Below are 113,181 nucleotides of genomic sequence, written 5' to 3' on the forward strand. Positions count from 1 at the left end.
GGTTTGTGCCGGTGTGCTGAATTTCGCTGACGCCATTAAATTGGTTGAGCTGCGCGGCAAACTGATGCAGGAAGCGGTACCGGAAGGTACTGGCGCTATGCAGGCGATTATCGGCCTGGATGATGCATCCATCCGTAAAGCCTGTGAAGAGAGCGCTCAAGGCCAGGTGGTTTCACCGGTTAACTTCAACTCGCCGGGCCAGGTGGTTATCGCGGGCAACAAAGAAGCGGTTGAACGTGCGGGTACAGCCTGTAAAGCTGCCGGTGCCAAACGTGCATTGCCGCTGCCAGTCAGCGTGCCATCGCACTGTGCGTTGATGAAACCTGCTGCCGATAAGCTGGCAGTAGCGCTCGAAGCGATCACCTTTAGTGCGCCTTCGGTGCCGGTGGTGAATAACGTCGACGTGAAGTGTGAAACTGAAGGTGCTGCGATTCGAAGTGCGCTGGTCCGTCAGCTGTATAGCCCCGTGCGCTGGACCGAATCGGTCGAATTTATTGCTGCGCAGGGCGTTGAGCAGCTGCTGGAAGTCGGTCCAGGTAAAGTTCTGACCGGTCTGACCAAACGTATTGTGGATAGCCTGAGTGCCGCTGCGGTGAACGATTCTGTTTCACTGAGCGCTGCACTTACCCAGGAATAAGAGGAAAAACATGAGCTTTGAAGGTAAAGTAGCGCTGGTTACCGGTGCAAGCCGTGGAATTGGTCGCGCCATTGCGGAAACGCTGGCTGCGCGCGGTGCCAAAGTGGTGGGAACCGCCACCAGTGCAAGCGGTGCGGAAGCAATCAGTGCTTACCTCGGCGACAAGGGCAAAGGCCTACTGCTGAACGTTACTGATGCCGCCTCAATTGAGAGCGTCCTCGAACAAGTTCGCGCCGAATTTGGCGAAGTGGACATTTTAGTCAATAATGCAGGCATTACGCGTGACAATCTGTTGATGCGCATGAAAGACGATGAGTGGGCGGATATCCTTGATACCAACCTGACATCTGTCTTCCGTCTTTCTAAGGCGGTTATGCGTGCCATGATGAAAAAACGCGTGGGCCGTATCATTACCATCGGTTCTGTAGTTGGGACCATGGGTAACGCGGGTCAGGCAAACTATGCGGCTGCAAAAGCAGGTTTGATTGGCTTTAGCAAATCACTGGCGCGAGAAATTGCGTCACGTGGCATTACTGTAAACGTCGTGGCTCCGGGCTTTATCGAGACGGACATGACGCGTGCACTGAACGAAGATCAACGTTCGGGTATTTTGGCAGAAGTTCCCGCAGGTCGTTTAGGTGACCCGCAGGAGATTGCCAATGCTGTTGCATTCTTAGCCTCTGACGAAGCAGCCTATATCACGGGTGAAACGCTTCATGTCAATGGCGGTATGTACATGGTCTGATAATCACGAAAACATTTGCTTTATCTACGGTAAACACCGCAGAATAACGCAAAATCGTGGTTCGACCAGCCGGGATTTTGTTGCATCTTTTTCAACATTTTATACACTACGAAAACCATCGCGAAAGCGAGTTTTGATAGGAAATTAAATAGTATGAGCGATATCGAACAACGCGTTAAGAAAATCGTAGCTGAGCAGCTGGGTGTTAAAGAAGACGAAGTGATTAACACTGCTTCTTTCGTTGAAGACCTTGGTGCAGATTCTCTTGACACCGTTGAGCTGGTAATGGCTCTGGAAGAAGAGTTTGATACTGAAATTCCAGACGAAGAAGCTGAGAAAATCACTACCGTTCAGGCAGCGATCGACTACATCACTAGCCATCAAGGTTAATGAATATCTTCAGGCGGTCACCTCGACCGCCTGAGTTTTATGTTTGCCCCACATAGCGTTATTTTTTCCCTCCCTGGAGGACGTGCGTGTCTAAGCGTCGTGTAGTTGTGACTGGTCTTGGCATGTTGTCTCCTGTCGGCAATACCGTAGAGTCTACCTGGAGTGCTCTCCTTGCCGGTCAGAGCGGCATTAGCCTGATCGACCATTTTGATACTAGTGCCTACGCAACGCGTTTTGCGGGCTTAGTAAGAGATTTTAATTGCGATGATTTCATCTCGCGCAAAGATCAGCGCAAGATGGATGACTTCATCCAATACGGCATCGTTGCTGGTATTCAGGCTATGGCAGACTCCGGTCTGGTCGTAACCGATGAGAATGCTGGTCGCATTGGTGCGGCAATCGGTTCTGGTATTGGCGGACTGGGTTTAATCGAAGATAACCACAGCTCGCTGGTCAACGGTGGACCGCGCAAAATCAGCCCATTCTTCGTGCCTTCAACCATCGTCAACATGGTTGCTGGTCATCTCACCATCATGTACGGCCTGAAAGGTCCAAGCATCTCTATCGCAACTGCCTGTACGTCTGGTGTGCACAACATTGGTCATGCAGCGCGTATCATTGCGTATAACGATGCTGATGTGATGTTGGCCGGTGGTGCGGAGAAAGCCAGTACGCCACTTGGTGTCGGTGGTTTTGGTGCTGCTCGTGCGCTCTCCACGCGTAATGACAATCCTCAGGCGGCAAGCCGTCCGTGGGATAAAGATCGTGACGGTTTCGTGTTGGGTGACGGTGCTGGCATTGTCGTACTGGAAGAGTACGAACACGCTAAGAAACGTGGTGCGAAGATTTATGCTGAGATCATTGGTTTCGGCATGAGCAGCGATGCTTACCACATGACGTCACCTCCGGAAGACGGTTCAGGTGCAGCCGCGGCGATGGTTAACGCGCTACGTGACGCGCAGCTGAACGCTGAGCAGATCGGTTATGTCAACGCGCATGGCACCTCGACGCCAGCCGGTGACAAAGCGGAAGCGCAGGCGGTGAAATCGGTGTTTGGTGCGGCAGCTCACAGTGTGATGGTCAGCTCTACCAAGTCGATGACTGGCCACCTGTTGGGTGCGGCGGGTGCAGTAGAAGCGATTTATTCGATTCTGGCGCTGCGCGACCAGGCGATTCCACCGACCATCAACCTCGACAATCCTGACGAAGGTTGCGATCTGGACTTCGTGCCGCATACGGCGCGCCAGGTCAGCGGACTGGAGTACACCTTGTGTAACTCCTTTGGATTTGGCGGCACTAACGGCTCGCTGATCTTCCGCAAGGTTTAATCGCTCCTCAGCCATACAGAGGCCCGCAATGCGGGCCTTTTTTATATTTTCTACCGGGCTAATCAAGGCGGCCAGCATGTGGATAAACGGCATACCGCAAACCGAGCTTTCAGCACGCGATCGCGCAGTGCAATTTGGTGATGGCTGCTTTACCACCGCCGCGGTGATTAACGGCCATGTTGTGATGCTGGATGCGCATCTGCAGCGGCTCAAAGAGGGCTGTGCAAGGCTAATGATGGATGCGCCGGATTTAGTTCAGCTCGCTACAGAAATGCATAATGCCGCTGCGGGACACACACAGGCGGTGCTGAAGGTGATCGTGACGCCGGGCGCAGGCGGACGCGGTTACAGCCGCGCAGGCTGCCACTCACCTACGCGCATTCTTTCGCTCTCGCCGTGGCCGCATCATTACGCCACGTTGCAACAGCAGGGCGCTGCGCTCCACACCAGCCCAATACGTCTGGCGCGCAATCCGTTGCTGGCCGGCGTAAAACACCTAAATCGCCTTGAGCAAGTGCTGATTCGCCAGCATCTTGACCAGACGGGCGGTGACGAGGCGCTGGTGCTTGACACTGGCGGGACGGTGGTGGAATGCTGTGCGGCCAATTTGTTCTGGCGTAAGGGCAACAATGTTTTTACGCCGCAGCTTGAGCAGGCTGGCGTGGATGGCATTATGCGTCGTTATCTGATGGCGCAGATGGCCGCAAATGGCCAGACTTGTCAGCTGATTGATGGCAGCAGGGACGACGTATTGAACGCCGATGAAGTGGTGATATGTAACGCCCTGATGCCCGTTTTACCCGTGCGACAAATTGACGACGTTTCATTTACCGCACGCTCGCTGTATCAGCAACTGCGCGCCAGTTGCCCGACGATGGAAGCATCATGACTCGAATGAAAAAAATTCTCGCAGGCGTTGTAATTGTCGCAGGACTCACCGCCGCCTTTGGCTATTGGCAGATTGAACGTTTAGCTGATACGCCCTTAACACTGCAGCAAGAAACCATTTACACCTTGCCCGCTGGCAGCGGTCGCGTGGTACTGGAAGCGCAACTGGAAAGTCAGAAGATCATTCCGCAAAGTATCTGGTTTGGGCCGCTGCTGAAACTGGAACCGGAACTGGCACGTTTTAAAGCCGGTACCTATCGCCTGGAAACCGGCATGACGGTGCGCCAGCTACTGCAACTGTTAGCCAGCGGTAAAGAAGCGCAGTTCCCGGTGCGTTTTATTGAAGGTTCGCGTCTTACCGAGTGGTTAGCCGAGCTGCGCAAAGCGCCATACCTGAAACACACGCTGAGCGACGATCAATTTGCCACCGTTGCCGCCGCGCTTAAGCTTGATGTTAGCCAGCTGGAAGGCGGTTTCTATCCGGATACCTATCTCTATACCGCCAATACCAGCGATGTGGCGCTGCTGGAGCGTGCCCACGCGCGCATGAACAAGTTGGTTGATGAGATTTGGCAGGGACGTATGGAAAATCTGCCTTATAAGAAAGCGCAGGACATGGTCACCATGGCGTCGATCATTGAGAAAGAGACCGGCGTGAGCGAAGAGCGCGCGCGCGTGGCGTCAGTGTTCATCAATCGACTGCGGACCGGAATGAAGCTGCAGACCGATCCCACAGTGATTTACGGCATGGGCGACAGCTACACCGGCACGCTAACGCGTAAAAATCTGGAAACGCCGACCGACTATAACACTTACACCATTAGCGGTTTACCGCCGGGGCCGATCGCGATGCCGGGCCGTGCTTCACTGGAAGCGGCTGCGCATCCGGAAAAAACCAATTACCTCTATTTTGTCGCGGATGGCAAAGGTGGACACACCTTTACCACCAATCTGGCCAGCCACAACAAAGCGGTGCAGGTTTACCGGCTGGTAATGAAGGAAAAAAATGAAAAGTAAGTTTATCGTCATTGAAGGCCTGGAAGGTGCAGGCAAAACCACTGCGCGCGATGCGCTGGTTGCCGTGCTGCATGAGCACGGCATTAATGATGTCGTCTTCACGCGCGAGCCCGGCGGTACGCCGCTGGCGGAACAATTGCGTATATTGGTCAAGCAGGGCATAGACGGCGAGCAGGTGACCGATAAAGCCGAGCTGCTGATGCTGTACGCGGCACGCGTGCAGCTGGTAGAGAACGTCATCAAACCGGCGCTGGTACGCGGTGCCTGGGTGGTGGGCGATCGTCACGATCTCTCTTCCCAAGCCTATCAGGGCGGCGGACGCGGGCTGGATGCGCAACTGATGACCACGCTGCGTGATGCGGTGCTGGGCGATTTCCGTCCCGATCTCACGCTCTATCTCGATGTCACGCCAGAAATTGGACTGCAACGCGCCCGCGCACGTGGTGAGCTGGATCGCATTGAGCAGGAATCATTGCGCTTCTTCGAGCGCACGCGTGAACGCTATCTGGCCTTAGCTGCTCAGGATCCCACGATACTCACCATTGATGCGACGCAAAACATTGCAAACGTGACATCGTCACTTCAACGCACCTTGCGTAGCTGGCTGGCAGGCCTATCCGCATGAATTGGTATCCGTGGTTGAATCAGCCTTATCGACAAATCATCGCCCGCCATCAAAGCGGCCAGGCGCATCACGCCTTGCTGGTACAAGCCATTGAAGGCATGGGTGACGATGCGCTGATCTGGGGCGTGAGCCGTTGGTTGATGTGTTTACAGCCGGAAGGATTGAAAAGTTGCGGCCATTGCCACGGCTGCAAGTTAATGCAGGCGCACACACATCCCGATTGGTATCGCCTGGAAGCCGAAAAGGGGAAATCTTCGCTCGGTATTGATGCGGTGCGTGACGTCACTGAAAAGCTGTATCACTTTGCCCAGCAGGGCGGTGCAAAAATCGTTTGGTTGCCCGATGCCGCGCAGCTGACGGAAGCCGCCGCCAACGCATTATTGAAAACGCTGGAAGAGCCACCGGTCAATTGCTGGTTTTTCCTCAGCGTGCGCGAACCTTCACGCCTGCTGCCTACGTTGCGCAGTCGCTGCATGACGTGGCATCTGTCGCCGCCGGAAGAGGCGCATAGCCTGCAATGGCTGCAGAAACAGCAACCGCAGCCGGAAGAGAAGCTGCGCGCTGCCTTGCGTTTGAGTAATGGCGCACCTGCCGCCGCCTTGACGCTGTTGCAGCCCGAGCGCTGGCAGGCGCGTGAAACGTTGTGTGAAACGCTGATTAAAGCGCTCAACGGCGATGTGCTGCAGCTGTTACCCGCGCTAAACAGTGAAGATGTGGCCGTACGTCTCAGCTGGCTGATTTCACTGCTGGTGGATGCGATGAAAGTGCAGCAGGGCGCAAGTCAGTGGCTGAGCAACGGCGATCGTCCGGATGTGGTCACACAGTTGGCGCAAAGAATGAACAGCAGTGCGCTTAACAGCAGCGCGCAGCAATGGATGCAGTGTCGCGAACAGCTGTTGCATGTCGCCGCACTCAACCGTGAATTAATGTTGACCGATCGTTTACTCGCCTGGGGACGTTTACTGACTCCGGCAACGGTCGGCTAAGCAAAAGAGAACTCTATGTTTATTGTCGATTCCCACTGCCATCTCGATGGCCTCGATTATGAAAAGCACCATCGCGATCTGGATGATGTCATCGCCAAAGCGGCAGCGCGCGATGTGAAGTTTATGCTGGCGATTGCCACCACCTTGCCGGATTACTACAAAATCAAACAGCTGGTAGGCGATCGTGAAAACGTCGCGCTGGCTTGTGGCGTCCATCCGCTTAATCAGGAAGCGCCGTACGACGTCGAAGAGTTCCGCCGTCTGGCCGCAGAGGATCGCGTGGTCGCGCTGGGTGAAACCGGGCTGGACTATTTCTATCAGCAGGAAACCAAAGCGCAGCAACAAGCTTCGTTTCGTGAGCACATTCGTACCGGCATTGCGCTGAATAAACCGATCATCGTGCACACGCGTGATGCGCGTGAAGACACGCTGGCGATTCTGCGCGAAGAGCAGGTAGAGAAGTGCGGCGGCGTGCTGCACTGTTTTACCGAAGATAAAGAGACCGCCGCCAAATTGCTCGATCTCGGTTTTTATATCTCTTTCTCCGGCATTCTGACTTTCCGCAACGCCGAACAGATCCGCGATGCGGCGCGCTACGTGCCGCTTGATCGTATGCTGGTGGAAACCGATTCGCCGTATCTGGCGCCGGTACCGCACCGTGGTAAAGAGAATCAGCCAGCGTTTACGCGCGATGTGGCGGATTACATGGCGGTGTTAAAAGGCGTTGATATCGAAACCCTCGCCGCTACTACTACCGAAAATTTCTCCCGCCTGTTCCACATCCCGATGAGTCGTCTCGGCGGCTAAACGCTTTATTTCAAACGCTGTAATTAATCAGAAATCATTCAACTGCACTGCGTCTTACGGGACGCAGGCAGTGATTTATTGCTGTTTATTAGCGCAAGTCAGTAAGAAATGACTGAAAGGAAAGGGGCCTCCTTAGCGAAATGTGATGGCCGTCAATTTAACAATTAGCGATTTATTTTACTCTTCGTAATAAATCAAAAGACGCTCAGCGTCACCCCGGCGAAGGATCCTCCCCCTAAGCCATGCGCACTGCGCAAAAAATTGCACTCATACTCAGGAGTTTCTATGTTCAAGAACGCATTTGCGAACCTGCAGAAAGTAGGTAAATCGCTGATGTTGCCGGTATCGGTTCTGCCGATTGCCGGTATTTTGTTAGGTGTTGGTTCTGCAAACTTCAGCTGGCTGCCGGAAGTGGTTTCCCACGTCATGGCCGAAGCGGGTGGTTCGGTATTTGCCAATATGCCGCTGATCTTTGCGATCGGTGTGGCGCTTGGCTTTACCAATAACGACGGCGTTTCCGCGCTGGCGGCCGTGGTTGCCTACGGCATCATGGTGAAAACCATGGCGGTGGTTGCACCGCTGGTGCTGCATATGCCTGCCGGAGAAATTGAGGCTAAGCATCTTGCAGATACCGGTGTGCTCGGCGGAATCATCGCCGGTTCCATCGCGGCGTATATGTTTAACCGCTTCTATCGCATCAAACTGCCTGAGTATCTCGGCTTTTTTGCCGGCAAGCGCTTTGTGCCGATCATCTCCGGTCTGGCGGCGATTTTCACCGGTGTGGTGCTGTCATTCATTTGGCCGCCAATCGGTACCGCGATTCAGGAATTCTCACAATGGGCAGCCTATCAAAACCCAGTCGTCGCCTTTGGACTGTACGGTCTGATTGAGCGTTCGCTGGTGCCGTTTGGTCTGCACCATATCTGGAACGTCCCTTTCCAGATGCAAATTGGTGAGTTCACCAATGCCGCAGGTCAGGTATTCCACGGTGATATCCCACGTTACATGGCAGGCGACCCAACCGCAGGTAAATTGTCTGGCGGCTTCCTGTTCAAAATGTACGGTTTGCCAGCGGCAGCGATTGCGATTTGGCATACGGCTAAACCAGAAAACCGCGCCAAAGTGGGCGGTATTATGATCTCCGCCGCGCTGACCTCGTTCCTGACCGGTATCACCGAGCCAATCGAGTTTGCCTTCATGTTCGTGGCGCCGATTCTGTATGTGATCCACGCGATTCTGGCAGGTCTGGCCTTCCCAATCTGTATTCTGCTGGGGATGCGTGATGGCACCAGCTTCTCACACGGTTTGATCGACTTTATCGTGCTGAGCGGTAACAGCAGCAAAATCTGGTTGTTCCCGATTGTGGGTATTATCTACGGCCTGATTTACTACACCGTATTCCGTTTCCTGATTGTGAAACTGAATCTGAAAACCCCTGGCCGTGAGGAGACCGCGATGGAGCAGAGCAGCGCAACCAGCAGCGAAATGGCGGGTAAACTGGTTACCGCGTTTGGTGGTAAAGAGAACATCACTAACCTTGATGCCTGTATCACGCGTCTGCGTGTCAGCGTGGCGGATGTCGGCAAGGTTGATCAGGCTGAACTGAAAAGCCTCGGCGCACGTGGTGTGGTGGTAGCAGGTTCAGGCGTTCAGGCGATTTTCGGCACCAAGTCCGATAACCTGAAAACCGAAATGGATGATTATATCCGCAGCATGTAACGGAAAAAGGCGGGCAGAGCCGGTGCGATGAAGCGGCGTCAGATCGTAAAGACGCCATAAACCATCCCTGGGGCTCGGCCCAAGCCATCCATGGCTTGGGACGCTTTACTCCTCTGCCGCCGCTTCAACGCACATTACTTACTGTGCGTAAAAATGCCCTCAAATGAGGGCATTTTTTTATTTACAGATAAACCCGCAAATACTCCGTCAAACACAGCAGCGCCATGGCCTGACCATACGGCATCGAGGTGAGCGGTATCTGGCGGTAGTACGCCAGATCGCTGCCCATCGCTGTGCCGAACGACACCTGCTTCAATTCCCCATCCTCATCGATATTGCCGATCACGCCGCGCAACGCTTTCTCCGCCAGCGGCAAATATTCGGGCGAAAGATAATGTTTGCGCACCGCTTTAAGAATGCCATAGGCGAAACCGGCGGTGGCGGAGGCTTCCGGGTAGCTGTTGGGATCGTCGAGCAAGGTGTGCCACAAACCGCTGCTGTGCTGACAGGCGCTCAGCGCCTTCACCTGACTCTCCAGCACCTGCTGCAGGAAACGCCGCGTGGCGTGCTGTTCCGGCCAGTTCATCATCTCGAGGAAATCAGGAATGACGATAGTCAACCAGCTATTGCCCCGCGCCCAACGTGCGTTGGCAAAATTGTGCCGCCCCTCAAACGTCCAGCCGTGGAACCACAAACCGGTTTGGCGATCCATCAAATATTGGGTATGAATCAGGAACTGATAACTGGCTTCTTCGACAAACTCCGGACGATCCAGCAGCTGACCAATCTTTGCCAGCGCCATCACGCTCATCATTAAGGTGTCATCCCACAGCTGCTGAGTGTTTTCATTGTTGTAGACGATGTGCTGCAAGCCGCCTTGCTCGGTGCGTGGCATCTCATACATCACCCATTCAGCCCAGCGCTCCAGCACCGGTCGCCACGCGGCATTGCGCGTCTCTTCATAGCGATACGCCAGCGTCAGGAACGGGCAGACGGTATTGACGTTCTTGGTTGGCGTACCTTCCGCCAGCCGCGTGCTGAACCAGTCATCGATAATCTTCAGCGTCGCTTGATCGCCGGTTTGCTGATAATAGTGCAGCATGCCGTACAGGCCGATGCCGTGCGTCCACTCCCAACCGGCCCAGCCTTTGGTATCGATCACGCGGCCATCATCGAGGCGCAGCAAAAACTCGCCGCTGTGATCGGTAATATTCACCAGATTATGGGTTAGCCGCTGAATCAACTGCACCAGCTCAGTGCGTGGCAACAGATATTCAGGCTGGCGCAGTAACGCGCTGTGCTTTACAGGAAATACAGTCATGGTTCATTCCTATCGTTAATCAGGGTAGAGAGAGAAGGTAAAGATCGTGGCTGCGTCGGCAGCGGCGGTGCGGAAGGCTTGTGACGGTTGAGATACCCGACGTTGTTATTGCCCCACAGATTTTCATACGGCATGCCCGCCAGCATTTCGACCACTTCACGCGCCTGTGGCGAAATACGCTCTGGCACCACGCGTCCGGCTTCGCGCATTTTCAACGTCTCTTCGCGCAGCACGGTGTGGGTTTGCAGATTGAGTTTAAAGCGCAGTGAAATAATGAAGCCGCAGGCCAGCACACAGAGCGTGCCCACGCTGAGGATCGCCAGAATGGTATGGCCGACAGCCGGCACCTGCGTGGCCTGGCCGGAAGAGAAGCCCGCCAGCTGCAACACGATACCGACGAACATCACCGCACCTGCTTGCGAGGCTTTGCGCGTCAGCGTCATGATGCCGGCAAAAATGCCTTCGCGACGTTGGCCGGTAATCACTTCATCGACGTCAGCGATATAGGTGTAAGTATTCCACGGCACATAGTTGATGCCGCCGCGACCAAGACCGGCAAGACCGGAAATCAGTACCAGCAGAGCGAAGTTGTCGTTCATGCCGGTGTACCACAATCCGGCGTAGGAGAGGGCGCTAAGCCCAAACAGCACCACCACCATACGATACGCAGGCGCAGGTCCAAGGCGGATACACAGCGGAATCATCGCCATCACCGCAATAAACTGCATCACCGCCATGGTGCCCATCAGGTTGGAGGCGATCTGCGCGCTTTGCATCAGCACAAACACCACATACCAGGTGAACACCGCGTTAAACACGTCCTGCGCGATATAGCCGCCGAGATACATGCCCAGATGCTGGCGGAAAATACGAATGCGCAGCGTTGAGGCCAGCTCGGTGTAGAGGCGCTTCAGGCTCTGTAGCAAGGTCAGCTGTGATTTTTCCTGCTCGGCGCGGCGCGATTCGGCAGAGAAATCGTCGGGATCGCGTTCCCAGGTAAACAGCCACACCAACGTTAACACCAGCGCACAAATCACCGAGAACACCAGGCTGGCGTAGAAGAAGGAGATCGGATTCTCTTTGCCAAACCAGCCAATCAGTATGCCCGGCAGGAACGCTGCCAGAATGGCCGACAGCTGCGCCAGGCCAATACGCGCGCCAGAGAAGCGGGTTTTCTGTTTGAAATCATCGGTCATCTCCGGTACCAGCGTTTCGTAAGGCACCAGAATCATGGTGTAGACCATATCGAACAGCAGATAAGTCAGCAGATACCACCAAAAACTCATGTCGCCAACCCACATCAGGCTGTAGCTGAACACGCACGGAATACCGAGCAGGATAAAAAATTTGCGGCGGCCAAAGCGCTTACCGAGCCAGGTCGAACCAAAGTTATCGGTCAGGAAACCCATTAGCGGGCTCACCACCGCATCCAGCACGCGGGCGGCAGCGAAAATGAAGGTCGCCTGAATCGGCGAGAGCCCACAAAAGGTGGTGTAAAAGTAGAGCAGCCAGGCGGCGGTTAGCGCCGTGGTGCCTGCACCGAGGAAATCCCCGGACCCATAGGCCAGATAATGGCCCAGGCCAATCTTACGAGAGCGCATGGCAGGTTCTCCTTGAATTAGTCGGTAAACACATCCCTCATCACTCCGTACAACTTGCGCGGATTGGATTGAAAGTAGAGCGGCTTAAGCTGGCAAACCTTCGTGATTTCGCAATGACCTGCAGGTGAGTGGCAAAATCACAAAGAAAATGGCGTGATATCTCTAATTTATAAAACAGCGTTTCATTTTTGTGGTTAATGAGAGGTTAGAAATGCGAGCTTCAGCACAATGCGTGGCGAAGTGAGAAAACGGCTTAAAGGCAGCCATTTAATGCAGGAATTGTGGTCCTGAGGTTGAAAGAAATGGAATTCCTCACGCATACTGCCTGACTGAACTCAGGCTTAAGGAAATGCACCATGGCTGAAGAAACCATTTTCAGTAAAATCATCCGTCGCGAGATCCCCGCCGACGTGGTTTATCAGGACGAACTGGTCACCGCCTTCCGTGATATCGCGCCCAAAGCGCCTACCCATATCTTGATCATCCCCAATGTATTGATTCCCACCGCCAACGATGCGCAGCCCGCACACGAGCAGGCGCTGGGCCGGATGATCACCGTAGCCGCCAAAATTGCCCGTGATGAAGGCATTGCCGAAGATGGCTATCGTCTGATCATCAACTGCAACAGCCATGGCGGTCAGGAGGTTTATCACATCCATATGCATTTGGTTGGCGGTCAGCCGCTGGGCCCGATGCTGGCCAGCTAACTCAGGCGGACAACGTGATGCGTCAATGGCTGAGTGGCTTGCTGTTGCTGACCCTTGCAGGTTGCAGCAGCGATAAGCCGATGATTAATACCTCGCAGTCGCTGGTGATGGAATCGGCGGTGTTATCCGCGGGCATTATTACCGATGATCCGAAGTTGACCGAACAAGATGGTCAGCAGCGTGCCATGAGCATGTTGTACAACCAGCGTGAAACACCAGTGAAAGTGCACTATCGTTTCTATTGGTACGACGACAAAGGATTGGAAATCACGCCGGAAGAGCCGGCGCAAAGCCAAATCGTTCCGGCACACGGCAGCGTAGAAGTGGCCTCACAAATGGGCAATCCGACCGCCAGTAAGGTGCGTCTCTATCTTTATCTTTGAGGAGTAAGCTGTGATTCGCAGTGTAAAACGTTCGGGCGCGTTGTTATTTGCGCTAATGCTCACCGGTTGTGTGGTGCAACAACAGACGCCGGCACCGGTAGAACCCACGCAGCCGACCACGCCCACTCAGCCGGTTGAACCTACGCCGCAGCCAGTGCCGCCGCCGCAAACCGTGCCGCAGCCACCAAAGCTGAAAACCATTAACTGGGATGCCAGCGTCCAGCCGTTGGTCGGTAAGATGGTGCAATCTTCAGGCGTAAATCCGGGCAGCGTGCTGCTGGTGGATCGCATCAAGAACAGTACTAATGGCGCGCTGCAAACCGATAAAGCCACCGACGCGATTCAAAATGCGCTGGCCAACAACGGCAAGTTCACGCTGATCACCCCAGAACAGCTGGCGCAGGCCAAGCAAACGCTGGGCTTGTCGCCGGATGACAGCCTCAACTCGCGCAGTAAAGCGATTGGCCTGGCGCGCAACGTTAACGCGCAGTATGTGCTCTACAGCAATGCGCAGGGCGATGTGAAATCACCGACGCTGCAAATGCAGCTGATGCTGGTACAAACCGGTGAAATCATCTGGTCAGGAAACGGTGTTGCTCAACCCTGATCCCCAGCTGCAAAACCTGCTTCAGCAACAATGGCCGACGGCGCAAGCTGCCGGTCATTTTTTCGCGCTGCCGGGACTGAGCGGGCAAAGCGTGCGCGTGCAGATGCCGCAGGGCGAATTGCTGGCGAGACGTGCGCCGCCGCAGCCGATCCCGTTTGTCGATCGCCAGCGCGAATACCGCATTCTGCAGCAACTGCGGCATGCACAGCTGGGGCCGCAGCCGCTGGCGTGGCGCCATCCCTGGCTGCTGCAAAGCTGGATGCCGGGCGAGGTGCTCACTTCCGCGCAGTTTAACGCGCAGCGGCAGGCGATTGTGGCGCTGCTGCAGCGTCTGCATCAACAGCCGCTCACCGGCTACCGTTTACGCTTAGCGCCGCTGCTACAGCGCTATTGGCAGCTTTGCCGGCAGCGTCACTGGCGCTGGCAGCGTCGTCTGCAACGCTTATTACAACAGGGCGAACCGCAGCCGCTGCGCCTGGCGCCGCTGCATATGGATGTCCACGCCGGCAACCTGATTGCCACGCCGGAAGGTTTACGCCTAATCGACTGGGAATATGCCGCCGACGGTGACGTGGCGCTGGAGCTGGCGGCGGTGTGTGCGGTTGATGGCGATACGCGTTCCGCGTGGATTGCTGATTACGCCGCGCGCGCGCAACTGGATGAGCCAGCACTGGCATGCCAGATGCAGCGCTGGCAACCGTGGCTGCAGCTGTTGATGGCCAGCTGGTATCAGCTGCGTGCCGAGCAGAGCCAGGATGACACCTTACTGCAGCTGGCGCAGGCTAGCTGGCACGACCTTTAACTCAGGATTTTAATCATGACCATGAACACACCCGGACCGCTGATGCTTGACGTCGAAAGCTATGAGCTGGACGCCGAAGAACGCGAAATTCTGCAGCATCCGCTGGTGGGCGGACTGATTCTGTTTGCCCGCAACTTCCACGATGTCGAGCAGTTAGCAGAGCTGGTGCGCCAGATTCGCGCCGCTTCGCGCAATCGTCTGGTGGTAGCGGTGGATCAGGAAGGCGGTCGCGTGCAGCGTTTCCGCGACGGCTTCACGCAGCTGCCGGCGATGCAATCCTTCGCCGCGCTGCACGATCTGAATAGCGCGGGTGAACTGGCGCAGCAGGCGGGCTGGCAGATGGCGTCGGAAATGATCGCCATGGACATCGACATCAGTTTCGCGCCGGTGCTCGATATTGGTCACATCAGCGCGGCGATCGGCGATCGTTCATTCCATGAAGATCCGGCCATCGCCCTGCAGGTCGCGCGCCGTTTTATCAACGGCATGCATGAAGCCGGCATGAAAACTACCGGCAAACACTTCCCCGGTCACGGTGCGGTCAGTGCCGATTCGCATAAAGAGACGCCGCGCGACAACCGCGATGCCGCCACGTTGCGTCAGCATGACATGGCGATCTTTAAGCAGTTGATCGACGAGCAGCTGCTTGATGCGGTGATGCCGGCGCACGTTATCTATACTGAGGTGAATCCGTTGCCTGCCAGCGGTTCGCCGTATTGGCTGCAAACCGTATTGCGCCAGGAGCTCAGCTTTAACGGCGTGATTTTCTCTGACGATCTGTCGATGGAAGGTGCCGCGGTGATGGGCAGCTACGCCGAACGCGCGCAGCAGTCGCTGAATGCCGGTTGCGATATGATCCTGGTGTGCAATCAACGCGCGGGCGCGGTGAGCGTGCTGGATAACTTGACGCCGATCGGGGCAGAGCGCGTGACGCAGTTATACCATCAAGGGCGTTTTACCCGTCAAAGCCTGCTGGCAAGCGAGCGCTGGCGGCAAAATCAGCGTCAGTTAAGCGCGTTGCAAGAGCGCTGGCTGGCGCACAAAGCCTCGGGCAGATAAGCATCGCTGCCCGGATTTCACTCCACGCTGAGGATAATCATGATCATCTATCTGCACGGTTTTGATTCCAACAGTCCGGGCAACCATGAAAAGGTGCTGCAGCTGCAGTTTATTGACCCGGACGTCAGATTAGTCAGCTACAGCACCCGCCATCCCAAACACGACATGCAGTTTCTGCTGAAAGAGTGCGACAAGCTGCTACAACAGGGCGACGATGCGCATCCGCTGATTTGCGGGGTTGGGCTGGGCGGTTATTGGGCCGAACGTATTGGCTTCCTGTGCGGCATGCGTCAGGTGATCTTCAATCCAAATCTGTTCCCGTTTGAGAACATGGAAGGCAAAATCGATCGCCCGGAAGAGTATCTCGATATCGCCACTAAGTGCGTCAACGATTTCCGCGAAAAGAACCGCGAAAAGTGTCTGGCGATTTTGTCTAGACAAGATGAAGCGCTGGATAATCAGCGCAGCGCGACGTACCTGCAGCCGTTCTATGAAATCATCTGGGATGACGCAGCCAGCCACAAATTCAAGAACATCGCGCCGCATTTGCAGCGCATCAAAACCTTCAAACTCCTCGCCTGACCGTCCGCGCGCCGTGTGATGCGGCGCATAAAATGTGTAACATTCTGATAATGCAGCTGAAAGATTGATGTACATCAATTTTCTTATGTGATGTCTCTGACGCCGTGATATTCTGCCCTCAGCTCGCGATTTAACGTCGCCAACCCTATGTTTATTAAGGTTTTTATTAACCATTAATTAACTATTGGTTTACAACTTTGAGGGGGTCTTTGTTGACTACATCTATGGAAAAAATCGTTATCATCGGCGGTGGTGCTGGCGGCTTAGAGCTGGCAACACAGCTCGGTCACAAGCTGGGACGCAAGAAGAAAGCCGAGATCATCCTGGTCGATCGTAACCACAGTCATCTGTGGAAACCGCTGCTGCATGAAGTGGCAACCGGTTCGATGGACGAAGGGATTGATGCGCTGAGCTATCTGGCGCACGCGCGTAATCACGGTTTCCAGTTCCAGCTGGGATCGCTGACGCAAATCAATCGTGAAAACAAAACCCTTGAGCTGGCCGAAATCCGCGATGCGGAAGGCGCACTGTTAGTGCCGCAGCGTGAGCTGGCCTACGATCGCCTGGTCATCGCGCTTGGCAGCACCTCAAATGACTTCGGCACGCCGGGCGTAAAAGATCACTGCATCTTCCTCGACAACCCGCATCAGGCGCGTCGTTTCCATAACGAAATGCTCAACCTGTTCCTGCGTTTCTCGGCCAGCGAAGGCAGCCTGGAAAAAGTCAACATCGCCATTGTCGGCGGCGGCGCCACCGGCGTGGAACTCTCTGCAGAGCTGTATAACGCGGTGAAACAGTTGCACAGCTACGGCTACAAAGGTCTGGATAGCAGCTCGCTGAACGTCACGCTGGTGGAAGCCGGTGAACGCATTCTGCCGGCGCTGCCACCGCGTATCTCGGCGGCGGCGCATCAGGAGCTGACCAAACTTGGCGTACGCGTGTTGACGCAAACCATGGTCACCAGCGCCACCGAAAACGGCTTGAATACCAAAGGCGGCGAATTCATCGACGCCGACCTGATGGTGTGGGCGGCCGGTATCAAAGCGCCAGACTTCCTGAAAGAGATTGGCGGTCTGGAAACCAACCGCATCAATCAGCTGGTGGTAAAAGAGACGCTGCAAACCACGCTGGATGACGACATCTACGCGATTGGTGATTGCGCCTCCTGTGCGCTGCCGGGGGGCGGATTTGTACCGCCGCGCGCGCAGTCAGCGCATCAAATGGCGTCGCGCGCGCTGGAGAACATCCTTGCACAGCGTAAAGACAAACCGTTGAAAGCTTATGTTTATAAAGATCACGGTTCGCTGGTGTCGCTATCGCGCTTCAGCACCGTCGGCAGTTTGATGGGTAACCTGATGCGCGGATCGATGATGGTGGAAGGGCGCATTGCGCGTTTTGTCTACATCTCTCTATATCGTATGCACCAGATTGCGCTCCACGGATACTTCAAGACCGGTCTTATGATGCTGGTCGGCAGTCTTAACCGCGTCCTGCGTCCGCGTCTCAAGCTGCACTGATGATTTTCGGGCGGTGAATGCCGCCCTACGCCACACCAGCTGCCGTAACCCGCTGAAAACTGCACGTTCAGCTTAAGGTTACGGCACTATTTCACCCGATCTCGGAACTCTCCTAAAAGCTGGCCCTGATGGGTTTCCGCTGCGTTTCCTCCATTAATCTGATGTTGCAATTACGGTCCATCTGTAAAACTTATCACCAACAAACACGGCGCGGCGCGCACGCCGGTTATGCCTCGGTTACCCAGGATTGGGTAGCGGCAGGAATGCGCGGTAACAACCTTCAGGAGGATATTCCTGTGAATAAATCAATGTTAGCGGGTATCGGTATCGGCGTGGCAGCAGCGTTAGGTGTTGCCGCAGTCGCCAGCATGGATGTTTTCGATCGCGGCCCGCAGTTTGCACAAGTTCTGTCGGCGACGCCGATTAAAGAGAGCATCAAGCAGCCGCGACAGGAGTGTCGCAATGTGACGCTGACCCATCGTCGTGCGGTTCAGGATGAGAATCGCATTGCCGGTTCGGTGCTGGGCGCGGTAGCCGGCGGCGTGTTGGGCCATCAGTTTGGTGGTGGACGCGGACGCGATGTGGCTACGGTAGCGGGCGCGTTAGCTGGCGGTTACGGTGGTAATCAGGTGCAGGGTGCGCTGCAGGATCGCGACACGTACACCACCAACGAGCAGCGTTGCAAAACGGTATATGACAAACAGGAAAAAATGCTGGGTTATGACGTGACCTATAAAATAGGCGACCAGCAGGGCAAAATCCGCATGGAAAACGACCCTGGTACCCGCATTCCGCTCGACCGTAATGGTCAGCTGATCCTGAATTCAAATCAGGCCTAATTGGGCAAAGATGCATCACAGCAGCAGTAACGAAAAAAGCGCCGCAAGGCGCTTTTTTTTATGTGTGAGATCCTCAACGCGCACGGATTCGTAGCGGCGCAATTTGTTGCGCATCATCAATGGCGCACGGAGTCAAAGGCGCGCGATGAATCGCGCCGCTACGATTCCGTGCGGATATCCACTAAACCCGGTTTTTCGCCAGCTCGCTAACAAATCCCTGCACCCACTCCATACGGATTTTCCGGTCCGCCATATCGCGGGTGAACTTCAATCGCGTTGGGCCATCCAGCTTCCATTGCTGAGGATCTTTCTGCAGCAGGCCAATCAGCCAGCCCGGATCAACCTGATTCTGCGGCGCAAACTCGTAGAATCCGCCTTTGTCGCTGGCTTCAATCTTACGAATCCCCAACTCGCGCGCCACTAAACGCAGCCCGGCAACATCCAGCAGATTACGCGCTGCATCCGGCAGCTTGCCGAAGCGGTCAATCATCTCAACCTTCAGTTCCGCCAGATCCTGCTCATCGGCGGCGCTGGCCACGCGCTTGTAGAGCGACAAGCGAGTATTCACATCCGGGATAAAATCATCTGGCAGCAGGGCAGGCATACGCAGTTCAATTTCGGTTTGATTGCTGGTGAGATCTTCCAGCGACGGCTCGCGGCCCGCCTTCAGCGCATCGACCGCGTTCTCCAGCAGCTCCATATACAGCGTGAAGCCGATGGTTTCCATCTGGCCGCTCTGATCTTCGCCGAGCAGCTCACCCGCGCCGCGGATCTCCAGATCGTGGGTTGCCAGCGCAAAACCGGCGCCAAGATCTTCCAGCGACGCGATAGCTTCCAGACGTTTTTGCGCATCAGTGGTCATCGCTTTTGGATGCGGCGTCAGCAGCCACGCATAGGCCTGATGGTGCGAACGTCCCACGCGGCCACGCAGCTGATGCAGCTGCGCCAGACCAAAGTGGTCGGCGCGTTCGATGATAATGGTGTTGGCGCTGGGTACGTCGATACCGGTTTCGATGATGGTGGTACACACCAGCACGTTAAAGCGCTGATGGTGGAAATCATTCATCACCCGCTCCAGATCGCGTTCGCCCATCTGACCGTGACCAATGGCAATGCGCGCTTCCGGCACCAGATCGGCCAATCGCTGCGCCGCTTTCTCGATGTTTTCCACGTCATTGTAGAGATAGTAAACCTGGCCGCCGCGCAGCACTTCACGCAGGATTGCCTCGCGCACCACCAGGCTGTCGTACTCACGCACAAAGGTTTTCACCGCCATGCGTCGTGCCGGTGGCGTGGCAATAATCGACAGATCGCGCATGCCGCTCATCGCCATATTCAGGGTGCGCGGAATCGGCGTGGCGGTGAGCGTCAGGATATCGACATCGGCGCGCATCGCCTTGATCCGCTCTTTATGACGCACGCCAAAGCGGTGCTCTTCATCGACAATTAGCAGGCCGAGATCGTGCCACTTCAGGTCGCTCGACAGCAGCTTATGGGTGCCAATCAGAATATCGACTTTGCCCTCGCGCGCCTGTTCCAGCACCTGACTCTGCTCTTTGGCGGTGCGGAAGCGCGACAGCATTTCAATGCGCACCGGCCAGTTAGCGAAACGATCGCGGAAGTTGTCGTAATGCTGCTGCGCCAGCAGCGTGGTGGGCACCAGCACCGCGACCTGTTTGGCGTTCTCAACCGCCAGAAACGCAGCGCGCATCGCCACTTCGGTTTTACCAAAGCCGACGTCGCCGCACACCAGACGATCCATCGCCAGCGGCTGACACATGTCGCTCAGCACCGCGTTGATCGCCTGGCCTTGATCCGGCGTGGTTTCAAACGGGAAGCCTTCGCAGAACAGCTGATACTGATCGCGGTCGTGCTTAAAGGCAAAGCCGGTTTTGGCTGCGCGCTGAGCATAAATATCCAGCAGCTCCGCCGCCACGTCGCGCACTTTCTCAGCGGCTTTCTGCCGCGCGCGTGACCAGGCATCGCTGCCAAGTTTATGCAGCGGCGCGTTTTCATCCGCGCCACCAGCATAGCGGCTAATCAGATGCAGTGATGAAACCGGCACGTACAGCTTGGCGTCGCCCGCATAGGAGAGCATCAGATATTCAGCGACGATGCCGCCGGCTTCCAGCGTGGTCAGGCCGATATAACGTCCCACGCCGTGCTCCAGATGCACCACCGGCTGGCCAGGATGCAGCTCGGCGAGGTTGCGGATCAGCACATCAGGATTGATGGTGCGGCGATTATCCTGGCGACGACGACTGACGCGCTCGCCAAGCAGATCGCTTTCGCAAATCAACGCCAGCTGGCGTTGCGTATCGATAAAGCCGCGCTCGCTGGCGCCAATCATCAGGCTAAGCGGCTGATTGGCGGCCTGATCAAAGTGATCGATAGCCTGTGGACGCAGTTTAATGCGCGCCAACAGTTCTTGCAGGCTTTCACGCCGGCCTTCACTCTCAACCGAGAAAATCACCTGACCGCTGAATTGTTCAAGGAACTGACGCAGCAGATCGAGTGGCGCTTTGGCCTGCGCCTGCACCGTCAACTCCGGCAGCGGCTGATAACCGAGATTGGTATTCGCCGCTTTTTCCGGCAGCGTCTCGCTGCTTAACTGCATGCGCGGCCAGGCTTTCAGTTCGCTCATCAGCGTGTCGGGACGCAGCCACAGCGTGACCGGCTCCAGCAGCGGGCGCATCGGATCGATACGGCGATTCTCAAAGCGCGCGTTGGCGTCAAGCCAGAAGCGCTCGGCGCTGGCCAGCAAATCGCCGCTGTTGAGCAGCAGCGTATTGGCGGGCAGATAGCTGAACAGCGTCGGCAACGCCTGCTCAAAGAACAGCGGCTGCCAGTATTCGATACCGGCGGGCAGCGTGCCTTTGCTCACCTGCTGATAGACATGCTCCGGCTCGCGCCGTACGTCAAAGGTTTCGCGCCAGCGGCTGCGGAACAGCTCGATGGCGGCTTTATCCGTGGGGAATTCATGCGCCGGCAACAGGTTGATCGCGTTGACCGCCTCCAGCGTGCGCTGCGTATCGACATCAAACAGACGCAGGCTGTCGATCTCATCGTCAAAGAAGTCGATGCGATAAGGTTGGTCGCTGCCCATTGGGAACAGATCGAGCAGCGCACCGCGCGTGGCGTATTCACCGTGCTCCATCACCTGATCGACGTGGCGATAACCGGCCTGCTCCAGCTGATCGCGCAGCGCATCGCGCGACAGCTTTTGCCCTTGCTGCATCACCAGCGCATGGCCGTGCAGGAAGCTGTGCGGACATACGCGCTGCATCAGAGTGTTGACCGGCATAATCAGCATTCCGCGCGTTAAGTTGGGCAGTTGATACAGCGTGGAGAGGCGAGCTGAGATGATGTCCTGATGCGGCGAGAAGCTGTCGTAGGGCAGCGTTTCCCAGTCAGCGAGATGGGTGACCGGCAGATCGGTGAACTGGCGAATCTCCTCCTGCAGACGCAGGGCAGATTGCATATCCGGGGTAATCATCAACACCGGACCGCTGTGGCGTTCGGTGATGCTGGCGCACTCAAGCGCTTGTGCGGCGCCGACGAGCTGGCCGAGCTGGCGATGGTCGCCGGCTTTGACTGGCAGGGTATAACGACTCTGTTCCGACATGGGATCTCGACATTCTCTCCTTGGATTACAGGGCGTCATCATTCCATAATCCGCCCTGAGGATCATCTGTCGTAGTGCGATTTCTCACACTTTTGCCGGTTGAGCTACTTACTCGATTGCTGTGTGTAGTGCATACGTGGACGATCAACATTGGCCCAGGACAACTCTTGCTCCAGATGGTAGCTGTGGTTGCCGTCGTCCCACTTCACGTAATAGCCGGTTGGCGCATCTCCCTGTTCAAAAACGTTGACGATCTCGCCTTTAATTTCACCCGATTTATGCTTAACAATGCTGCTTTTGGGGAACTTGAACATGGTGTACTCCTCGTCGCCTACGGTAATTCACCTTTAAGTCTACGCCAGCCGATGACGAATAAACGTACAAATAACATCATTAATTTGTCGCAATTTTATGCATAAGCGTTGGCTGGGACGGTTTTTGACACAACTTTGCCGCAGACTCAGAGGGTTAGAGGTTTCATAAAGAGGACGCCTCCTTTATCATCCCACTACTTATTTTCAGGCAACTGCCAAGACGGATCTCATGTATCAACCAGTCGCGTTATTCATCGGTTTACGCTACATGCGTGGACGTGCCTCAGACCGCTTTGGTCGCTTCGTCTCCTGGCTCTCAACTATCGGCATTACGCTCGGCGTGCTGGCGCTGGTCACCGTGTTGTCGGTGATGAACGGCTTTGAGCGCGAGCTGGAAGGCAATATCCTCGGCCTGATGCCGCAGGCGCTGATCACCAGCGAAAAAGGCAGCATCAGTCCGAAGGCGTTGCCCGCCGATAATCTCCAACTGCAAGGGGTTAAGCGCATCGCACCGCTGACCACCGCCGATGTGGTGCTACAAAGCGCGCGTAACGTCTCGGTCGGCGTGATGCTCGGCATCAATCCCGACGAACAGGATCCGCTGACGCCATTCCTCGTCAACACCCAACAAAGCGTGCTGCAGCCGGGCCAGTACAACGTCATCCTCGGTGAACAGCTGGCTGCACAGCTGGGCGTGAAGCGCGGCGATCAGCTGCGTCTGATGGTGCCATCGGTCAGCCAGTTCACGCCGGTAGGACGTTTGCCGAGCCAGCGTATTTTCACCGTGGCTGGCACCTATGCCGCCAACAGCGAAGTGGATGGCTATCAAATTCTGGTCAATCAGCAGGATGCGTCACGCGTGATGCGCTATCCGCTCGGCAACATCACCGGCTGGCGTTTGTGGCTGGATAAGCCGTTAAGCGTTGATGCGCTCAGCCAGCAGAAACTGCCGGAGGGCCTGACGTGGAAAGACTGGCGCGAACGCAAAGGCGATTTGTTCCAGGCGGTACGCATGGAAAAAAACATGATGGGGCTGCTGCTGAGCCTGATCATCGCGGTGGCGGCTTTTAATATCATTACCTCGCTGGGCCTGCTGATCATGGAGAAGCAGGGCGAAGTGGCCATTTTGCAAACGCTGGGTTTAACCCGTCGCCAGATTGTCGCGGTGTTTATGGTGCAGGGCGCCAGCGCGGGCATTATTGGCGCGCTGCTGGGCACCGTGCTTGGCGTGCTGCTTGCCAGCCAGCTGAATAATTTGATGCCGGTGATTGGTCTGTTCCTTGATGGCGCGGCGCTGCCGGTCGACATCAATGTGTTGCAGGTGATCACCATTGCGCTGGTCTCAATGGCCGTCGCGCTGCTTTCTACCCTTTATCCGTCGTGGCGCGCTGCCGCCGTCCAACCCGCTGAGGCTTTACGTTATGAGTAATACTCCTTTGTTGCAGTGTCGTGACCTGTGCAAACGCTATCAGGAAGGCAGCGTGCAGACCGATGTGCTGCGCAATGTGGCTTTCAGCCTGCAGCCGGGTGAACTGACGGCAATTGTCGGCAGCTCCGGTTCGGGTAAAAGTACCTTACTGCATCTGCTCGGCGGCCTGGATGCGCCGACGTCAGGCGATGTGATTTTTGATGGTAAATCGCTGAATGCGATGTCGTCGGCCGCGAAAGCCGAGCTGCGCAACCGTGAGCTGGGCTTTATCTATCAGTTCCACCATCTGCTGCCGGATTTTAGCGCGCTGGAGAACGTGGCGATGCCGCTGCTGATTGGCAAAATTGGCAAAGCGGAAGCGGAATCACGCGCGCGTGAAATGCTGGCGGCGGTCGGGCTGGAAAAACGTGCTGCGCATCGGCCTTCTGAACTGTCGGGCGGTGAACGTCAGCGTGTGGCGATTGCCCGCGCGCTGGTGAATCGTCCGCGGCTGGTGATGGCCGATGAACCTACCGGTAACCTCGATGCGCGCAACGCCGACGCGATTTTTGAACTGCTCGGCGAGCTGAACGTTAAACAGGGCACCGCTTTTCTGGTAGTGACGCACGATCTGCAGCTGGCGAAACGCCTGAGCCGCCAGATGGAGATGCGCGACGGTGAGCTGAGCGACCAACTGACGCTGGGAGTGATCTGATGGCTTCGTCATTATCCCTGCTGCTCGGGCTGCGTTTTAGCCGCGGTCGGCGGCGTGGTGGCATGGTCTCGCTGATCTCCATCATCTCCACCATCGGCATTGCGCTGGGCGTGGCGGTGCTGATCATCGGTCTGAGCGCCATGAACGGCTTTGAGCGTGAGCTCAACAACCGCATTCTGGCGGTAGTGCCGCACGGTGAAATCGAGCCGGTGAATCAGCCGTTCCGTAACTGGCAACCGATGATCGCGCCGATTGAGCAGGTGGCCGGCATTGCCGCCGCAGCGCCCTATATCAACTTCACCGGGCTGATTGAGAGCGGCGCAAAGCTGCAGGCGCTGCAGGTGAAAGGCGTCGATCCGCAGCAGGAAGCGCGTCTTAGCGCCTTGCCGAGCTTTGTGGCCGGAGATGCATGGTCGCAGTTCGCGGCTGGTAAACAGCAAATCATTCTGGGTGGCGGCATCGCTAAATCGCTCAATGTGAAACAGGGCGACTGGATCACCATCATGATCCCCAATAATGATGGCGAGAATAAGCTGCTGCAGCCAAAACGTATTCGTCTGCAGGTCAGCGGCGTGCTGCAACTGAGCGGCATGCTCGATCACAGCCTGGCGCTGGTGCCGCTGGCCGATGCGCAGAAATATCTGGATATGGGCGACAGCGTCAGCGGTATTGCGCTGAAGATGAATGACCCGTTCCAGGCGCAGAAGTTGATACATGACGCCGGTAAAGTGACGCACTCTTACGTCTACATCAAGAGCTGGATTGGCACTTACGGCTACATGTACCGTGACATCCAGATGATTCGCGCCATTATGTATTTAGCCATGGTGCTGGTGATTGGCGTGGCCTGCTTTAACATCGTCTCGACGCTGGTGATGGCGGTGAAAGATAAGAGCAGCGACATCGCGGTACTGCGCACGCTGGGGGCCAAAGATGGTTTGATCCGCGCCATCTTTATCTGGTACGGCTTGCTGGCGGGCCTGCTCGGCAGCGTCAGCGGCGTGGTGGTCGGCGTGCTGGTAGCGCTCAATCTCACGCCGGTGATGCGCGTGTTTGAGCAACTGACCGGGCATCAGCTGCTGGCGGGCGATATCTACTTTATCGATTTCCTGCCGTCCGAACTGCACTGGATTGATGTGATTTCGGTGCTGGCCACCGCGATTGTCCTGAGCCTGATTGCCAGCTGGTATCCGGCACGACGCGCCAGCCGTATCGATCCGGCCCGCGTACTCAGCGGTCAGTAAAGATAAAACGCAGCCGCTGTGCGGCTGCTATTATCGGGCAGAGTAGCCCGAAAAATCCCCGATGCGCGGCAATAAACGCCGCAGATAAGGAGCTTTTATGCGCATACCGCGCCGCCGCCTACGACTCGCCCGCGACAAAAAAAACCGCCGCAAGGTGCATCAGCGCTTTCGGCAGCGCATCTTCGAGCGCGATCGCAAAGCTGAACTGGCCGCGCATCCGCAACCGCGCGTGGTGGTGCTGACTGGCGCGGGGATCTCCGCCGAATCCGGTATTCGCACTTTCCGCGCCGCCGATGGCTTGTGGGAAGAGCATCGCGTTGAAGATGTCGCTACGCCGGAAGGTTTTCAACGCAATCCGGCGCTGGTGCAGGCGTTTTACAACGCGCGGCGTCAACAGCTGCAGCAGCCAGAAATTCAGCCTAACGCCGCGCACAAAGCGCTGGCGGAACTGGAGCAGGTGCTGGGCGATAACTTCCTGCTGGTGACGCAGAATATCGATAACCTGCACGAACGCGCCGGCAGCCAGCGCGTGCTGCATATGCACGGTGAACTGTTGAAAGTGCGCTGCGTCAGCAGTGGACAAGTACTGGACTGGACCGAAGATTTAACCGCGGACGATCGCTGCACCTGCTGCCAGTTCCCGGCCATGCTGCGCCCGCACATCGTGTGGTTCGGCGAAATGCCGCTGGGGATGGAAGAGATTTATCAGGCGATTGAACAGGCGAATCTGTTTATCGCCATTGGCACGTCGGGCCATGTCTATCCCGCCGCCGGTTTTGTCCACGAAGCGAAACTGCAGGGCGCGCATACCGTGGAGCTGAATCTGGAACCGAGCCAGGTCGGCAATGAGTTTGCCGAGCGTCATTACGGCTTAGCAAGCGAAGTGGTGCCGGAGTTTGTGCATACGTTTTTGCGTGGGTTGTATAAGTAGGTTTGTGTGCGCTTTCCCTCATCCCAACCTTCTCCCAGAGGGAGAAGGGGCTAGACGGAACCCTCTCCCGCTTGCGAGAGAGGGCAGAGTGAGGGGAAGCCGCAGAGAGTTAACGTCCCGCCTTCAGCTTCTGGAACAACGTCTCATACTGCACGCTGGCGTCACCGACATCGTTTTGCCACTCGCCGTTTTTGATCACATCCTCAGCAGGATAAAGCGAAGGATCGCTGGCCACTTCCTGTGGCAGTAACTTCTTCGCTGCCAGGTTTGGCGTGGGATAGCCGATGGTTTCCGCCACCTGTGCCGCCACATCCGGACGCAGCAGGAAGTTAATCAGCTTCAGCGCGCCTTCACGGTTTTTCGCATTGGCCGGAATCGCCAGGTTATCCATCCAGAAAATCCCGCCTTCCCGCGGCCAGATAATCTGCAGCGGCGTGCCTGCCTGGCGCGCCACGTAGGCGGAACCGTTCCAGATCATCCCAACGTTCACTTCGCCTTCCATAAACGGATTTCCTGGATTATCGGAGTTAAACGCCAGCACGTTCGGCATCAGCTTTTTCAACTCTTCATAAGCGGCTTCGATCTGCTTGGGATCGCGGGTGTTACCCGAATAGCCCAGCTTACGCAGCGCCATCTGGAACACTTCACGCGCATCGTCGGTCAGCAGCAGGCTTTGCTTATACTCAGGCTTCCACAAATCGGCCCAGCGGGTAATGCTTTTGGCATCCACTTCGTCGGTGTTGATGCCAATGGCGGTCGCGCCCCAGATATAGGGGATCGAGTAATCATTGTTAGGATCAAACGGCTTGTTGAGCAGGTTAGGATCGAGGTTTTTGAAGTTGCTGAGCTGGGTTTTATCGATCTTTTGCAGCATGCCTTCATTACGCATTTTGGCGACGAAGTAGGTTGAAGGCACCACCAAATCGTAGGCGCCATCTTTCCAGGTCTTCAGCTTGGCATACATGCTTTCATTGGATTCGTAGGTGGAGTAAATCACCTTGATGCCGGTCTCTTTGGTGAACTGCTCCAGCAGTCCCGGCGGCACGTATTCGGTCCAGTTATAGAAGTAGAGCGTTTTGCCGGCGTCCGCCTGCGCGCTCTGCATGCCCAATGCCAGCGCCCCAGCCGCCAGCCAGTGAGACCACTTTTTCATCGATTATCCTCTATTTGGTTTTATCACGGAGCAACAGCTGACTGAGCGCCACCAACAGCAGCGACAGCAGCAGCAAAATTGTCGCCAGCGCGTTCACTTCCGGTGACACGCCAACTTTCACCATCGAATAGATTTTTAACGGCAAAATTTCGAAGCTCGGGCCGGTGACGAACGACGATACCACGACATCGTCCATCGACAGCGTAAAGCTCAGCAGCCAACCCGCTGCGACCGCCGGCAGCGCCAGCGGCAGCAGAATTTTGCGCAAAATGGTGACTTCGCTGGCACCAAGATCTTTGGCGGCTTCCAGCATGCGCACATCAAACCCTTTCAGGCGCGAATAGACGGTGATCACCACAAACGGCAGGCAGAAGGTGATATGCGAGAACAGCAGCGACCAGAAGCCCAGCGAAATGCCCAGCAGCATAAACAGCACCAGCAGCGAAATCGCCATCACGATATCCGGCGACATCATCACCACAAACAGCATGCCGCTGACGAACGGTTTACCACGGAAGCGATAGCGATAGAGCGCGACGGCGGTCAGCGAGCCGATAATCGTGGCGCAGCTGGCAGAGAGCACGCCCATCAGCAATGAATGTTGTGCCGCCTGAATCAGGCTGTCGTTATTCATCAGCAGGCGATACCACTGCGTGCTGAAGCCCTGCCAGTTAATGCCGAAACGCGAGCGGTTGAAGGAGTTGACGATCAGAATGATGATCGGGATATAAAACCAGGCATAAATCACGGCCATGAAGCCGCCACGTAACCAGCGCGCCATCATTGCAGTTCCACCTTGCTGTTCAGCATACGCGCTGCGCGCCAGTAAGCCAGCAGCATCATCCCCATCAGCAGCGTCATCACAATGCTGGTGGCAGCACCGAACGGCCAGTCACGGATATTCAGGAACTGGCTCTTAATCACGTTGCCAATTAACAGGTTTTTCGCGCCGCCCAGCAAATCCGCTACAAAGAACAAGCCCATCGCCGGGATAAACACCAGCAGGCAACCAGCGACAATGCCTGGCATGGTGAGCGGCAGAATGATGCGTAAAAAGGTTTTTACTTTGTTCGCGCCAAGATCGCGCGCCGCTTCGAGGCAGGATTTATCCAGCTTTTCCAGGCTGGAGTAGAGCGGCAGCACCATAAACGGCAGCAGAATGTAGATCAGCCCCAGAATCACCGCTTCCGAGGTGTACATGATGCGAAACGGTTTATCGATCACCCCAAGCCACAGCAAAAATTCATTCAGCCAGCCGCGCGTGCTGAGGAAGATTTTCAGACCGTAGATACGGATCAGCGAGTTGGTCCAGAACGGCACAATCAGCAGGAACAGCATCAGCGGACGCAGGCGCGCCGGCAGTTTCGTCAGACACCAGGCAAACGGATAACCGAGCAGCAGGCAGCACAGCGTGGCGATCAACGCCATATTCAGCGAGTGCAGCAGCACATCAGCGTAGAGCGGATCGAGCAGCCGCGTGTAGTTATTGAGGGTGAAGGCCATACTGACAAAATGCGCATCATCGCGCGTCAGGAAGCTGGTGGCGAAAATCATCAGGTTAGGCAGCAGCACAAACAGCGTTAGCCAGCTGACGATCAGCGCGACAATGACTTTCTGCAGGCGGTTACGCATCAACTTCATACGGCAACACCACCTCCCAGTTGGCGACCCAGCTGACGGCCATTTTCTGGTTCAGCGAGTGATCAAAATCGGGATCGTCTTCGTTGAAGAACTCGCTCACCGTCAGCAGCATGCCGTTCTCCAGCTCAACAGTAGACTCCAGCGTCATGCCTTTATAGTTGCGCTCGCGCACGAAGCCGATCAGATTATCGCTGCGGCTGTCGTGGTCGATCTCTTCAACGCGCAGATCTTCCGGGCGCAGCAGCACGTGCAGTTTATCGCCGACGCTGACCGGGAAATCACATTGCAGCATGCATTCAAGGCCTTCCACGCGCGCGCGGATTGTAGGCGCATGATCGCTGTTCAGCACCTCGGCATCGAACACGTTAATCTCGCCAATAAAGCGCGCCACAAACAGGTTGGCGGGCTCTTCGTAAATCTCGCGTGGCGTGCCGTCCTGTTCGATGCGGCCATCGCGCATTACCACGATACGATCGGACATGGTCAGCGCCTCTTCCTGATCGTGCGTCACAAACACAAAGGTGATGCCAAGCTTACGCTGTAGCGCTTTGAGCTCGTTTTGCATCTGGCGCCGCAGCTTGTAATCCAGCGCCGACAGCGACTCGTCCAGCAGCAGCACTTTCGGGCGATTGACCACCGCGCGCGCAATCGCCACGCGCTGCTGCTGACCGCCCGAAAGCTGATGCGGACGGCGATCGGCAAAACTCTCCAGCTGCACCATCGCCAGCGCATCGTTAACGCGCGTGGTGATCTCCGCCGCCGGGGTTTTCTGCATGCGCAGGCCAAAGGCGACGTTCTCAAACACCGACATGTGCGGGAACAGCGCGTAGCTCTGAAACACGGTGTTAATGTGGCGATGCTCGGCGGGCAGATCGGTGATGTCATTGTCATCAAGAATGATATGACCGCGATCGGCCGCTTCCAGCCCGGCAATCAAGCGTAAAATGGTGGTTTTTCCGCAGCCGGAAGGGCCAAGCAGCGTGATGAACTCGCCGTGACGGATGGTCAGGTCAAAGTCAGAGATGATGGTTTTGCCATCAAAAGCTTTACTGATGCCAGAAAGCGTAACCAGCGCAGGCGCGCGTGTTTGCGTCATTTTAGTCACTCAGTCTGATGGTGAATCAGGTTACAGCATAGCCGCTGGTGGCCGCTTGCTGTGATGAAGGGCGCGATGATACCGCAAAAATGTGTCAATGCCATGTTTTGCCACGGATTTACCTTGAAAACTCTGAAAAATGCCGGAGTATGCGTAACGGATAAGTCAGACAGGCGCGAGTGAGCGAATTTTCAACGCAAGTCACGTTGAGAGAGCTAACCTGAAGGATAATGATTTGACGCAACATGGTGCCATTTGGCCACCATGATAATGACGCAGGTTCTTTAGAGGGATGACAGATGGATCAATTACTTGAGCGTTTTCTCAGTTATGTTGCAGTAGAAACTCAGTCAAAACCTCAGGCACGACAGGTGCCAAGCAGCGAAGGGCAGTGGACGCTGGCGCGTCAATTACAGGAAGAACTTATCGCGCTGGGCTTTGTTGATGTCTCTCTGAGCGATCACTGCTGTGTGATGGGCACCTTACCGGCTAACGTTGATTGGGCCACGCCGGTGATCGGCTTTATTTCGCATATGGACACCTCGCCGGATTTTACCGCCAAAAACGTCAATCCGCAGATTATTGAAAACTATCGCGGTGGCGATATCGCGCTCGGTAACGGTGATGAAATTCTGTCACCGGTGATGTTCCCGGTTCTGCATAAGCTGATCGGTCATACGCTGATCACCACCGATGGCAAAACGCTGCTCGGTGCGGATGATAAAGCCGGTATCGCCGAGATCATGACCGCGATGGCGCGTCTGGCAAAAGGGGATACGCCACACGGTGCGATTCGCGTGGCCTTTACACCCGATGAAGAGATTGGTCGCGGCGCGTCGCACTTCGACGTCGAAGGCTTTGCCGCCGATTGGGCGTATACCGTTGATGGCAGCGATCTCGGCGAGTTCGAGTTCGAGAACTTCAATGCCGCTACCGCGATGGTTAAAATCACTGGCAACAACGTGCATCCGGGCAGCGCTAAAAATGTGATGGTCAATGCGCTGGATCTGGCGATGCGCTTCCACGCGGAACTGCCAGCCAAAGAGAAGCCGCAGTATACCGACGGCTATGAAGGCTTCTTCCATCTGCACACCATCAAAGGCACGGTTGAGCACGCCGAGCTGATGTATCTGATCCGCGATTTTGATGCCGACAGCTATGAACAGCGTAAACAGCTGCTGGAAGAGATTGGTCAGCGCGTCAGCAAAGGGCTGCAAAGCGAATGTTCGGTGAAAGTGGAGATCAGCGACAGCTATCGCAACATGCGCGAGAAAGTCGAACCGCATCCGCACATTATTGAGTTGGCGCTGCAGGCGATGCGCGATTGCGGCATCGAACCGAACGTCAAACCGATTCGCGGCGGCACCGACGGCTCTGCGCTGTCGTGGAAAGGATTGCCATGCCCGAACCTGTTCACCGGCGGCTACAACTATCACGGCAAGCACGAGTTCGCCTCACTCAATGTGATGGCGCAGTCGGTGGATGTGATTGTGCGTTTGGCTGAGCTGGCGGGGCAGAAGAAGGGGTGATGGTGCTTGCTTAGTGCGGGTTGTCCCCCATCCCAGCCTTCCCCCATAAATGGGGGAAGGAGACGCTGCCACATGCAACTCCCTACTCACTTATTGCAGCATCTTCCTCCCCCATTTATGGGGGAGGACCGAGGAGGGGGACAGCCTGCACCCACCGAGGAGGGGGACAGCGAGCACCCACCGAGTTTTAGAAACCCCGAGACAGACTGAAACTTACTCGCCGAAGAACCAATACCCGCTATTCACCAACGCCGCCAGCTGCGCCAGCAGTGAAGGGTCATCCAGCGCATCGCCGAAATCTTCCAGCGTCAGCACGTGATTGTGCGCCAATGCCGCCAGCACATGCGGATGGCTGCTGGTGACCGATTCACCGTTCACAAACACCACATCGCCAATGGTCAATACGCGCAGGCCGCCGAGCCGCGTTAGTGCATCGCCTTGCTGCAATGCATCGTAAATTTCGTCCGGTTGATACGGCGGCTCCGGCGGCGCGACGTCCAGCTCATGACGCGACTGAGAAATAAACTCGCCAAACCACTGATTAAACTGCTCCGGCTGGTTAATCACATCCATCATGACTTTGCGGATGCCTTCCAATTCAGACGGCAGAATTTGCGATGGGCATTCACGCGATGGCACATCGGGATCGCTGTAGCGGTAGCTGCCCAATTCGTTGGCCAGCATGTGATCGGCAAAACCGCTGATCAGCTCGCGACCGTTCGGTGCGCGGAAGCCGACCGAATAGTTGATGGCGTTTTCCAGCGAATAGCCTTCGTGCGGGAATCCTGGCGGAATATAGAGAATATCGCCGGGCTCCATCTCTTCATCGATGATGGCGTCGAAAGGCTCAACCTGCAGCAGATCCGGATGCGGGCAGTGCTGTTTCAACGGCACTTTTTCACCCACGCGCCAGCGACGGCGGCCAGTGCCCTGAATGATAAACACATCGTACTGATCGAAATGCGGACCGACGCCGCCGCCCGGCACGGCAAACGAGATCATCAGGTCGTCAACACGCCAGTCGGGCAGAAAACGGAACGGACGCATCAGTGCGGCAGAAGGTTCATGCCAATGGTTGACCGCCTGAACCAGCAGCGACCAGTTGCTCTCACCGAGATGATCGTAGCTTTCAAACGGGCCGTGGCTGACTTGCCATTTGCCCTCGTTATGGCTGACAAGGCGGCTATCCACCTCATTTTCCATCGCCAGACCGGCCAGCTCGTCAGGAGAAATAGGATCGACGAAGTTTTTAAATCCACGTTTAAGCACCACCGGGCGTTTCTGCCAGTAGCGTTGAATAAAGTCGGGCCAGTTGATATCGAGCTGATAGTCCATATGAGGAGTCCGTTTGCTGCAAAGAATGATGGCAAGTATAACAGCCCGCGTCCCTTTCTACTCGCGGTGATGCTCGACTTCCTGGCGCTGGAAAATCACTTCCATGCGCGCGCCGCCGAGCGGGCTGGTGGTGGCGATCACCTGACCGGCGTACTGTTCGAGGATGTCGCGCACCACGGCTAAACCTAATCCCTGGCCGGGACGCAAAGTGTCGGCACGTTGACCGCGCACGAAGATCAGATCGCGTTTGCTCTCCGGGATGCCGGGGCCGTCATCATCAATAAACAGATGCAAAGTGTTGTCGGTTTGTCGTGCGGTGACTTCAATAAATTCGAGGCAATATTTGCAGGCGTTATCCAGCACGTTGCCAAGCACTTCCATAAAGTCATTCTTATCGCCGATAAAGGTCAGCTCCGGCGAGATATCCAACGTGATCGCCACGCCCTTGCGTTGATAGACTTTATTCAGTGCCGAGCACAGGCTATCGAGCAGCGCCGAAACCGAATGCAAATCGCGCTGCAGAGGATTGTGATCGGCCTGCATGCTGGCGCGATGCAGGTAATAACCAATCTGCTGCGAGATGCGGCTGATCTGCTCCAGCATCACCGGTTCGGCCTGTTCAATGGTTAACTCTTTACCATTGCGTAACGATCGCAGCGTACTTTGCAGCACTGCCAGCGGGGTTTTCAGGCTATGGGTGACATCCGACAAGGTGGTGCGATAGCGCGTGTAGCGTTGACGTTCGTTGGTCAGCAGCAGGTTAAGATTGCGCACCAGACTGCGTAACTCTTGCGGCGGATTGTCATCAAGATTCTCGCGCTGACCGGTTTCCAGCTCGCGCACCTGCGAAGTGAGATCGCCAATCGGCCGCAAACTCCAGTGCGCCGCCAGCCACAGCAGCGGGATCACCAGCAGCAGATTGGCCGCCAGCACATAGCTAAACCACGACCACACCACATCGGAATGCTGCAACTCTTGCGGAATTGAGTCGACCACCACAATGGTCAGCGCCGGTAAGTTGGTGGTGGCATCGTAGCGATTGACCGCGACCGAGTGGGTGAAGGTGTCACTGCTGTCGCTATCCAGCGCGTGCAGCCGCTCTTTCGCCTGCGGGTTGTTGCCCATCGCCGCCATGCTGGTGCGGTTGCTGGTATCGATTTCGTAGAAATCGGGCTTGAGCAGCCATTCACGATGGATCTTTTTGCGGATTTCGGGCACATCGCGCTGCTGCCACAGCAGTTTGCCGCGTTCATCGTAGATAAAGACCAGCGTGGGGAAATTGAGCGTCATGCGCTCCGGCTGGCCAATGGTGAGCTGATTGTCGTGCCACTGCGCCAGCGTAAAGAACAGATTGCTCTCGCCGCGCATCACGCGATAGGTATTTTTATCAAAGCTGACGACATAGCCAACCACCGCGACCATGCCGTAGGAGAGTGACAAAAACAACACGATCGCCGCGGTCGCCAGCAGAAAACGAGCGCGGAGAGAGAAGGGGCGTAAACGCCGGAACCACGTCATAAATCAGAGATCAAAGCGATAGCCCTGGCCGCGTACGGTGTTGATCACTTCGGTTGGATAGAGTGAGAGAATTTTTTTACGCAGACGGCCCATCAACACGTCGATGGTGTGACTTTCGCGCAGTTCGGCATCCGGATAGAGCTGCAGCATCAGCGAATCTTTGCTCACCACTTTACCCGCGTTGCGAATCAGGGTTTCGACGATGGTGTATTCGAAAGCGGTCAATTTTACCGGTTCATCTTGCACCGTCAGTTCGCGGCGAGAGAGATCGACCTGGAACGGCGGCATAGAGATAATTTGCGACGCGTGTCCGCTGTTGCGACGCATCAACGCCTGCAAGCGTGCAGCCACTTCTTCAATGTGGAACGGCTTGGTGACATAGTCGTCGGCACCCGCTTCCAGCGCTTCCACCTTGGCCTGCCAGCCTTCGCGCGCGGTTAAGACCAGAATCGGTTGACGTACCGCATCGGTGCGCCAGCGGCGAATCAGCGACATGCCATCTTCATCGGGCAAACCGAGATCGACCAGCGCGATGTCGGGGACATGTTCTTGCAGGAAATAATCCGCTTCTTTGGCATCTTCTGCGGCGTCGACCTGATGGCCCATTTCACGCAATTGCACGGCGAGGTGATGGCGTAGCAGCGCATTATCTTCCACAACCAGAACACGCATAGTATTTCCTTAGCTTCGAACGTAGTGATGATGAGGAGAGTATACGCAAAGCCAGCTAAACCAGAGAACAACCAGGCGCGCGAAACGCGCCTGGCCACCGCATTACTTCAAATCATCAACCATCTGAATCGCACGGCCGAGGTAGTTGGCTGGCGTCATCTGCTTCAGACGCACTTTTTCCTCTTCCGGCAGTTCGAGGCTATCGATAAAGGTTTGCATACCGGCAGCATCAACGCGTTTACCGCGCGTCAGCTCTTTCAGCTTCTCGTACGGTTTTTCGATACCGTAACGACGCATCACGGTTTGGATCGGCTCAGCCAGTACTTCCCAGTTGTGATCCAGCTCGTCCAGCAGACGATCGCGGTTCACTTCCAGTTTAGAGATGCCTTTCAGCGTGGCTTGATAAGCGATCAGCGCATAACCGATGCCCACGCCAAGGTTACGCAGCACGGTGGAGTCGGTCAGGTCGCGCTGCCAGCGTGACACCGGCAGTTTGCTGGCGAGATGCTGCATCATGGCGTTAGCCAGACCGAGGTTGCCTTCGGAGTTTTCGAAGTCAATCGGGTTCACTTTGTGCGGCATGGTGGACGAACCGATTTCACCGGCGATGGTTTTCTGCTTGAAGTGATTGAGCGCCACGTAGCCCCAGATATCACGATCAAAGTCGATCAGAATGGTGTTGAAGCGCGCGATGCAATCAAACAGTTCAGCGATGTAGTCGTGCGGCTCGATCTGCGTGGTGTACGGGTTCCAGGTGAGACCTAAGGAGGTAACAAACTGCTCGCTCAGCTGGTGCCAATCCACTTCCGGGTAGGCGGAGATGTGGGCGTTATAGTTACCGACCGCACCGTTGATTTTACCCAGCACGTCAATTTTGCTCAGCTGACGCAACTGGCGCTCGAGACGGTATGCCACGTTCGCCATCTCTTTACCCATGGTTGACGGCGTTGCCGGCTGGCCATGGGTGCGCGACAGCAGCGGAATGTCACGATATTCGTGTGCCAGGCCTTTAACAGCATCGATCAGTTGGTTCCAGAACGGCACGATCACATCACGACGAGCGGTTTCCAGCATCAGCGCATGCGACAGGTTGTTGATATCTTCGGAGGTACAGGCGAAGTGGATGAATTCAGACACCGCATGCAGCGCGGGTACATCGGCCACTTTCTCTTTCAGGAAATACTCCACGGCTTTGACGTCGTGGTTGGTGGTGCGCTCGATGGTTTTGATGCGTGCCGCGTCTTCTTCGCTGAAATTGGCGACAATGGCATCAAGGAAAGCGTTTGCGTCGGCATCAAATGCAGGAACTTCCTTGATCTCGACAGTCGTGGCCAATTTTTGTAACCAGCGAACCTCAACCTCAACGCGGAATTTCAGCAAACCGAACTCGCTGAAAATGGCGCGCAGTGGGCTGACTTTATCGCCGTAACGACCATCGACAGGTGAAACGGCGGTCAGAGAGGATAATTCCATCAGTGCAACTCCTGAATCGTTTAACAATTATGCCGGGGCGGCGCTTAATACGCCGGGCCCAGGCGGGATAAAATGGTTTTGGCTTCGCTCAGCAAGCGCTGGCGCGAGAACATCAGCTGCAGACGGCCACCGCCAACCTGCTGCCATAACACCGCAGAGCGAATGCCGGCCAGCAGGGCGGCGCGTACTTTACTCTGCACTTGTGAATTCTGTAGTACCTGCGGCGAACCGGTCACCTGAATGCGCGGGCCCCGCGGGCTAATTACATCGACATAAATGCCGGCCATTGCGCTGATGATGGTGTCCGATTCTAGCTCGTAATGCGCCAGCTGGCGGTCAAGCTGGCCGATGCGTTGTGCCAGCGTGTTCATCGCGGTTTTGTTGCCATGCAGCTTACGCTCCAGCACCATCATGCTTAAGGTATAACGGGTCAGTTCAGCGCTGGCACCCTGACGATTGCTGCTGTTCAACACCGCCATCAAGGTCTCTAATCCAACCTTTAAATTGGCTTCGTCGTTGCCAAACACTGCCAGCGTCGAACCGGGATTGAGATCGATCAGGCTGCGCAGCGACACATTCAGTGCCGCGTTATTGCAATTTCCCTGCTGCGCGAGCTGTTGCACCACATGGGCGGCCTGGCATACGCCCGCCAGCGCCAGCGTAATCTCATAATAGTTCTTAGCCACGCTTAACTCCTGTCATCGCGTCGGGCAGCGCCGACCTTAGGCTTCTGCCAGAGGCAGGCGTTGTTCGATAATGCCGCCGCCGAGGCACACTTCACCGAGATAGAACACGGCGGATTGGCCTGGCGTGACGGCCGCAACCGGCTCGTCAAAACGGACTTCAATACGGTCATCGCCGTGCGGAATAATTTCACACGGAATGTCGGTCTGGCGATAGCGGGTTTTCACCGTGCAGCGCAGCGGCGCGGTCATTGGCTGGCGATCAACCCAGTGCAGCTGTTGGGCAATCAACCCCACGGACATCAGGCGCGGATGCTCGCCGCCTTGCGCCACGATCAGGCGATTGCGCGCCACATCTTTGTCGACCACATACCAGGGATCGTCGTTGCTCTCTTTACGGCCGCCGATGCCCAGACCTTTACGCTGGCCGAGCGTGTGGTACATCAAGCCCTGATGTTCACCGACGATTTCGCCGTCAACGGTTTCGATTTCGCCCGGCTGCGCAGGCAGATAACGACCAAGGAAGTCGCGGAACTTGCGCTCACCGATAAAGCAAATGCCGGTGGAATCTTTCTTCTTCGCGGTGATCAGATCCAGCTGCTCAGCGATGCGGCGCACTTCCGGCTTATCCAGTTCGCCAACCGGGAACAGGCTTTGCGCGATCTGCTGGTGGCTGAGCGTGTAGAGGAAATAGCTCTGATCTTTGTTGCCGTCGAGGCCGCGCAGCAGGCGGCTTTGACCATCTACATCCTGACGGCGCACGTAGTGGCCGGTGGCGATGAAGTCTGCGCCGAGATCGTCCGCCGCGAATTCGAGGAAGGCTTTGAACTTGATCTCTTTGTTGCACAGGATGTCAGGATTCGGCGTGCGGCCGGCTTTGTACTCTTCCAGGAAGTGCTCGAACACGTTATCCCAGTACTCAGCGGCGAAGTTGATTTTGTGCAGTTTAATGCCGAGTTTGTCACACACGGCTTGTGCGTCAGCCAGATCATCGGCGGCGGTGCAATACTCCTCGCCATCGTCTTCCTCCCAGTTCTTCATGAACAGGCCTTCAACCTGGTAGCCCTGCTGCTGCAGTAACCAGGCGGAAACGGAAGAATCGACGCCGCCGGACATTCCGACGATCACTTTTTTCTGGCTGTTGTCAGACATGACGCACTCTTAAATTACGATAAAAACAGGCGGCGCATTCTATCATGCAGAAGCGGGGCGCGCACCCTCATGAAACGGCCACTGGAACGGCGCGACCAGATGCAGCGGATAACGCTCGCCTTGTTGCCACAGTCGCACGCTCTCTGCCACTAACGGCGAACGCAGGCGATTGGCCGTCAGAATCTGCTCTGGCGGCAGCCACCAGCAGCAGTCGATGTCGCGATCGTGCGGCGAGGTATCGACTTTTTCGGCCAGATCGAGGCCAAACAGGAAACGCACAAAAGGTGTATCGTCCGGCGCAATCCACTGCTGCACGCCGAGGAAATATTCAGGTGTGGCTTCAATGCCGGTCTCTTCAAACAGTTCACGCTGGGCGGCTTCGAGCAGGGTTTCATTGGCCTCAAGATGCCCGGCGGGCTGGTTCCAGGTAATACGACCGTGCACGCGCTCTTCAACCACCAGCAAATGTCCCTGTGCCTGCACAATACAGGCGACCGTTACATGAGGTTTAAACATCCTTCCTCCGAAATTGTTAACTAAAAGTTATTAAATGGCTGCACTGATATCGCGCCATTCACCCGGGGGCAAATCGCCTAACTGATGTTCGCCCATCGCAAAGCGAATCAGGCGCAATGTCGGAAAGCCGATGTGTGCCGTCATGCGGCGCACCTGGCGATTTCGTCCCTCAAACAAGGTGATTTTCAGCCAGCTGGTGGGAATCGCTTTGCGTTCACGAATCGGCGGCTGGCGCGGCCATAGCCACTCTGGCTCGTCCACTAACTCAATCCCTGCCGGCAAAGTGGGGCCATCGTTCAGCGTCACGCCGCTGCGTAACAGGGATAAATCTGATTCCTGCGGCGCACCTTCCACCTGCACAAAATAGACCTTTCCGGTGCGCTTGCCGGGCTGCGTCAGCGCCGCCTGCAGCGCGCCATCGTTGGTCAAAATCATCAATCCTTCGCTGTCGCGATCAAGTCTGCCAGCGGCGTAGACGTCGCTCACCGGCACAAAATCCTTCAGCGTGCGGCGTCCGGCTTCGTCACTGAATTGCGGCAAAACATCGAATGGTTTGTTAAAGAGTATGACGCGTCTTGGGCCTTTCGGACGGGTATCGCGGCGCACGGGCTTACGTGCCGGGGCGCTTGCGCGCTTATCCTGGTGAATTCGTTGAGAAGTTTTTCGCATGGGCTTTGCAGTCGGAAACATTCGGCGCATTATAGCGCGAAACTACGGTGATTGGCGTAGCGGAAATAATCAAGTAGTATTGACCCGCATCTTACAAATCATTAACAAAAAATCGCTCGAAGGAGAGGTTGATGGAAAGCAAAGTAGTTGTTCCGGCGGAAGGTCAAAAAATCACCCTGGATCAGGGAAAACTGAATGTTCCGAATAACCCGATTATTCCTTACATTGAAGGTGACGGTATCGGCGTTGATGTTTCCCCGGTAATGTTGAAAGTGGTTGATGCCGCTGTGAAGAAAGCCTACAACGGCGAGCGAAAAATTTCCTGGATGGAAATTTATACCGGCGAAAAATCTGTAGAACTCTACGGCCAGGACGTCTGGCTGCCGCAGGAAACCCTCGATTTAATCAAAGAATATCGCGTTGCCATCAAAGGCCCGCTGACTACTCCAGTTGGTGGCGGTATTCGTTCTCTGAACGTTGCGCTGCGTCAGGAGCTGGATCTGTACGTTTGTCTGCGTCCGGTTCGCTACTACAAAGGCACGCCAAGCCCGGTTAAGCGTCCAGAAGAGACCGACATGGTGATCTTCCGTGAAAACTCAGAAGATATCTATGCCGGTATCGAGTGGAAAGCGGGCACGCCAGAAGCTGATAAAGTGATCAAGTTCCTGCGCGAAGAGATGGGCGTGAAGAAAATTCGCTTCCCTGAGCAGTGTGGTATCGGCGTTAAGCCATGCTCGGAAGAGGGCACTAAACGTCTGGTGCGCGCAGCAGTTGAATACACCATCACCAACGACCGTGATTCTCTGACCCTGGTTCACAAAGGCAACATCATGAAGTTCACCGAAGGTTCTTTCAAAGACTGGGGTTACCAGTTAGTGAAAGAAGAGTTCGGCGGCGAGCTGATCGATGGCGGCCCGTGGATGAAGTTCAAGAACCCGAACACCGGTAAAGAGATCATCGTTAAAGACGTGATCGCCGACGCCTTCCTGCAGCAGATCCTGCTGCGTCCGGCGGAATACGACGTGATCGCCTGTATGAACCTGAACGGTGACTACATCTCTGATGCCCTGGCGGCACAGGTTGGCGGTATCGGTATTGCACCAGGCGCCAACATCGGTGACGAATGTGCCCTGTTCGAAGCGACGCACGGTACAGCACCGAAGTATGCAGGTCAGGATAAAGTGAACCCAGGTTCAGTGATTCTGTCGGCAGAAATGATGCTGCGTCACCTGGAGTGGTTCGAAGCGGCTGACCTGATCGTTAAAGGTGTTGAAGGCGCTATCGCTAACAAAACCGTGACCTACGATTTCGAACGTCTGATGGAAGGCGCTAAACTGCTGAAATGTTCAGAGTTTGGTGACGCGATCATTAGCAACATGTAATTTGCCACTCGGGCAGAAAGCATAACGGGAGCCAATGGCTCCCGTTTTTTATAATGAGGGTTGTTTGAATGGAAAATGTATCGGCATAAGATATGTTTAAAAGTTCATATGAATCTTTAATCATTGGTTTTTTTGATATATCGCGGCCTGTGCTTGGTCTCTATATAGATTCTACCAATATATTCTCCCAGTACACCTATCCCTATCAACTGTATGCCACCTAAGAAAAGTATTGATACCAGTAATGATGGATAACCAGCTACGGAGTTACCCCATATTAGCTTGTCAATAATCATCCATGTTCCATAAAGGAATGATAAGAATGCTACAAAAAAACCTATATATGTCCATATTCTTAATGGAAATGTTGAAAAGCTGGTGAGCCCTTCAAGCGCTAAATTCCAAAGGCGCCAGCCGTTGAACTTCGCTTGCCCTGCAATGCGAGCGGAACGACTATATTCTATGATAGCTGCATCACCCTCCACCCAATTTAAAATACCTTTCATAAATAGATTTCGTTCCTGCAATAACTTGATGTTTTCGACTGTAGCACGCGAAAGTAAACGGAAGTCCCCAACATTTTCCTCGAGCTTTGGTGAGCTAATTTGATTGTGTAGCTTATAAAACCAGGCAGCAGTTTTGCGTTTAAACTGACTATCGCTGCTTCTGTCTACGCGTTTTGCTAACACAATTGGCCAACCTTCCTGCCATTTGCTGATGAGCAAGGGAATGACGTCAATGGGATCCTGAAGGTCAACGTCTACTGGGATTACTGCATCACCGGTAGCATGTTCAAGTCCTGCGAGCAGTGCGGCTTCTTTGCCAAAGTTACGAATAAAACTAATGTTCAACACTGATTCGTCAATATCCGTGAGAGACTTAATGACCTGCTCTGTTCTGTCAGTGCTGCCATCATTAATAAAGACAATCTCTAAATTATATGCAGAGAGTTTTTCTTTGACCGCACGGTAAAATATAGGTATTGCGTCTTCTTCATTGAAGACGGGAACGACCAGAGAAATTTTCATTTTTTCACCTTAAAAACAATAAAGTTTGAATAGATGAAGCCGAATACCAGGCTTATTATAGAAAATGAAATAAGCGTGATAATCGGATTAATATGCGTATGATCGGCGAAACTGCCGATGCCGGCGGCCATTATGCCCATAAAGGCCACGAAGATGACATAGCGAAAAGTTGTCGCTTCGGCTTTAAACGTCCAGCGTGCATTGGCAAAAAATGAAAATGTTACCGCGACAATGAAAGCCAACAGATTAGCCAGCCATTGGCGGGTATTAAGAGAATACAGGGCTGCAAACACCATCCAATGAATCAGGGTGTTAATGATGCCAACTGATAAGAAACGTGAGAATAATTTCAACATAGTGAAATATTAGCCTTGACGACATCATTATTTGCAAAATAGATGAGAATTTTACATGCAGGGTACGATAAATAAAGTTGAAAAATCAGCGTCCTCACCGGTATGCCATAAGCGCAGGCTATTCACTCATCATCATAAAAAAACGGAAGCTAATCGCTTCCGTTTTTTTATGCATTAATCGACTTGCTGCTCATTGTGTTTGGCGATTTGAGCACGCTCCTGCGACAGTCGCCAGAAATCGCTGCCGCCCGGTTGCTGATACATCCGCAGGGAGAAGTGACCGACAATTGCATAGATATACTCAAAAATGGCCGACTGAGAATCCTCGTAATCTACCCACAATACTGACGAGGTGAAGCAATAAACCTCCACCGGCAAGCCTTCGGGCGAAGGCTTCATGGCGCGTACCACGATATACATATCCTTTTTGATATCGTCGCGCTGCGACAGCCACGCCGTCAGGTATTTACGAAACACCGTCAGATTGGTAATGCCGTTTTCTGCAAACCAGCGTTCGCCCACCGCATTGCTATCCCGGCCATCCATCAGTGCTGAAAGTTGCTCACTGACGCCGCGGATTTGGCTCATCTGCTGCACCAGCTCGTGATCGAGAAAGCGTATCGACATCTGATCAAGATGGAAACTGCGCATAATGCGGCGCGCGCCGGAGGAGAACATCGCCTGCCAGTTGGTGTAGGTTTCGGTGAGGAAGTTTTTGGTGGGGATACGCGACAGCGTATTGTCCCAGTTGCGAATGGTGATGGTATGCAGCGCGATATCGATCACTTCGCCGCTGATGCCGTTATCCGGCATCTCAATCCAGTCGCCGAGTTGCAGCACATCGTTCGATGACACCTGAATATTGGCCACCAGCGACATCAGCGTATGCTGGAACACCAACATCAATACCGCCGCTACGGCACCCAAACTGGAGATAATAATCACCGGCGATTTATTCGACATAATCGCCAGAATCATAATCGCCGAAATAATGTGCACCAGAATCTTGCCGACCTGGATATAACCCTTGATCGAGTGATTTTTGCGCTTGGCTTTTTTCGAATAGGAGTTATTAACGATCTCCAGCACTTCGGTAAAGAACAGCGATAAATAGACGAAGAACAGAATGCCGCAGATGGTCTTAATTGCGATCAACAGATGCTCGGGTAAATCTGGCATAAACTGCAGCAGATAATAGACCGTGATCACCGGGATAAAGTTAGAGAGCTTCTCCGACAGCCTGACGTCCTTATCCAGCGGCACCTGATTTTTGTGCGTGCTGAAGAACACCTTTCTGACCACCTTAACGATAAAGAATTTACAGATCAGATGGGCGATCATGCCGGCAAACATCAGTAACACCAGGCTAAAAGCGGCCGACAGCACCGTGTTGCCCTCAATAAAACTTTGTATCTTGCTTAAATAATTCATTTCAACCACATGCCGGACAGTGTTGGCGGGAATTCAAACATAATCGCGCCGATGGCGATATGCGACGCGTGCGCATTAGTCTACACCATCGTGGGGTTACATTCCCTTTCGCAGAACTTTGAAACAGTTAACATTTACGTGCTGATGGCAGTGTGCATTAAAGACTAAACCGTTATCTTCAGCGCTTACGATTCAGGAGGTGGTATGCAAGGTGTAATCAAGTTCGTTAAAGGCTGGCTGCTGTTTTCGCTGTTGTGGGGCATCTTTATGTGGTTTGTTTCGTGGCAGGCGCAGGGCAAAGAGATCGGCATGGTGATCGTGATGAGCTTGTATGCGGGATTAATTTACCAGGCGCTGATGACCATGGTTGCGCGATACAAAGCACGGCGCGCGCAGGTGTAGTTGTACACAACTGACTACATAGCTTTGCGGCACATTGACACTCATTTTCATTTACTCGGGCAATCTGAGCCGACATATCTCAGCTTGCTGGAAAAAGAACGATGGTAAAGAAAGTTGTCGCTGCGTGGTTTTTTCTGATGCTGTCTGTGGTCGCTTGCGCACAGCCTTCAAGCTCAATAACGTTAACCCTGCAGCACGATCGTCATTTGAAGATGGAAAACAGCACCGCAGATGTGGCTGAAACGCCGGATGAACACATCAAAGAAGGAATATATGAGGTGGGTCAGCACCATTAAAATTGGGGCCTTGAGGCCCCGTTTTAACGGATTACTTACGTCCGAGCAGAAAACCGACAATCACACCAATGCTGGCTGCAACTGCCAGGCCGGTCGCGGGGTTATCGCGTACCGATTTCACCACACAATCCGCTGCATCCTGAACCGCATAGCTGGCCTGAGCCGGATAACGGCGCGCCGCGCCTTTGGCTTCATGACGGCGTGAACCGGTGAATTGACCAAATTTTTCCTGGACGGCACCCGCCGCTTCATTCAATTTTGCTTCCGCTTTGTCGCTCATAATGACTCCCTGATCGTGGTGAATGTCCTGTAAAGCGTAGTCAGAGAAACTGCATGCAGCAAATGACGCAGCGGTAAAGGTTGTAACAGCAGTTTGCAGTACGCAAAAATTCTGCGCATGCCAGCGGAGTGGGAAAGCGAAAACCTGAAGTTAGCGCTGACCGCGATAAGCCGGATACCAGCTCACCAGAAAGTGACGCAGGTGGTCAAAACACCATTCGGCATCGTCGGCCTGCTGGCAGTAATAGCGTAAGGTCACTTTTTCGTAGCGCATGTGGCGCTGCTGCAGGGGAGACCAGCTCCAATCAAGCACGGCACGCGCGTAGTTGATTAGCGTGCCACTCTGCATGTTGTGCTGCTTCTCCTGACGGCTGAGGTAGATTTCAAACGCCTGATCGAGGCTTTGCGTCTCTTCCGTATTGAAGCCTGCCACCGTCGGACGAAATGCCACATCGATAAATCCGCACACGCCATCGTCACGTTGCTGCCAGTCGCAGGCCAGCGTCATAAATAAGCCATCCTGCAGATTCACTTCTTCCAGCAGGCGCCGCATATTTTCGGAGTGTTTACCGGCGGTGATCTCATCAATACGATCGGTTTCCAGCGTGAGGTCAAATCCACAGGGGTTCACCGAGCCATCCGCGTTGGTGCTGGCCGGAAAGGGGAAATCGATATAGCCGTTGTTATCCAGACTCTCTTCCATCATGCAGGTCCGCCGCGTGCGATGGGCAGACAATAAACCATCTCACGCTGCGACGCACGGCTTATGGGCACGTCCAGGTAATCATGGTGTTCTGATAAGGATTGATCAGGCGGAACTGTTTATCAGACAGGCGTTGCGCGTAAAAGCCCTCCGCGGTGATGGCCGATGGCACGTACTGAAAGCGATCGGTGGAGTGCAGCGTACCGCTTTGCACCTTCACGCCATCGCGCGATACGGCGAAGGCGCTCACCAAATCAAAGATGCGCGCCTGCGTGTTGCCCATCGATTGTCCATAAATCGTCGACACTTCGCCCGGACAGTCGACACCTTTCGGTGCGGAACTGCAGCCAGCCAACATTAAAAGGGTGAGTACAACCGTGATTCGCCACATGAGCACCTGCTTCATTCCCTGGTTTGCCATGGCACGCCTATGCGTACTGATAAGTGGATCATAGCAGGTCTGACGCTGCTTCCTATTTGTCATTTGTATAATCGTTAAGCGGAAGGAATGTAAAGGGGTGACTTTCCTGGCGGAGAAACGGTATTCTTGCCAGCGTTGCGCACCAGGTAAGCAAAACAAGGGTAAATTAATGAAAGAAGAAGAAGCGAGTTTAATGATTCTTCAGCACGCGATCGACAAATTAGAAGCCGACAAAAAGAAGCAGGTAATGAACTGCGTAGCGGCCATTCAGGAAGTGATGCAGCGTTTTGAAGCCGAAGAGGCCGGACTGGCATTGATGTTGGTCGCGGCGCAAGTGGCTGCTGAGTAGAGCCTGCTCCCGCAGAATCTCATTGCGCTTGATGTACCAGGCTTTGCTGTTGTTGGATGAAGTTTATGGAATGCAGCAGCAAGGCCAATCCCTCCACGAAATCATCATTTAACCTCAGCGGAGAACCCAATGAAGGCATTAGTCATGGCCGTTGGCGTGCTGGCTTGTCAGATAGCGCCCGCCTGGAGCGAAACCGAATACCAAATCACCTGTCCCGGCCGTCCGACTATGACGGTATCGCGTGCCGAGTATGGTTTGAGTACGTTAATGTGGCCAACGCGCCACTTCCAGATTGCTGCCGGGCAGCAGCGCACCAGCCTGAAAGGGGGCGACAAAGTCGCCATCACCCGTTTTCGTAATGGCGATCAGTTAATCGTGAATAAAAAGAACGATGAAACTTTCTTCGTCTACGCCAACAGCAACAAGTTGTTGCCCTGCAGCCGCACCGATAAGCGCGATGCGCAGATTCTGTCGCTGGAACGCTACGACGACAGCGCGCGTCCAAACTCGTGAGTTAATAACCCGGTTTGATGAGTTGCCGCTGGCGCAAATCCAGCGGCGACTGTTCCGCCTCATCAATGGCTGCCAGCCAGCTCTGCAAATTCACCTTAGCCCACGAAAGATGTCCGCGCGTGGTGCTCATCAGCACGACATCCGGGCGTAACGAGCGATACAACTCCAGCGACTGCTGCAGTTCGGTGGGATTGCTTTCAGGCATCAGCACGCTGATCCAGCGGTTGTAATCGCGGGTCAGCGTATCGCCGACAAACAGATAAGTGTGGCCGAGCGGCGAGTGGTAGAGATAGCTGCTGCTGCCGGGCGTGTGTCCGGGCGTCGGCAGCAGGTGAAAATCGCCGAAGTGCGTCTCTTGCTGTGTAAAGGTTTCGTCGGGCTCAATCACCAAACTGACCGGCCCGAGCGAACGACTGTGGCAATAGAGCGCGCTATTAAAGCGCTGCTGAATGGCGATCGCCCCCGGCGCGGCTTCGTGCCAGTGAGTTAAATAGTGGCGAATGACGCCGCCGGCATCGTTGAGGAACTCATGGTCGAGCGGATGCTCCACGCGACCAATCAATAAATTGCCGCGTGGGTGGCACAGCATAAAGCCATGCATCATTAAGTCACTCGCCGTCTCTTCGGCGGGGAATTCTGGCGTGGAGATCCACAAATCGTCGTACAGTGGCTTCATTGTCGGTCTCCTGCGGCAACACGTTAGCGCAATGTCGGGTGGCCGGTGAAGGCGAACTGTGCTTCTCCATTCTCGATCTGCAACGTGGCGCTAGCGCCCAGCGGCAGCGTCACGGTATCGGCATCGTGTCCAAAAGCCAGATCGCTAATCACTGGAATCTGAAACTCGTCACGAATGCGCTGCCACACGGTGGCAAAATCAAAACCGTTGTCATACGCCGACAGCGATGTGCTGGTAAAGCTGCCGGTAATAATCGCTTGCTGGCGCGACAAAATGCCACTCTGCTGCAGCTGAATCAGCATGCGCTCGATACGGAACGGATGTTCGTTCACATCTTCGATCACCAGAATGCCGCCTTCAATTTGCGGCATCCACGGCGTACCAATCAGCGAGCAAATCATCGCTAAATTGCCGCCCCATAAAGTGCCTTGCCAGCGGCCGTGATCCGGGCTGGTGCTGCGCCAGCTTAGATTGACTGTAGGTGATGTCAGCGTTTGCCAAAAGTGCGATTCGGTAAAATCAGATAATGCCTCGGCGCCGAAGTTACCGGCCAACATCGGCCCGCTAAAGGTGATCAGCCCGATTTGTGCCAGTAACGCCAGTTGTAGCGCGGTGAAATCGCTGTGGCCGCACAGCGCCACCGGTTGATTGAGCAATCGACGTTGCAGGCCAACGTAATCGATCTTATCCAGCAAACGTGAAGCGCCGTAGCCGCCACGCACCGCCAGCACGATATCGGGCAGCGCCTCTAGCGTGGCCAGCGCATTGATATCATTTAGCCGCTGCGCATCATCGCCGGCAAAGCGTTGAAAGCGGCGGGTGATCGCCGATAGATTGTCAAGATGATGGCCAGCAGCCTGTAAACGACTCACCGCGCGCTGGGCGGCGTCCTGATTGTGGCAATAACCGGAAGGGGCGATGAGACGTAGCGTGCGGGGAGTAACCATAACTTCCATCCTGCTGTAGAGTGGCCTGCTGATGATGACGAAATGCGTTATCGAAGTCACGGTAGCATAAGGTTTTTTACCGATTTAGGATAAACGGTAATTTTGCATCGCGCTGCGCCAGGTATGATAGCTTGCGCCAACCCTATTGCGGAACCAAAAATCAGTGAAAATTCGCCTACTTATGCTTTCTGCACTGCTGCTTGCTGGCTGTTCCAGCGAGCCGGAAAAACCGGCACTGCCCGAGAAGAATACGCCGTTAACTCAGGCACCGCCGTCGAAAGTGAATGATGCATGGTCAATGTTTACCGAAGATGCCGCCAGTCATTATGGCGTTGATGAGAAGTTAATCAGCGCCATTATTAGTGTCGAATCCGGAGGCAATCCCACCGTGGTGAGCCGTTCCAATGCGGTTGGTCTGATGCAAATTAAGGCCTCGACCGCGGGCCGCGAAGTCTATCGCACCCAGGGCCGTCATGGTCAGCCATCCTCGTCCGAGCTGCGCGATCCGGCGAAGAACATCGATATTGGCGCGGCTTACCTGAAAATTCTGCAGGATTCCGCCTTAGCCGGAATTCGCGATCCGCTGACCCTGCGTTACGCCACCATTGTCTCCTACGCCAACGGTGCCGGTGCCTTGCTGCGTACTTTCTCACGTGACCGCGAGCGTGCTATTGCGATGATCAATTCCATGACGCCGGACGAGTTTTACCAGCACGTACAGAATAAGCATCCGGCGGCGCAGGCCCCGCGTTATTTATGGAAAGTCACCACCGCCTACCGCACCATCGGTTGATGCTTTACACCTATCTGTTGCGGCGCGATTTATGACGCAATGAATTGCGCCGCTACACCAACAATCGCGCCGTCGGATAATCCACAATCAACACCTGCACATAACCGCCGCGCAACGCCCCGCGAATCGCCTGCGCTTTCTCTTTGCCGCCCGCTAACGCCACCACTTGCGGACAGCGTTTTACCTGCGCCAACTCCATGCCAATTACCGGATCTTCCTCTGCGCTCAGCACCGGTTGACCGTCGGCATCGAAATAGTGCAGGCAGATATCGCCCACCGCGCCGCGTTCAGCCAGCGTTTGCAGCATCTCACCGTCGTAATAGTTGCCGGAATTGCGCAGCAGGGCGGACGGCTCGAGATCGCCGATGCCGACAATCGCCAGGTCCACTTGATCAAACTTTTCCAGTACCACCGCGACATCGGGATTAACCGATAAACGCTGGCGATCCTTTACCGAGTGTTCGATTGATTGCGACGGCAGCAGCCACGCCGGACAACCCAGCAGCGCCGCGAGATTCTGCGTCAGAATCGTGGCCTGCACATTGCCGTTAGCGCCCACGCCGCCCAGCAGCTGAATGACGCCTTGGCACGGCGCGCTGAGCGGATGCAGCGCATCGACCATGGCGCGAATGGTGCCGCTCCAGGAGGAAATGCCAATCAGCTCATCGGCACGCACCCGCGTTTCCAGATAGTGCGCGGCGGCGGAACCGATCGCCTGTTTGATCTGCAACGCAGAAGCCTGATCCGGCACATCCACCACAATCACCTGCGGCAGTTGATACAGCTGCTCAATGGCTTTTTCCAGCTCAGGGAACACATTGGCCGGCGGCACCACGCTGATCTTCACCACACCTTCTTTCACGCTGCGATTAAGGATGCGCGACACAAAAGATTGCGACAGCTTCAACAGCTGCGCAATGTCGGACTGCTTCCTGCCTTCCACATAATAAAGCGTGGCGATTTTCACCATCAGCCGCTGTTCATCCTGTTTTGCCATGGTTTTTTCTCTCTCTTAACCTGCCTGGTATTGTTAATCAGCCTGTCATAAATAACAACGCAGAACATTTTGTGATCGTTTTCGCTTTTTGAGGATCGGGCAATGGACGTGCTCAGAAAGCCAGCGCATAGTCATTATGCATATAAAATCGCAATTGAATATATATTCAATCGGAGATAACAAATGAAAGCCTCTGCCCTCAAAGTCTCTCTACTTGCTTCAATCATGATGATCTCGGCGGCGTCGCTGGCGGCGGATAAGGGGTTGCTGGCTATTATTACGCCATCACATGACAACCCGTTCTTTAAGGCCGAAGCCGACGGCGCGCAGGAGAAAGCCAAAGCGCTCGGTTACACCACGCTGGTGGCCTCACATGATGATGACGTGAATAAGCAAAATCAGCTGATTGAAACCGCCATCGCGCGCAAAGCCAAAGCCATCATTCTTGATAACGCCGGTGCGGATGCCACCGTTGGCCCGGTGCAAAAAGCCAAAGATGCCGGCATTCCTACCTTCCTGATTGACCGCGAAATCAATAAAACCGGCATCGCCGTAGCGCAAATCGTCTCCAACAACTATCAGGGCGCACAGCTCGGTGCCGAGAAGTTCGCCAAACTGCTGAACGGAAAAGGGGATTATGTCGAGCTGCTGGGCAAAGAGTCAGATACCAACGCGGGCGTGCGTTCACAGGGTTATCACGACGTGCTGGATGATTATCCCGATCTGAAAATGGTGGCGCAGCAGAGTGCCAACTGGAGCCAAACCGAAGCCTTTAGCCGCATGGAAACCATCCTGCAGAAGAACCCCAACATTGTCGGCGTGATCTCCGGTAACGACACCATGGCGCTTGGCGCGGAAGCGGCGCTGAAAGCGGCGGGCAAAACCAATGTGATTGTGGTCGGCTTCGACGGTAGCGATTACACCCGCGACTCCATCCTCAATAAAGGCAACATCAAAGCCACCGTGCTGCAGCCGGGCTGGGATCAGGCGCAGATGGCCGTCGAGCAGGTGGATTACTACCTGAAGAACGGCAAAGCGCAGAAAGAAGAGAAACAGCTGATGGATTGCGTGCTGATTGACGACAGCAATGCCGCGAAGCTGAAAACCTTCAAGCTGGCGCAATAAGATGGAGGCCGGCATGAAGGGGAAAGCGCTGAGCGGCACGCTGGTGGCGCTGCTGACGCTGATGTTAGCCGCCTGCACCGTGGTGGATCTCGATGCCAACGGCAAACCCATCATGCCGAAAGATCCTAACGCTAAACCGGGCTACAGCGATCAAACGCCGCAGCAGATTGCGGAGTCAAGCTGGGCCAGCCGCGTGCAGCAGCCAGCTGAGAAGCAGGCGCTGAGCTGGGCGGATATGGAAACCAAAAGCCACACCGTCAAAGCGGGCGGCAGCGAAAGCGTGTTTGTGCGCGCGGCAGGCACGGTAACGGCGTTTGATAACAGCAACGAGCGGGAACGCAGCCTCACCATGACCATCAACGGCAAGCCGGTGAAAGTGTTGATTGGTCCGGTGCTGCGCGGCAACGCGATTCGCGATGCAGCCGGTTTCCGCTTTGAAGAGTTTACTAATCAGGTGCAATACGCGCAGCTCACCAAAGCACTCAATCGCCACGCGGTGAAACAGCTGCCCGCAGTGGATGCCAGCTGGGTGGGCAAACCGGCGCAGGCGCTGCTGGCCGTCAGCATGGGCGCGGGCACAGTGGATGAGGTGGTTGTGGTGCAGCTGCAGCAGGGGAATCCATAATGAGCGACGAGATCATTCTGCAAGCTAATCAGATGTCGATGCTATTCCCTGGCACCTTAGCGCTGGATCGCGTGGATTACCGCGTGTGGCGCGGCAAAGTCAACGTCATCATCGGCGAAAACGGCGCGGGAAAATCGACGCTGATGAAGATTCTCGCCGGCGTGCAGCAACCGACCAGCGGTGAGATGTTCCTGAACGGTAACAAAGTGGCGTTTCACAGCACGCGAGACGCCGCGCGTCACGGCATCGGCATGGTGCATCAGGAGCTCAACCTGTTTGAGAACCTCAGCGTAGCGGAGAACATTTTCCTTGGCCGGGAAATCCAAAGCGGCATTCGGCCCATCAATGAAGCCGAGCAGAAACGCCGCACCGCCGCGCTGATGCAGCGCCTCGATCAGCCAATTTCACCGGATGAGAAGGTCGGCAGCCTGAAGGTTGGCCAGCAGCAACTGGTGGAGATCGCCAAAGCGCTGGCGGAGGACGCTGACATTCTGATCCTCGACGAACCGACCTCGGCGCTGAGCAAAACTGAAGTGGAGATCCTGTTTCGGGTGATCCGCGAACTGACGCGTCAGGGCGTCTCCATCATCTATATCTCGCATCGGCTCGAGGAGCTGATGGCGATTGGTGATGTGATCACCATTCTGCGCGACGGGCGTTTTCAGGCCGAAGCGCAGGTCAGCGATATCGACGTGCCGTGGATCGTGCGCGAAATGCTGGGCAGTGAACCGGTGGGCACTTTCCTGCCGCCGGATCGCCAGTTCGGTTCGCCGGTGCTGGAAGCCGAACACATCACCTGCGTCAGCCCGAACGGCAACACGCTGGTGGATGATGTCAGTTTTCAGGTGCGTTCCGGGGAGATCGTCGGCATTTACGGGTTGATGGGCGCCGGGCGCACCGAGCTGTTTGAGTGTTTGCTTGGCACGCAGCGTAACTATCTCGGCAAGCTGTGGCTCGACAGCAAACCGCTGCCGACGCGTCTACCCACCGCTGAACGCATTCGTATGGGCATGAGTCTGGTGCCGGAAGATCGCAAACGCTCGGGCATTTTTCCCATCTCATCGGTGGCGAGCAATCTCACCATTGCTAGCCTGTGGCGGCGTCTGTCGCATCGCACCGTGATTTCAGAGCAGGCGGAACGCGAAGTGGTGACCAGCACCGTCGGCAATCTGGCAATCAAAATCTCCTCGCCGGATGTCGCCATTAGCGCACTGAGCGGCGGCAATCAGCAAAAGGTGGTGATTGGCCGATCGCTGCTGACCAATCCGCGCTTGCTGCTGCTGGATGAACCGAGCCGTGGTATCGACGTCGGTGCCAAAGGCGAAGTGTTCCGCATGATGGTGAAGCTGTCGGAGCAGGGCATTGCGGTGGTGTTCTCCACCTCGGATTTGAAAGAGATCATGGCCGTAGCCGATCGCATCATTGTGATGTCCGGCGGCAAATTGACTGCTGACCTGCCGCGCGCTGAAGCGGAAGAGGCGGCGCTGGTTAAAGCAAGCGCACAAGGGTTCTGATATGAAAAACAATGGCGCGCTCGCGCTCGCATCGCCTGTCAAAGCATTCAACTCTCGCGAAAGCCTGATTTTGCTGCTGCTCAAACTGCGCACCTTTATTGCGCTGTTTCTGATTGTCGGCTTCTTCGCTATCACGGTGCCCGATTTCCTCGCGGTGGGCAGCATGGTGATCATGGTGAAACACATCGCCATTAACGCCTTCCTCGCGCTCGGCATCACGTTTGTCATTATTACGGCGGGCATCGATCTCTCCATCGGCGCCACGCTCGGCCTGTGCGGCATGATCGCCGGCTGGCTGATTACCAAAGGCATTGTGTTGCCGATGTTTGGCATCGCTATCTTTCCCAGCGTGTGGCTAATCGTGCCGATTGTATTGCTGATTGGCGGGCTGATTGGCGCGGTCAATGGCTGGATCATTACCCGCTATAACGTGGCTCCGTTCATCTGCACGCTCGGTACCATGTACATCCTGCGCGGCACGGCGATGCTCACCTCGGGCGGCGAAACCTTCCCCGGTTTGCAGGGCAATGAAATGCTGGGGAATACCGGATTCGACAAGATTGGCGCTGGCTATTTCCTTGGTTTGCCGTGGGCCATCTGGATGATGGTGCTGCTGGCGCTGGTGATTGCCTACGTGGCGCGCCGCCTGCCGTTTGGCCGTCAGGTTTACGCGATTGGCGATAACGAACGCGCCGCTGAACTCTCGGGCGTGAAAGTGAAGTCGGTGAAAATCTGGGTCTATGCCATCTCCGGTTTTTGCGCGGCAATTGCTGGCATCGTGGTCTCGTCGCAGCTGGTGGCCAGCCATCCGGCGAACGGAACCTCCTTTGAAATGAACGCGATTGCCGCAGTGGTGCTGGGCGGTACCTCGCTGGCGGGTGGACGCGGCACCATTCTTGGCACGCTGATTGGTGCCTTTGTGATCGGCTTCCTCGCCGACGGTTTGATCATGATGGGTGTGAGCGAGTTCTGGCAAATGGTGATCAAAGGCATCGTGATTATCGTGGCGGTGATCATCGACCAAATGCAGAGCCGCATGCAGCAGAAAGCGGCGGTGGTGGCGCAGAAAGCGCTGATTGAGGAGGGCGGTAGCCCGGCAAAAAGTTAATCGGTTGGGTGCAGGCGCTGATTGTCTGCACCTTTTTTTCTTCATCACGAATAAATATTCATCAATGCTTTAAAATTCAGAGGTGTCTATGAATCCTTTCAAATACACGGTAGCGGATCTGGCAGCGAAAGCGCGCGCCGTGCGCCGCCGCATCATCCAGCTTAATGCGGGCAGCCCGGCGGGCGGTCACACCGGTGCCGATCTCTCACAGGTTGAGATCCTTACCGCGCTCTATTTCCGCATCCTGAACTGCGCGCCAGATCGCACCAACGATCCGCAGCGCGACATCTATATCCAGTCGAAAGGCCATGCGGTGGGCGGTTATTACTGCGTGCTGGCAGAAGCCGGTTATTTCCCCACCGAATGGCTGCCAACTTATCAGCATTCCGATTCGCATCTGCCGGGCCATCCGGTGCGGCAAAAAACGCCGGGCGTTGAGCTGAACACCGGCGCGCTGGGTCACGGTTTACCGGTGGCGGTCGGCATTGCACTGGCGGCGAAGAAAGATAACAGCGACCGACGCATTTTTGTCGTCACCGGTGACGGTGAGCTGGCGGAAGGCAGCAACTGGGAAGCGGCGCTGGTGGCGGCGCATTACGGCCTCGATAACCTGGTGATCATCAATGACAAGAACAAGCTGCAGCTGGCGGGGCATACGCGCGACATCATGAATACCGATCCGCTGCCGGAAAAATGGCGCGCCTTTGGTCTGGATGTGAGTGAGTGCAACGGCAATGACATGGCGGCGGTGGTGGACGCCATCGAAAACCTGCCGCGCAACAGCGGCAAGCCGCAGGTGATTGTGGCGCATACCGAAAAAGGCTTCGGCATCTCCTTTATTCAGGGCAAACCGGAGTGGCATCACCGTGTGCCGAAAGGGGAAGAGATTGCGTTGGCACTGGAGGAATTAAAAGATGAGTAATGCAAAACACCTGGCGACGGTAATGGTTGAGGCATTTATTGATGCGGTTAATCGTGGTGTCGATTTAGTGCCGGTGGTGGCCGATTCCACCTCAACCGCCAAAATTGCGCCCTTTATCAAAGCATTCCCCGATCGCCTGATCAACGTGGGTATCGCGGAGCAAACGCTGGTGGGCACCGCCGCCGGTCTGGCAATTGGCGGCAAAGTGGCCGTGACCTGCAACGCCGCGCCGTTCCTGGTTTCCCGCGCCAATGAGCAGGTTAAAGTCGACGTCTGCTACAACAACACCAACGTTAAACTGTTTGGCCTGAATGCCGGTGCCAGCTACGGCCCGCTGGCCAGCACCCATCACAGCATCGACGACATTGCAGTGATGCGCGGCTTCGGCAACATCGAAATTTATGCGCCATCCTGCCCGCTGGAGTGCCGCCAGATTATTGGGTATGCGCTGGCGCATGTCGGGCCGGTGTACATCCGTCTGGACGGTAAAGATCTGCCGCAGCTGCACGATGAAAATTACCAATTCCGGCCTGGCCAAATCGACGTGTTACGTGAAGGTCATGACATTGTGCTGGTGGCGATGGGCTCGACGGTTCACGAGGTGGTTCACGCCGCCGAGCAACTGCATGAGCAAGGCATTACAGCAGGTGTGATCAGCATTCCATCGATTCGACCTTGTGATACCCAACAGCTGCGCGAGCTGTTAAAGCACTATCCAGCGGTCATTACCGTGGAAGAACACAACGTCAACGGCGGCGTCGGCAGCCTGGTGGCGGAAGTGCTGGCGGAAGGCGGCTGTGGCATCCCGCTGCTGCGTTTGGGCATCCCCGACGGCGAATACGCGATTGCTGGCGATCGCGCCTCAACCCGTGCCCGACATGGTATTGATGCCGCCAGCGTAGTGAAGAGTGCAGCGCGCATCTGTGCAGGAGCGTAAAGATGGCAGGTTCGTTGATACTGGCAATTGATGAAGGCACCACCAACGCGAAAGCGATTGCGGTCGATCGTGCCGGCAATGTGGTGGCACGCGGCAGTCAGCCGCTGACGCTGGAACATCCGCAGCCGGGTCTGGCGGAGCAGGATCCGCTGGCGATATGGCAGGCGGTGAAACAGGCGGTGAGCGCTTGTCTGGCGCAGTGTGCGGGGGCGCAGGTTGCGGCGGTGGCGATCAGCAACCAGCGCGAATCGGTGCTGATCTGGCAGCGACATAACGGTCAGCCGCTGACGCCGTTGGTCAGCTGGCAGGATCGCCGCTCGGAGGCGTTTTGCCGCGATCTGCGCGTGGCGGGTAAAGCACCGCGCATCACCGGACTCACCGGGTTGGCGGTCGATCCGATGTTCCCGGCCGGTAAACTTACCGGCATGCTTGCTGCGTTGCCGAATGCATTCGCGCGCGCGCAGGCCGGTGAACTCTGTATCGGCACCGTGGATAGCTGGCTGAGCTGGCAACTGAGCGGCGGCGAAAGCTTCGTCACCGATCATGCCAATGCGGCACGCACCCAACTCTATAACCTGCACAGCGGCGACTGGGATGATGAATTGCTGGCGCTGTTCCATATTCCCCGCGCGGCGCTGCCGCAGATTGTGCCCTCGGCCAGCGCGCAAGGCGTGGTGACACGCAACGATATTCCCGGTTTAGCGCCCGGCACGCCGATTTTGTCACGCATCGGCGATTCGCACGCTGCACTGCAAGCGCAGCGCAACGGCAGCGAAGAGGTGGTGAAAGCCACTTACGGCACCGGTTCATCACTGATGATGTCGATGGCGACGCCGTTGCTGACGGAAAATGGCCTCAGCACCACGGTGGCGTGGCACGACGGCACGCTGCGCTATGCCTTTGAAGGCAACATTACCCACACCGGTTCCGGCGCGGCGTGGCTGGGCCGCATGCTTGGCATTCATGATCCGCGAGAACTCACTGCGCTGGCGCAGCGCAGCGAACACAATCAGAGCATCTATTTTGTGCCGGCGCTTTCCGGTCTTGGCGCGCCCTGGTGGGATTTGAAAGCGCGCGGCATGGTATGTGGCTTGACCGATGCGGCTACGCCGGAGGTGCTGGCGCGCGTGGCGCTGGAGTCGATCACCTTCCAGATCGCCGATGTGTTTTTTGCCATGGAGCAGGCCAGTGGCGTGCAACTTCCTGCGCTGTGCGTGGATGGCAGCGCCACGGAAAATAGCTGGTTGATGCAGATGCAGGCCGATGTATTGCAGCGGCCACTGAAACGCGTACCCACGGCAGAAGTTTCTGCGCTGGGCGCCGCGCTATTAGCGGGCCGCACCTTAGGCTGGTGGCAGCAGGGCAGTGAGATGCAGGCGTTACAGGGCGGTAGCGTGATCACGCCGCGTGAGGATCAGGCGAAAAGCATGCAGGAGAATTATCACGGCTGGCTGGATGCGGTGGCGCGTTGCCGTTATCAGCCGCATTGATTATCGTTATATAAATCGCGCACGCTTCGTAGCGGCGCGATTTATCGCGCTTTTTAGACGTGTATCTCATGCCAAATAGCGCAATAAATTGTGCCGCTACGATGTTGTACGGTGATAAACGTCCAGCGCTACTGGAAACGGTTGGCTTTATCACGCGCCAGACGTTCCAGCGCAAAAATCACCTGCTGTAGCTGGCGTTCCTGAATCGGTTCGATGGCGGTAAAGCGGAAGCTAAGGCGCGGTGTGGCGCGGGTTTCATTCTTGCTGGTCACTACGGTGCGTTCACCAATGTGCAGCAGCTGTGCAGTCACCTCAAAATGACCATACTCAGCTAAATCCACGCGCAGATTTTTAAAGGTATCGCCGCGATTGAGGCCTTCCGGTAACGCTTCGTCCAGCAGCACGCCGACGCCGCCCAGTGACAGATCCTGCAGGCGGAAACGCGCGGTACGCCCATCAGGCCACTGGCTGTGGCAATAAAAAACTGGTTCCAGCGGCGCATTGACGCGAAAGAATTCACGACGTTGAATCTGCCACACCAGTTCCGGCAGCGACGCAGCAAAAGCGGGTAAGCCTTCGAATTCAACCCGCTGTAAACCGGTTAAGCCAAATTCGACTTTGGCACCGTGCGTTTCGGCGGCAATATTCACTTCGCCACCTTGCAGCGCTAAATCGTTATCCAGCGCGTTGCTGCCGAGGTCAAAGATCACCTGATCTTCATCGGCTGACAGCAAGCGACTGATAAACTGACCGCGCGAAAAATTCACCATCAACGGGGTTTGAAAACGCAACAGGTCCTTCATCACGCCCAAAACCGCTAACGTGCCTCGCTTGAGGTATTGTTCTTTATCGGCTTCTCCCACGTCCTGCTCCACTTATCCGATTGTTATTTTCACGACTGACAATGCTGTTCGTCAGTTATCGGCGTCGCTGCGCTAACCTTTAGTCAGCTAACGGCTATTTACGGCGGCAAGTTGGGATGCAGATCATAAAATCCCGTCTATACTAGAGGCGGTGAACACATTGATTAATAACGTAAGGAGCAGTACATGGGTATTCTTTCATGGATTATTTTTGGTCTGATTGCCGGGATTATCGCTAAGTGGATTATGCCGGGTAAAGATGGCGGCGGCTTTATCATCACCGTGGTTCTGGGTGTGGTGGGTGCGGTTGTCGGTGGCTGGATCAGTACCCTGTTTGGTTTCGGTAAAGTTGACGGTTTCAACTTTGGCAGCTTCGTGGTGGCAGTGATTGGTGCCATTGTGGTGCTGTGGATCTACCGTAAAGTGCGAAGTTAATCGCGCCAGTATTTGATGAAATCCGCCATCCCGCAAAGGGTGGCGGATTTTTTTATGCCTGATTAAAAGTCGTAGCCCACCGTGGCCATGACCGTGCGCTCGGCACCGCGATAGCAGTAACCGGTGCCGTAACAGGCGGCCAGATACGTCTTATCGGTCAGGTTGTTGGCATTCACCTGCAGCCAGGCGCCTTTCAGCTGTGAGTTCCATGCGCCAAGATCGGCGCGAACCGACGCATCAAACAGCGTAACCGATGGCAGACGCGTGGTGTTCTCGTTATCCGCCCACTGTTTACCGATATAGCGCACACCCGCACCGGCGCTCAAGCCGTAGTCAAACTGATAATGTCCCCACAACGATGCCATGCTGTTCGGCGTCACATACGGCGTATGGCCATCGTTACCGTCCACCGAATCTTTAAAGCGCAGATGATTTAGCGTGTAGCCGGCGATAGTGCTAAAACGCGACGTCAGCTGATTACGCGCCTCAAGTTCAATGCCCTGCGAATGCACTTTGCCCGACGGCGTGTAAGTGCCGTCCAGCACGTTACGGTTGGCGACATCGTCCTGGGTCAAATCGTACACCGCGATTGAGTACATATCGCGCGTGCCCAGCGGCTGATATTTCACGCCCGCTTCATACTGCTCTGACGTAGTCGGTTTTAGCTGATTGCCGAAAGGATCGGTTAACGAAGCCGGCGTTATTGCCTGGCTCCAGCTGACATAAGGCGAGATGCCGTTCTCGAAGGCATATAACAGTGCAGCGCGGCCGCTGATGTGATCGTCCTGACGACGGCTGGTGCCGTTTTCCGACACGATGCGATCGTAGCGTCCCGACAAATCCAGATGCCAGCGATCGAGCTGCAACTCATCCTGCAGATACAAACCGGTTTGATAGTAGCGGCGCGTCTGCGATGTCCAGTCGAAGTCTGGCATGATGCCCACTTCTTCGCCGTTCCACGCATTAAGCGCGCTGGCGGCACCGCTGGCTTTGGTGATGTCGTTTTTATAGCGATGGTATTCCGCGCCCAGCGTCACGCGATGCTGAACCGCGCCGGTAGCAAAATCAGCTTGCAAGCGGTTGTCGTTGGCCCACGCGCTCAGCGATGAACGCTCACCGGAGTAGTAGCGGTTCAGCAGGTCTGGATTCGTTGCGTTCCAGCCAATCTGATAAACCTGATCGAGCTCGGTATTGGAGTGGCTGTAGCTGCCGGTGGAGTACACTGACCACACATCGTTGAAGCGATGCGAGAAGTCATAGCTGTAAATCTGCTCGCGACGTTTGAACTGATCGAGCGCAGTGTCACCTTCATAGAAACTGTCACTCAATTTGCGGCCATTATGGCTATAGAGCGTGCCTTCCGCCGGTACCGAGCCGTGATAGCCGCCGGACGGATCTTTCTGCAGGTAGGCGCGCAGCACTAAGTTGGTATCTTCACTTGGCTGCCACATCAGCTGTGGCGAAATCGCATATTTCTCTTCGCGGGTGTGATCGTATTGGGTATCGCTGTTGCGCGTAATGCCGGTTACGCGAAATGCCCACTGATCGTTGATGGCGTTGGTGTAATCAAAGGCGGCGTTATTGGTGGCGTTGGTGCCGGTCGCCAGGCGGAAGTGGCCCTCTTCAGCAAACTGCGGGCGCTTGCTCACCATATTCACCAATCCGCCCGGCACCGTTTGGCCGTAGAGCGCGGAGGAGGGACCTTTAATCACATCGATGCGGTCGAGGAACCAGTTATCCACCTGCAGGATGTTGAAGCTGCCGCCGTCACTCATCACGCGCAGGCCATCGAGGAAGGTGTTATCGACATCGCCGCCGTGGAAACCACGCAGCGCGATGGTGTCATAACGCGTGGCCGCGCCGCCAAAGTTGGTGAAGACGCCCGGCGTGTAACCCAGCGCCTGATTGAGATCCTGCGCGCCCTGATCTTCCATCTGCTGACGCGTGACTACCGAGATCGACTGCGGGGTAGTGATCAGCGGCTGATCGCTTTTGCTGGCACCGCTGCTGCGCGTGGCGAGATAGCCCTGCGTCGGTGAGGTGGCGCTCTCTTGCGGTTGCGCTGTCACGACAATCGACTCTTCAGCGAAGCTTGCCGCGGGTAAAGCCAGCGCAAGCGCGCACAGTACGCGGCCACGTTTAAGGGTAAACAACGAGGTCATGAGAGGTTCCTGTTATTTTAATGGGAATAGCTATCGATATCAGATTGAGAATTATTATCTTTTGTCGCGGATGTTTCAAGATGTGAGTTTGTTGCTAGAGGAATGTGAGGAAAATGCACAGATGACAGGCACGAGCCGTAGCGGCGCGATTTATCGCGCATTGCACTGGCGAAACCTTACCCAGGTTCGGGTCGCGCAATAAATCGCGCCGCGACGGGAATGTGCAGTTGCCGGGCTACTTCGCCCGGCAGAATAGAGGTAATTACTTCGCGCGACTTAAAACCGGCATATTCGGGATATCGCCAGCGTTATTACAGGTTTTGTCTTTCGGGCAGTACTTATCCAGCAGCTTCAGCGTCACGCCATTGGTCCAGCCGAAGCCATCCTGCAGCGGATATTCACCGCCGCCACCGCCGCCCAGCTGCGCGCCTTCAACCACGTATTTCTCGACCAGCTTATGTTCCTTGTCGTAGGTCGCCTGCACGTTCTGCAGGAAGCGCTGACCAATCTGCTGCGCCAGTTTCGGCTGCTTGTAATGCTCCAGACCTTCTACCGCCACCCATTGCAGCGGCGCCCAGCCGTTTGGCGCATCCCATTGCTGGCCGTTATTCACCGTGGTGGTCACCAGTCCGCCGGGTTTCAGCAGCTGTTTTTCAACTGCGGAAGCGGTGCGTTCAGCTTGCTTATCGCTCGCGAGCTGCATATAGAGCGGGAATAGCGTCGCAGCGGTCAGCTGTGAATGCACCTGCTTCTTCTGGAAATCGTAATCGGCGTACCAGCCTTTTTTGTCATCCCAAAGGTAGCGATTGATCGCCGCCTGACGTTTCTCAGCATCCGCCGCGAACTGTTTGGCTTTGTCATCCTGCTTATCCAGTTTGGCAGCTTTAGACAATGTCTGTTCGAGGTGGAAAATCAGGCTGTTAAGATCAACCGGTGCCAGCTGCGTGGTACGGATGGACGCCAGATTGTGCGCATCGGTGAACCAGCGCGAACTGAAATCCCAGCCCGAAGCCGCGCCCGCACGTAAGTCGCGATAAACCTGCTGTTTATTGCGTTCCGGCGCTTTATTCGCGGTGTTGACGTCATCCAGCCAGGATTCGGTACGCGGCGCATCGCGATCGTCCCAGTAACGGTTAAGCAGCGTGCCGTCGCTGAGTTTAATCACGCGTTTGCTGGCCTGGCCGGCCGCCACTTTGTCGCTGTCCGCCATCCAGTAATCGTACTCTTTCTGCAGCTGCGGCAGATATTGGCGATAGACGTCGTCGCCTTTGTGCGTTGCCAGCAGGTCAACCATCAAGCTGAAGAACGGCGGCTGCGAGCGGCTGAGATAGTAGCTGCGGTTGCCGTTGGGAATATGGCCATATTTGTCCAGCTCGGTGGCGAAGTTATCCACCATATCCTGCACGCGATCCCAGTGCCCGCTCTCCGCCAGGCCAAGCATGGTGAAGTAGCTGTCCCAGTAATACACTTCGCGGAAGCGTCCGCCAGGCACCACGTAAGGTTTGGGCAGCGGCAGCAGCGAATCGTACTGACTGGCACTTTGCGCGGTACGCGTCAGCACCGGCCATAAACCGTTGATGTGCTCACGCAGGCTTTGCCCGGCGGGCGGCACATATTTGTCACCCTCTTTTGGCAGCGTGAAGTTGCTGTCGACAAAATGCTTGAGATCGAAGTTGCGCTGGTTTTTTTGCATCTGCCAGTCGGCCAGAATCGACGAGGGATTGGATTTCGGCACCGCATCGGCGAAGGTTTTCTGATCCGGATAAAATTTAGCCTGCTGTACCGCATTGAACAACGGTCCCAGGCGCACATCCGGTGGCTGCGGTTGGTTGCTGAGCATGCGGTTTTGATCGTCGGCGTGTGCGGCGCTGGCACCGGCCAGCAACGCGGCGCTAAGTAAAAAGGTCAGACGCGCGGGCGTGAATACGGCATTTTTTATCATCGGTTTTTCTCCTTGTCCGAAAAGGTGGTGTGCTAACGCATTGACCACCCGAACAACTTTAGTCGTAATCGCGCCGCTTAGCCTCGCACAGCGGTGGAAATGTGAAGCGCCCGGAATTAATCACGTGAGAAATTGCCTCAAGGCTAAGGTTTTTGCTTGCCCTGTACGGCTATTTGCCTGAGGCTGAAGCAAAAAAAGGAGAGTCGTATGGAGATAATCTGGTATCACCCGTCGCTGGCGCCGCAAGGCTGGCTGGAAGGTTTGCGTCAGCGTTTACCGGAGGCGCGCGTGCGTGACTGGCAGCCGGGCGACAACGCGCCGGCCGATTATGCGGTGGTGCGTTCTCCGCCGGTCGAGATGCTGGCGGGGCGTCAGCTGAAAGGCGTATTTGCCATGGGCGCGGGCGTCGACGAAATCCTCAAACAGCTGCGTGACAATCCACAGATGCTGGCCGACACTGTGCCGTTATTCCGCCTGGAAGATACCGGCATGGCGCGCCAGATGCAGGAGTACGCCAACTGGTGTGTGCTGGGCTGGTTCCGCCGTTTTGCCGACTATCGTCAACTGCAGCAGCAGGCTTGCTGGCAGGAGCTTGACGGTTTCGATCGCGAAAACTTTACCATTGGTGTGCTCGGCGCGGGCGTATTAGGCCGTAGCGTGCTGGAGAGTCTGCGTCAGTGGGGCTTTCCGTTACGCAGTTGGAGCCGTTCGCCGAAGCAGATCGACGGTGTGCAAAGCTTTCATGGCCGCGAACAGCTCAATGCTTTCCTGGCGGGCACGCAGGTGCTAATCGATCTGCTGCCGACCACGCCGGAAACCACCAACCTGATTGATAGCCAGCTGTTTAACGCATTGCCGCACGGCGCCTGCTTCCTTAACCTGGCGCGCGGTGCGCATGTGGTAGAAGCCGATCTGCTGGCGGCGCTCAACAGCGGTCAGCTGGCCGCCGCCGCGCTGGATGTGTTCCAGCGCGAGCCGTTGCCGCAGGATCATCCGTTGTGGTCTCATCCGCATGTCACAATCACGCCACATACTGCGGCGATTACCTTGCCAGGCGAGGCGATGGATTACATTGCGGATGCCATACTTGCTCTGGAGCAAGGTCAACAGCCGGGTGGTTTAGTCGATCGCCAGCGCGGTTATTAATTCCCATTGGGTCAGGAGATGAAGATGTATCCCGTTGATTTACATATGCACACCGTTGCCAGCACGCACGCTTATAGCACGCTGCATGATTATGTGGCGCAGGCGAAACAGAACGGCCTGAAGCTGTTCGCGATTACCGATCACGGCCCGGATATGGCCGATGCGCCGCACTATTGGCATTTCGTCAACATGCGCATTTGGCCGCGCGTGATTGATGGCGTTGGCGTGCTGCGCGGTATCGAAGCCAACATCAAAAATCAGCAGGGCGAGATCGATTGCAGCGGCCCGATGCTGGATGCGCTGGATCTGATTGTCGCGGGCTTCCACGAACCGGTTTATGCGCCGCGTGATAAAGCACATCACACTGAAGCGATGATTGCGGCGATGGCGGGCGGTTTGGTGCATATCATTTCGCATCCGGGCAACCCGAAGTTCCCGGTGGATATCCGCGCAATTGCCGAAGCCGCCGCGCATTACGATGTGGCGCTGGAGATCAACAACTCCTCCTTTACCCATTCGCGTCCGGGCAGCGAACCGAACTGTCGCGCCATTGCCGAAGCGGTGCGTGATGCTGGTGGACGTCTGGCGTTTGGCTCCGATTCGCATACCGCGTTTACGCTGGGCAATTTCGAACACTGCCTGCGCATCACCAGCGAAGTGGATTTTCCCGAAGATCGCGTGTTAAATGTCACGCCGCGTCGCCTGCTCGACTTTCTCGCGTTGCGCACCGGCAAAACGATTCCCGAATTTGCTGATTTTTAACTTTTTTACCTCAAGGAATTCTGTTGCATGAATGAGTTTTCCATACTCTGCCGCGTCATCGGCTCGCTGTTTAATCGCCAGCCGCAGGATCCGCTGCTGGTGCCGCTGTTCACTCTGCTGCGTGAAGGTAAACTGCAACAGCAGTGGCCGCTGGAGCAGGACGAACTGTTGACGCGCCTGCAGCAGAATAGCGATCCGCAGGCGCTGGCCGCTGACTACAATGCGCTGTTTGTCGGCAGCGAGTGCAGCGTGCCGCCGTACGCGTCACAGTGGCCAAACGGTGTTGCTGAAGCAGACGTGCGTGCGTTTCTCAGCGCGCGCGGCATGCCGCTGAGCGAAGCGCCTGCCGATCACTTTGGCGTGCTGCTGCTGGCGGCATCCTGGCTGGAAGATCAGTCGGCAGAGGATGAATCTGCCGCGCAGCTGGCGCTGTTTGATGAGTATCTGCTGCCGTGGTGCGGCGCGTTCCTCGGCAAAGTGGAAGCGCATGCCACCACGGCATTTTACCGCACGCTGGCGGTGCTGAGCCGTGAGGCGATGCAGGCGATGTACGACGAACTGAACGAAGAGCAGGGCGACGAGGCGTAATCGTTACCAGCTTGCTGCGCTGCTGCCGAGCTTCACGCCTGGCGTTGCGCAGATCATTGGCGTGCCGGGCAAATACGCTGCGGCGCGCAATCTCTCTGCAATTCCCCACTGATTGATCTCTATCGCGCTCAGCGCGTCATCGTGCTGCGCGTGTATACCGTTTTGCGCATTCTGCGGCGCGGCACCGAACTGCTGCAACAGCCGCGCGGTGCGTGCCAGCGATAAGCGCGCCTGCCAGCCAATGCCGTTGGTCAAGCGCTGACGCAAACCTTCCAGCACCGCGGCGGCCATCAGATAACCGGTTGCGTGGTCGAGCGCCTGCACCGGCAGCGGCGTTGGTTGATTATTGCCGCTCCAGCGCATGCCTTGTTCGGCGATGCCGCAGCCCATCTGTACCAGACTGTCGAAGCCGCGCCGGTTGCGCCACGGCCCGCTCCAGCCCCACGCATTGAGGCTGACATCCACCAGGCCCGGCGCGAGTTGGCGGCGCGTATCGGCATCCAGCCCGAGTTTTTCCAGCGCATCAGCACGATAACCGTGTACCAGCACATCGCTGTGCTGCAACAGCTGGCGCAGCTGCTCGCGCCCGGCGCGGGATTTGATATCAAGGCGCGCACAGCGTTTGCCGCAGGTGATCTCCTCTTCCAGCGTGGGTTCGTGCCAGTCGGGCGGATCGATGCGCAGCACCTGTGCGCCGAGGCTGGCGAGAAAACGTGTCGCCACCGGTCCGGCAATGATGCGCGTGAGATCCAGTACGCGCACGCCGACCAGCGGCCGCGCGGGCGACAGTAACCAGGCGGGCGGCGGGGCGGCGTCGGTGGCCTGTTGGGCAATCAGCGCTTCCTGCTGCACGGCGCTGCCTTGCGGATGCTGCAGCCATTGCGCTTCGCTGCGCATCTGCGCGGCGCAGCCGCCGGCATCAATCACCGCCTGTTCCAGCGTGGCGGCGGGCCAGCGGGCCACCGCATCGGCCAGCGCGGCACGATCGGCATGCTGGCCGAGCACGCGCTCCATCGCCGCACGATGATGAGCCGCGTTGGTGTGCAGGCGGATCCAGCCGTCGGCGCTGGCGTAATCACCGGCGAATTCATCCCACAGCGCAGCAGGCGGTCGATTGAGCGGGATCAGGCTGTGCTGAAACCAGCGCGAGGCGAGACGGACATTAACGCTGACCGGCGCGGATTGGCCGAGCAGATCGCTTAGCGCCTGGCTGGCGAGGCCGATGCTGGTGGCCGCCAATTCGCTGACGGCAAAGGCAGAGGAAAAAGTGTCGGGCTGGAGAAAAGTCGGCGAGGGAAGCGGGTCTGCGCCTCGCAATCCCTGCCACATTTGCTGCCACAGTGCGGCAGCACGTTGAGAATCCATGTTGAGTCTCCGGAAAACGCGCGAGACTCAAGCATAGCAGAGCGGATTAACGGCGGCGTAAGCGCGGAAAACGCGCATGCATCCGCAGGTTACGCAGGTTGATCACCGCAATCGCGGTGCCCAGCACCACCAGTGACGCACCGAGGATCTTAAAGCTGTTCATGCTGTCACCCAAGACGAAAACGCCCATCAATACCGCCAGCACCGGCGTCAGCAGCGAATAGGGCATGATCAGGTTGACGTTGTATTTCTTCAGCAGCGCGTACCATAGCGTATAGGCGACAATCGACGAGGCGAGTGCGCTATACAGAATGCCAAACCAGCCGCGCCAGCCCGCGTGGCTCAGCGCGTAAAACTGATGGGATTCGGTCAGCCACGAAGCGGCACCGACAATCGGCACCGCAAGGAAGGAGATCCAGCCGGTGAGCGTCAGCGGTTGTATCGGCGGCGATTTTTTCACAATCATATTGCTGATCGCCCAGCCAAACGCGCTGCACAACAGAATACACAGCACCCACCAGGCCGGAATGGTCGGGCTGCCCGACAGCACCGCCACGCCGCTCAGCGAAATGGCGATACCAAACAGCTGCACCAGCCGCAATTTCTCTTTGAGAATCACCATCGCCAGCAGCATGGCAATCGGCGTACCGAGCTGAACCACGATGGCGCCGGTGCCGGCATCGGTGTAGCGCATGCCGACAAATAGCAGCGAGAAGTGCATAAAACCGAAGGTGAACGCCAGCGTCAGCAGCCACGGCAGTTGCGCGCGCGTAATGCGGCAGAATGGCACCAGCACAATCGCTACCACCACAAAGCGCATCCAGGTGAGAAACAGCGGCGGAAGTTCCAGTAATCCCCACTTCACCGCCACGTTGTTGAAAGCCCAGATGGAAACCACCATCAGAACCATAAAAAAATGCCGCACTGCCACGAGGTCTTCCTTCACGTTGTACAAAGATGATCACCGGCTAATGATGGCATGAAGGCGCGCACTTCGGGCATGTCGGGCAACATTTTTTTCGCTTAAGCATTAGCTCATGCAGGAAAAAAAATAAGACATGTCGCTGATTTACTGTCAAAGTGGATGTCCGAAAGGCGACCATAACGAGGACCGTATTCGGCATGACACACACCCGCGCTTTACCTCTTGCTCTGATTCAACTCGAAGTCCCGCCGCCGCAGGTTGTGGCGCAAATTGGTGAACAACCCCGCTGGTTTATCGACGCGCTGCAACTGCAGCCCGATGACTATGTGATTGTGCGTCCGCATCTGGGCGATGATTTACCGGCCTTTGACCGCGTCAGTGGCGCGATCCTCAGCGGTTCCTGGGCGATGGTCACCGATCACGCTGACTGGAGCGAACGCACCGCCGCCTGGATTCGTGGCGCGCTGGAGGCGGAGCTGCCGCTGCTGGGCGTCTGTTACGGGCATCAACTGATGGCGTATGCGCTGGGTGGCAAAGTGGGCGATAACCCGCAGGGCTGGGAGCGTGGACTGAAACCGCTGACGCGCAATGCGCAGGGGCACAACGATCCCTGGCTGGCTGATCTACCGGGCGAGTTTCAGGCGTGGTTGTCACATCGGCAATCGGTGTTAACGCCGCCGCAGCATGCGCAGGTGCTGGCGAGCTCGGCGCAGGATGGTTGTCAGATTTTGCGTTATTCGCCGCAGGCGCTGTCGGTGCAGTTCCATCCGGAATTTACCCGCAAGATTATGACCGCCTGTTTACCGGCGGGCGTCAGTGACGATGGCACGGTTCTTTCAGGCGAAGATTGGTCGCGCGAACTGTTGCGCAGCTTCTGGCTACAAACGCGGCCGCAGCCGCGCGCGCAGGCTCAGGGCGCGTAGTTGCGCGTGCAGCGATAAACCCACGCGGGTGGCATATTTTTCAGCACCCGCTGGCGTTCCCAGGTGAAGTAACGTGACAAATTTGGCTGGGTGAACGAGGTGTATTGAAACTGCACGAATACGCCGCGTGGACCCAGCGCATCATGCACCGCACTGAGGATGTTATCGCGCGTGGCGGGCGGTAATGACAGCAGCGGCAGGCCAGAAAAAATCACATCATATTCCCCGGCGAGATATTCCGCCGAACAGGCGCGTACCTGCATGCGCGCATCAGGCAATCCACGCAGGCTTTTCACCAGTTCCGGGCAGATTTCGAACACATCAAGCTGTGCTTGCGGTGACATGCGCGCCAGCACGTGGCGTGTGAGCACGCCATCACCGGCGCCCAGTTCGGCGATACGCAGGCTGTTATCCCAGTTCACCGCATCGCACATGGTGCGGCAGAGCGCGGCTGAAGAGGGCGTGATGCTGCCCATTTTGCGCGGGTTGCGGATAAATTGCTGAACAAAGTTCGCTTTGGCACGCATTAACGTCAGGGCTGAAGCCAACATCTGTTTCTCCTGGTTAGTATCCTGCTTCATATTGACCACATATTTCGCCCATGTTCCGCTTTTTGCGGCATAAGCGGGAAAACTCGGAATTATCTGTAGCGGCCTACGCTCGCCACATTTCCTTCGGTGCGGTCACAGTTTCCCCTTTTACGATCTGACAGGCTGGCGTGGATCGCCCAATGTTAATAACAGGTTTCATAGTTGTTAATCGCCACTCTGTCCCGCAAGGAGAAACACCATGCGTTACGCTGCTCCGGGAGAACAAGGTTCTCTCATTACTCTGCAATCGCGTTATGGCAACTTTATCAACGGCGAATTTGTTGCGCCGGTGAACGGTAACTACTTCGTCAACACTTCACCGATCAATGCTTCTACCATTGGCGAATTTCCCCGTTCGGACCGCGCCGATATCGATAACGCCGTGGCTGCCGCCCAGGCCGCTGCCGATGCGTGGGGCAAAACCTCGCCGCAGGCACGCTCGCTGGTGCTGCTGAAAATTGCCGATCGGCTGGAAGAGAATCTGGAATATATCGCGGTCAACGAAACCTGGGATAACGGTAAGCCGGTACGCGAAACGCTGGCGGCGGATCTGCCGCTGGCGGTCGATCACTTCCGCTATTTCGCTGGCTGCGTGCGTGCGCAGGAAGGCACCGCCGCTGAAATCGATGAGTTCACCGCCGCCTATCACTTCCACGAACCGCTGGGCGTGGTCGGGCAAATCATTCCGTGGAACTTCCCGCTGCTGATGGCGGCATGGAAACTGGCGCCGGCGCTCGGCGCAGGTAACTGCGTGGTGTTGAAACCGGCCGAGCAAACGCCGCTGTCGATTACGCTGTTTATGGAAGTGATCAAAGATCTGCTGCCGCCGGGTGTGATCAACGTGGTACATGGTTACGGCAAAGAGGCAGGCGAAGCGCTGGCATCCCATCCGGACATCGCCAAAATCGCCTTCACCGGATCCACTGCCACCGGCGGCCATATTCTGGAGCTGGCAGCGAAAAGCCTGATCCCGTCCACCGTTGAATTGGGCGGCAAGTCACCGAACATCTTCTTTGAAGACATCATGGATGCCGAAGAGAGTTTCATTGAGAAAGCGGCAGAAGGCGTGGTGCTGGGCTTCCTTAATCAGGGTGAAGTTTGTACCTGTCCGTCACGCGCGCTGGTGCAGGAATCGATCTTTGAGCCGTTTATGGCGGCGGTGATGAAGCGCATCAAAACCATTAAACGTGGCGATCCGCTGGATACCGAAACCATGATTGGCGCGCAGGCGTCGCAGCAGCAGTTCGACAAAATTCTCTCTTATCTGGAAATTGCGCAGCAAGAGGGCGCGCAGGTGCTGCACGGCGGCGGCGTAGAGAAAGTGGGCGAAGAGTTTGCCAGCGGCTACTACATTCAGCCGACGCTGTTGAAAGGCGATAACAGCATGCGCGTGTTCCAGGAGGAGATATTTGGCCCGGTGGTTGGTGTGCTGACCTTCAAAGATGAAGCGGAAGCGCTGGCAATCGCCAATGATTCGATTTACGGACTGGGCGCGGGCGTCTGGACGCGCGACATCAATCGCGCCTATCGCATGGGACGCGCCATCAAAGCCGGTCGCGTGTGGACTAACTGTTATCACCTCTATCCGGCGCACGCGGCGTTTGGCGGCTATAAGAAATCGGGTATTGGTCGCGAAACCCACAAAATGATGCTCGATCATTATCAGCAAACGAAAAACCTGCTGGTGAGCTACAGCACGCAACCGCTGGGTTTCTTCTGATTGAATATGGCGGCGGGGCAATCTCGCTGCCTTTTCATCTCTTCGTCATCTTGCCGCTGCAGGATATTCACTTCGCCAGAATTTTCTGATCAAGGTGGCATCTTTAAGCCAGGTCTTGTGTGTTTAAAGGAGGCGATTGGGCAGAATAGCCCACCTATTTTCAAGGAGATTTCATGAACACGTTGTATAACTACCTGGAACAGCATGATGAGATGCTGGACGGTGTGGAGCAAAATATTATTACCGTTAACCTGCCTGGGCGTCAGGCGGTGTATGTGATTGGCCAGAACGATGCTGACCTGCTGCTGGAAGTAAAAGCGCGCGAAATCGCCACGGCACAGCGCATGGAAACATTGCGTCAACTGGAGAGCCAATTCCGTTTTTAACCTTTCTGTTTTGCCTCATTCGATGATCAATTCGTCAGAAATATCGCAATAAAAAAGCCGCTATCACAAGATAACGGCTTTTTTGTGGTGCGATGCGCAGATTACTTCACGCAGGCGGCACAGTTATTGTGAATCTGCTGGAAGAAGTCGTTTCCTTTGTCATCCACCAAAATGAATGCCGGGAAGTTTTCCACTTCAATCTTCCAGATCGCTTCCATGCCGAGTTCGGCATACTCCACGCATTCCAGACTCTTAATACTCTGCTGTGCCAGCACCGCAGCCGGGCCGCCGATGCTGCCCAGGTAGAAGCCGCCGTGTTTTTGACACGCATCGGTAACCTGTTTGCTACGGTTGCCCTTCGCCAGCATCACCATGCTGCCGCCATTGGCCTGCAGCAGATCAACGTAGGAATCCATACGACCTGCAGTGGTTGGGCCGAGTGAACCGGAGGCATAACCTTCTGGCGTCTTCGCTGGACCCGCGTAATAGACCGGATGGTCCTTGATGTACTGCGGCAGGCCTTCGCCGTTATCGATGCGCTCTTTCAGCTTGGCGTGCGCAATGTCGCGCGCCACGATAATGGTGCCGTTAAGCGACAAGCGGGTTGAGACCGGATAAGCCGACAGCAGCGCCAGAATTTCGCTCATCGGCTGGTTGAGATCGACATGCACCACTTCGCCTTCACCCTGCTGACGCAGCGCTTCCGGAATATAGCGGCCTGGATTGTCTTCCAACTTCTCAATCCAGATGCCTTCACGGTTGATCTTGGCCTTGATATTTCGGTCTGCGGAACATGACACGCCCATACCCACCGGGCAGGATGCGCCGTGACGCGGCAGACGCACCACGCGGATATCATGCGCAAAATATTTACCGCCGAACTGCGCGCCGAGGCCCAGCTCCTGCGAGGCTTTCAGCAGTTCTTCTTCCAGCTGAATGTCGCGGAACGCCTGACCATGCTCGTTGCCTTCAGTCGGCAGCGAATCGTAATAGTGGGTTGAGGCCAGCTTGACGGTTTTCAGCGTAGCTTCGGCTGAAGTCCCGCCAATCACAAACGCGATATGGTACGGCGGACAGGCCGCGGTACCCAGCGACATCATTTTATCGATCAGGTAGTTCTTCAATTTGGCGGGCGTAATCAGCGCTTTGGTTTCCTGATACAGATAGGTTTTGTTGGCGGAACCGCCACCTTTAGCGATGCACAGGAATTTGTATTCGTCGCCATCAACGCTGTAGAGGTCGATCTGCGCCGGCAGGTTGGTGCCGGTATTCACCTCTTTATACATATCCAGCGCGGCATTCTGTGAATAGCGCAGGTTATCTTCAATAAAGGTGTTGTAAACGCCTTGCGACAGCGCGGCTTCATCGCCGCCACCGGTCCAGACACGCTGGCCTTTTTTGCCCATGATGATGGCGGTGCCAGTATCCTGACAGGTTGGCAGCACGCCTTTGGCGGCAATTTCGGAGTTGCGCAGGAACTGCAGGGCGACGTATTTGTCGTTCTTGCTGGCTTCATCGTCGGCAAGAATGGACGCGACCTGCGCCTGATGCGAGGCGCGCAGCATGAAGGAAGCATCGTGGAATGCCTGCTTCGCCAGCAGCGTCAGCGCTTTGGGATCGACTTTCAGGACTTCTTCGCCATCGAAGTTGGCCACCGAGACGTAATCGCGGCTCAGCAGATAGTATTCGGTATCATCTTTGGCGAGAGGAAAGGGATCCTGATAATAGAAGGGTTTGTTCGACATGTTGGCTCACTTAGCTTCGTGTGGCCCGCCAGCATGACGGGCGACAAATTAGGCAGTTTGTTATTCGATTTTCTCTCGCCAGCCCTCCGCAGGGGCTGACTGGCGAGTATCATAACATTTTCACGGTAATGCGCGGCTCCGTTTTTAACATCGAAGCAACATCATCAGAACATCATCACCATCCATGGATAGGCGACAACCATCAGAAGAACCAGGAACAGCGCGCCGAAGATGGTGCCCAGGCGCCAGTAATCTTTAGTTGGCAGATAGCCGCTACCGTAATAAATCGGGCTTGGGCCGGTGCCGTACGGGGTGATAATGCCCATCACACCCAGAGAAACACACATCATCAGGCAGAACACCGGCATGTTGATGCCCGGAATGGATGCGGCGATGGTCAGCATCGCGGGCAGCAGCGCGGTGGTGTGCGCGGTGGTACTGGCGAACAGGTAATGCAGCAGGTAGAAGGCGACCAGAAGGACGACGGCAGAAACCTGCGGGTCATAGCCTTGCAACAGCATTGCGCCTTCTTTACCCAGCCACGCGATGAAGCCAACGCGCGCTAAACCATCCGCCAGCGCGACCAGCGTGGCGAACCAGGCGAAGGTGTTCCAGGCGGCTTTATTGCTGGTGATGTCATTCCAGTTGAGTACGCCGGTCCACAGCATCAGCACGATGACTAACAGTGCGGCCATTGCGGGCTCAATCCAGGCGGTGGCGAAGATCCACATCATCAGCGCCGCAACCACGAAGCCCAGCAGCAGGATTTCGTTACGTTTCAGTTTACCGAGTTTGGCCAGCTCAGCGGTGGCCCAGCGCGGTACTTCATCGTTCACTTTCACTTCTGGCGGATAAAGCCAGTAAGCCAGCAGCGGCATGGTGAGAATCAGCAGCACGCCCAGCGGCAGGAAGGCAAGGAACCACATGCCCCATGAGATATCAAAGCCCACCACGCTTTTTACCAGCGCCAGCGCCAGCAGGTTTGGTGCCAGCGCAGAAAGGAACATTGAACTGGTGATACAAGCGGCGGTGATCGCCACCCACATCAGGTAGGAACCAATCTTACGTGCGCTAGGATCGTTCGGTTTTGAACCATAGAGCGGCGGCAGGTTTGCAATAATGGGATAGATGGTACCGCCGCTGCGCGCGGTGTTGGATGGCGTAAACGGCGCCAGCAACAGGTCAGCGAAGGTAATGGCGTAACCCAGCGTCAGGCTACGACGGCCCAGATATTTCACCAGAATCAGCGCCAGGCGGCGACCGAACTGGGTTTTATCGTAGCCTGCGGCGAACATGAAGGCACCGAAGATCAGCCAGACCGTGGAGTTGCCGAAGCCACTCACCGCCCATTTGAACGACTGCGCCGCGGTTTTGAACTTGGGATCCGCCAGTTCTGCCGGGCTAAACAGCACCCACTGGCTGAACAGCGCAATCACCACCACGCCGGTTAACCCGATAACGGCACCCGGCAGCGGCTCGAAAATCAGTCCCACAATAACCCCGACAAAAATGGCGAAGAAGTGCCAGGCGTAAGGTTCCAATCCCGCAGGAGTCGGTACCAGCAGCAACAGCACAGCCACAATAATTGGCAGGCACAACATTATCAGGCGGTTCTTTTTTTTCCCTGGTGCCGCGGGAGGCGCGGTGAGGGATTCACTCTGGGTTGTTTGTGTGTTCATAGTTTTGTCTGCAAGTTATGGAGAATGCGGATATACGCCCCGAACCAAGCTGGTTTTTTTAGTTACAAAACCCTTTTAACAGATTAGTCGTGACATTTAAAACTGAGTCTTAATAAATCGCCATTTACAAAATTCGATGCGCGAATTATCTAATGGATGCGCTTATGATGCGATTAATTAAAATATCTATTTTGATCTAGATCAATAAAATTTATTGGTGATTTTTTTGCTTTAAACCTGTGCGCCTTAATTAACGAACCATTAGGTGAAAATTAACTGTGTGAGATGAATAAAACGGCACAAATCAAGCAAAAAACAGAGAAAGGAGACGATTTATCTTTATGATAAGACTAGATTTGTTTTAAATGTAAGGAAAAAGTTGATTTTTGTCAAGTCTTGGTTAAAACTTAGCGGAGCGCAGCTTTTAGCAATAAGCCTCAAATATTATTTTCATGCGTAAAACTTATATAACTAACGAATAAGGTTATGTAAGTAAATAAAATGCTATATTTACGCCATGAAATCGGACCACTCAAATAATTATAAAATTCTCCGAACCGCCAAAGAATTGAATACCAAGTTTCTTAATTCTGGAGTTGCTCATCATGAATACGCTCACCCCGATTCTTAATCCGCTTACGTTACCGAAAGGTGCGGTGCTTAAAAACCGACTGGTTATGGCACCGATGACCACATGTACCGGTTATTACGATGGCGGTGTTACCAGTGACCTTGTCGAATATTATCGCGTGCGCGCCGGCAGCATCGGTACCGTGATTGTCGAGTGCTGCTTTATTGATAACCGTGGCCCTGCGTTTCCAGGCGCGCTCGGTATCGACAGCGACAACAAAATCCCCGGTCTGGCGAAAATCGCCCACGCCATCAAGTCGCAAGGCTCCAAAGCGATTCTGCAGATTTATCACGGCGGCCGTATGGTTGAACCGGCGCTGATCGGCGGTAAAACCCCGGTCGCGCCGAGCGCCATCGCTGCACCGCGTGACGGTGCCACTCAACCTCAGGCGCTGACTGCAGAAGAAGTGGAGGTGATGATCACCAAGTTTGGTGATGCGGTGAACCGCGCGATCAAAGCCGGCTTCGACGGCGTGGAGATTCACGGCGCCAACACCTATCTGATTCAGCAGTTCTACTCGCCAAACTCCAACCAGCGCGACGACAAATGGGGCGGCAGTCGCGATAATCGCGCGCGTTTCCCACTGGAAGTGCTGGAAATCACCCACAAAATGGCTGACCGCTTCGCTGCGGCAGACTTCATCATCGGCTATCGCTTCTCACCGGAAGAACTGGAAGTGCCGGGCATCCGCTGGGATGACACGCTCTATCTGCTGGAGAAACTGGCAGAACGCGGTCTCGATTACGTGCACTTCTCGGTTGGTCAGCTGCTGCGTCCATCGATTGTTGATACTCAGGACCCAACGCCACTGATCACCAAATATCTGGCACAGCGCTCGCCTAACCTGGCGAAAGTGCCGGTAATCGGCGTCGGCGGCGTCGTCAATAAAGAAGATGCCGAGAATGCGCTGGAGCACGGTTTCGACTTGGTGGCGGTGGGCAAAGCCTGTATCGCCTATCCGGACTGGACCGATCGCGTCATCAAGAATCAGCACATGGAGCTGTATATCGACAGCACCAAGCGCGAAGAGTTGACTATCCCGGAACCGCTGTGGCGCTTCTCACTGGTGGATGCGATGATCCGCGACGTCAGCGATACCGGCCGTAAATACAAAGCGGGCGTTTATCAGGCGAAAGTCGAAGCCGAAGCGCTGAAGCTGAAAATCAACGTTACCCTCGACACCGACCGTATTACCGACATCTCGCTGGTGCCGGATCCGAGCCTCGACGTCGACTTCACCAGCACCTTCGAAAGTCTGCGTGAACGCATTCTGGTGGCGAACAGCCCGCACGTTGACGCCATCACTGGCGCCACCACGCAAAGTGAAGCGCTGAAAAAAGCGGTATCACGTGCCATGACCACCTCAAGCAAAGAGTATGTGATTGAAGAGGGCGGTAACCCGAACGCACCGGTGAATTACGATGTGGTGGTAGTGGGCACCGGCGGTGCCGGTCTGGCGGCGGCGATTCAGGCGCATGACGATGGCGCACGCGTGGTGATCATCGAGAAGATGCCCACCATCGGCGGTAACACCATCAAAGCCTCGGTCGGGATGAACGCGGCGGAAACCCGTTATCAGAAGTTGAAAGGCATTGAAGACAGCAAAGAGCTGTTCTATGAAGAGACGCTGAAAGGCGGCAAATTCAAAAACAATCCGGTGCTGCTGCGCGAATTTGTTGAGCAGGCGCCCGAAGCGATTGAGTGGCTGGCCGCCAAAGACATCGAGCTGTGCGACATCACCATCACCGGCGGCATGAGCATCGATCGTACGCACCGTCCGGAAGATCGTTCGGCAGTCGGCGGCTTCCTGATCAGCGGGCTGGTGAAAAACGTTAATCTGCGCAATATCGAAGTGTTGCTGGAAACCTCAGTGGCCGAAATTTTAGTGGAAAACGGTGCGGTCACCGGCGTGAAAGTGGTGGATGAGTATAACGACAGCCGCATTATTAACGCCAAAAGCGTGATTGTGGCGACCGGCGGCTTCAGTGCCAACCGCGAAATGGTGGTGAAATATCGCCCTGAGCTGGACGGTTTCGTCACCACCAACCATAAAGGCGCCACCGGCAGCGGCATCGCCATGCTGCAACACATCGGTGCGGATACCGTGGATATGGGTGAAATCCAGATTCACCCAACGGTTGAGCAAACCACGTCGTACCTGATTTCCGAAGCAATGCGCGGCGGCGGGGCGATTCTGGTGAGCCAGGCAGGCAAGCGTTTCTACAATGAAATGGAAACCCGTGACAAAGTGTCCGCTGAGATCATCGCGCTGCCTGAGAAGAGTGCGTGGATTGTGTTTGACGAGCAGGTACGCGCCAATAACAAAGCGGCTGACGAATACATCGCTAAAGGCTTTGTCATCAGCGCGCCAACGCCACACGAGCTGGCGGTGAAACTCAACATGGATCAGGAAGCGCTGCAAACCACGCTCGGTCGTTACAACGAGTTCGTGGCGAAGCAGGATGACGAAGACTTTGGTCGTAAAACCGCGCTGCGTCACCCGCTGAATAAAGGTCCGTACTTTGCGATTCGTATCGCACCGGGCGTGCATCACACCATGGGCGGCGTGACCATCAACACCGATACCGCGGTGCTGGATGCGCAGAAAGAGGTGATTCCAGGCGCATGGGCGGCCGGTGAAGTGGTCGGCGGCATCCACGGCGCCAACCGCATCGGCGGCAACGCGGTGGCCGATATTATCATCTTCGGTATCAAAGCCGGTCACAACGCGGCTAAACTGGCGTTAGGACACTAAGCTGTAAAGATGCCCGCCTTGTGCGGGCATCGTTTTCTTTAGAGGCATGCAATGACCGCTGGCGTCTTTTCTTACTCTGCCGTTCTGATGGGTTCGCCCATTCTGCTCAAATTGTTTGATGACAATCCCACGCTTGCCCGCCACGTATTTCAACTGATTAAACAGCAGGAAAACCTGTTCACCGTTAACCGCGCTGAATCCGAAGTGATGTCGATCAACCACGCCGCAGGCCGTCATCCGGTGATCGTCAGCGAAGCGGTGTTTGCGTTAATTAGCGTGGCACACGCCGTGAGTTTACTGCCGGACAGCGCCTTCAATTTCACCATTGGGCCGATTGTGAAGCGCTGGAAAATTGGTTTTCAGGGACGTGCGGTGCCGCCTGCGCCAGAAATCGCATCCCTGCTAAAGCTGACCGATCCGCATCAGGTCGTGCTCAATCCCGCCGATCGCTCAGTGTTTTTGCAACAGCCAGGCATGGAGATCGATCTCGGCGCCATCGCCAAAGGCTACATCGCCGATCGCGTGCAGGCGTTTTTACGCCAGCAGGGCGTGCAGCAGGCGCTGATCAATCTGGGCGGCAATGTGCAAACGCTGGGTTCGCCGCCGCACGAGCCGCAGGGTTGGGGCATTGGCCTGAAAAAGCCGTTTGGTCGTGATGATGAGCTGTTAGGCGTGCTGCAGGTGCAGGGCAAATCGGTGGTGACGTCGGGGATTTATGAGCGCTACTTCGAACTGGACGGCCGCTGCTGGCATCATATTTTTGATCCGCAAACCGGCTATCCGCTTGATAACGAACTGCTGAGCGTGACGGTGATTTCCGATCGCTCGATTGATGGCGATATCTACACCACGCTGCTCTTTGGCATGGGCGTGGAGCAAGGGCTGGCTTATCTCGCTGACCAGCCCGACATCGACGCGGTGTTTGTCACGCGCGATCGGCAGATCATCTGCTCCTCGCCGCAGCACTTTCACTTCCAGCAGCTCGATGTCGACTGGCGGCTACGTTACTGACAATATTGCTGCAGCAGCGAATGGTATTCCGGCTGCAGGCGATAGCGGTACACCGGACGGCCGGTCGCGCCGTAATGAATGCTGGTGAACAGAATATTAATCTGCGCCAGCCAAATCAGGTATTTACGACACGACACGCGCGAGATGTTCACTTCAGCCGCCAGTTCGTCGGTCGAGAATTCATGCCCCGGATGCGCATCAATCCACTGACACAGCGTGCGCAGCGTTTGCGGCGTTAAGCCTTTTGGCAGGCGCTTATTGTCATGCTGCGTTGCCGGGCTGCCGTGAATCAGCAGATCCACATCCGCTTGCTGATAATAATGCTGATTGTCCATCAGCGATTTCTTCTGCCGCCAGCCGGTCAGCGCCTCTTCAAAACGTGGAAACTGGAACGGTTTGATCAGGTAATCCACCACGCCGTAGTGCAGCGAGGTTTTGATATTCTCCGCATCGGCCGCCGACGAAATGATGATCACTTCCACCGCGCTCTGCGCCGTGCGCAGCTCCGGCAACAGATCGAGGCCATTCTCCTGCTGCATATAGATATCCAGCAGCACCAGATCGACCGCAGTATCGCTATTGAACAGGATCTCTTTCGCCTGCTTCAAGGTTGAGGCGGTGCCACAACAGTGAAAGCCCTGAATTTGGCCGATATACGCGCGATTAAGCTCGGCGACCATGGCGTCATCATCGACCACTAACACATTGATCATGCGGATTGGTTTCCTCCATCCCAGGGAAGTTGGACTAAAAATTGGGTAAACACGCCGGGTTCTGACTCCACACTCACGCTGCCACCGATATTTTCGGTTTGCTGCTGCAGCAGAAACAGCCCGACACCGCGGTTTTCACCTTTGGTGGAGAAGCCTTTTTCGAAAATGGTGCTGAGATGATCGGCTTCAATGCCCGGACCATCATCACTCACTTCACAGGTCAGCCAACCGTTTTGGTAGTGCAGCATCACGTGAATCTCGCCTTCTACCTGCTCGCTCATCGCATCCAGCGCGTTCTCAATCAGATTGCCGATCACCGTAATCAGCGCCGCCATCTGCTGCTCATTGCCGCTGTCGGGCAGGAAGCTGGCATCGCTGATGGTCAGGCGATGGCCGCAATCCGACGCGCGGTTGATTTTGCTCAGCAAGAAACCAGCAATCACCGGCGACTTAATCTTATCGAGCAGGAAACCGATCTCCGTCTGGTAATTATTGGCGGTTTTGAGAATGTAGCTTTCCACCTGCGTGTAGTTTTTCATGTGCAGCAGGCCGAGGATCACATGCAGCTTGTTCATAAATTCGTGCGAGCGCTCACGCAGCGCATCGACGTAGTTTACCATGCCCGTCAGACGCTGCATCAGTTGACTAATTTCCGTTTTGTCCCTGAAGGTGCAGACCGCGCCGATAATCTGCCCCTGCGTGCGCACCGGCACGGTATTGCTTAACAACACGCGGCCATTCACATTCAACTCTTCGTCACGCCGCGCCCGCCCACTGTTTAGCACATCCCGCAAATGATCGTTAATCACTGAGGCATCATAGATGCGGTCGCCGCTGATGGTGCCCATCGAATCGTTCAGCAGCGAATGCGCTGCCTGATTCACCAGCGTCACCTGCGCCTGATCGTCCATCGCCACCACGCCTTCTTTTAGCGAGTTGAGAATCGCCTGGCGCTGTTCAAACAGGGTGGAAATTTCGTAGGGTTCGAGGCCAAACAGGATGCGTTTCAGCACGCGCACCAGCACCAGGGTGCCGATGGCGCCCGCAAAGGTGCCAATCAGGATAGTCCACAAGATGCTCCAGCGGCTTTGGTTAATCTGATCGGTAACGGCGCTGAGTGAAATGCCCACTACCACGACACCAATCTGCTTATGCTGCGCATTATATACCGGCGTATAGACGCGCATTGCCCGGCCCAGAACACCTTGATTGACGGAGACGTTTTCATGACCGCGTATCGCGGGCTCAATATCAGTGCCAATAAAGTGCTGGCCGATGAGTTCAGGATTCAGGTGCGAATAGCGGATGGTATCCATATTGGTCACCACCACAAACAGCAGGTTATTGCTCTCCTGCACGGCTTTAGCAATGGGTTGGATGCTGGTGGCATTTGGCGGCAATATCAGCGCGTGCTGAATCTCAGGAAATTTGGCCAGCGTGCGCGCCACCGCCATGGCTTTATCCTCCAACTGCGCGCGGGTCGCTGCGCCAATCTGGAAGAAATAGAACATATGCACGCTGAGCAGCACCAGCACAATCACTGCGCTGAGCATCAGGGTGACCAGCGTATTAAGCTTCATCGGCTGCTTGCGCGCCGCGATTTCTTGCTGTGAAGAAGACATGATCGCTCTCGGAGGAGAAGAGGGCACGTATTATGACGGATAAACAGAAGAAGGTCGCGCACCATGTAAGGCCGCCATTCGTGGCGGCCTCAACATTGGCGGTACTGAATTAACTCGATTTAACGCGATTCGCAAAGCTCTTACGCAGCTTTTGCAGTTTCGGTGGGATTACCGCCATGCAGTAGCCGTTGCGCTGACCTGCGCCTTGCCAATAATCCTGATGATAACCTTCTGCCGCATACCACTCTTTCAGCGGCTCGATGGTGGTCACCACCGGATCGCTCAGGTTCTCCTGCGCGCGCGCAATCGCGGCAATCGCTTCGGCTTCCTGCTCAGCATTCGCCGGGAAAATCGCAGAGCGATATTGGGTGCCCACATCGTTGCCCTGGCGGTTCAGCGTAGTGGGATCGTGGGTGGCAAAGCTGATATCCAGCAGATCGCCGTACTTCACCTGCTCTGGATCGAAACCGATGCGAATCGCTTCTGCGTGGCCGGTCGCACCGCTGCACACCTGCTCGTAGGTTGGATTCGGGCGTGCGCCGCCGGTATATCCACTCTCGACTGACTCCACGCCAATCACATCTTTAAACACTGCTTCAGTACACCAGAAACAGCCACCTGCGATCACCGCATATTCGGTTGCCATTATATCTACTCCTGTCAGGGCGAAAGAATCAAAGTGGGGGCAAGCCCATATCAATTCAAGCAGTTAAATTAACATTTCAGGCTTAAAGTCGCCGCGCTTGTCGAGCTGCAAATTGCTCATCACGCTGAAGCGTCCTTCGCCGGTGTAGTGCAGCGTCGGCGGAAACTCCGGCGTTTCCGCTACATGCGCTTTAACGATCTCAAAGATAAAGAAGTTGTAGTTATCTACCATGGAATCGTCATACAGCTGGCACTCAAAGCTGGCAAAGCAATCGCCGATTAACGGCGCATTGACCACGCTTGCCGGTTCGGGTGTCAGATTGAAGGCATCAAACTTATCGAGACGATCGCCGTGGCTGTTACCGATCGCCACCACGCTGTCCACCAGATTGGCCGACGGCACGTTAATCACGCACTGGCCGCTCTGGCGAATCAGTTCATGGCTGTAATTGCCGCCGGCAATCATGCAGCCAACCAGCGACGGCGAGAACTCCAGAATGGTGTGCCAGCCGAGCGTCATGATGTCGCGATGATCCTCAAACTGGGAACTCAGCAGCACCACCGGACCCGGCTCCAGATACTTCCGCGCTTTGCTTACCGGAAAGTCGATTTTATGCATCGGGATTCTCCTGTTGTAGGTACAGACACATTAAGTGTAGATGCCAGCCTTTACCGAGCCGAAAAATCGCGGCATGTTATCGGCTACCTCTTACCAACAGGCCAATAATATGAACAACATCCTGTGTCAGACCCTTAACCTTCGCTATCCGATCATTCAGGCGCCGATGGCGGGCGTCTCGACGCCGGAACTGGCGGCGGCGGTGAGCACCAGCGGGGCGCTGGGTTCGATCAGCGTGGGCGCTTCAACGCCGCAACAGGCGGATAGCATGATCCGCAAAACGCTCGCCCTGACAGCCGCGCCCATCAACGTCAACGTCTTCTGCCACGCGCCGGTGCAGCGCAATCCTCAGCAAGAACAGGCGTGGATCGCTCGTTTCAAGCCGGTGTTTGCTCGCTATGAAGCGACACCGCCCGATGCGCTGTCAGAGATTTATCAAACGTTCGTGGATAACCACGCGATGCTGGAGGTCCTGCTGGACACCGCGCCCGCCGCAGTGAGTTTCCACTTTGGCTTGCCGTCCGCCGCTGTTGTGCAGCGCTTGAAACGTCGCGGCATTATCACGCTGGCGAGCGCCACCAGCGTTGCTGAAGCAGGTGCCATCGAAGCCGCTGACATCGATTTTATTGTGGCGCAGGGTATTGAGGCGGGCGGGCATCGCGGGATATTCCACCCAGAAAATGACGATCAGCAGCTCAGCACCTTTACGCTGGTGCAGACGATTCGCCGGGCCTCGCGGCTGCCGGTGATTGCCGCCGGCGGCGTGATGGATGGCGTGGGCATGGCTGCCATGCTCAAGCTGGGCGCGGCGGGTGTACAGCTGGGTACGGCGTTTATCCTGTGCCCGGAATCCGCCGCCAACGCGGCATATCGTCAGGCGCTGAAAAGCGCGAAAGCCAACAGTACCGAGATGATTGCCGCCATTTCTGGCCGATCGGCAAGATGTCTCACCAACGATTTTTGCCAGCTGGCGCGCGAGTTCGCGCAGGATGCCATTCCCCCTTATCCACTCACCTACGCGCTGGGCAAAGCGCTCGCTGCTGCCGCCGCCGCTAAAGGCGCGCACGGCTTTGGCGCGCAGTGGGCCGGGCAGGGCGCCGCGCTGGCGCGGGAAATGCCGGCGGCAGAATTAATTAACACGCTGGTGGCGGAGTGGCAGGCGGCGTAACGCAGCTTATCTGCTGCGACCATCTCTATGGTTGAGGAGACGATGATGACAAACCCAGCTGGGATAAATCCCGGAGAACAGGTCGTTTTATACGACGGCGTATGCAAACTGTGCAACGCGTGGGTGATGTTTCTCCTGCGTCATCGCATTCCACGCCATGTACGTTTTGCGGCGGTTCAGAGTGAGCAGGGGAAAGCGCTATTACGTTTTGTCGGTCTGCCAGATGAAGATATTCGCACCATCGTTTTGATTGATGGGCAAAATCATTGGCTCCGTGCGCAGGCAATTTTCCGCATCATGCACTATATGCCGTGGCCGTGGCGCGTTTTGTCAGTCGTGAGGTTTATGCCTGACGTTATCAGCAATTATTGTTACGACCGCATTGCGCTAAATCGCTATCGGCTTTTTGGTCGCTACAACGAGCATTACCCCATTAAATCCGATTATAACGGACGATTTTTAGACCAGTAAAAATCGTCCGTTAATCCTCGAAACGTTACGCTTGCTGCGAAATGGTTTTAGCCATCATCGATTTAATCCATTCCGTAGGTTCCCGTTTACCGCTGCGTTTGTGTGAATAGATTTTCACGGTGAACCTTGGCGCGGGAAACGGCAATCTGAATGAGGTCACATCGGCGGCCTGTTTAATTTTACTGGCAACGAAAGACGGGATCGCCATCAGCAATTCACTTTCCGCGATAATAAAGGGCGCACTCAGCATCGATGGCGTTCTGATGGCGATGCGGCGTTTAAGGCCAATGCGCGCAAGATGGGAATCCAGCAATCCCTGTTTTTCATTCCACGGCGTAACCACCAGATGCCCGGCGGCAAGATAGTCGTCAAGATTCAGACTGCTGCGTCGCGCATTGGCAATCACCATAAATTCATCACTGAATAAATCGGTCTCGTCGAGATCGGGATGATGCATGCTATCCGGCTCGCTAAAACTCAGCGCCATATCGATTTCACCCGCCAGTAATTCAATCAGCGCCGGATTATGCGGCAAATGGCAGAGTTCAAAACTCAGGTTGGGTGCCGTATCAGTCAGCGCATGCATCAGCCGCGGAAAGACACAAAAAGCGGTGTAATCCGTTACCGCAATTCTAAAACAGTCATCACTGGTCAGCGGATCGAAAGGCTTCAGCGGACTGAGATGCCGATTTAACCCGGTTAACGTTTCGGCAATATAGGGCGCCAGCTGGCAGGCATAAACGCTGGGACACATTTTGTGGCCTTCGCGGTAGAACAGCGGATCTTTAAAAAACTCACGTAATCGGGACAGCGCGTGGCTTAACGCGGAAGTACTCAAACTGAGCTCAATCGCCGCCAGCCTGACCGAACGATGTCTGAAAACTGCGTCGAAAACAGGGAGGAGATTCAAGTCCAGTCGACGCAGCACATGATGCATGAAATTCACCTATCATTGATTTTATTGCACTTATTTCATCGAACAATACCTATTATGCTGGGCAGCATCAATCTGATTAAATAAGAAAATAATGCATGAAGATGACTATTCGGCCAGCCAATCCTGATGACGCGGACGCCATTTACGACATGATTGCTGAGTTGTCTGTTTATGAACATGGATTACAGCCGTCATCAACTACCGTTGAAGAGATCAGAACGACGCTATTCAATCCCGAAAGCCATAGCGAGGCGTTGATGTGCGAGATTGATGGCATAACCGCCGGGTATGCAGTGATTACCCGCAGCTACTCGGCGTGGCTGGGGCGGCGCGGACTCTATATGGAAGACTTGTACTTCTCGCCCAATTTTCGCGGCCTCGGTGCAGGCAAAGCGCTGCTGCAGTATGTTGCGCAGCACGCGGTCAATCACCAGTGCAACCGCATTGAGTGGAGTGCGTTAGATTGGGATCAGTCGGCCAGAGAGTTCTATCTCAGTATTGATGCGCTGCCGTTAAATGAGTGGGTGCGTTATCGGCTCGACGGGGCGGCATTAGAGAAATTTGCTGCCGCCACGCCGCAATAGTTCTCTGCCCAAAAAAGTGCCTCGGTCCGCTTCAGTGCGTGTTTTGAAAAGGGCTGATGAGCTCCCGGCGCTGGCGCGTCTGCTGCGGCATAAGGGCTATTCGCAGCGCTGAGGCTTTTACGTTGGGCCAGGAGCCTCACGCATGGATGCGTGAGGCAGTTCGGGGCCGGCCAGGACGGCCGATCCCCGAACGGTCCGTCGGCACAACGTGGAAGCCGAAGACACCGCGCTAGCGGCGCGAGGACGGCCCGTGACGCAGCAGATGTGTCAGAGCCCGCACGATTAATGCAGCCCTTAAGCCAAACTCTTTCATAACTGACAAGTATTAGGCCAAACCGGCCGATTAATGTTATTCCCGTTAAAGCGATTGCAGGAACGTCAGCAGATCGGCGTTGAGCTGATCGGTATGCGTCACCGCAAAGCCGTGCGGTGCGTTGTCATACACTTTCAGCTGCGCGCCGGCTATCATTTCGGCGGCGACTTTCCCGGTGGTTTCGAACGGCACGACCTGGTCGTTGCTGCCGTGAATCACCAGCGTCGGCACGTCGATTTTTGCCATATCAGGACGGAAGTCGGTTTCCGAGAACGCGGTAACACAATCAATCGTCCCTTTTAGTGACGCCAGCAGCGCAATATTCAACGTCTGCGTCAGCGCGCCTTCTGAAACCGTTTGACCGGCGTTGGTGCCGTAGAACGGTGTGGCAAAATCACTGATGAACTGCGCGCGATCTTTACGTAAGCCCTGACGAATGCCTTCAAACACCGACAAATCGACGCCTGCTGGATAATCATCGGCCTTGCCGAAGATCGGTGTCACCGCGCCCAACAGCACTAAGCTATCCACGCGCGCTGTGCCGTAATTGTTGATGTAGCGCGCCACATCGCCGCCACCCATTGAGAAGCCCACCAGCGTCACGTTTTGCAGATCCAGATGGCTAATCAGGTCGTTAATATCCGATGCAAAAGTATCGTAGTTGTAGCCTTCCCACGGTTGATCGGAACGGCCAAAGCCGCGGCGGTCAAAAGCGATAACGCGATAGCCTTTCTCCGCCAGGAAATTCAGCTGGCTGTCCCACATATCCCCGTCGAGCGGCCAGCCGTGACTGAATAGCACCGGCTTGCCGGTACCCCAATCTTTGAAATAGATCTGCGTACCATCCTGCGTCTTAAATGTGCTCATGTTTCGGCCTTATTAATGTCGATGAATGAGAGCGCCTTATTCAGGCGCCACGAGATAACGAATTTCCGGAAGTTCCGTGCCTTGATGGAATGCCAGCACGCGGTTCTGAATCTTTTGATCGTTCATGGTGTAGCGCTCGCGCTGACGCAGATGCTCCATCCATGAGCCAACCACAAAGGTCTCGACAAACATGTCGGGTTGCAGCATGTCCTCATACAGAGACCAGTTCAGCGCGCCGCCACGCCGTCTGACGCGACGCATATCCTGCATGCACACCGCAAAGGCATGCGCATCACTGCGGTTGATCTGATAATGATAGCTGACCATCACCGGCCCGCGATCGTGACGAATCTCCAGCTCGGGCAAGGGATCGCTGACCGTGCTGAGGTCGAGGTTCAGATCCGGATCCTGATCCAGCCGCCAGCGCAGCACCGTCAGGCTCGCCAGCAGCATGCCGACAGTGGCGACAGTCAGTGACAATGGAATGCTGAATGTCGATGCCAGCTGTCCCCAAATGGCGCTGCCTAACGTCATCGAGCCAAAAAACACCGTCAGATAGACCGCCAGCGCCCGGGCTTTCACCCATTTGGCGGCACTGCGCTGCGCGCCAAGATTGAGGGTGGAAAGCACGGCAATCCACGCAAAGCCGGTAAAGAACTCGAACGCATTCAGCAACCAGAGGTGACGAATAAACGCCAGCGCCAGCAGAGTGATGGCAAACATCAGGCTCGCCAGCACCATCAGCTGATCGGGATTAAAGCGTTTGCGCATACGCGGCAACAGCAGCGCGCCGCAAATCGCGCCAATGCCGATGCAACCCAGCATAATGCCGTAGCCGCCAGGCCCGAGGCCCAGTTCGCGTCGAGCCACCAGCGGTAACAGCGCCCAACCGGCACTGCCAAACACAAAGAAAGCGATGGTGCGCACCAGCACATTGCGCAGTACCGGCGCAGCATGCACATAGCGCACGCCGGCACGCACCGCCGGGAAGAAGTGCTCCGGCGGCAAACGCTGCACGCTGGGCTGTGCTTGCCACACATACAGCACCAGAAACACGCCGAGTACCGAAAGCGCATTCAGCAGAAACACCATCCACGGACCGGCAAACGACAGAATCAGGCCGCCGAGCGCCGGGCCGATAGCGCGACTGATGTTTATGCCGAGCGAGTTGAGCGCAATCGCCGGGCCGAGCTCCTCCTTACTGACCAAATCCGGCACGATGGCCTGGAAGGGCGGAGAACTCATGGCCGCGCCGGTACTCAGCAGGAACGCCGCAATCAGCAGCACCATCGGTGTGACCAGGTCTGCCCAGGAAAGGAATGTCAGGCTCGCGGCGGCAATAAACACCCAGATTTGCGAGAACAGCAGGTATTTACGCCGGTCAACGATATCCGCCATCACGCCAGACGGCAGTGCAAACAGAAACATCGGTAAGCTGCTGGCGGCCTGCACCAGCGCCACCGAGAGCGGATCGGCGCTCAGTGTCAGCATGGTCCAGTTAACGCCTACGTCGTTCATCCATGAACCGACATTGGATACCACGGTAGCGATCCACAGCATGCGGAACACGCGCTGACGCAGCGGCTGCCATGGTGAAACCGTCTGCGAAACGGGCGGCAGATCCGCCTCGGGGATGTCATGAATGTCATTAACCTGCGCCATGAACAACCTCCGAAACGCCGCCAAACACGCGCCAGCGACCGGGGCCGGTCAGCGCCAGCGTGGTGAAAATGATCAGCAGCAGCCAGCCAAACTGTCCTTCCGCTATGCTCCAGTTGGGATGGACGAACAGCATCGCCACCAGCAGCACGCCGATAATCGGCAGGCAGGCGAGGCGGGTAAACACGCCGAGCAGGATAAACAGCGGGCAGACCACTTCAGCAACGATCGCCGCCAGCAGGCTGAAATAGGCACCCAGGCCAAAGGGATCCTCGATACGCGTCAGTTCTTCACTGAAGTGGAACACCTTCGGCAAGCCGTGCACGTGCAACAACAGCAGGCAGCCGGTAAGGCGCAGGAAGAACAGCCCCGCATCAATGCGAGGCGGCTGTGAGAGTGAATGTTTCATGGTTTAGAAGGCGAAGCAGCTGCAGCCGAGCGCGCCCCAGAAGGCGTTCTCTTCCGAAACCGGCAGGTTGGCGCCGCGCGCAATCTCATGGGAGTGTGTGTGCACGCCGCACGGGCCGCTGCAGTGATGCGCTTGCTGCATCATGCCCACGCGTGTGGTGGCGCCAGGCGGCGCGCTGCGATAGTGGCCGGAAACCTTGACCACCGGCGACCACTCCGGCAGCACCGGAATGAGGGGCGGCGCTTCCGAGCTGAAAGCGCCTGCGGCATAAACGATATTTCCGTCCACCACCGTCAGCACCGACTCAATGCCTTTGATCTCCTCTTCAGGCACGCTGAAGTAGTCTTTGCTCAGCACCACCATATCGGCCAGCTGACCGCTTTTAATCTGACCTTTTTTACCTTGCTCGCTGGAGAACCAGGCGCTGCCCTGCGTCCACAACATCAGCGCCGTATCACGATCGAGGCGCGCGTTGACGTCGTACATCTGAATGCCGCCCACGGTGCGTCCCGAGACCAGCCAGTAAAGCGCGGTCCACGGGTTATAACTGGCCACGCGCGTCGCATCGGTTCCTAAACCCACCGGCACGCCGGTCTCCAGCATGCGCGCCACCGGCGGTGTATGGCGAGTGGCCTCAATGCCGTAACGCTCGGCAAAGTACTCGCCCTGGAACGCCATGCGATGCTGTACGGCAATGCCGCCGCCCAGCTCTTTGATGCGGTCAAGGTTACGCTGCGTCACGGTTTCGGCGTGATCGAAGAACCAGTGCAGGCCGTTGAACGGAATGTCGCGGTTCACTTTTTCAAACACATCCAGCATGCGGCTGATCGATTCATCGTAAGTGGCGTGCAGGCGGAACGGCCAGCGATGTTCTACCAGATGACGCACCACACGCTCCAGCTCATCTTCCATGCCGGGCGCCAAATCCGGACGCGGTTCGAGGAAATCTTCAAAATCGGCGGCGGAAAACACCAGCATTTCACCGGCACCGTTGTGACGGAAATAGTCGCTGCCCTGGCCCGGCGTCAGCATGTCGGTCCACTTCTCGAAATCTTCCAGCTCGTGGCCCGGACGTTGGGTAAACAGGTTGTAGGCGATACGCAGCGTCATCTGCTTTTTCTCATGCAGCTCGGCAATGACTTCGTAATCTTCGGGATAGTTCTGGAAACCGCCGCCTGCATCAATCGCGCTGGTCAGGCCCAGACGGTTCAACTCGCGCATAAACTGGCGGGTGGAATTGACCTGCTGCTCCAGCGGCAGTTTTGGCCCTTTCGCCAGCGTGGCGTAAAGGATCATGGCGTTCGGGCGCGCAATCAGCATGCCGGTCGGGTTGCCATTGCTGTCACGCTGGATCTCGCCGCCCGGCGGATTGGGCGTGTCTTTGGTGTAGCCGACGACCTTCAACGCGGCGCGGTTGAGCAGGGCGCGATCGTACAGATGCAGGATAAACACCGGCGTATCGGGCGCGGCTTCGTTGATCTCATCCAGCGTCGGCATGCGACGCTCGGCAAACTGAAACTCGGTCCAGCCGCCTACCACGCGCACCCACTGGGGTGACGGCGTGCGCAGCGCCTGTTCTCTCAGCATCCGCAACGCATCGGCGATCGAGGGCACGCCTTCCCAGCGCAGTTCGAGGTTGTAATTCAGGCCCCCGCGGATCAGGTGCAGGTGGGAATCATTCAGGCCGGGAATGGCGGTATGGCCTTTGAGGTCAATCACTTTGGTGCCTTCGCAGTGATGCTGCATCACGTCGGCCAGGCTGCCCACTTCGAGAAATTTGCCATCGCGCATCGCCACGGCCTCGGCAATTGGGTTGCCGCGATCGACAGTATGAAATCGCCCATTGGTCAAAATGATGTCTGCTTTGCCTAACGTAACCATAAAAGCTCCTGAATAAGAGGTCCTGCCAATTTCGCAGGTGAAATACTGGGTGGGATTATGTTCAGGCGGTGCGGAAAGCGTCTAGTTATACAAAAGGATAGGTATACCTTCGTATAGTTATACCTATAGATAATGGTTCGTGTGCCCAAAGGTTCTTACACTGCGCCCAGACATTCACCTCAATGGGCATACAAAAATGACAACCAGTAAATTAGAAGTACTGACGCCGCACAACTGCCAGATCATCTTCATTGACCAGCAGCCGCAAATGGCATTTGGCGTGCAGTCCATCGACCGTCAGGTATTGAAAAATAACGTGGTCGCGTTGGCAAAAGCGGCGAAGGTGTTCAACATTCCTACCGTACTGACCACGGTGGAGACCGAGAGCTTCTCAGGTAACACCTTCCCGGAGCTGCTGGATGTGTTCCCCGGCCAGGACATTCTTGAGCGTACCTCGATGAACTCGTGGGATGACCAGAAAGTGCGTGATGCGCTGGCGGCCAACGGTAAGAAGAAAATTGTGGTTTCCGGTCTGTGGACCGAAGTGTGTAACAACACCTTCGCGCTGTGCGCCATGCTGGAAGGCGACTATGAGATCTACATGGTGGCTGACGCCTCCGGCGGCACCACCAAAGAAGCGCACGACTATGCCATGCAGCGCATGATTCAGGCGGGCGTGATCCCGGTGACCTGGCAGCAGGTGATGCTGGAGTGGCAGCGCGACTGGGCACACAAAGAGACCTACAACGCGGTGATGGATATCGCGAAAGAGCACTCCGGTGCTTACGGCATCGGCGTTGATTACGCTTACACCATGGTGCACAAAGCGCCATCGCGTCAGAAGAGCGAGCATCGCACGCTGGCACCGGTTGCTGCGCCCGTTCGCTAAATCGTCACCCAGGCGAGCGCTTACGGGCTCGCCTTTCTTTTTTCAAGGAGGACCGGTGAGTCCTTTACTGATTTCTCTGGCGACGGGTGTGTTTATCGGCCTGATTTACGCCTTGCTCAACGTGCGATCGCCGGCGCCGCCCGCCGTGGCGCTGGTGGGCTTGCTGGGCATGATTGTGGGCAGTTCGCTGGGTGGAAAATTGACGCATCCCGTAGCGCCCGTCGATAAAACCTCACGCGCGATGGCCGCTGACAGGCCGCTACCTCCCGCCATGCTCACCGCAAAACAGGCGGGTTGAACATGCTGAAAACCTATGCGATATCGCTCTCGGTCGGTATTTTAGTCGGCATCATTTATGCCGTTATCGACGTCAATTCCCCAGCGCCGCCCGTGATTGCGCTGCTTGGTCTGTTTGGTATGCTGGTCGGCGAACAGATTATCCCGCTGTGTAAGCGCCTGATAAACCGTCAACCGGTCACGCTGGCCTGGTTTCGTCATGAGTGTGTGCCTAAAATCAGCGGCACGCCGCCATCGAGTGACAAAACCTCCTGAGGACGCGCCGCAGGCAGTGAATAATAATTAAGGAACACAGCATGCAGCTGTCGCAGCGCATTGTCGTTGTTGATGATGAACGATCGGTTCGCAGTGGTTTGAGCAATCTGCTTCAGTCGGAAGGTTACGCAACGCAGGCATTTGAGTCGGCTGAAGCGCTATTAGCGGACGAGACGGCGCTAAATGACGCTGCGCTATTTATTATTGATGTTGAGCTCAAAGGCATGTCGGGCTTTGAGTTGTTCCGTGCGCTGGTACAGCGTCGCGAGAACCCACCCGGAATTATCATCTCCGGCAATGGTGATGAGAATATGCTCTGGTATGCCATCAATTTAGGCGCGATCACCTTTATGCGAAAGCCCATTGATATCGACCTGCTGTTTGAACATATCCGTTTGGCGTTTTCCTCCCAGGCAGCGCGCCAATGAGCACGCTTTTCCTGTCGTTAAATATCGCGGATGACGCGGCGCTGGTGCTGGCGGATGACATCGTTTTCACCCCGCTGGCGCAGGAAGGGCAGGTTGAGTGGATCGAATGCCGTCACCCGATCTCCGATGAACGCTTCGTGCTGGCCACGGCTGCGGCCGAAGAGGCGGAGTTTCCGGTAACGCAACTGCTGAAAAATGAGTATGCGCTGCGCGCCTTATTAGCAGAAAGCTGGGCGCTAAAACCGCTGCGCCACACGTTATATCAGGGGCGCTACGCCCTGATTTATCCCGCGTTTCGCTACCAAACCCTGGCGGATTATCTGCGCCTGCCAGCGGGTAAAATTCAGAAGTTCATCAGCTGCGCCGTGCTGCTGTGTAATGCGCTCAGCAAGCTGCATCAGCAAGGTTTGGTGCACGGCGACATCAAACCGGCCAATTTCTTCTTTACCGATCAAGGCGACGTGGTGCTGGGCGGCTTTGGCCTGGCGTTTATCGAAGCGGACTCACAGCAGCCGCTGCGCGCCTCTGTGACCGGCGGCACGCTGGCCTACATGTCGCCCGAGCATACCTCGCGCACCGCGCACGCGGTCAGCCGGGTCAGCGATCTCTACAGTCTGGGCATCGTGCTTTACGAATTACTCACCGGCAAGCTTCCCTATGGCAGCGCTGAAGGGGGCGCGGCTGAATGGGTGCACCATCACATTGCCTCCGAAGCGCTGCCGCCGCACCGGCTGCGCAAAGATGTGCCGCTGGTACTCTCATCCCTCATTTTACGCCTGCTAACCAAATCGCCGGAGCAGCGTTATCAAACCGTCGAAGGCGTGCTGGCCGATCTGCGCCGCTGTGAATCCAACCTGATGCCTGACGGCGTAGTTGAATCCTTCGCGCTGGGCTTACAGGATGTGCCAACCACAACGCTGTTATCCGATGTGCTGTACAGCGACCATGCTCAGGCCAGCGAGATGCTGGCGGCGTTTGATGAGGTGTGCAGCAGCGGGAAACACTGCATGGTGGCGATTAGCGGCGCGTCCGGTGCCGGAAAATCGGCGCTGATGGCCTCGGCGCTTAAAATCCTGCGGGAAAAAAACGCGCTGCTGACGGTGACCAAAGCCGACCAGCACTCGCCCATTTTGCCCTACGCGGTATTTACCTCGGCGTTTCGATCGCTGACGCTGCATCTGCTCGGGTTGCCCGCCGAAGAGCTGGCGCGCTGGAAAACACACATTGCGCGCCAACTGGGGAATTATGTAGGGCTGGCCGTTAATCTGGTGCCCGAACTGGGCATCCTGCTCAACCACAAAGCCAGCGTGCAGGCGGATGCGCGCTCGTTAGATGCACGCAATCGCCTGAATCTGGTGGCCTGCAGCTTGGTGAAAGCCTTTACGGTGCCGGGGCGGCCGCTGATCCTGCTGATTGATGACGTGCACTGGGCCGATCAGGCGACCTTGCAGCTGCTACAGAATTTGCTGCGCTCCAGCGACGATATTCCCTTATTGCTGGTGATTTCTCATCGCGATCGCGCCTCGTTGCCCTGTCCGACGGTGGTCGCCAGCCTGGATCGCATTCGTGCGGCGGCCACGCGCATTGTGGATATTACGCCCGAGCCGCTGTCGGTGAAAAATATCGCCAGCTGGCTGGGCGGCATTTTTCACACGCGCAGCGCGGAGACCACCGAGCTGGCGCAGATCATCCATGAAAAAACCGCCGGGAATCCGCTCGCCACGCGTGAGTTTTACCGCCAGGCGGTGCGCGATCACCACATCACACACGCTGCATCCCATAAATGGACCTACAATCCGCACGCGTTGAGAAACTGCCATTACACCGCGAACGTTGCCGCCAGCGTGCTGCAACAGCTGCAGTTGCTCGCGCTGCCGCTGCGCCAGCTGCTGGGCCGATTGGCCTGCATCGGCAGTAGCGGCGATCTGCCGGTGTTGGCCGGCATCCTCGATACGGCGCTTAGCGCCCTTCGCGCCACGCTGCGCCCTGCGGCTGAGGCCCGGCTGATCTCGCTGACCGATCACAGCTACACCTTTATGCATGACAGCATGCATGAGGCCGCGCTGAAGTTGCTTTCGTCGGCGGCAAAAGATGATTTTCACTTTGCCGCTGCGCGCTATTACATGCAGGCCGCGCGCCAGGATAATGCGCATGCGCTGCTGTTCAGTGCCGCGCATCACACCATCACGCTGCAAAACCGCGCACTTTTAGCGCCTGATGCCGCTGCGTTTAGTCTGCTGTTATTAAACGCCACCCGACGCGCGAAAATTATGGGCGATTACGCTTCCGCGCTGCGTTTCTTACACGCTGCCCGAGCGCTCAACGCAGCGTCAGGCGCGGAGGAGAGCGGCCCGTTTTTGTTTGAGCAAGCGGAGTGTGAGTTTTTAAACGGCAACTTATCGGGCGCGCTGGCGTTGAGCTCTGAGATTCTCGCCACGCCCGGTGCGGTCACCGATAAAGCCGAAGCGGCGACGCTAATTGCTGAAATTCATATGCGTCAGTCCGACAGCCAGCTGGCGCTGGAAACCGCGCTGGCCTGGCTGGCGGTGTTTGACATTCATCTGCAGCGCTATCCGGATAAAGCCGAGTGCGATGTCGCCAGGCAACGGTTGAAAAAAGAGGTTGGCAAAAATCCCTACACGCGCTTCCGTTCCCTGGCGCGAGTGACCTGCCATAAAACCGAAGCGGTGATGAATTTGATGGCCAGCGCCAGCACCTTCGCCGCTTTTATCAGCCCACGGCTGCAGTTCATTATCCTGTGCAAACTTCTGCATCTGACGATGGAGAAGGGCATTAGCGGTGCCTCCACGCTGGCGCTTGCCTGGTACGGCGTGGTGTGTGGCGATCAGTTCAACGAATACAGCCGAGGATTTGCCAGCGCGCTGCTGGCCCGCGAGCTGGTGTATAAGCACGACTTCGTTAGCTACAAAGCGCGCACGCTGATGCCGCTGGATCAGGTGAGCGTCTGGACCATGCCGCTCAGTTACGCCATCGAGTGCGCTAAAGCGACCTTTGATGTGGCGGTTGATATCGGCGATCGCACGTCGGCGTGTCTGGCGCTGCGTCATCTCACCATGAATTGCCTGGCGCGAGGTGACCATCTTGATGGCGTGCATACTTCGATCATGCGCGGCATGGTCTATGTGCGCAAAGCGCAGTATCACGATGTGGAAGTGATACTCGGCATGCAGCTGGATTACGTGATGTTCCTGCGTAAGCCAGCCGGTGAGACCTTGTCCGGCGATGATTTCCAAGCGCCCGCGCTAAATGTGGTGCAACCCGAATACGCCATTGAACCGCTGTTTTTGATGCAGTTCTGGACGCGGCTGTATAAAGGCATGGCGCACTTCTTTGCCGGTGAGTATGCCGCCGCCCAGTGCCAGTTCAGCGACGCCGCACCGCTCACAGACGTGATTCCCGGCCATGTGCATATGCTGGATTTCCATCTCTACAGCGCGCTTTCACTCAGCATACCGCTGCAACCGAATGAGCTTGATGCCACGCAGCGGCAGCAACTGCAGCGCCATCTTGAAAGAATCATCACCTGGGCAACGGAGAACCCCGGCACCTTCGCCGACAAAGAGGCGCTGCTGCGCGCCGAACTGCTCAGGCTGGAGGATAACAGCGGCGCGGCGCTGGAGCAGTTTGAAAAAGCCATTGAGCTGTCGCGCAAAGGGCAGTTTCATCCGATCAACGCTCTGGCATGCGAACTGGCTGCGCGCTGCGCCAGTGCGCGCGGCATGGCGTTCGCCGCCGAGGGTTACATCAAAGGCGCGCTTGCCGCCTGGGATCGCTGGGGCGCGGGCGCCAAGGTGCGTCAGCTTGAAATGCACTATCCGCATCTGGCGGCGCACCCGCCGCAGAGCGCGTTAAACACCGTGACCTTTGAGCAGAGCGCGGTGATCAGCGACCTGCAAAGCCTGGTCACGGCGATGCGCGCATTGACCGAAGAGATCAATCTTGATCGGCTGATCCATATTTTGATGATGATGTTGGTGGAGCGCGCCGGCGCGCAGCACTGTATTTTGATCCGCCTCATCGACGGCAATGTGCCGGAAATTCAGGCGCGCGCCTCCTCCACGGTGGAAGGCGTCAGAGTCAAAATCGTTAATGAACTGCCGGTGGCGACCGATTTGCCGCTGTCGATTCTCTCGGCGGTGATCCGCACCGGACAGGAAATCCGTACCGGTCGGCCGGAAGTGTTTAGCCCGTTTAGTCAGGATAACTATCTGGTTGCCTCTGGCGCGGCAGTGATGTGTGTGCCGATGTTCCGCCAGGCGCAAATGGTGGGCGTGCTCTATCTGGAAAACCGGCTGATGCCGGATGTTTTCACCGCGGAGCACTCGCGCATTGTCTCGATGTTAGGCGCGCAGGCTGCGGTTTCTCTGGAAACGGCGCGGCTGTATGCCGAGCTGGTGGAGGAGAACATCCAGCGGCGGAAAATTGAAAAACAGCTGCGTGCCAGCCAGACCTCCCTGATGCTGGGTGAAAAAATCAGTAATACCGGTACCTGGCACTGGCATCTTGAGCCGGATATCCAGCTGATATCGGACGAATATAAACGCATCATGGGGCTGCCCGCCGGGCAGGTGAGCACCTCGATGGCCGAGTTTCAGCGGCGGGTGCATCCAGACGATCTTCAGTGCCTGAAAGCGCTAATTGAATCCAGCGTGGCGCATGGCGTGAGCATGCAGGCTGAATTTCGTATCATCCGTGATGACGGCGAATGCCGTTATATCAAAGGCATTGGTGAGCCGGTGGAGAACTGGCCGGATGTCGCCGAATATTTCGGCACGCTGACGGATATCACCGCGCAGCGTCAGTCCGAAGATGCCGCCAGAATTGCCCAGGCCGAGCTGGCTCGCGTGGCGCGCGCCACCACGGTAGGACAGCTGACCTCATCGATCGCCCATGAAATCAATCAGCCGCTGATGTCGATTGTGGCCAATGCTGGCGCCAGCCTGCGCTGGTTGAAACGCGATCCGGCTCAGCTGGAGAAAGCCAGTGAAAGCATTGAGGAGATCATTAACGAAGGGCGGCGCGCTGGCGAAATTATTCGCGGCCTGCAGTCACTAACGCGCAATAATGTCGCGGAGTATGCATCGGCCAGGCTGCATCTGCTGGCGCGCGATATTTTAACCTTGTCGCGTCTGGAACTTGAGCGCCGCTCGGTGGCACTTGAACTGGATATTCAAGCGCCATGGGATGAGGTGTTTTGCGAGCGCGTACAGATTCAGCAGGTGCTGCTGAATCTGGTGATTAATGCCATTGAGGCGATGGCGGATAATGCCGGAGCGCGTATCCTGCGGCTCTCATCCTGCAATCCTGACGCGAATCATATTCGTATAGAGGTGGCCGACAACGGCAGCGGATTATCGGCAGAGGTTATCGGCAAGATATTCGACTCTTTCTACACCACCAAAGCGGAAGGAATGGGAATGGGCCTGACCATCAGTAATGAAATCATCAAACGTCATGGTGGTGTGCTGAGTGCGGAAAACCGCCCACAGGGTGGCAGCGTATTTAGCTTTACCCTGCCATTAAATCTGGGGAAATAGTTTATCTGATCCTCCCGCGCTATTTCGCGGCAGGAAAATCGGACCGTTATCACTATAACGCGCGCCTTATTCATCTTGCAGTAAATGAAGTTTCTCAGCAGCTCTGACTAATTCTGATACTGAACGCACCGCCATTTTTTCCATTACGCGGCGTTTATGCACTTTTGCCGTAATTTCACTGATGCCCATTTCGGCGGCAATCTGCTTATTTAATAAACCGCGAATGACAAGCAGCATCAATTCCATTTCCCGTGGCGTTAAAGAGTGATAACGCCCGGTGAGGATAACTCTTTCCTGTGCAAGTGCTGCGCTTTTTTCGGCCAGCGCCATGGCAGCGGATACCACTTGTATCAGGTCATCCGGCATCACCGGCTTGGTGAGAAACTCAAAGGCGCCGGCCTTCATCGCGCGAACCGTCAGAGGAATGGTGCCAAAGCCGGTGAGGAAAATGGTGGGAATGGTGTATCCGCGTGCGGTGAGATCCTGCGAGACATCAAAGCCGTCGAGGCCCGGCATATTCATATCGACAATTAAACAGCTCGGGGTGCGGTAATGCGGCTGATGTAAAAATTCAGCGGGGGAGGTAAAGGTCGAAATCAGGTAGCCTTCTGAGCTCAGAAGATTTTGCAGCGCGTTGATGACAGCGGGGTCATCGTCAACAATATAAATCGTTCTATCCATAAAAACTCATTCAGACTCTTACGAATTCTATTCACTACATGCGCGCTAATATACCCACAAAATAGTGCTGAAGGAATGGCGAAAAACGTATATGTGAATGTGATTATCTACTGCGCTGTCAGGCCTAAAAAGGGTGAGGATGAAAAGCCATGCACTCACCCGCTATTCTTAAGGTAATAAATGCGTAACCTTAAGGTTCTTCAATTCGCGATACCCTCAAGGTGGTTTGTTCGCCACGCCCATACACTTTTCCACTGACGCGGACTTTATCACTGGCTGAATAGGTTTTCTCTTTGAAGGCCGGTTTCTCAGCATTAATGATAATCGTGCCGGTATCATCGCGGAATTTGTAGCTATCACCTTTCAGCTTTTCAATAATATGGCCTTCGAGCGTGACATAGCCGCCCTGACGGAAATCACGAATACGTGAAATCGGGGTTTGTGCGGTGTCTTCCGATCCTTTATAACCGGCATCCTGATTCTTCTGCGGCGGTGCTGTTTCACCTGATTGGTATCCGCCTTCCGCTGCGCTCACGCCAACGCTGAACATCATGATTACTGAAGCTAAAACAACCTGTTTCATACGCTCTCCATAGATTTTCCTGCTGACACGGTGTTAAGTCTGGCACAAATATGCGCGACTGCACGACAAACGCAGCGGTAATTGAAAAAAGCACAACTGACTTATTTATGCCAGGGTATGTAGACGCGGTTTTTATTTCTTTGGCTAAGCGCGACGTTAAATTAGCGCCGTGCTTATCTTCTCATTCTAATTAAGAGTGCTAGCCACTCAGGAAAATAAATCATGAAAGCTATCGTCTATAACGGGCCTTTTGATGTCTCGGTTAAAAATGTTCCTGATGCAAAAATTGTGCGTCCTACCGATGCGCTTATTCGTATTACCACCACCAATATTTGCGGTTCCGATTTACATATGTACGAGGGGCGCACCAGCTTTGAACAGGGGCGCATCTTTGGTCATGAAAACCTTGGCGAAGTGGTGGAGGTGGGGAGTGGCGTCGAGCGACTTAAGGTTGGCGATTACGTATGTATGCCGTTCAACGTCGGCTGTGGTTTCTGTGAAAATTGTGAGAGAGGGTTAACCGGTTTCTGTCTGACCGCCAACCCCGGCACCGCAGGTGCGGCCTACGGTTTTGCTGAAATGGGTGAGTGGGAAGGTGGCCAGGCCGAGCTGCTGCGCGTGCCGTTTGCCGATTTTAACTGTTTGCTGCTGCCACCGGATGCGGTGGAGAAAGAGGAAGATTATGTGATGCTGTCAGACATTTTCCCCACCGGCTGGCATGCAACCGAGTTGGCAGGCCTGCGACCGGGCGATAGCGTCGCCATCTACGGTGCGGGCCCGGTAGGCTTGATGGCCGCGCATTCGGCGATCATCAAAGGCGCGTCGCAGGTGTTTGTGGTGGATACGCACCCCGATCGCCTGGCGCTGGCGGAGCAGATGGGCGCAACGGGCATCAATGCCGTGGGCGACGCAGCGGTGCAGCAAATCCTTGATCTGACGGATGGACGCGGCACGGATTGCGGTTGTGAATGCGTGGGTTATCAATGTTGTAATCAGCATGGACACGAAGATAACAGCGCCACCATGAACAGCCTGGTCGCCTCCACCAAAGCCACCGGCGGCATTGGCGTGGTGGGCGTGTTTATCCCGCAGGATCCCGGCGCGGCCAGCGAGTTAGCCAAAGTGGGTAAAATGCCGTTCGATTTCGGCAGCTTCTGGTTTAAAGGGCAGTCGATCCGTACCGGCCAGGCCAACGTCAAAGCCTATAACCGCCAGCTAGCGCGATTGATTGCCACCGACAAAGCGCATCCGGCGAGCATTATTTCTCATCGACTGTCGCTGGCCGAAGGCCCCGAAGCGTACCGCCATTTCGACGATCGTGATGCGGGCTGGACCAAGGTGATTTTGAAACCTTAACGCATTCATAGCGCCTGTTATGCCGCATGATATTTTTGGTCGCCATTAATGGCGACCCTGTGGAGGGTGCGAAAATAATTAGAATAAAGCGCAACGGTATTTATCAGGATTAATCTTATTAATAAACCATTAAAGCTACCTTTCGGTTAAAATATCCTCGCTTTACATTCTCCTCATTAATCTCTTTAAACATCATTTCTAAACCAGACGAAATATAAATGTTTTTATGCTCTACAGTTAATAGGGTCTTAACTGGAGGAGCATGTCACATGTCGAAAGATAAAAAAGAACAGAATTTAACCCATACCGCGCCGCATAAAGGGCCAGAAACCTCTGAGCCAGGATTAGGTGATTTAGCACCGCAAGGCGGTGGACATAAACCTGCCGCTGAACCGACGCCGCCGGGCAAGCAGCCTACCGCGCCCGGCAGCCTGAAAGCGCCCGCCACGCAAAACAGCAAACTTGAGCAGCTCGATGAGTACCGCAAAAATGGCGAAAACGCCGACCTGACCACTAATCAGGGCACCCGCATCGCCAACGATCAGAACTCGCTGCGTGCCGGTTCGCGCGGGCCCACGTTGCTTGAAGACTTCATCATGCGTGAAAAAATCACGCATTTTGACCACGAACGCATTCCTGAGCGTATCGTTCATGCGCGCGGTTCGGCGGCGCACGGCTATTTCCAGCCCTACCGCTCGCTGGAAAAACTGACCAAAGCAGGTTTCCTCAGCGATGCTGAAAAAATCACACCCGTCTTCGTGCGTTTCTCCACCGTGCAGGGTGGCGCAGGATCGGCTGACACCGTGCGCGATATCCGTGGATTCGCCACCAAGTTCTATACCGATGAGGGCGTTTTTGATTTAGTCGGCAACAACACGCCAGTGTTTTTCATTCAGGATGCGCATAAATTCCCGGACTTCGTGCATGCGGTGAAACCCGAGCCGCACAACGAAATCCCGCAGGGGCAGAGCGCGCACGACACCTTCTGGGATTATGTGTCGCTGCAACCTGAAACGCTGCATAACGTCATCTGGGCGATGTCGGATCGCGGTATTCCGCGCAGCTACCGCACCATGGAAGGCTTTGGCATCCATACTTTCCGCCTGATTAACGCTGAGGGTAGAGCCACCTTCGTGCGTTTCCACTGGAAGCCGGTGGCGGGCAAAGCCTCGCTGCTGTGGGATGAAGCGCAGAAGCTGACCGGCCGCGATCCCGATTTCCATCGTCGCGATCTGTGGGAAGCGATTGAAGCCGGTGACTTCCCGGAATATGAGCTCGGCCTGCAGCTGATCCCGGAAGAGGACGAGTTCAAATTCGATTTCGACATTCTCGATGCCACCAAACTGATCCCTGAAGAGCTGGTGCCGGTCGAACTGGTCGGCAAAATGGTGCTCAACCGTAATCCGGACAACTTCTTTGCCGAGACCGAACAGGTGGCGTTCCATCCGGGCCACATTGTGCCGGGGCTGGACTTCACCAACGATCCGCTGTTGCAGGGCCGTTTGTTCTCCTACACCGATACGCAAATCAGCCGCTTGGGTGGGCCGAACTTCCATGAGATCCCGATCAACCGTCCGGTTTGCCCGTACCACAATTTCCAGCGTCAGGGCATGCATCGCACGGAAATCGATACCAATCCGGCCAACTACGAACCGAACTCCATCAACAACAACTGGCCACGTGAAGTGCCGCCAGCGGCAAAAGAGGGCGGATTCGAGAGCTATCAGGAGCGGGTGGAAGGCAGCAAGGTGCGCGAGCGTAGCCCATCGTTTGGCGAATATTACTCGCAGCCACGGCTGTTTTGGCTGAGCCAGACGGCGGAAGAGCAGCAGCATATCATCGGCGCTTATTCGTTTGAGCTTAGCAAGGTAGCGCGTCCTTACATCCGCGAACGCGTGGTCGATCATCTGCTGCAGATTGACGTCACGCTGGCGCAGGCTGTGGCCACCAATCTGGGGCTGAAGCTGAGTGATGAGCAGCTCAACACCGTTCCGCCGAAAGATGTCAACGGCCTGAAAAAAGATGACAGCCTGAGTCTGTATGCAAAACCGAGCGGCGATATCAAAGGCCGTCAGGTGGCGTTACTGCTGAGTGACGGTGTGAAAGCCGCCGACGTGCTGGCGATTCTGCAGGCGCTGAAAGCGCAGGGCGTGCATGCCAAAATTCTGGCAGCGCATATGGGACAAGTGCTGGCGGATGATGGATCGGTGCTGCCGGTTGATGCCACCTTTACCGGTCTTCCTTCGCTGACCTTTGATGCGGTGATTGTGCCGGATGGCAATATCGATGCGTTGCTGCTGAGCGGTGATGCACGCTACTTCCTGCTGGAAGCCTACAAGCATCTCAAAGCCATCGGTCTGAGCGGTGATGCACGCCGGTTTAAGGCGCAGTTCAACGTGCAGGACAACGAGGCCGAGGAAGGGCTGGTGGAAGATGTGAAAGCCGAGGGCACCTTTATGGCGGATTTCCTCTCTGTCATGGCATCCCATCGTGTCTGGTCGCGCAGCAAAAAAGCGCTGACCGTCGCAGCCTAATGCGCGGAGCGGAGTTGATTGCTCCGCCCCGTTTTCCCTGCATCTTAGGCAAAAAAAAGCCCGCTCGTAGCGGGCTGGTCGATATGCATACCGAAGTGATCGTGTAAACGCGTACTGTGTGTTGCTGCCACTCAATGTGGTGCAACCAGACTACAGTAATATTTCGCAACTGGTCATAGGAGTTATCGATGGACCGAAAAATAACCGTATTCGTCCACTGATGCGTGGTTTACCTGCTTAACTCTGTTGGTGGGGAAGACAGAGGACAACATGCAGTTTAAAAGAAAAATGGATAAGCCGGTTTCTTCTGACGGCGGTTTACTGAAAAGCATTGTGCTCTCTGGACTGCTGCTGTTGATCATCGTAGCCAGTATGAGTATCTGGACCTTGCGTGAAGACTGGCTGGCGACAGTGCGTCAGACCCAGGAATCCGCGATGAATCTGGCGTTATCACAATCGCGTCAGGCGGAAGACACCTTCCTGCAGACCGAGCTGTCGCTGCGTCAGGTACAGCGTGATCTGCAGCTACAGCTGGCAACACGCATTCAGGGCGCTGACCTGAGTAATACCATGCGCGAATTACAGCGCCGCTTACCGCAGTTACACGGCTTGTTCTACTACGATCAAGATGGCAAGTGGATCGCCACCTCCGCCCAACGCGCACCCAACAATATCAATAATTCCGATCGTGAATACTTCACTTTTCAGCGCCATAACCGGCGCAACAGCGTGCATATCGGCCCGGTGATCAACAGCCGCAGCACCGGTGATTTGGTCATCCCCGTTTCCCTGCGCGTCAGTGATGCCAGCGGTGGCTTTAAGGGCGTGCTGCTGGCCACCATCAAGGTCGATTTTTTCCGTCGCTTCTACAGCTATTACGAGCTCGGTGCGCGCGATGTGCTGGTGTTGATGCTGGCTGACAGCACGGTGCTGTACGCGCGTCCGATGCCTGACAGTTACATCGGCAAAAATCTTTCAGCCAGCCCGTTGTTTCAGGAAATGCTGGCGAAAATGGATCGCGGCAGCGGGCAGTGGAAATCGGTGCTGGATGGTCAGGCGCGGATCTTTGGTTTTGCGCGTTCCGATCGCTATCCGATTATCGTCGCCGCCGGTTACAACAGTGACGATCTGTTCCATGTGTGGGTTAACCGTCGGGCGCAGGATATTCTGCTCAGCATTATCCTGCTGCTGACCATCTTGCTGCTCGGCGTCTTCCAGCTGCGTCAGGCGCGTAGCGTGTTGCGCTATCAGCAGGAATTGACTCAGCTGCGCGACGAACTGCACAGCGCCAACCTCGCCCTGAATCAACTCGCGCACGTTGATGGTTTAACCGGTTTGGCGAATCGAAGGGAGTTTGATCGTTTCCTGCATCAAGCGCTGGCCCACGCCGCCGCCAGCGGTAAACCGCTCACGCTGATCATGATGGATATCGATTTCTTCAAGCATTACAACGACACTTACGGCCATATCGCCGGGGATAAGTGCCTGAAAGCGATCGGTGAAGTATTAGCTGCCGTGGTTGCGCGGCGCTCCGATATCGCCGCGCGCTATGGCGGCGAGGAGTTTGCGCTGATCCTGCCTGATACCCCATTCGATGAGGGCATGACGATTGCGCATCGGGTGGTTGAGGCGGTGCGCATCAGGCAGCTTGCGCATATTTCTTCGCCCAAAGGGCGGGTGACGATCAGTGCCGGCTGCGCCACCACTGCGACGTCTGCCACCCTCAGTGCGGTAAAACTGCTGGAGTACGCCGATCACGCCTTGTACCGGGCAAAGCGTGAAGGGCGTGATGATGTGAAAGGGATTAATATAGATGAATCGCAAGCGTAATTGGCTTATTCCACGGCGGGCAGCTGGTATTTGATATATTGACGCAGCGCCTCGTGCATCTGGCTATTCCTTTCGTCCTCTAAGCCGCGCTCTTCATATTCTTTCGCCAGTTGAATAATCACCTCATCATATTTCCCTTTGAAGGTGATGTTATTTACCGCCACCTGCTTAATCATTAACTCGCGCAAGGCAGCGACTTCAATCTGCAGCTGGTTTACCGTTGCTTCCAGCTCGTTTACGCGTTCTTCATTCGACATAGGTTCTCCGGATGTTATTAAGCTGTGACCGTATCAGGGGCTGAATATCGCATTCGCATGCGTGTAATTCAAGCGTGAAGCGCTTACTTCGCTACCGGCAGATCCGCCAGCCGGGTGGTGTAGGCCGGGGACAGCATCTCGCGCTTCATCGACCAGGGTTTCTGAATGCCTTGTCCGGCAAACCATAACGCACCGCGCTGGTGGGCATTCATCTTGTCGATCAGGGCCATCAGCTGGTCACTATTGTGACGCGGCTGATATTCCGCAAACAGATCAAACTGCGCCACGCCATCGCTAAAGAAATCGCCCAGCATGACGCCACCTTTCATATAACGCTTACCGGGCACCCAGATGCGATCTAAACAGTTGAGCGTGGCCTGAATAATATCGCGGCTGTCAGCGGTGGGCGTAATCAAGGTTTGGCTGGCCGCATTGGCATAATAAGGATGATGCGGATCGTGCGGACTGGTACGAATAAACGTCCCGATATGACGGCAATATTGCCGCTCGCTGCGCAATTTCTCTGCGGCACGCGCCGCGTAATTGGCAATGGCTTCGCGCATATCCTGATATTCGGTAATGCGATCGCCAAACGAGCGCGAGCAGAGGATATTTTGCCGGTTGGGAATCACCTCTTCAAACGCCAGACAAGACTCGCCACATAATTCACGCACCGTACGCTCCAGCACCACGCCAAAGTGTTTACGGATCAGCGCGGTCGGGGTTTCAGCCAATTGCAGTGCGGTGGTAATGCCCATCAGGTTGAGCTTTTTCGATAAGCGCCGGCCCACGCCCCACACCTCTTCAACCTTGACCAGTTTCATCAACTCGCGCTGACGGTGGGGCAAAGAGAGATCCATCACGTTCTCGGCTTTGGTCCAGCGTTTGGCGGCCCAGTTGGCGAGCTTGGCGAGGGTTTTGGTCGGCGCAATGCCGACACCCACGCGCAAATGGGTGTCCCGATAAATACGGTCGCGAATGTCGCGGCCTAACTGTTCGAATGTCATGCAGGCGTTGATGCCGGTGACGTCAACGAAGGCTTCGTCGATGGAATACTCATCCACGCGCGTGGAGATCAGCGCCAGCGTCTCCATCACGCGGCGCGACATATCGCCATACAACGCATAGTTAGACGAGAACACCACCACTTTGTGGCGCATCAACTCTTCGCGATGTTTGAAGTAGGGCGCGCCCATCTTAATGCCCAGCGCCTTGGCTTCTCTGCTTAGCGAAATAATGCAGCCGTCGTTGTTCGACAGCACCACAATCGGCTTGCCGCGCAGATCCGGGCGAAACACCGTTTCACAGCTGGCGTAAAACGAATTCACATCCACCAGGGCAAACATCAGCGGCCTATGGTTTTAATCACGTGTTTAACGATGCCGAAGACTTCGAACTCATCGGCGTCAGGAATGGCGATCACCGCATGCGCGGTATTCATCGGTTTGAGATGCAGGTAAGGCTGTAACATCAGCTGTTTCACGGTGAACTCGCCGGAAAGCGAAGCCACCACAATGTCACCGTGTTTGGGTTTGAGCGAGCTGTCCACCACCAGCATGTCACCCTCATTGATACCGATGTCGATCATCGAGTCACCGCTGACTCTAATGAAATAGGTTGAACTGGGGTGATCGACTAAAAAGTCGTTGAGGTCGATACGTTGTTCAACGTAGTCCTGCGCCGGGGACGGAAAGCCGCAGGGCACGCGGCTGATGAACAAAGGTAAGGCGAGAATAGCGCGGATTTCCGCGGGCTGATAAAACTGCATGGCTGCGATCTCAAATCGTTACTGTATATGTATACAGTAATGTCGAATAGGCAGTTTGATCAAGCCAGAACCCGTAATGATTTGCAAAACAGTTGGCAACAAAGGAAATTTATTTTGTGCCAAAGGGCTTACCGCTGCGCTTAAATCATCATCCCCATGATCTGCAGGGTGCTCTGCTGTGAAGCGGTGATAAACGGAATGTCTTTGATGTGCTGCATACCAAAGGCTTCGTAGAACTTACGTGCACGCACGTTATCGCCTAACACTTCCAGCCACAGGTAGCCTTCACGCTTGTCGCGCGCCTCATTGATGATGCTCTCGAACATCCAGCGGCCGTAGTTTTTGCCGGTTTCTTCTGGATTGAGGTAGAGCTTGTTGAGCAACGCGCCGCTCATGCCGGAATCCGGCACTGGTGTGTTCCAGGTGACTTTGGCGAAGCCAATCGGCTTGTCGGTCTCGGCGATCAGCCAGCTCTCATTGGGCGCCGCGAGGCTGCTATTCAGCTCTGCCAGACCGTATTCCTTGTCGATAAAGGCATCCAGTTCGTCTGCGGAAACCCACATATGTTTGAAATGCGCACTGTAGGTCATGCGGCCCAGCAGGTGCAGCAGCTCTGCATCCTCTGCCGTGGCTTTGCGTATGGTGAACTCCATGCCAGATTTCCTTGCTTAATGCTTGTTATTAATCACGTCGTCGGTGCGAGCAGAGGCCACCGAAGGGCAGTTACCATAACGTGTTAGTAACAAAAACCCAAGATAACCAGAGCTGTCTGTTAACAAGGTGCCAGGCCGATGATCTATAATGAAGAGTGAGAAGCAAGCGTAAGCCCATATTCTCAGGAGGTAGAAGATGTCAGATTCGCAACCTAAAATTATCGGCGAAGCGGCCTATGCATTACTGGTGCGCCGTGAGGAAGTCAGCGTTTCCTCACTGCTGGCAGAGCTCGCGCGCATGGCGAGAAAAGAGCAAAACAGTCAACAGCAGCAGCGTATTGCCCAGGCGCAGCAATGGTTGCTCACGCACCGTCAACCGGCGGGCAACGATAATCGCGTCCATTCAGCATTGCGCGGATTGAGTCGCCAGGAAGGCAGTGTCAGAATGCCTTCGGCCGATGCCGACGACAATTGACCATCCCAACCGGCTCACGCGTCGATGACTTTCGGCGCGGAGCGCACAGATTTGGAAATAAAAGCTTTCTAATTGTCCTAATTCACACTTCTTAGCACTTTTTGCAACAAAACCTGCCTGATATCTTGAGTAAGCTCCTTGTACAGCTTTTTGCTATCTGTACAACTTTACTTAGGTCAAATGATCTAACTTTTTCATTTATTGGGGTCAATTATGCGTCAGAACGGATACACGCCGAGTTCAGTCGAGGCCATTGCCAACTATTTCAGCAAAGCGTCGCTGCCATCGCAGCAGGAAACCTTGGGTCAGATCGTGGTTGAAATCTTACGCGAAGGCCGTAACCTCAACCGCAAATCGCTATGCACCAAGCTGCTGCGCAGACTGGAACTGGCCGCCAATGCTGAAGAAGAGCATCACTATCATCAGCTGATTGGCTTGTTATTTGAACGTGAAAGCTGAGAGCCAGTCAGACGTCAAACTTGTACAAGTATTAAAATTTTACTCTGAATACGCTCCCACACTGGTTTCGCCCCGCACCGGGGCGAAGCGGCGGTCAGAGATTCGTTATGAAAATTCGTTATGAATAGAAGTGAACACCAGAAAATAATCGATGAAATTATTGGCGAAGCGGCGCTGGCGCTGTTGCAGCGTACGGGCCCGGTCAATACGCAAGCGCTGTTGAATCAGCTGATGCTGATGAAGCAGCAGAGCAATGACGAAGAGCAGCGTGCAGCGATTACTGCCGCCATCACCGATGTACGCAACAGTATTTCGGCGGGAAAAAAGCTGCGCGAAGAGCAGCCGCAAAGCGACAACGTTCTTCAGCTGTTTGGTAACAACCAACAGTCTGGTAACAATCGTAAACATTGACTGATTGGCTCGCATTTAGGCACTGTAAATTCGAGCGTAGATACAATCACGGGACTGGAATCATGTCGGAAAATCACAACCTCTACGCTGCACTGCCTGACACCGAACTGGCAGAGCATTTTCGCAATGCAGACAGTACGTTAAGAAACGAAGCTGCCGTATTGGATAGGGTTATCCGCCACGTGCTGGCCACGGAAGGGCGCGTCAGTAATAAATCGATTATTCTCTGTTTGATTATGGCGCTGGAAACCGCAGAAGGTGATGCTGAAGCTGATGTGCTGCGCAAAACACTGGAAATTGTGGTGGGTTACACGCCTGACGACGCCTGATATTCCTCTCTGTCCCCCGCGCGGGGACAATGAATTAAACCTTTCTGGCGAGAGCTAATCGGCGCTTCGCTTTGCCAATATTAATTCTGTGCAACCAGGTGCGAAACTGTTTTAACTGGACGTGTGAAGCGACATCAGTTGAAAGCGTGCAAATATACAGCTGGCTTTGGGTATGATTATTAGTGCCGGTCGCGTAAATTTCGCTTTTATTATCACGCTGTTGCAGTTCAATTCCCGTGAAGTGTAAATTCCCCCACAGCTGTAAAGTGTCCTCGAACTTTTTAAAGTCCATCATGATGCCCTTATTATTTTGATTTATTATGGAATGTTGCTGGCTCCGTGCAACATAAAGCAATTGCACGATAAAGCCAGCATCTTTGAATAGTAAATTTAGGGATAGTCGCGTTTGGGCGCGGATTTTCGCATCCACTTGCGTTTATTACCGCTTTGCTTATCCATCGCTAATGCGCTGGCGCTGGCCGGATCAAACAGCGACAAACTCTCTATTTGATGCACCATAATCACTTTACGAAACTCAAGGGCACTTTTAGGTGCGGACGAGAAATCAATGTTGTGATTGTGGTACCACAGACTGTAATTATGCTCGATCGCCAGATTGAGCGTGCGTGAATCACGATAGCCGCTCAGCATCGGGATCAACACAATGTTGGCAGTGTTTGGATATTCAAAGGTCGCCGCGTGAATCATGCCGATATAGATACGGCGCGATTTCAGTGTGACCCACGCCAGCTCGCCTTCTTCCATACATTGCAATAGCAACTGTTCAATGCCGTTGGAGCGGGAAAGGCGTTGATACAACTCCTTGCGTCCACCGGCGTTGAGCCGGGCGCTGACCGCCCAGTTGGAGCGATACATACAGAACAGGATGGCAAAGGCCAGCATCAGCACCACCGGGGCCTGAATGCCTAAAAAGCTCCACGTCATGAAATCGACGTTCCAGTGCACATTCTCCGCCGAGGTCAGCGCAAACGCATTGTTCACGCCCGATGCGGCCAGCAGAATCAGCCAGATAATCGCGGTGGCCAGCACGCCTTGCAGCACAAATATGCAGCCATACAGCGCAATGAGAAAATAGACATCCCAGCCAAAGGAACGCTTAATTTTTAAACGGCTCGACATGTCGCGGCTGGTATACCAATAGCCGCAAACCATCATCACCATAAATATCGCCGTGCCCATTTAAATATCCTTTAATGTGCTGACATGATGGGCAAAATCGCGCTGCACTTCAGGACTCAACGCATTAACCGAAGCGTTACCATCTTCATCAATAATAATTCTGTCGCCTTCCTCAATCGATTCCTGAATGTCCTGGCGCGTCATGACTTGCACTAATGACTCCGGGCTACCGAACAGGGAAGTTAAAAAACCAAACATCATCAAGCCATCCTTATTATTTATGCCAGCGTCAACTATGGCACATCCCTCAACAACCCAGCCGCGTAACTGAAATGAAAGGGCGTTTTCCGGATTAATCTGCCAGGTCGCCGTTTAGGGCGACCTGTGATAATTACTGATTGGTAAGCGGCGTTTTACTGCCGGGTTCCGCGCCGGTAATCGGATTGGTATCGGGCTGTGAAGCGGTGCGTGTTGCCAGCGTATCCAGATCGCTCAGCTGTTTTGACGGCAGCGTCACGCTGGCGGAGCCATCACCACCATCCACTGCGGGCTGCGGGTCGGCGACATAGTCGAAGTTCTCATCCGAATTCCAGCTACCGCGAATATCGTCACCCTGAGACATGTTGTAGTAGGTGTGCGCATACTTCTCGATCGGCGGCAGTTTGCCCGGTGGGAAGTTGTTGTGGATGGAGTAGAGCGCTTTTTCAAACGACAGCTGATGCGCCACTTCGCGCGTCATCAGGAAGCCTAGCGCATCTTTCACGCCCACGTCATCGGTGAGGTTGATCAGGCGTTCGTAGAGGATTTTGGCGCGCGCTTCGGCCGCGATGTTGGAGCGCAGATCCGCTGTCACTTCGCCAATGGTATCAATGTAAGCCGCTGTCCAGGGCACGCCCGCGGAGTTGGTTAATGCCGGGCCGCCGCCGTACAGAATCGATGTCAGATGGCTGTCATTGCCCGCGCCGGTGATGGAGCGATAAAGATCGCCTTGCTCTTCGCTGCCTTCCGCCAGTTCGCCTTTGGCACCTTTATTCAGCATGCCAACCAGCGAACCGATAATTTCCAGATGGCTCAACTCTTCAGTCGCGATATCCATCAGCATCTCGCGACGACCCGCATCTTCATCACTTAAGCCCTGCATGAAATAGCGCATCGCAGCGGCTAATTCGCCCTGCGGACCACCAAACTGCTCGAGTAATAAATTGGCCAGACCGGGATTGGGCGCATTAACGCG

112 protein-coding genes (2 of these 112 only partly in view) are annotated in these 113,181 nt (G+C 55.6%); 60 read left to right on the forward strand and 52 right to left on the reverse strand.

Features of this window, described 5'->3' with window-relative positions; translation table 11 throughout:
• The 10 genes from fabD to ptsG form a co-directional block, all read left to right on the forward strand.
• A protein-coding gene (gene fabD / locus ACFQW4_RS07265) for an ACP S-malonyltransferase (protein WP_101760836.1) crosses the window boundary here: on the forward strand, positions 1-637 show its 3' portion. The gene continues 296 nt to the left of window position 1, outside the view; only the last 637 of its 933 coding nucleotides appear in the window; the start codon falls outside the window, past its left edge; the stop codon is at positions 635-637.
• Between the two features lie 10 nt (positions 638-647).
• Complete coding sequence (gene fabG / locus ACFQW4_RS07270) at positions 648-1,382, forward strand: 3-oxoacyl-ACP reductase FabG (RefSeq protein WP_007885776.1); 735 nt, start codon at positions 648-650, stop codon at positions 1,380-1,382.
• A 153-nt stretch (positions 1,383-1,535) separates the two neighbouring features.
• Positions 1,536-1,772 (forward strand): acyl carrier protein, encoded by a 237-nt coding sequence (gene acpP / locus ACFQW4_RS07275; protein WP_101760835.1) that lies wholly within the window; start codon positions 1,536-1,538, stop codon positions 1,770-1,772.
• 86 nt (positions 1,773-1,858) lie between these two features.
• Entirely contained in the window at positions 1,859-3,100 is a 1,242-nt protein-coding gene (fabF, locus tag ACFQW4_RS07280) for a beta-ketoacyl-ACP synthase II (protein WP_101760834.1), read from the forward strand.
• Positions 3,101-3,176: 76 nt separating this feature from the next.
• Positions 3,177-3,989, forward strand: coding sequence for an aminodeoxychorismate lyase (pabC, locus tag ACFQW4_RS07285; RefSeq protein ID WP_377724583.1), 813 nt, complete (start codon positions 3,177-3,179; stop codon positions 3,987-3,989).
• Positions 3,986-5,005 (forward strand): endolytic transglycosylase MltG, encoded by a 1,020-nt coding sequence (gene mltG, locus ACFQW4_RS07290; RefSeq protein WP_377724585.1) that lies wholly within the window; start codon positions 3,986-3,988, stop codon positions 5,003-5,005. The genes pabC and mltG overlap by 4 nt, the downstream gene beginning before the upstream one ends.
• Positions 4,995-5,630 (forward strand): dTMP kinase, encoded by a 636-nt coding sequence (gene tmk / locus ACFQW4_RS07295; RefSeq protein ID WP_377724587.1) that lies wholly within the window; start codon positions 4,995-4,997, stop codon positions 5,628-5,630. The genes mltG and tmk overlap by 11 nt, the downstream gene beginning before the upstream one ends.
• A complete protein-coding gene (holB, locus tag ACFQW4_RS07300) occupies positions 5,627-6,616 on the forward strand; it encodes a DNA polymerase III subunit delta' (RefSeq protein WP_377724589.1) in 990 nt (329 codons plus the stop codon). Before tmk ends, holB begins: the two co-directional genes overlap by 4 nt.
• A 15-nt stretch (positions 6,617-6,631) precedes the next feature.
• Positions 6,632-7,423, forward strand: a complete 792-nt coding sequence (locus tag ACFQW4_RS07305; RefSeq protein WP_101760829.1) for a metal-dependent hydrolase — start codon at positions 6,632-6,634, stop codon at positions 7,421-7,423.
• 285 nt (positions 7,424-7,708) lie between these two features.
• A complete protein-coding gene (ptsG, locus tag ACFQW4_RS07310; protein ID WP_192234281.1) occupies positions 7,709-9,142 on the forward strand; it encodes a PTS glucose transporter subunit IIBC in 1,434 nt (477 codons plus the stop codon).
• A 181-nt stretch (positions 9,143-9,323) separates the two neighbouring features.
• On the opposite strand, the gene ACFQW4_RS07315 is transcribed toward ptsG, so the two are convergent.
• On the reverse strand, positions 9,324-10,463 hold the full coding sequence (locus ACFQW4_RS07315; RefSeq protein WP_101760827.1) for a glycoside hydrolase family 105 protein: 1,140 nt from the start codon (positions 10,461-10,463) through the stop codon (positions 9,324-9,326).
• Positions 10,460-12,064: an MFS transporter gene (locus tag ACFQW4_RS07320; protein WP_280172687.1), complete on the reverse strand. Its 1,605-nt coding sequence runs from the start codon at positions 12,062-12,064 to the stop codon at positions 10,460-10,462. The genes ACFQW4_RS07315 and ACFQW4_RS07320 overlap by 4 nt, the downstream gene beginning before the upstream one ends.
• Before the next feature lie 356 nt (positions 12,065-12,420).
• Between ACFQW4_RS07320 and hinT the strand changes: the two genes are divergently transcribed.
• The 8 genes from hinT to ACFQW4_RS07360 all read left to right on the forward strand — a co-directional run bounded on the left by hinT (position 12,421) and on the right by ACFQW4_RS07360 (position 18,560).
• Complete coding sequence (gene hinT, locus ACFQW4_RS07325) at positions 12,421-12,771, forward strand: purine nucleoside phosphoramidase (RefSeq protein WP_101760825.1); 351 nt, start codon at positions 12,421-12,423, stop codon at positions 12,769-12,771.
• Between the two features lie 17 nt (positions 12,772-12,788).
• The gene (locus tag ACFQW4_RS07330; RefSeq protein WP_110865934.1) at positions 12,789-13,154 is read left to right on the forward strand and encodes a YcfL family protein; all 366 of its coding nucleotides are present in this window, start codon (positions 12,789-12,791) and stop codon (positions 13,152-13,154) included.
• Positions 13,155-13,164: 10 nt separating this feature from the next.
• Positions 13,165-13,761: a penicillin-binding protein activator LpoB gene (gene lpoB / locus ACFQW4_RS07335; RefSeq protein WP_101760823.1), complete on the forward strand. Its 597-nt coding sequence runs from the start codon at positions 13,165-13,167 to the stop codon at positions 13,759-13,761.
• Positions 13,721-14,563 carry a thiamine kinase gene (gene thiK / locus ACFQW4_RS07340; RefSeq protein WP_376753509.1) on the forward strand — a complete coding sequence of 281 codons (843 nt, stop codon included), beginning with the start codon at positions 13,721-13,723 and terminating at the stop codon, positions 14,561-14,563. The genes lpoB and thiK overlap by 41 nt, the downstream gene beginning before the upstream one ends.
• A gap of 15 nt (positions 14,564-14,578) precedes the next feature.
• The gene (gene nagZ, locus ACFQW4_RS07345; protein ID WP_377724593.1) at positions 14,579-15,622 is read left to right on the forward strand and encodes a beta-N-acetylhexosaminidase; all 1,044 of its coding nucleotides are present in this window, start codon (positions 14,579-14,581) and stop codon (positions 15,620-15,622) included.
• 39 nt (positions 15,623-15,661) lie between these two features.
• Complete coding sequence (ycfP, locus tag ACFQW4_RS07350) at positions 15,662-16,204, forward strand: alpha/beta hydrolase YcfP (protein ID WP_210080512.1); 543 nt, start codon at positions 15,662-15,664, stop codon at positions 16,202-16,204.
• Positions 16,205-16,416: 212 nt separating this feature from the next.
• The gene (locus ACFQW4_RS07355; protein WP_085982480.1) at positions 16,417-17,721 is read left to right on the forward strand and encodes an NAD(P)/FAD-dependent oxidoreductase; all 1,305 of its coding nucleotides are present in this window, start codon (positions 16,417-16,419) and stop codon (positions 17,719-17,721) included.
• Between the two features lie 296 nt (positions 17,722-18,017).
• A complete protein-coding gene (locus tag ACFQW4_RS07360; protein ID WP_007885735.1) occupies positions 18,018-18,560 on the forward strand; it encodes a glycine zipper 2TM domain-containing protein in 543 nt (180 codons plus the stop codon).
• Positions 18,561-18,741: 181 nt separating this feature from the next.
• On the opposite strand, the gene mfd is transcribed toward ACFQW4_RS07360, so the two are convergent.
• Positions 18,742-22,185 carry a transcription-repair coupling factor gene (gene mfd / locus ACFQW4_RS07365; RefSeq protein ID WP_377724596.1) on the reverse strand — a complete coding sequence of 1,148 codons (3,444 nt, stop codon included), beginning with the start codon at positions 22,183-22,185 and terminating at the stop codon, positions 18,742-18,744.
• Positions 22,186-22,289: 104 nt separating this feature from the next.
• Positions 22,290-22,499 carry a hypothetical protein gene (locus tag ACFQW4_RS07370; RefSeq protein WP_377724598.1) on the reverse strand — a complete coding sequence of 70 codons (210 nt, stop codon included), beginning with the start codon at positions 22,497-22,499 and terminating at the stop codon, positions 22,290-22,292.
• A 229-nt stretch (positions 22,500-22,728) separates the two neighbouring features.
• On the opposite strand from ACFQW4_RS07370, the gene lolC reads away from it, so the two are divergent.
• The 4 genes from lolC to cobB all read left to right on the forward strand — a co-directional run bounded on the left by lolC (position 22,729) and on the right by cobB (position 26,797).
• Positions 22,729-23,928, forward strand: a complete 1,200-nt coding sequence (gene lolC, locus ACFQW4_RS07375) for a lipoprotein-releasing ABC transporter permease subunit LolC (RefSeq protein ID WP_101760818.1) — start codon at positions 22,729-22,731, stop codon at positions 23,926-23,928.
• Positions 23,921-24,622: a lipoprotein-releasing ABC transporter ATP-binding protein LolD gene (gene lolD / locus ACFQW4_RS07380; RefSeq protein ID WP_008103026.1), complete on the forward strand. Its 702-nt coding sequence runs from the start codon at positions 23,921-23,923 to the stop codon at positions 24,620-24,622. Before lolC ends, lolD begins: the two co-directional genes overlap by 8 nt.
• Positions 24,622-25,866 carry a lipoprotein-releasing ABC transporter permease subunit LolE gene (lolE, locus tag ACFQW4_RS07385; RefSeq protein ID WP_377724601.1) on the forward strand — a complete coding sequence of 415 codons (1,245 nt, stop codon included), beginning with the start codon at positions 24,622-24,624 and terminating at the stop codon, positions 25,864-25,866. Before lolD ends, lolE begins: the two co-directional genes overlap by 1 nt.
• Positions 25,867-25,963: 97 nt before the next feature.
• A complete protein-coding gene (gene cobB, locus ACFQW4_RS07390; protein ID WP_101760816.1) occupies positions 25,964-26,797 on the forward strand; it encodes a Sir2 family NAD+-dependent deacetylase in 834 nt (277 codons plus the stop codon).
• Between the two features lie 109 nt (positions 26,798-26,906).
• On the opposite strand, the gene potD is transcribed toward cobB, so the two are convergent.
• The 4 genes from potD to potA are packed head-to-tail and all read right to left on the reverse strand — an operon-like array spanning position 26,907 to position 30,687.
• Positions 26,907-27,950: a spermidine/putrescine ABC transporter substrate-binding protein PotD gene (gene potD / locus ACFQW4_RS07395; RefSeq protein WP_192413637.1), complete on the reverse strand. Its 1,044-nt coding sequence runs from the start codon at positions 27,948-27,950 to the stop codon at positions 26,907-26,909.
• A 10-nt stretch (positions 27,951-27,960) separates the two neighbouring features.
• Positions 27,961-28,734, reverse strand: coding sequence for a spermidine/putrescine ABC transporter permease PotC (potC, locus tag ACFQW4_RS07400; RefSeq protein ID WP_061716930.1), 774 nt, complete (start codon positions 28,732-28,734; stop codon positions 27,961-27,963).
• Complete coding sequence (gene potB / locus ACFQW4_RS07405; RefSeq protein ID WP_377724604.1) at positions 28,731-29,591, reverse strand: spermidine/putrescine ABC transporter permease PotB; 861 nt, start codon at positions 29,589-29,591, stop codon at positions 28,731-28,733. The genes potC and potB overlap by 4 nt, the downstream gene beginning before the upstream one ends.
• Positions 29,575-30,687, reverse strand: a complete 1,113-nt coding sequence (potA, locus tag ACFQW4_RS07410) for a spermidine/putrescine ABC transporter ATP-binding protein PotA (RefSeq protein ID WP_377724606.1) — start codon at positions 30,685-30,687, stop codon at positions 29,575-29,577. Before potA ends, potB begins: the two co-directional genes overlap by 17 nt.
• Positions 30,688-30,986: 299 nt before the next feature.
• Here potA and pepT point away from each other — a divergent pair, with 299 nt between their 5' ends.
• Entirely contained in the window at positions 30,987-32,216 is a 1,230-nt protein-coding gene (pepT, locus tag ACFQW4_RS07415) for a peptidase T (protein WP_101760812.1), read from the forward strand.
• Between the two features lie 213 nt (positions 32,217-32,429).
• Here pepT and ACFQW4_RS07420 read toward each other — a convergent pair whose 3' ends face one another.
• From ACFQW4_RS07420 to rluE, 8 genes are all read right to left on the reverse strand, one after another.
• Entirely contained in the window at positions 32,430-33,551 is a 1,122-nt protein-coding gene (locus tag ACFQW4_RS07420; RefSeq protein ID WP_101760811.1) for a cupin domain-containing protein, read from the reverse strand.
• Between the two features lie 57 nt (positions 33,552-33,608).
• Positions 33,609-35,069 (reverse strand): two-component system sensor histidine kinase PhoQ, encoded by a 1,461-nt coding sequence (gene phoQ / locus ACFQW4_RS07425; RefSeq protein WP_101760810.1) that lies wholly within the window; start codon positions 35,067-35,069, stop codon positions 33,609-33,611.
• Between the two features lie 3 nt (positions 35,070-35,072).
• Positions 35,073-35,741, reverse strand: a complete 669-nt coding sequence (gene phoP / locus ACFQW4_RS07430) for a two-component system response regulator PhoP (protein WP_101760808.1) — start codon at positions 35,739-35,741, stop codon at positions 35,073-35,075.
• Between the two features lie 102 nt (positions 35,742-35,843).
• Positions 35,844-37,214 (reverse strand): adenylosuccinate lyase, encoded by a 1,371-nt coding sequence (gene purB, locus ACFQW4_RS07435; protein ID WP_101760807.1) that lies wholly within the window; start codon positions 37,212-37,214, stop codon positions 35,844-35,846.
• Positions 37,215-37,258: 44 nt separating this feature from the next.
• Positions 37,259-37,900, reverse strand: coding sequence for a high frequency lysogenization protein HflD (gene hflD, locus ACFQW4_RS07440; RefSeq protein WP_377724610.1), 642 nt, complete (start codon positions 37,898-37,900; stop codon positions 37,259-37,261).
• A 36-nt stretch (positions 37,901-37,936) separates the two neighbouring features.
• A complete protein-coding gene (gene mnmA / locus ACFQW4_RS07445) occupies positions 37,937-39,049 on the reverse strand; it encodes a tRNA 2-thiouridine(34) synthase MnmA (RefSeq protein WP_110865945.1) in 1,113 nt (370 codons plus the stop codon).
• A 42-nt stretch (positions 39,050-39,091) separates the two neighbouring features.
• Complete coding sequence (locus ACFQW4_RS07450; RefSeq protein ID WP_377724612.1) at positions 39,092-39,565, reverse strand: NUDIX domain-containing protein; 474 nt, start codon at positions 39,563-39,565, stop codon at positions 39,092-39,094.
• A gap of 30 nt (positions 39,566-39,595) precedes the next feature.
• On the reverse strand, positions 39,596-40,234 hold the full coding sequence (gene rluE, locus ACFQW4_RS07455; protein ID WP_370445550.1) for a 23S rRNA pseudouridine(2457) synthase RluE: 639 nt from the start codon (positions 40,232-40,234) through the stop codon (positions 39,596-39,598).
• A gap of 131 nt (positions 40,235-40,365) precedes the next feature.
• Between rluE and icd the strand changes: the two genes are divergently transcribed.
• Positions 40,366-41,616, forward strand: coding sequence for an NADP-dependent isocitrate dehydrogenase (gene icd / locus ACFQW4_RS07460; protein WP_064740914.1), 1,251 nt, complete (start codon positions 40,366-40,368; stop codon positions 41,614-41,616).
• 116 nt (positions 41,617-41,732) lie between these two features.
• Here icd and ACFQW4_RS07465 read toward each other — a convergent pair whose 3' ends face one another.
• The 3 genes from ACFQW4_RS07465 to ACFQW4_RS07475 form a co-directional block, all read right to left on the reverse strand.
• Complete coding sequence (locus tag ACFQW4_RS07465) at positions 41,733-42,644, reverse strand: glycosyltransferase family 2 protein (protein ID WP_377724614.1); 912 nt, start codon at positions 42,642-42,644, stop codon at positions 41,733-41,735.
• Positions 42,641-43,000 (reverse strand): GtrA family protein, encoded by a 360-nt coding sequence (locus ACFQW4_RS07470; RefSeq protein WP_280172708.1) that lies wholly within the window; start codon positions 42,998-43,000, stop codon positions 42,641-42,643. Before ACFQW4_RS07470 ends, ACFQW4_RS07465 begins: the two co-directional genes overlap by 4 nt.
• Before the next feature lie 174 nt (positions 43,001-43,174).
• Positions 43,175-44,431 carry a mechanosensitive ion channel family protein gene (locus ACFQW4_RS07475; RefSeq protein ID WP_377724616.1) on the reverse strand — a complete coding sequence of 419 codons (1,257 nt, stop codon included), beginning with the start codon at positions 44,429-44,431 and terminating at the stop codon, positions 43,175-43,177.
• A 204-nt stretch (positions 44,432-44,635) separates the two neighbouring features.
• On the opposite strand from ACFQW4_RS07475, the gene ACFQW4_RS07480 reads away from it, so the two are divergent.
• Positions 44,636-44,833, forward strand: coding sequence for a DUF6404 family protein (locus ACFQW4_RS07480; protein ID WP_007891509.1), 198 nt, complete (start codon positions 44,636-44,638; stop codon positions 44,831-44,833).
• 101 nt (positions 44,834-44,934) lie between these two features.
• Positions 44,935-45,129, forward strand: a complete 195-nt coding sequence (locus tag ACFQW4_RS07485; RefSeq protein WP_312464061.1) for a hypothetical protein — start codon at positions 44,935-44,937, stop codon at positions 45,127-45,129.
• 31 nt (positions 45,130-45,160) lie between these two features.
• Here the strand turns inward: ACFQW4_RS07485 and ACFQW4_RS07490 are convergent, their stop codons facing one another.
• From ACFQW4_RS07490 to ACFQW4_RS07500, 3 genes are all read right to left on the reverse strand, one after another.
• A complete protein-coding gene (locus tag ACFQW4_RS07490; RefSeq protein WP_101760797.1) occupies positions 45,161-45,409 on the reverse strand; it encodes a DUF883 family protein in 249 nt (82 codons plus the stop codon).
• A gap of 150 nt (positions 45,410-45,559) precedes the next feature.
• Positions 45,560-46,111 (reverse strand): hypothetical protein, encoded by a 552-nt coding sequence (locus tag ACFQW4_RS07495; RefSeq protein WP_192234531.1) that lies wholly within the window; start codon positions 46,109-46,111, stop codon positions 45,560-45,562.
• Between the two features lie 61 nt (positions 46,112-46,172).
• Complete coding sequence (locus tag ACFQW4_RS07500) at positions 46,173-46,502, reverse strand: hypothetical protein (protein ID WP_101761034.1); 330 nt, start codon at positions 46,500-46,502, stop codon at positions 46,173-46,175.
• 199 nt (positions 46,503-46,701) lie between these two features.
• Between ACFQW4_RS07500 and ACFQW4_RS07505 the strand changes: the two genes are divergently transcribed.
• Both ACFQW4_RS07505 and ACFQW4_RS07510 read left to right on the forward strand, forming a co-directional pair.
• Positions 46,702-46,881: a hypothetical protein gene (locus ACFQW4_RS07505; RefSeq protein WP_008108187.1), complete on the forward strand. Its 180-nt coding sequence runs from the start codon at positions 46,702-46,704 to the stop codon at positions 46,879-46,881.
• Positions 46,882-47,010: 129 nt separating this feature from the next.
• Positions 47,011-47,394 (forward strand): hypothetical protein, encoded by a 384-nt coding sequence (locus ACFQW4_RS07510; RefSeq protein ID WP_101760796.1) that lies wholly within the window; start codon positions 47,011-47,013, stop codon positions 47,392-47,394.
• 1 nt (position 47,395) lies between these two features.
• On the opposite strand, the gene ACFQW4_RS07515 is transcribed toward ACFQW4_RS07510, so the two are convergent.
• Together ACFQW4_RS07515 and ldcA are read right to left on the reverse strand one after the other, a co-directional pair.
• Complete coding sequence (locus ACFQW4_RS07515; protein ID WP_101760794.1) at positions 47,396-48,070, reverse strand: MBL fold metallo-hydrolase; 675 nt, start codon at positions 48,068-48,070, stop codon at positions 47,396-47,398.
• A 23-nt stretch (positions 48,071-48,093) separates the two neighbouring features.
• Positions 48,094-49,017, reverse strand: a complete 924-nt coding sequence (ldcA, locus tag ACFQW4_RS07520; protein ID WP_101760792.1) for a muramoyltetrapeptide carboxypeptidase — start codon at positions 49,015-49,017, stop codon at positions 48,094-48,096.
• Positions 49,018-49,180: 163 nt separating this feature from the next.
• On the opposite strand from ldcA, the gene emtA reads away from it, so the two are divergent.
• The gene (gene emtA, locus ACFQW4_RS07525; RefSeq protein WP_101760791.1) at positions 49,181-49,810 is read left to right on the forward strand and encodes a membrane-bound lytic murein transglycosylase EmtA; all 630 of its coding nucleotides are present in this window, start codon (positions 49,181-49,183) and stop codon (positions 49,808-49,810) included.
• Between the two features lie 52 nt (positions 49,811-49,862).
• Here the strand turns inward: emtA and ACFQW4_RS07530 are convergent, their stop codons facing one another.
• Positions 49,863-50,807 carry a sugar-binding transcriptional regulator gene (locus ACFQW4_RS07530; RefSeq protein WP_137385584.1) on the reverse strand — a complete coding sequence of 315 codons (945 nt, stop codon included), beginning with the start codon at positions 50,805-50,807 and terminating at the stop codon, positions 49,863-49,865.
• 183 nt (positions 50,808-50,990) lie between these two features.
• Between ACFQW4_RS07530 and ACFQW4_RS07535 the strand changes: the two genes are divergently transcribed.
• The 7 genes from ACFQW4_RS07535 to ACFQW4_RS07565 all read left to right on the forward strand — a co-directional run bounded on the left by ACFQW4_RS07535 (position 50,991) and on the right by ACFQW4_RS07565 (position 58,528).
• A complete protein-coding gene (locus tag ACFQW4_RS07535) occupies positions 50,991-51,932 on the forward strand; it encodes a D-ribose ABC transporter substrate-binding protein (protein ID WP_377724622.1) in 942 nt (313 codons plus the stop codon).
• A 13-nt stretch (positions 51,933-51,945) separates the two neighbouring features.
• Entirely contained in the window at positions 51,946-52,557 is a 612-nt protein-coding gene (locus ACFQW4_RS07540; protein ID WP_377724624.1) for a DUF2291 family protein, read from the forward strand.
• A complete protein-coding gene (locus ACFQW4_RS07545) occupies positions 52,557-54,071 on the forward strand; it encodes a sugar ABC transporter ATP-binding protein (RefSeq protein WP_377724626.1) in 1,515 nt (504 codons plus the stop codon). The genes ACFQW4_RS07540 and ACFQW4_RS07545 overlap by 1 nt, the downstream gene beginning before the upstream one ends.
• Before the next feature lies 1 nt (position 54,072).
• Positions 54,073-55,179, forward strand: a complete 1,107-nt coding sequence (locus ACFQW4_RS07550; protein WP_101760787.1) for an ABC transporter permease — start codon at positions 54,073-54,075, stop codon at positions 55,177-55,179.
• Positions 55,180-55,267: 88 nt separating this feature from the next.
• Positions 55,268-56,101: a transketolase gene (locus ACFQW4_RS07555; RefSeq protein WP_101760786.1), complete on the forward strand. Its 834-nt coding sequence runs from the start codon at positions 55,268-55,270 to the stop codon at positions 56,099-56,101.
• Positions 56,094-57,038 carry a transketolase family protein gene (locus ACFQW4_RS07560; RefSeq protein ID WP_377724629.1) on the forward strand — a complete coding sequence of 315 codons (945 nt, stop codon included), beginning with the start codon at positions 56,094-56,096 and terminating at the stop codon, positions 57,036-57,038. Before ACFQW4_RS07555 ends, ACFQW4_RS07560 begins: the two co-directional genes overlap by 8 nt.
• 2 nt (positions 57,039-57,040) lie before the next feature.
• The gene (locus ACFQW4_RS07565; protein WP_377724630.1) at positions 57,041-58,528 is read left to right on the forward strand and encodes an FGGY family carbohydrate kinase; all 1,488 of its coding nucleotides are present in this window, start codon (positions 57,041-57,043) and stop codon (positions 58,526-58,528) included.
• Between the two features lie 128 nt (positions 58,529-58,656).
• On the opposite strand, the gene ACFQW4_RS07570 is transcribed toward ACFQW4_RS07565, so the two are convergent.
• Positions 58,657-59,391, reverse strand: a complete 735-nt coding sequence (locus ACFQW4_RS07570; protein ID WP_101760783.1) for a flagellar brake protein — start codon at positions 59,389-59,391, stop codon at positions 58,657-58,659.
• Positions 59,392-59,577: 186 nt separating this feature from the next.
• On the opposite strand from ACFQW4_RS07570, the gene ACFQW4_RS07575 reads away from it, so the two are divergent.
• Positions 59,578-59,826: a GlsB/YeaQ/YmgE family stress response membrane protein gene (locus ACFQW4_RS07575; protein WP_008102737.1), complete on the forward strand. Its 249-nt coding sequence runs from the start codon at positions 59,578-59,580 to the stop codon at positions 59,824-59,826.
• A gap of 62 nt (positions 59,827-59,888) precedes the next feature.
• Here the strand turns inward: ACFQW4_RS07575 and ACFQW4_RS07580 are convergent, their stop codons facing one another.
• Both ACFQW4_RS07580 and treA read right to left on the reverse strand, forming a co-directional pair.
• Complete coding sequence (locus ACFQW4_RS07580) at positions 59,889-61,988, reverse strand: TonB-dependent siderophore receptor (protein WP_101760782.1); 2,100 nt, start codon at positions 61,986-61,988, stop codon at positions 59,889-59,891.
• 262 nt (positions 61,989-62,250) lie between these two features.
• A complete protein-coding gene (gene treA, locus ACFQW4_RS07585) occupies positions 62,251-63,930 on the reverse strand; it encodes an alpha,alpha-trehalase TreA (protein WP_110865959.1) in 1,680 nt (559 codons plus the stop codon).
• A gap of 207 nt (positions 63,931-64,137) precedes the next feature.
• On the opposite strand from treA, the gene ghrA reads away from it, so the two are divergent.
• Genes ghrA through ACFQW4_RS07600 form a run of 3 tightly spaced genes read left to right on the forward strand, consistent with a single transcriptional unit; the run spans position 64,138 to position 66,426 of the window.
• Positions 64,138-65,076, forward strand: a complete 939-nt coding sequence (gene ghrA, locus ACFQW4_RS07590; RefSeq protein WP_377724634.1) for a glyoxylate/hydroxypyruvate reductase GhrA — start codon at positions 64,138-64,140, stop codon at positions 65,074-65,076.
• 24 nt (positions 65,077-65,100) lie between these two features.
• A complete protein-coding gene (locus tag ACFQW4_RS07595; protein ID WP_137385589.1) occupies positions 65,101-65,838 on the forward strand; it encodes a phosphatase in 738 nt (245 codons plus the stop codon).
• Between the two features lie 27 nt (positions 65,839-65,865).
• Entirely contained in the window at positions 65,866-66,426 is a 561-nt protein-coding gene (locus ACFQW4_RS07600) for a molecular chaperone (RefSeq protein WP_192234231.1), read from the forward strand.
• Between the two features lie 3 nt (positions 66,427-66,429).
• Here the strand turns inward: ACFQW4_RS07600 and ACFQW4_RS07605 are convergent, their stop codons facing one another.
• Both ACFQW4_RS07605 and ACFQW4_RS07610 read right to left on the reverse strand, forming a co-directional pair.
• Complete coding sequence (locus ACFQW4_RS07605; protein WP_377724637.1) at positions 66,430-67,791, reverse strand: CoA transferase; 1,362 nt, start codon at positions 67,789-67,791, stop codon at positions 66,430-66,432.
• A 46-nt stretch (positions 67,792-67,837) separates the two neighbouring features.
• The gene (locus tag ACFQW4_RS07610) at positions 67,838-68,722 is read right to left on the reverse strand and encodes a DMT family transporter (protein ID WP_217546898.1); all 885 of its coding nucleotides are present in this window, start codon (positions 68,720-68,722) and stop codon (positions 67,838-67,840) included.
• Positions 68,723-68,913: 191 nt separating this feature from the next.
• On the opposite strand from ACFQW4_RS07610, the gene ACFQW4_RS07615 reads away from it, so the two are divergent.
• Positions 68,914-69,639 carry a glutamine amidotransferase gene (locus tag ACFQW4_RS07615; protein ID WP_377724639.1) on the forward strand — a complete coding sequence of 242 codons (726 nt, stop codon included), beginning with the start codon at positions 68,914-68,916 and terminating at the stop codon, positions 69,637-69,639.
• Here the strand turns inward: ACFQW4_RS07615 and ACFQW4_RS07620 are convergent.
• The gene (locus ACFQW4_RS07620; protein ID WP_137385593.1) at positions 69,627-70,190 is read right to left on the reverse strand and encodes a class I SAM-dependent methyltransferase; all 564 of its coding nucleotides are present in this window, start codon (positions 70,188-70,190) and stop codon (positions 69,627-69,629) included. The two genes, ACFQW4_RS07615 and ACFQW4_RS07620, sit on opposite strands and share 13 nt — an antisense overlap.
• A gap of 238 nt (positions 70,191-70,428) precedes the next feature.
• On the opposite strand from ACFQW4_RS07620, the gene ACFQW4_RS07625 reads away from it, so the two are divergent.
• Both ACFQW4_RS07625 and ACFQW4_RS07630 read left to right on the forward strand, forming a co-directional pair.
• Positions 70,429-71,949: an aldehyde dehydrogenase family protein gene (locus tag ACFQW4_RS07625; protein ID WP_377724641.1), complete on the forward strand. Its 1,521-nt coding sequence runs from the start codon at positions 70,429-70,431 to the stop codon at positions 71,947-71,949.
• Between the two features lie 173 nt (positions 71,950-72,122).
• Positions 72,123-72,335, forward strand: coding sequence for a hypothetical protein (locus ACFQW4_RS07630; protein WP_110865967.1), 213 nt, complete (start codon positions 72,123-72,125; stop codon positions 72,333-72,335).
• Positions 72,336-72,436: 101 nt separating this feature from the next.
• Here ACFQW4_RS07630 and fumA read toward each other — a convergent pair whose 3' ends face one another.
• Complete coding sequence (fumA, locus tag ACFQW4_RS07635) at positions 72,437-74,080, reverse strand: class I fumarate hydratase FumA (RefSeq protein ID WP_137385595.1); 1,644 nt, start codon at positions 74,078-74,080, stop codon at positions 72,437-72,439.
• 164 nt (positions 74,081-74,244) lie between these two features.
• On the reverse strand, positions 74,245-75,759 hold the full coding sequence (locus tag ACFQW4_RS07640; RefSeq protein WP_137385596.1) for an anion permease: 1,515 nt from the start codon (positions 75,757-75,759) through the stop codon (positions 74,245-74,247).
• Positions 75,760-76,364: 605 nt separating this feature from the next.
• On the opposite strand from ACFQW4_RS07640, the gene ACFQW4_RS07645 reads away from it, so the two are divergent.
• Together ACFQW4_RS07645 and ACFQW4_RS07650 are read left to right on the forward strand one after the other, a co-directional pair.
• On the forward strand, positions 76,365-79,145 hold the full coding sequence (locus ACFQW4_RS07645) for a flavocytochrome c (protein ID WP_101760770.1): 2,781 nt from the start codon (positions 76,365-76,367) through the stop codon (positions 79,143-79,145).
• A 51-nt stretch (positions 79,146-79,196) separates the two neighbouring features.
• Positions 79,197-80,156, forward strand: a complete 960-nt coding sequence (locus ACFQW4_RS07650; protein WP_377724645.1) for an FAD:protein FMN transferase — start codon at positions 79,197-79,199, stop codon at positions 80,154-80,156.
• Here ACFQW4_RS07650 and dcuR read toward each other — a convergent pair.
• The 4 genes from dcuR to ACFQW4_RS07670 all read right to left on the reverse strand — a co-directional run bounded on the left by dcuR (position 80,150) and on the right by ACFQW4_RS07670 (position 83,755).
• Positions 80,150-80,869, reverse strand: coding sequence for a two-component system response regulator DcuR (dcuR, locus tag ACFQW4_RS07655; protein ID WP_008102769.1), 720 nt, complete (start codon positions 80,867-80,869; stop codon positions 80,150-80,152). The two genes, ACFQW4_RS07650 and dcuR, sit on opposite strands and share 7 nt — an antisense overlap.
• A complete protein-coding gene (locus ACFQW4_RS07660; protein WP_377724647.1) occupies positions 80,866-82,491 on the reverse strand; it encodes a sensor histidine kinase in 1,626 nt (541 codons plus the stop codon). Before ACFQW4_RS07660 ends, dcuR begins: the two co-directional genes overlap by 4 nt.
• Before the next feature lie 109 nt (positions 82,492-82,600).
• Entirely contained in the window at positions 82,601-83,137 is a 537-nt protein-coding gene (gene msrA, locus ACFQW4_RS07665; protein ID WP_101760767.1) for a peptide-methionine (S)-S-oxide reductase MsrA, read from the reverse strand.
• Positions 83,138-83,200: 63 nt separating this feature from the next.
• Positions 83,201-83,755 carry a flavin reductase family protein gene (locus ACFQW4_RS07670; protein WP_377724649.1) on the reverse strand — a complete coding sequence of 185 codons (555 nt, stop codon included), beginning with the start codon at positions 83,753-83,755 and terminating at the stop codon, positions 83,201-83,203.
• A 109-nt stretch (positions 83,756-83,864) separates the two neighbouring features.
• Between ACFQW4_RS07670 and ACFQW4_RS07675 the strand changes: the two genes are divergently transcribed.
• Positions 83,865-84,923: an NAD(P)H-dependent flavin oxidoreductase gene (locus ACFQW4_RS07675; RefSeq protein WP_377724706.1), complete on the forward strand. Its 1,059-nt coding sequence runs from the start codon at positions 83,865-83,867 to the stop codon at positions 84,921-84,923.
• A 45-nt stretch (positions 84,924-84,968) separates the two neighbouring features.
• A complete protein-coding gene (locus tag ACFQW4_RS07680; protein WP_222233850.1) occupies positions 84,969-85,394 on the forward strand; it encodes a thiol-disulfide oxidoreductase DCC family protein in 426 nt (141 codons plus the stop codon).
• A gap of 25 nt (positions 85,395-85,419) precedes the next feature.
• On the opposite strand, the gene ACFQW4_RS07685 is transcribed toward ACFQW4_RS07680, so the two are convergent.
• On the reverse strand, positions 85,420-86,331 hold the full coding sequence (locus ACFQW4_RS07685) for a LysR family transcriptional regulator (protein WP_377724651.1): 912 nt from the start codon (positions 86,329-86,331) through the stop codon (positions 85,420-85,422).
• A gap of 95 nt (positions 86,332-86,426) precedes the next feature.
• Here ACFQW4_RS07685 and ACFQW4_RS07690 point away from each other — a divergent pair, with 95 nt between their 5' ends.
• On the forward strand, positions 86,427-86,915 hold the full coding sequence (locus ACFQW4_RS07690; protein ID WP_377724653.1) for a GNAT family N-acetyltransferase: 489 nt from the start codon (positions 86,427-86,429) through the stop codon (positions 86,913-86,915).
• 358 nt (positions 86,916-87,273) lie between these two features.
• Here the strand turns inward: ACFQW4_RS07690 and ACFQW4_RS07695 are convergent, their stop codons facing one another.
• Genes ACFQW4_RS07695 through ACFQW4_RS07710 form a run of 4 tightly spaced genes read right to left on the reverse strand, consistent with a single transcriptional unit; the run spans position 87,274 to position 92,044 of the window.
• Positions 87,274-88,095, reverse strand: coding sequence for an alpha/beta fold hydrolase (locus ACFQW4_RS07695; protein ID WP_101760762.1), 822 nt, complete (start codon positions 88,093-88,095; stop codon positions 87,274-87,276).
• Between the two features lie 36 nt (positions 88,096-88,131).
• The gene (locus ACFQW4_RS07700) at positions 88,132-89,757 is read right to left on the reverse strand and encodes an MFS transporter (protein ID WP_280172718.1); all 1,626 of its coding nucleotides are present in this window, start codon (positions 89,755-89,757) and stop codon (positions 88,132-88,134) included.
• The gene (locus ACFQW4_RS07705; RefSeq protein WP_110865976.1) at positions 89,744-90,163 is read right to left on the reverse strand and encodes a DoxX family protein; all 420 of its coding nucleotides are present in this window, start codon (positions 90,161-90,163) and stop codon (positions 89,744-89,746) included. Before ACFQW4_RS07705 ends, ACFQW4_RS07700 begins: the two co-directional genes overlap by 14 nt.
• A 3-nt stretch (positions 90,164-90,166) precedes the next feature.
• On the reverse strand, positions 90,167-92,044 hold the full coding sequence (locus tag ACFQW4_RS07710) for an amidohydrolase (RefSeq protein ID WP_377724656.1): 1,878 nt from the start codon (positions 92,042-92,044) through the stop codon (positions 90,167-90,169).
• Between the two features lie 196 nt (positions 92,045-92,240).
• On the opposite strand from ACFQW4_RS07710, the gene ACFQW4_RS07715 reads away from it, so the two are divergent.
• Genes ACFQW4_RS07715 through ACFQW4_RS07735 form a run of 5 tightly spaced genes read left to right on the forward strand, consistent with a single transcriptional unit; the run spans position 92,241 to position 99,471 of the window.
• A complete protein-coding gene (locus ACFQW4_RS07715; protein ID WP_101760759.1) occupies positions 92,241-92,933 on the forward strand; it encodes a hydrolase in 693 nt (230 codons plus the stop codon).
• 55 nt (positions 92,934-92,988) lie between these two features.
• Positions 92,989-93,231, forward strand: a complete 243-nt coding sequence (locus ACFQW4_RS07720; RefSeq protein WP_377724660.1) for a DUF1427 family protein — start codon at positions 92,989-92,991, stop codon at positions 93,229-93,231.
• Positions 93,232-93,233: 2 nt separating this feature from the next.
• On the forward strand, positions 93,234-93,485 hold the full coding sequence (locus ACFQW4_RS07725; RefSeq protein ID WP_110865979.1) for a XapX domain-containing protein: 252 nt from the start codon (positions 93,234-93,236) through the stop codon (positions 93,483-93,485).
• Positions 93,486-93,526: 41 nt separating this feature from the next.
• Positions 93,527-93,913, forward strand: a complete 387-nt coding sequence (locus tag ACFQW4_RS07730) for a response regulator (protein ID WP_377724662.1) — start codon at positions 93,527-93,529, stop codon at positions 93,911-93,913.
• The gene (locus ACFQW4_RS07735) at positions 93,910-99,471 is read left to right on the forward strand and encodes an AAA family ATPase (protein WP_377724664.1); all 5,562 of its coding nucleotides are present in this window, start codon (positions 93,910-93,912) and stop codon (positions 99,469-99,471) included. Before ACFQW4_RS07730 ends, ACFQW4_RS07735 begins: the two co-directional genes overlap by 4 nt.
• A 66-nt stretch (positions 99,472-99,537) precedes the next feature.
• Here ACFQW4_RS07735 and ACFQW4_RS07740 read toward each other — a convergent pair whose 3' ends face one another.
• Both ACFQW4_RS07740 and ACFQW4_RS07745 read right to left on the reverse strand, forming a co-directional pair.
• Positions 99,538-100,152, reverse strand: coding sequence for a response regulator transcription factor (locus ACFQW4_RS07740; protein ID WP_377724666.1), 615 nt, complete (start codon positions 100,150-100,152; stop codon positions 99,538-99,540).
• A 190-nt stretch (positions 100,153-100,342) separates the two neighbouring features.
• Positions 100,343-100,735, reverse strand: coding sequence for a YgiW/YdeI family stress tolerance OB fold protein (locus ACFQW4_RS07745; protein ID WP_101760753.1), 393 nt, complete (start codon positions 100,733-100,735; stop codon positions 100,343-100,345).
• Between the two features lie 222 nt (positions 100,736-100,957).
• Between ACFQW4_RS07745 and ACFQW4_RS07750 the strand changes: the two genes are divergently transcribed.
• The 3 genes from ACFQW4_RS07750 to ACFQW4_RS07760 all read left to right on the forward strand — a co-directional run bounded on the left by ACFQW4_RS07750 (position 100,958) and on the right by ACFQW4_RS07760 (position 106,455).
• Positions 100,958-102,091: a glutathione-independent formaldehyde dehydrogenase gene (locus ACFQW4_RS07750; protein ID WP_101760752.1), complete on the forward strand. Its 1,134-nt coding sequence runs from the start codon at positions 100,958-100,960 to the stop codon at positions 102,089-102,091.
• Positions 102,092-102,360: 269 nt separating this feature from the next.
• Positions 102,361-104,625 carry a catalase HPII gene (gene katE / locus ACFQW4_RS07755; RefSeq protein ID WP_377724669.1) on the forward strand — a complete coding sequence of 755 codons (2,265 nt, stop codon included), beginning with the start codon at positions 102,361-102,363 and terminating at the stop codon, positions 104,623-104,625.
• A gap of 270 nt (positions 104,626-104,895) precedes the next feature.
• Complete coding sequence (locus ACFQW4_RS07760) at positions 104,896-106,455, forward strand: diguanylate cyclase (protein ID WP_377724671.1); 1,560 nt, start codon at positions 104,896-104,898, stop codon at positions 106,453-106,455.
• Between the two features lie 5 nt (positions 106,456-106,460).
• On the opposite strand, the gene ACFQW4_RS07765 is transcribed toward ACFQW4_RS07760, so the two are convergent.
• From ACFQW4_RS07765 to ACFQW4_RS07780, 4 genes are all read right to left on the reverse strand, one after another.
• Complete coding sequence (locus ACFQW4_RS07765) at positions 106,461-106,712, reverse strand: hypothetical protein (RefSeq protein ID WP_101760749.1); 252 nt, start codon at positions 106,710-106,712, stop codon at positions 106,461-106,463.
• Between the two features lie 83 nt (positions 106,713-106,795).
• Positions 106,796-108,058 carry a translesion error-prone DNA polymerase V subunit UmuC gene (umuC, locus tag ACFQW4_RS07770; protein ID WP_350261832.1) on the reverse strand — a complete coding sequence of 421 codons (1,263 nt, stop codon included), beginning with the start codon at positions 108,056-108,058 and terminating at the stop codon, positions 106,796-106,798.
• A complete protein-coding gene (gene umuD / locus ACFQW4_RS07775) occupies positions 108,058-108,480 on the reverse strand; it encodes a translesion error-prone DNA polymerase V autoproteolytic subunit (protein ID WP_101760747.1) in 423 nt (140 codons plus the stop codon). The genes umuC and umuD overlap by 1 nt, the downstream gene beginning before the upstream one ends.
• 140 nt (positions 108,481-108,620) lie before the next feature.
• Entirely contained in the window at positions 108,621-109,133 is a 513-nt protein-coding gene (locus ACFQW4_RS07780) for a GNAT family N-acetyltransferase (protein ID WP_101760746.1), read from the reverse strand.
• Between the two features lie 196 nt (positions 109,134-109,329).
• On the opposite strand from ACFQW4_RS07780, the gene ACFQW4_RS07785 reads away from it, so the two are divergent.
• The 4 genes from ACFQW4_RS07785 (at position 109,330) to ACFQW4_RS07800 (ending at position 110,807) form a co-directional block, all read left to right on the forward strand.
• On the forward strand, positions 109,330-109,608 hold the full coding sequence (locus ACFQW4_RS07785) for a hypothetical protein (protein ID WP_377724674.1): 279 nt from the start codon (positions 109,330-109,332) through the stop codon (positions 109,606-109,608).
• Between the two features lie 213 nt (positions 109,609-109,821).
• A complete protein-coding gene (gene ycgZ, locus ACFQW4_RS07790) occupies positions 109,822-110,067 on the forward strand; it encodes a regulatory protein YcgZ (RefSeq protein WP_007891089.1) in 246 nt (81 codons plus the stop codon).
• A gap of 120 nt (positions 110,068-110,187) precedes the next feature.
• Positions 110,188-110,478: a hypothetical protein gene (locus tag ACFQW4_RS07795; RefSeq protein WP_101760744.1), complete on the forward strand. Its 291-nt coding sequence runs from the start codon at positions 110,188-110,190 to the stop codon at positions 110,476-110,478.
• A gap of 62 nt (positions 110,479-110,540) precedes the next feature.
• Positions 110,541-110,807 (forward strand): biofilm development regulator YmgB/AriR family protein, encoded by a 267-nt coding sequence (locus ACFQW4_RS07800; RefSeq protein ID WP_101760743.1) that lies wholly within the window; start codon positions 110,541-110,543, stop codon positions 110,805-110,807.
• Between the two features lie 34 nt (positions 110,808-110,841).
• On the opposite strand, the gene ACFQW4_RS07805 is transcribed toward ACFQW4_RS07800, so the two are convergent.
• The 4 genes from ACFQW4_RS07805 to ACFQW4_RS07820 all read right to left on the reverse strand — a co-directional run.
• The gene (locus ACFQW4_RS07805; protein ID WP_377724711.1) at positions 110,842-111,237 is read right to left on the reverse strand and encodes a hypothetical protein; all 396 of its coding nucleotides are present in this window, start codon (positions 111,235-111,237) and stop codon (positions 110,842-110,844) included.
• Positions 111,198-112,007 carry a hypothetical protein gene (locus ACFQW4_RS07810; RefSeq protein WP_101760742.1) on the reverse strand — a complete coding sequence of 270 codons (810 nt, stop codon included), beginning with the start codon at positions 112,005-112,007 and terminating at the stop codon, positions 111,198-111,200. Before ACFQW4_RS07810 ends, ACFQW4_RS07805 begins: the two co-directional genes overlap by 40 nt.
• Positions 112,008-112,205 (reverse strand): hypothetical protein, encoded by a 198-nt coding sequence (locus ACFQW4_RS07815; RefSeq protein WP_101761030.1) that lies wholly within the window; start codon positions 112,203-112,205, stop codon positions 112,008-112,010.
• A 133-nt stretch (positions 112,206-112,338) separates the two neighbouring features.
• A protein-coding gene (locus ACFQW4_RS07820; protein ID WP_101760741.1) for a manganese catalase family protein crosses the window boundary here: on the reverse strand, positions 112,339-113,181 show its 3' portion. Its footprint extends 36 nt past the window's final position; 843 of the gene's 879 nt are visible here — the last part of the coding sequence; its start codon lies off the right edge, out of view; its stop codon occupies positions 112,339-112,341.

The sequence above is a fragment of the Pantoea sp. GCM10028869 genome, from assembly GCF_042666835.1.
Taxonomy (GTDB): domain Bacteria; phylum Pseudomonadota; class Gammaproteobacteria; order Enterobacterales; family Enterobacteriaceae; genus Pantoea; species Pantoea leporis.

Excerpts from the sequence above, each read along its gene's own strand:
- fabG (WP_007885776.1), top strand. The coding sequence starts at position 648 with ATGAGCTTTGAAGGTAAAGTAGCGCTGGTTACCGGTGCAAGCCGTGGA.
- acpP (WP_101760835.1), top strand. The coding sequence starts at position 1,536 with ATGAGCGATATCGAACAACGCGTTAAGAAAATCGTAGCTGAGCAGCTG.
- pabC (WP_377724583.1), top strand. The coding sequence starts at position 3,177 with ATGTGGATAAACGGCATACCGCAAACCGAGCTTTCAGCACGCGATCGC.
- mltG (WP_377724585.1), top strand. The coding sequence starts at position 3,986 with ATGACTCGAATGAAAAAAATTCTCGCAGGCGTTGTAATTGTCGCAGGA.
- tmk (WP_377724587.1), top strand. The coding sequence starts at position 4,995 with ATGAAAAGTAAGTTTATCGTCATTGAAGGCCTGGAAGGTGCAGGCAAA.
- holB (WP_377724589.1), top strand. The coding sequence starts at position 5,627 with ATGAATTGGTATCCGTGGTTGAATCAGCCTTATCGACAAATCATCGCC.
- ACFQW4_RS07305 (WP_101760829.1), top strand. The coding sequence starts at position 6,632 with ATGTTTATTGTCGATTCCCACTGCCATCTCGATGGCCTCGATTATGAA.
- ptsG (WP_192234281.1), top strand. The coding sequence starts at position 7,709 with ATGTTCAAGAACGCATTTGCGAACCTGCAGAAAGTAGGTAAATCGCTG.
- ACFQW4_RS07315 (WP_101760827.1), bottom strand. The coding sequence starts at position 10,463 with ATGACTGTATTTCCTGTAAAGCACAGCGCGTTACTGCGCCAGCCTGAA.
- ACFQW4_RS07320 (WP_280172687.1), bottom strand. The coding sequence starts at position 12,064 with ATGCGCTCTCGTAAGATTGGCCTGGGCCATTATCTGGCCTATGGGTCC.
- hinT (WP_101760825.1), top strand. The coding sequence starts at position 12,421 with ATGGCTGAAGAAACCATTTTCAGTAAAATCATCCGTCGCGAGATCCCC.
- ACFQW4_RS07330 (WP_110865934.1), top strand. The coding sequence starts at position 12,789 with ATGCGTCAATGGCTGAGTGGCTTGCTGTTGCTGACCCTTGCAGGTTGC.
- nagZ (WP_377724593.1), top strand. The coding sequence starts at position 14,579 with ATGACCATGAACACACCCGGACCGCTGATGCTTGACGTCGAAAGCTAT.
- ycfP (WP_210080512.1), top strand. The coding sequence starts at position 15,662 with ATGATCATCTATCTGCACGGTTTTGATTCCAACAGTCCGGGCAACCAT.
- mfd (WP_377724596.1), bottom strand. The coding sequence starts at position 22,185 with ATGTCGGAACAGAGTCGTTATACCCTGCCAGTCAAAGCCGGCGACCAT.
- ACFQW4_RS07370 (WP_377724598.1), bottom strand. The coding sequence starts at position 22,499 with ATGTTCAAGTTCCCCAAAAGCAGCATTGTTAAGCATAAATCGGGTGAA.
- lolC (WP_101760818.1), top strand. The coding sequence starts at position 22,729 with ATGTATCAACCAGTCGCGTTATTCATCGGTTTACGCTACATGCGTGGA.
- lolD (WP_008103026.1), top strand. The coding sequence starts at position 23,921 with ATGAGTAATACTCCTTTGTTGCAGTGTCGTGACCTGTGCAAACGCTAT.
- lolE (WP_377724601.1), top strand. The coding sequence starts at position 24,622 with ATGGCTTCGTCATTATCCCTGCTGCTCGGGCTGCGTTTTAGCCGCGGT.
- cobB (WP_101760816.1), top strand. The coding sequence starts at position 25,964 with ATGCGCATACCGCGCCGCCGCCTACGACTCGCCCGCGACAAAAAAAAC.
- potD (WP_192413637.1), bottom strand. The coding sequence starts at position 27,950 with ATGAAAAAGTGGTCTCACTGGCTGGCGGCTGGGGCGCTGGCATTGGGC.
- potC (WP_061716930.1), bottom strand. The coding sequence starts at position 28,734 with ATGATGGCGCGCTGGTTACGTGGCGGCTTCATGGCCGTGATTTATGCC.
- potB (WP_377724604.1), bottom strand. The coding sequence starts at position 29,591 with ATGAAGTTGATGCGTAACCGCCTGCAGAAAGTCATTGTCGCGCTGATC.
- potA (WP_377724606.1), bottom strand. The coding sequence starts at position 30,687 with ATGACGCAAACACGCGCGCCTGCGCTGGTTACGCTTTCTGGCATCAGT.
- pepT (WP_101760812.1), top strand. The coding sequence starts at position 30,987 with ATGGATCAATTACTTGAGCGTTTTCTCAGTTATGTTGCAGTAGAAACT.
- ACFQW4_RS07420 (WP_101760811.1), bottom strand. The coding sequence starts at position 33,551 with ATGGACTATCAGCTCGATATCAACTGGCCCGACTTTATTCAACGCTAC.
- phoQ (WP_101760810.1), bottom strand. The coding sequence starts at position 35,069 with ATGACGTGGTTCCGGCGTTTACGCCCCTTCTCTCTCCGCGCTCGTTTT.
- phoP (WP_101760808.1), bottom strand. The coding sequence starts at position 35,741 with ATGCGTGTTCTGGTTGTGGAAGATAATGCGCTGCTACGCCATCACCTC.
- purB (WP_101760807.1), bottom strand. The coding sequence starts at position 37,214 with ATGGAATTATCCTCTCTGACCGCCGTTTCACCTGTCGATGGTCGTTAC.
- mnmA (WP_110865945.1), bottom strand. The coding sequence starts at position 39,049 with ATGTCTGACAACAGCCAGAAAAAAGTGATCGTCGGAATGTCCGGCGGC.
- ACFQW4_RS07450 (WP_377724612.1), bottom strand. The coding sequence starts at position 39,565 with ATGTTTAAACCTCATGTAACGGTCGCCTGTATTGTGCAGGCACAGGGA.
- rluE (WP_370445550.1), bottom strand. The coding sequence starts at position 40,234 with ATGCGAAAAACTTCTCAACGAATTCACCAGGATAAGCGCGCAAGCGCC.
- icd (WP_064740914.1), top strand. The coding sequence starts at position 40,366 with ATGGAAAGCAAAGTAGTTGTTCCGGCGGAAGGTCAAAAAATCACCCTG.
- ACFQW4_RS07465 (WP_377724614.1), bottom strand. The coding sequence starts at position 42,644 with ATGAAAATTTCTCTGGTCGTTCCCGTCTTCAATGAAGAAGACGCAATA.
- ACFQW4_RS07470 (WP_280172708.1), bottom strand. The coding sequence starts at position 43,000 with ATGTTGAAATTATTCTCACGTTTCTTATCAGTTGGCATCATTAACACC.
- ACFQW4_RS07475 (WP_377724616.1), bottom strand. The coding sequence starts at position 44,431 with ATGAATTATTTAAGCAAGATACAAAGTTTTATTGAGGGCAACACGGTG.
- ACFQW4_RS07480 (WP_007891509.1), top strand. The coding sequence starts at position 44,636 with ATGCAAGGTGTAATCAAGTTCGTTAAAGGCTGGCTGCTGTTTTCGCTG.
- ACFQW4_RS07485 (WP_312464061.1), top strand. The coding sequence starts at position 44,935 with ATGGTAAAGAAAGTTGTCGCTGCGTGGTTTTTTCTGATGCTGTCTGTG.
- ACFQW4_RS07490 (WP_101760797.1), bottom strand. The coding sequence starts at position 45,409 with ATGAGCGACAAAGCGGAAGCAAAATTGAATGAAGCGGCGGGTGCCGTC.
- ACFQW4_RS07495 (WP_192234531.1), bottom strand. The coding sequence starts at position 46,111 with ATGGAAGAGAGTCTGGATAACAACGGCTATATCGATTTCCCCTTTCCG.
- ACFQW4_RS07500 (WP_101761034.1), bottom strand. The coding sequence starts at position 46,502 with ATGTGGCGAATCACGGTTGTACTCACCCTTTTAATGTTGGCTGGCTGC.
- ACFQW4_RS07505 (WP_008108187.1), top strand. The coding sequence starts at position 46,702 with ATGAAAGAAGAAGAAGCGAGTTTAATGATTCTTCAGCACGCGATCGAC.
- ACFQW4_RS07510 (WP_101760796.1), top strand. The coding sequence starts at position 47,011 with ATGAAGGCATTAGTCATGGCCGTTGGCGTGCTGGCTTGTCAGATAGCG.
- ACFQW4_RS07515 (WP_101760794.1), bottom strand. The coding sequence starts at position 48,070 with ATGAAGCCACTGTACGACGATTTGTGGATCTCCACGCCAGAATTCCCC.
- ldcA (WP_101760792.1), bottom strand. The coding sequence starts at position 49,017 with ATGGTTACTCCCCGCACGCTACGTCTCATCGCCCCTTCCGGTTATTGC.
- ACFQW4_RS07530 (WP_137385584.1), bottom strand. The coding sequence starts at position 50,807 with ATGGCAAAACAGGATGAACAGCGGCTGATGGTGAAAATCGCCACGCTT.
- ACFQW4_RS07535 (WP_377724622.1), top strand. The coding sequence starts at position 50,991 with ATGAAAGCCTCTGCCCTCAAAGTCTCTCTACTTGCTTCAATCATGATG.
- ACFQW4_RS07540 (WP_377724624.1), top strand. The coding sequence starts at position 51,946 with ATGAAGGGGAAAGCGCTGAGCGGCACGCTGGTGGCGCTGCTGACGCTG.
- ACFQW4_RS07545 (WP_377724626.1), top strand. The coding sequence starts at position 52,557 with ATGAGCGACGAGATCATTCTGCAAGCTAATCAGATGTCGATGCTATTC.
- ACFQW4_RS07550 (WP_101760787.1), top strand. The coding sequence starts at position 54,073 with ATGAAAAACAATGGCGCGCTCGCGCTCGCATCGCCTGTCAAAGCATTC.
- ACFQW4_RS07555 (WP_101760786.1), top strand. The coding sequence starts at position 55,268 with ATGAATCCTTTCAAATACACGGTAGCGGATCTGGCAGCGAAAGCGCGC.
- ACFQW4_RS07560 (WP_377724629.1), top strand. The coding sequence starts at position 56,094 with ATGAGTAATGCAAAACACCTGGCGACGGTAATGGTTGAGGCATTTATT.
- ACFQW4_RS07565 (WP_377724630.1), top strand. The coding sequence starts at position 57,041 with ATGGCAGGTTCGTTGATACTGGCAATTGATGAAGGCACCACCAACGCG.
- ACFQW4_RS07575 (WP_008102737.1), top strand. The coding sequence starts at position 59,578 with ATGGGTATTCTTTCATGGATTATTTTTGGTCTGATTGCCGGGATTATC.
- ACFQW4_RS07580 (WP_101760782.1), bottom strand. The coding sequence starts at position 61,988 with ATGACCTCGTTGTTTACCCTTAAACGTGGCCGCGTACTGTGCGCGCTT.
- treA (WP_110865959.1), bottom strand. The coding sequence starts at position 63,930 with ATGATAAAAAATGCCGTATTCACGCCCGCGCGTCTGACCTTTTTACTT.
- ghrA (WP_377724634.1), top strand. The coding sequence starts at position 64,138 with ATGGAGATAATCTGGTATCACCCGTCGCTGGCGCCGCAAGGCTGGCTG.
- ACFQW4_RS07595 (WP_137385589.1), top strand. The coding sequence starts at position 65,101 with ATGTATCCCGTTGATTTACATATGCACACCGTTGCCAGCACGCACGCT.
- ACFQW4_RS07600 (WP_192234231.1), top strand. The coding sequence starts at position 65,866 with ATGAATGAGTTTTCCATACTCTGCCGCGTCATCGGCTCGCTGTTTAAT.
- ACFQW4_RS07605 (WP_377724637.1), bottom strand. The coding sequence starts at position 67,791 with ATGGATTCTCAACGTGCTGCCGCACTGTGGCAGCAAATGTGGCAGGGA.
- ACFQW4_RS07615 (WP_377724639.1), top strand. The coding sequence starts at position 68,914 with ATGACACACACCCGCGCTTTACCTCTTGCTCTGATTCAACTCGAAGTC.
- ACFQW4_RS07620 (WP_137385593.1), bottom strand. The coding sequence starts at position 70,190 with ATGTTGGCTTCAGCCCTGACGTTAATGCGTGCCAAAGCGAACTTTGTT.
- ACFQW4_RS07625 (WP_377724641.1), top strand. The coding sequence starts at position 70,429 with ATGCGTTACGCTGCTCCGGGAGAACAAGGTTCTCTCATTACTCTGCAA.
- ACFQW4_RS07630 (WP_110865967.1), top strand. The coding sequence starts at position 72,123 with ATGAACACGTTGTATAACTACCTGGAACAGCATGATGAGATGCTGGAC.
- fumA (WP_137385595.1), bottom strand. The coding sequence starts at position 74,080 with ATGTCGAACAAACCCTTCTATTATCAGGATCCCTTTCCTCTCGCCAAA.
- ACFQW4_RS07640 (WP_137385596.1), bottom strand. The coding sequence starts at position 75,759 with ATGAACACACAAACAACCCAGAGTGAATCCCTCACCGCGCCTCCCGCG.
- ACFQW4_RS07645 (WP_101760770.1), top strand. The coding sequence starts at position 76,365 with ATGAATACGCTCACCCCGATTCTTAATCCGCTTACGTTACCGAAAGGT.
- ACFQW4_RS07650 (WP_377724645.1), top strand. The coding sequence starts at position 79,197 with ATGACCGCTGGCGTCTTTTCTTACTCTGCCGTTCTGATGGGTTCGCCC.
- dcuR (WP_008102769.1), bottom strand. The coding sequence starts at position 80,869 with ATGATCAATGTGTTAGTGGTCGATGATGACGCCATGGTCGCCGAGCTT.
- ACFQW4_RS07660 (WP_377724647.1), bottom strand. The coding sequence starts at position 82,491 with ATGTCTTCTTCACAGCAAGAAATCGCGGCGCGCAAGCAGCCGATGAAG.
- msrA (WP_101760767.1), bottom strand. The coding sequence starts at position 83,137 with ATGGCAACCGAATATGCGGTGATCGCAGGTGGCTGTTTCTGGTGTACT.
- ACFQW4_RS07670 (WP_377724649.1), bottom strand. The coding sequence starts at position 83,755 with ATGCATAAAATCGACTTTCCGGTAAGCAAAGCGCGGAAGTATCTGGAG.
- ACFQW4_RS07675 (WP_377724706.1), top strand. The coding sequence starts at position 83,865 with ATGAACAACATCCTGTGTCAGACCCTTAACCTTCGCTATCCGATCATT.
- ACFQW4_RS07680 (WP_222233850.1), top strand. The coding sequence starts at position 84,969 with ATGACAAACCCAGCTGGGATAAATCCCGGAGAACAGGTCGTTTTATAC.
- ACFQW4_RS07685 (WP_377724651.1), bottom strand. The coding sequence starts at position 86,331 with ATGCATCATGTGCTGCGTCGACTGGACTTGAATCTCCTCCCTGTTTTC.
- ACFQW4_RS07690 (WP_377724653.1), top strand. The coding sequence starts at position 86,427 with ATGAAGATGACTATTCGGCCAGCCAATCCTGATGACGCGGACGCCATT.
- ACFQW4_RS07695 (WP_101760762.1), bottom strand. The coding sequence starts at position 88,095 with ATGAGCACATTTAAGACGCAGGATGGTACGCAGATCTATTTCAAAGAT.
- ACFQW4_RS07700 (WP_280172718.1), bottom strand. The coding sequence starts at position 89,757 with ATGGCGCAGGTTAATGACATTCATGACATCCCCGAGGCGGATCTGCCG.
- ACFQW4_RS07705 (WP_110865976.1), bottom strand. The coding sequence starts at position 90,163 with ATGAAACATTCACTCTCACAGCCGCCTCGCATTGATGCGGGGCTGTTC.
- ACFQW4_RS07710 (WP_377724656.1), bottom strand. The coding sequence starts at position 92,044 with ATGGTTACGTTAGGCAAAGCAGACATCATTTTGACCAATGGGCGATTT.
- ACFQW4_RS07715 (WP_101760759.1), top strand. The coding sequence starts at position 92,241 with ATGACAACCAGTAAATTAGAAGTACTGACGCCGCACAACTGCCAGATC.
- ACFQW4_RS07725 (WP_110865979.1), top strand. The coding sequence starts at position 93,234 with ATGCTGAAAACCTATGCGATATCGCTCTCGGTCGGTATTTTAGTCGGC.
- ACFQW4_RS07730 (WP_377724662.1), top strand. The coding sequence starts at position 93,527 with ATGCAGCTGTCGCAGCGCATTGTCGTTGTTGATGATGAACGATCGGTT.
- ACFQW4_RS07735 (WP_377724664.1), top strand. The coding sequence starts at position 93,910 with ATGAGCACGCTTTTCCTGTCGTTAAATATCGCGGATGACGCGGCGCTG.
- ACFQW4_RS07740 (WP_377724666.1), bottom strand. The coding sequence starts at position 100,152 with ATGGATAGAACGATTTATATTGTTGACGATGACCCCGCTGTCATCAAC.
- ACFQW4_RS07745 (WP_101760753.1), bottom strand. The coding sequence starts at position 100,735 with ATGAAACAGGTTGTTTTAGCTTCAGTAATCATGATGTTCAGCGTTGGC.
- ACFQW4_RS07750 (WP_101760752.1), top strand. The coding sequence starts at position 100,958 with ATGAAAGCTATCGTCTATAACGGGCCTTTTGATGTCTCGGTTAAAAAT.
- katE (WP_377724669.1), top strand. The coding sequence starts at position 102,361 with ATGTCGAAAGATAAAAAAGAACAGAATTTAACCCATACCGCGCCGCAT.
- ACFQW4_RS07760 (WP_377724671.1), top strand. The coding sequence starts at position 104,896 with ATGCAGTTTAAAAGAAAAATGGATAAGCCGGTTTCTTCTGACGGCGGT.
- ACFQW4_RS07765 (WP_101760749.1), bottom strand. The coding sequence starts at position 106,712 with ATGTCGAATGAAGAACGCGTAAACGAGCTGGAAGCAACGGTAAACCAG.
- umuC (WP_350261832.1), bottom strand. The coding sequence starts at position 108,058 with ATGTTTGCCCTGGTGGATGTGAATTCGTTTTACGCCAGCTGTGAAACG.
- umuD (WP_101760747.1), bottom strand. The coding sequence starts at position 108,480 with ATGCAGTTTTATCAGCCCGCGGAAATCCGCGCTATTCTCGCCTTACCT.
- ACFQW4_RS07780 (WP_101760746.1), bottom strand. The coding sequence starts at position 109,133 with ATGGAGTTCACCATACGCAAAGCCACGGCAGAGGATGCAGAGCTGCTG.
- ACFQW4_RS07785 (WP_377724674.1), top strand. The coding sequence starts at position 109,330 with ATGTCAGATTCGCAACCTAAAATTATCGGCGAAGCGGCCTATGCATTA.
- ycgZ (WP_007891089.1), top strand. The coding sequence starts at position 109,822 with ATGCGTCAGAACGGATACACGCCGAGTTCAGTCGAGGCCATTGCCAAC.
- ACFQW4_RS07795 (WP_101760744.1), top strand. The coding sequence starts at position 110,188 with ATGAATAGAAGTGAACACCAGAAAATAATCGATGAAATTATTGGCGAA.
- ACFQW4_RS07800 (WP_101760743.1), top strand. The coding sequence starts at position 110,541 with ATGTCGGAAAATCACAACCTCTACGCTGCACTGCCTGACACCGAACTG.
- ACFQW4_RS07810 (WP_101760742.1), bottom strand. The coding sequence starts at position 112,007 with ATGGGCACGGCGATATTTATGGTGATGATGGTTTGCGGCTATTGGTAT.
- ACFQW4_RS07815 (WP_101761030.1), bottom strand. The coding sequence starts at position 112,205 with ATGTTTGGTTTTTTAACTTCCCTGTTCGGTAGCCCGGAGTCATTAGTG.